This is a genomic window from Streptomyces sp. NPDC002055, from assembly GCF_040296705.1.
Classification (GTDB): domain Bacteria; phylum Actinomycetota; class Actinomycetes; order Streptomycetales; family Streptomycetaceae; genus Streptomyces.
On sequence record NZ_JBEOXS010000014.1, the window covers coordinates 1 to 115,343 of the forward strand.

General features: G+C 71.1%; 103 protein-coding genes, 2 tRNA genes and 3 pseudogenes (1 of these 108 running past the window's edge). 79 read left to right on the forward strand and 29 right to left on the reverse strand.

What is annotated here, in order from left to right; genetic code table 11:
* From ABT112_RS10945 to ABT112_RS10985, 9 genes and pseudogenes are all read left to right on the forward strand, one after another.
* A pseudogene (locus ABT112_RS10945) lies at positions 1-939 on the forward strand (DNA polymerase III subunit gamma and tau); the annotation flags it as partial.
* 517 nt (positions 940-1,456) lie between these two features.
* Positions 1,457-1,765, forward strand: a complete 309-nt coding sequence (locus ABT112_RS10950) for a YbaB/EbfC family nucleoid-associated protein (RefSeq protein WP_351507927.1) — start codon at positions 1,457-1,459, stop codon at positions 1,763-1,765.
* Between the two features lie 162 nt (positions 1,766-1,927).
* Positions 1,928-2,527, forward strand: a complete 600-nt coding sequence (gene recR, locus ABT112_RS10955; protein ID WP_351507929.1) for a recombination mediator RecR — start codon at positions 1,928-1,930, stop codon at positions 2,525-2,527.
* Positions 2,520-3,188 carry a DUF5063 domain-containing protein gene (locus ABT112_RS10960; protein ID WP_351507931.1) on the forward strand — a complete coding sequence of 223 codons (669 nt, stop codon included), beginning with the start codon at positions 2,520-2,522 and terminating at the stop codon, positions 3,186-3,188. The genes recR and ABT112_RS10960 overlap by 8 nt, the downstream gene beginning before the upstream one ends.
* A gap of 297 nt (positions 3,189-3,485) precedes the next feature.
* Positions 3,486-4,760 carry an aspartate kinase gene (locus ABT112_RS10965; RefSeq protein WP_351507932.1) on the forward strand — a complete coding sequence of 425 codons (1,275 nt, stop codon included), beginning with the start codon at positions 3,486-3,488 and terminating at the stop codon, positions 4,758-4,760.
* On the forward strand, positions 4,757-5,824 hold the full coding sequence (locus ABT112_RS10970) for an aspartate-semialdehyde dehydrogenase (RefSeq protein ID WP_351507934.1): 1,068 nt from the start codon (positions 4,757-4,759) through the stop codon (positions 5,822-5,824). The genes ABT112_RS10965 and ABT112_RS10970 overlap by 4 nt, the downstream gene beginning before the upstream one ends.
* A 291-nt stretch (positions 5,825-6,115) precedes the next feature.
* Positions 6,116-6,757 (forward strand): SigE family RNA polymerase sigma factor, encoded by a 642-nt coding sequence (locus ABT112_RS10975; RefSeq protein ID WP_351507936.1) that lies wholly within the window; start codon positions 6,116-6,118, stop codon positions 6,755-6,757.
* On the forward strand, positions 6,754-8,214 hold the full coding sequence (locus tag ABT112_RS10980; protein ID WP_351507938.1) for a hypothetical protein: 1,461 nt from the start codon (positions 6,754-6,756) through the stop codon (positions 8,212-8,214). Before ABT112_RS10975 ends, ABT112_RS10980 begins: the two co-directional genes overlap by 4 nt.
* Before the next feature lie 291 nt (positions 8,215-8,505).
* The gene (locus tag ABT112_RS10985) at positions 8,506-9,507 is read left to right on the forward strand and encodes an SURF1 family protein (protein WP_351507941.1); all 1,002 of its coding nucleotides are present in this window, start codon (positions 8,506-8,508) and stop codon (positions 9,505-9,507) included.
* 115 nt (positions 9,508-9,622) lie between these two features.
* On the opposite strand, the gene ABT112_RS10990 is transcribed toward ABT112_RS10985, so the two are convergent.
* The gene (locus ABT112_RS10990) at positions 9,623-11,491 is read right to left on the reverse strand and encodes a S9 family peptidase (RefSeq protein ID WP_351507943.1); all 1,869 of its coding nucleotides are present in this window, start codon (positions 11,489-11,491) and stop codon (positions 9,623-9,625) included.
* A gap of 370 nt (positions 11,492-11,861) precedes the next feature.
* Here ABT112_RS10990 and ABT112_RS10995 point away from each other — a divergent pair, with 370 nt between their 5' ends.
* Positions 11,862-12,092 (forward strand): hypothetical protein, encoded by a 231-nt coding sequence (locus ABT112_RS10995; protein WP_351507945.1) that lies wholly within the window; start codon positions 11,862-11,864, stop codon positions 12,090-12,092.
* A gap of 218 nt (positions 12,093-12,310) precedes the next feature.
* Positions 12,311-12,973 (forward strand): GOLPH3/VPS74 family protein, encoded by a 663-nt coding sequence (locus tag ABT112_RS11000; protein ID WP_351507947.1) that lies wholly within the window; start codon positions 12,311-12,313, stop codon positions 12,971-12,973.
* Positions 12,974-13,349: 376 nt separating this feature from the next.
* Here ABT112_RS11000 and ABT112_RS11005 read toward each other — a convergent pair.
* Together ABT112_RS11005 and ABT112_RS11010 are read right to left on the reverse strand one after the other, a co-directional pair.
* Positions 13,350-13,423 (reverse strand) — tRNA-Pro (locus tag ABT112_RS11005).
* A gap of 347 nt (positions 13,424-13,770) precedes the next feature.
* On the reverse strand, positions 13,771-14,709 hold the full coding sequence (locus tag ABT112_RS11010) for a metallophosphoesterase (protein WP_351507949.1): 939 nt from the start codon (positions 14,707-14,709) through the stop codon (positions 13,771-13,773).
* A gap of 244 nt (positions 14,710-14,953) precedes the next feature.
* On the opposite strand from ABT112_RS11010, the gene ABT112_RS11015 reads away from it, so the two are divergent.
* Positions 14,954-15,418: a GatB/YqeY domain-containing protein gene (locus tag ABT112_RS11015; RefSeq protein WP_351507951.1), complete on the forward strand. Its 465-nt coding sequence runs from the start codon at positions 14,954-14,956 to the stop codon at positions 15,416-15,418.
* Positions 15,419-15,971: 553 nt separating this feature from the next.
* On the opposite strand, the gene ABT112_RS11020 is transcribed toward ABT112_RS11015, so the two are convergent.
* A complete protein-coding gene (locus ABT112_RS11020; protein ID WP_351507953.1) occupies positions 15,972-18,194 on the reverse strand; it encodes a transglycosylase domain-containing protein in 2,223 nt (740 codons plus the stop codon).
* A 331-nt stretch (positions 18,195-18,525) separates the two neighbouring features.
* Between ABT112_RS11020 and ABT112_RS11025 the strand changes: the two genes are divergently transcribed.
* Positions 18,526-18,912, forward strand: a complete 387-nt coding sequence (locus tag ABT112_RS11025; protein ID WP_351508210.1) for a WhiB family transcriptional regulator — start codon at positions 18,526-18,528, stop codon at positions 18,910-18,912.
* Between the two features lie 498 nt (positions 18,913-19,410).
* Here the strand turns inward: ABT112_RS11025 and bagB are convergent, their stop codons facing one another.
* Positions 19,411-20,655, reverse strand: coding sequence for an ATPase BagB (gene bagB, locus ABT112_RS11030; protein WP_351507955.1), 1,245 nt, complete (start codon positions 20,653-20,655; stop codon positions 19,411-19,413).
* A 121-nt stretch (positions 20,656-20,776) separates the two neighbouring features.
* Positions 20,777-21,766, reverse strand: a complete 990-nt coding sequence (gene bagA / locus ABT112_RS11035; protein WP_351507957.1) for an ATPase BagA — start codon at positions 21,764-21,766, stop codon at positions 20,777-20,779.
* Between the two features lie 71 nt (positions 21,767-21,837).
* Between bagA and sp36 the strand changes: the two genes are divergently transcribed.
* From sp36 to ABT112_RS11055, 4 genes are all read left to right on the forward strand, one after another.
* Positions 21,838-21,999 carry a Sp36 family protein gene (gene sp36, locus ABT112_RS11040; RefSeq protein ID WP_351507959.1) on the forward strand — a complete coding sequence of 54 codons (162 nt, stop codon included), beginning with the start codon at positions 21,838-21,840 and terminating at the stop codon, positions 21,997-21,999.
* Positions 21,996-22,460, forward strand: a complete 465-nt coding sequence (locus tag ABT112_RS11045; RefSeq protein ID WP_351507961.1) for a RidA family protein — start codon at positions 21,996-21,998, stop codon at positions 22,458-22,460. Before sp36 ends, ABT112_RS11045 begins: the two co-directional genes overlap by 4 nt.
* Before the next feature lie 168 nt (positions 22,461-22,628).
* The gene (locus ABT112_RS11050) at positions 22,629-23,546 is read left to right on the forward strand and encodes an NUDIX hydrolase (protein WP_351507963.1); all 918 of its coding nucleotides are present in this window, start codon (positions 22,629-22,631) and stop codon (positions 23,544-23,546) included.
* Entirely contained in the window at positions 23,543-24,373 is an 831-nt protein-coding gene (locus ABT112_RS11055; RefSeq protein WP_351507964.1) for an MBL fold metallo-hydrolase, read from the forward strand. Before ABT112_RS11050 ends, ABT112_RS11055 begins: the two co-directional genes overlap by 4 nt.
* Positions 24,374-24,543: 170 nt before the next feature.
* Here the strand turns inward: ABT112_RS11055 and ABT112_RS11060 are convergent, their stop codons facing one another.
* A complete protein-coding gene (locus ABT112_RS11060; protein WP_351507966.1) occupies positions 24,544-24,933 on the reverse strand; it encodes a hypothetical protein in 390 nt (129 codons plus the stop codon).
* Positions 24,934-24,957: 24 nt separating this feature from the next.
* The gene (locus ABT112_RS11065) at positions 24,958-25,398 is read right to left on the reverse strand and encodes a helix-turn-helix domain-containing protein (RefSeq protein ID WP_351507968.1); all 441 of its coding nucleotides are present in this window, start codon (positions 25,396-25,398) and stop codon (positions 24,958-24,960) included.
* 239 nt (positions 25,399-25,637) lie between these two features.
* Between ABT112_RS11065 and ABT112_RS11070 the strand changes: the two genes are divergently transcribed.
* The 17 genes from ABT112_RS11070 (at position 25,638) to ABT112_RS11150 (ending at position 39,273) form a co-directional block, all read left to right on the forward strand.
* Positions 25,638-25,874: a WhiB family transcriptional regulator gene (locus ABT112_RS11070; protein ID WP_351507970.1), complete on the forward strand. Its 237-nt coding sequence runs from the start codon at positions 25,638-25,640 to the stop codon at positions 25,872-25,874.
* Between the two features lie 182 nt (positions 25,875-26,056).
* Complete coding sequence (locus tag ABT112_RS11075; RefSeq protein ID WP_351507972.1) at positions 26,057-26,803, forward strand: hypothetical protein; 747 nt, start codon at positions 26,057-26,059, stop codon at positions 26,801-26,803.
* A complete protein-coding gene (locus ABT112_RS11080) occupies positions 26,803-27,012 on the forward strand; it encodes a hypothetical protein (RefSeq protein ID WP_502975315.1) in 210 nt (69 codons plus the stop codon). The genes ABT112_RS11075 and ABT112_RS11080 overlap by 1 nt, the downstream gene beginning before the upstream one ends.
* Positions 27,013-27,245: 233 nt before the next feature.
* A complete protein-coding gene (locus tag ABT112_RS11085) occupies positions 27,246-28,220 on the forward strand; it encodes a hypothetical protein (protein ID WP_351507976.1) in 975 nt (324 codons plus the stop codon).
* Between the two features lie 276 nt (positions 28,221-28,496).
* Positions 28,497-28,904 (forward strand): hypothetical protein, encoded by a 408-nt coding sequence (locus tag ABT112_RS11090; RefSeq protein WP_351507978.1) that lies wholly within the window; start codon positions 28,497-28,499, stop codon positions 28,902-28,904.
* Between the two features lie 144 nt (positions 28,905-29,048).
* Complete coding sequence (locus tag ABT112_RS11095) at positions 29,049-29,618, forward strand: phage tail tube protein (protein WP_351507980.1); 570 nt, start codon at positions 29,049-29,051, stop codon at positions 29,616-29,618.
* 437 nt (positions 29,619-30,055) lie between these two features.
* Positions 30,056-30,346, forward strand: coding sequence for a hypothetical protein (locus ABT112_RS11100; protein WP_351507982.1), 291 nt, complete (start codon positions 30,056-30,058; stop codon positions 30,344-30,346).
* Positions 30,347-30,411: 65 nt separating this feature from the next.
* Complete coding sequence (locus ABT112_RS11105) at positions 30,412-30,765, forward strand: hypothetical protein (RefSeq protein WP_351507984.1); 354 nt, start codon at positions 30,412-30,414, stop codon at positions 30,763-30,765.
* Between the two features lie 898 nt (positions 30,766-31,663).
* Positions 31,664-32,185, forward strand: a complete 522-nt coding sequence (locus tag ABT112_RS11110) for a hypothetical protein (RefSeq protein ID WP_351507986.1) — start codon at positions 31,664-31,666, stop codon at positions 32,183-32,185.
* A gap of 259 nt (positions 32,186-32,444) precedes the next feature.
* The gene (locus ABT112_RS11115) at positions 32,445-33,302 is read left to right on the forward strand and encodes a hypothetical protein (protein ID WP_351507988.1); all 858 of its coding nucleotides are present in this window, start codon (positions 32,445-32,447) and stop codon (positions 33,300-33,302) included.
* Positions 33,303-33,308: 6 nt separating this feature from the next.
* The gene (locus ABT112_RS11120; RefSeq protein WP_351507990.1) at positions 33,309-34,154 is read left to right on the forward strand and encodes a hypothetical protein; all 846 of its coding nucleotides are present in this window, start codon (positions 33,309-33,311) and stop codon (positions 34,152-34,154) included.
* A complete protein-coding gene (locus ABT112_RS11125; protein WP_351507992.1) occupies positions 34,141-36,507 on the forward strand; it encodes a hypothetical protein in 2,367 nt (788 codons plus the stop codon). Before ABT112_RS11120 ends, ABT112_RS11125 begins: the two co-directional genes overlap by 14 nt.
* A 50-nt stretch (positions 36,508-36,557) precedes the next feature.
* Complete coding sequence (locus ABT112_RS11130; protein WP_351507994.1) at positions 36,558-36,845, forward strand: hypothetical protein; 288 nt, start codon at positions 36,558-36,560, stop codon at positions 36,843-36,845.
* 76 nt (positions 36,846-36,921) lie between these two features.
* Complete coding sequence (locus ABT112_RS11135; protein ID WP_351507996.1) at positions 36,922-37,569, forward strand: hypothetical protein; 648 nt, start codon at positions 36,922-36,924, stop codon at positions 37,567-37,569.
* A gap of 193 nt (positions 37,570-37,762) precedes the next feature.
* Entirely contained in the window at positions 37,763-38,647 is an 885-nt protein-coding gene (locus ABT112_RS11140) for a peptidoglycan-binding protein (protein ID WP_351507998.1), read from the forward strand.
* A gap of 96 nt (positions 38,648-38,743) precedes the next feature.
* The gene (locus ABT112_RS11145) at positions 38,744-39,010 is read left to right on the forward strand and encodes a hypothetical protein (RefSeq protein ID WP_351508000.1); all 267 of its coding nucleotides are present in this window, start codon (positions 38,744-38,746) and stop codon (positions 39,008-39,010) included.
* Positions 39,007-39,273 (forward strand): hypothetical protein, encoded by a 267-nt coding sequence (locus tag ABT112_RS11150; RefSeq protein ID WP_351508002.1) that lies wholly within the window; start codon positions 39,007-39,009, stop codon positions 39,271-39,273. Before ABT112_RS11145 ends, ABT112_RS11150 begins: the two co-directional genes overlap by 4 nt.
* Positions 39,274-39,538: 265 nt before the next feature.
* On the opposite strand, the gene ABT112_RS11155 is transcribed toward ABT112_RS11150, so the two are convergent.
* Positions 39,539-40,213: a Crp/Fnr family transcriptional regulator gene (locus tag ABT112_RS11155; RefSeq protein WP_351508004.1), complete on the reverse strand. Its 675-nt coding sequence runs from the start codon at positions 40,211-40,213 to the stop codon at positions 39,539-39,541.
* 250 nt (positions 40,214-40,463) lie between these two features.
* Here ABT112_RS11155 and nth point away from each other — a divergent pair, with 250 nt between their 5' ends.
* From nth to ABT112_RS11170, 3 genes are all read left to right on the forward strand, one after another.
* The gene (gene nth, locus ABT112_RS11160) at positions 40,464-41,315 is read left to right on the forward strand and encodes an endonuclease III (protein WP_351508006.1); all 852 of its coding nucleotides are present in this window, start codon (positions 40,464-40,466) and stop codon (positions 41,313-41,315) included.
* A 73-nt stretch (positions 41,316-41,388) separates the two neighbouring features.
* Positions 41,389-42,078: an NUDIX hydrolase gene (locus ABT112_RS11165; RefSeq protein ID WP_351508008.1), complete on the forward strand. Its 690-nt coding sequence runs from the start codon at positions 41,389-41,391 to the stop codon at positions 42,076-42,078.
* A gap of 12 nt (positions 42,079-42,090) precedes the next feature.
* Positions 42,091-43,290, forward strand: a complete 1,200-nt coding sequence (locus ABT112_RS11170) for a MarP family serine protease (RefSeq protein WP_351508010.1) — start codon at positions 42,091-42,093, stop codon at positions 43,288-43,290.
* Between the two features lie 256 nt (positions 43,291-43,546).
* Here ABT112_RS11170 and ABT112_RS11175 read toward each other — a convergent pair whose 3' ends face one another.
* From ABT112_RS11175 to ABT112_RS11200, 6 genes are all read right to left on the reverse strand, one after another.
* Positions 43,547-43,768, reverse strand: coding sequence for a hypothetical protein (locus ABT112_RS11175; protein WP_351508012.1), 222 nt, complete (start codon positions 43,766-43,768; stop codon positions 43,547-43,549).
* A gap of 113 nt (positions 43,769-43,881) precedes the next feature.
* Complete coding sequence (locus ABT112_RS11180; protein ID WP_351508014.1) at positions 43,882-44,808, reverse strand: alpha/beta fold hydrolase; 927 nt, start codon at positions 44,806-44,808, stop codon at positions 43,882-43,884.
* Positions 44,805-45,263: a phage holin family protein gene (locus ABT112_RS11185; protein ID WP_351508015.1), complete on the reverse strand. Its 459-nt coding sequence runs from the start codon at positions 45,261-45,263 to the stop codon at positions 44,805-44,807. The genes ABT112_RS11180 and ABT112_RS11185 overlap by 4 nt, the downstream gene beginning before the upstream one ends.
* Before the next feature lie 78 nt (positions 45,264-45,341).
* Positions 45,342-46,733: a Na+/H+ antiporter NhaA gene (nhaA, locus tag ABT112_RS11190; protein ID WP_351508017.1), complete on the reverse strand. Its 1,392-nt coding sequence runs from the start codon at positions 46,731-46,733 to the stop codon at positions 45,342-45,344.
* Positions 46,734-47,123: 390 nt separating this feature from the next.
* Positions 47,124-49,085: an acetate--CoA ligase gene (acs, locus tag ABT112_RS11195; protein WP_351508019.1), complete on the reverse strand. Its 1,962-nt coding sequence runs from the start codon at positions 49,083-49,085 to the stop codon at positions 47,124-47,126.
* 501 nt (positions 49,086-49,586) lie between these two features.
* Complete coding sequence (locus tag ABT112_RS11200; RefSeq protein ID WP_351508020.1) at positions 49,587-51,941, reverse strand: SulP family inorganic anion transporter; 2,355 nt, start codon at positions 51,939-51,941, stop codon at positions 49,587-49,589.
* A 304-nt stretch (positions 51,942-52,245) separates the two neighbouring features.
* On the opposite strand from ABT112_RS11200, the gene ABT112_RS11205 reads away from it, so the two are divergent.
* Entirely contained in the window at positions 52,246-53,592 is a 1,347-nt protein-coding gene (locus tag ABT112_RS11205) for a polysaccharide deacetylase family protein (RefSeq protein WP_351508212.1), read from the forward strand.
* Positions 53,593-53,631: 39 nt separating this feature from the next.
* Here the strand turns inward: ABT112_RS11205 and ABT112_RS11210 are convergent, their stop codons facing one another.
* Positions 53,632-54,621, reverse strand: coding sequence for an ATP-binding protein (locus ABT112_RS11210; RefSeq protein WP_351508022.1), 990 nt, complete (start codon positions 54,619-54,621; stop codon positions 53,632-53,634).
* Between the two features lie 101 nt (positions 54,622-54,722).
* Between ABT112_RS11210 and ABT112_RS11215 the strand changes: the two genes are divergently transcribed.
* Positions 54,723-55,544 (forward strand): Fic family protein, encoded by an 822-nt coding sequence (locus ABT112_RS11215; RefSeq protein WP_351508024.1) that lies wholly within the window; start codon positions 54,723-54,725, stop codon positions 55,542-55,544.
* A 324-nt stretch (positions 55,545-55,868) separates the two neighbouring features.
* Here ABT112_RS11215 and ABT112_RS11220 read toward each other — a convergent pair whose 3' ends face one another.
* A complete protein-coding gene (locus tag ABT112_RS11220) occupies positions 55,869-56,705 on the reverse strand; it encodes an HAD family hydrolase (protein ID WP_351508026.1) in 837 nt (278 codons plus the stop codon).
* A 421-nt stretch (positions 56,706-57,126) separates the two neighbouring features.
* Here ABT112_RS11220 and ssd point away from each other — a divergent pair, with 421 nt between their 5' ends.
* The 7 genes and pseudogenes from ssd to ABT112_RS11255 all read left to right on the forward strand — a co-directional run.
* Complete coding sequence (gene ssd, locus ABT112_RS11225; RefSeq protein ID WP_351508029.1) at positions 57,127-58,275, forward strand: septum site-determining protein Ssd; 1,149 nt, start codon at positions 57,127-57,129, stop codon at positions 58,273-58,275.
* Positions 58,272-59,456, forward strand: a complete 1,185-nt coding sequence (locus ABT112_RS11230; RefSeq protein WP_351508031.1) for a TadA family conjugal transfer-associated ATPase — start codon at positions 58,272-58,274, stop codon at positions 59,454-59,456. Before ssd ends, ABT112_RS11230 begins: the two co-directional genes overlap by 4 nt.
* Before the next feature lie 11 nt (positions 59,457-59,467).
* A complete protein-coding gene (locus tag ABT112_RS11235; protein ID WP_351508033.1) occupies positions 59,468-60,391 on the forward strand; it encodes a type II secretion system F family protein in 924 nt (307 codons plus the stop codon).
* A complete protein-coding gene (locus ABT112_RS11240) occupies positions 60,388-61,197 on the forward strand; it encodes a type II secretion system F family protein (protein ID WP_351508035.1) in 810 nt (269 codons plus the stop codon). Before ABT112_RS11235 ends, ABT112_RS11240 begins: the two co-directional genes overlap by 4 nt.
* Positions 61,198-61,337: 140 nt before the next feature.
* Entirely contained in the window at positions 61,338-61,535 is a 198-nt protein-coding gene (locus ABT112_RS11245; protein ID WP_351508037.1) for a DUF4244 domain-containing protein, read from the forward strand.
* Complete coding sequence (locus ABT112_RS11250; RefSeq protein ID WP_351508039.1) at positions 61,522-61,902, forward strand: TadE family type IV pilus minor pilin; 381 nt, start codon at positions 61,522-61,524, stop codon at positions 61,900-61,902. The genes ABT112_RS11245 and ABT112_RS11250 overlap by 14 nt, the downstream gene beginning before the upstream one ends.
* A gap of 203 nt (positions 61,903-62,105) precedes the next feature.
* Positions 62,106-62,468: pseudogene (locus ABT112_RS11255) on the forward strand (Rv3654c family TadE-like protein); the annotation flags it as partial.
* A 64-nt stretch (positions 62,469-62,532) separates the two neighbouring features.
* On the opposite strand, the gene ABT112_RS11260 reads toward ABT112_RS11255, so the two are convergent.
* Entirely contained in the window at positions 62,533-65,178 is a 2,646-nt protein-coding gene (locus tag ABT112_RS11260) for a DEAD/DEAH box helicase (protein WP_351508041.1), read from the reverse strand.
* 54 nt (positions 65,179-65,232) lie between these two features.
* Here ABT112_RS11260 and bldG point away from each other — a divergent pair, with 54 nt between their 5' ends.
* From bldG to ABT112_RS11315, 11 genes are all read left to right on the forward strand, one after another.
* Positions 65,233-65,574: an anti-sigma factor antagonist BldG gene (bldG, locus tag ABT112_RS11265; protein ID WP_014178436.1), complete on the forward strand. Its 342-nt coding sequence runs from the start codon at positions 65,233-65,235 to the stop codon at positions 65,572-65,574.
* Between the two features lie 90 nt (positions 65,575-65,664).
* Positions 65,665-66,111, forward strand: coding sequence for an ATP-binding protein (locus tag ABT112_RS11270; RefSeq protein ID WP_351508044.1), 447 nt, complete (start codon positions 65,665-65,667; stop codon positions 66,109-66,111).
* 908 nt (positions 66,112-67,019) lie between these two features.
* A complete protein-coding gene (locus ABT112_RS11275; protein ID WP_351508046.1) occupies positions 67,020-69,413 on the forward strand; it encodes a sodium-translocating pyrophosphatase in 2,394 nt (797 codons plus the stop codon).
* 215 nt (positions 69,414-69,628) lie between these two features.
* Entirely contained in the window at positions 69,629-70,189 is a 561-nt protein-coding gene (locus ABT112_RS11280) for a small secreted protein (protein WP_351508048.1), read from the forward strand.
* A 48-nt stretch (positions 70,190-70,237) separates the two neighbouring features.
* Positions 70,238-71,776, forward strand: a complete 1,539-nt coding sequence (locus ABT112_RS11285) for a DUF7059 domain-containing protein (RefSeq protein WP_351508050.1) — start codon at positions 70,238-70,240, stop codon at positions 71,774-71,776.
* Positions 71,777-71,935: 159 nt separating this feature from the next.
* Positions 71,936-72,133, forward strand: coding sequence for a hypothetical protein (locus tag ABT112_RS11290; protein ID WP_351508052.1), 198 nt, complete (start codon positions 71,936-71,938; stop codon positions 72,131-72,133).
* Positions 72,134-72,360: 227 nt separating this feature from the next.
* A complete protein-coding gene (gene topA / locus ABT112_RS11295) occupies positions 72,361-75,225 on the forward strand; it encodes a type I DNA topoisomerase (protein ID WP_351508055.1) in 2,865 nt (954 codons plus the stop codon).
* A 145-nt stretch (positions 75,226-75,370) separates the two neighbouring features.
* Positions 75,371-78,874: a dTMP kinase gene (gene tmk, locus ABT112_RS11300; protein ID WP_351508057.1), complete on the forward strand. Its 3,504-nt coding sequence runs from the start codon at positions 75,371-75,373 to the stop codon at positions 78,872-78,874.
* Positions 78,875-79,369: 495 nt separating this feature from the next.
* Positions 79,370-80,632: a DNA polymerase III subunit delta' gene (locus ABT112_RS11305; protein ID WP_351508059.1), complete on the forward strand. Its 1,263-nt coding sequence runs from the start codon at positions 79,370-79,372 to the stop codon at positions 80,630-80,632.
* Between the two features lie 180 nt (positions 80,633-80,812).
* A complete protein-coding gene (locus ABT112_RS11310; protein ID WP_351508061.1) occupies positions 80,813-82,414 on the forward strand; it encodes an alpha/beta hydrolase in 1,602 nt (533 codons plus the stop codon).
* A 300-nt stretch (positions 82,415-82,714) separates the two neighbouring features.
* Positions 82,715-82,788 (forward strand) — tRNA-Thr (locus tag ABT112_RS11315).
* 613 nt (positions 82,789-83,401) lie between these two features.
* Here ABT112_RS11315 and ABT112_RS11320 read toward each other — a convergent pair.
* A complete protein-coding gene (locus ABT112_RS11320) occupies positions 83,402-85,015 on the reverse strand; it encodes a tyrosine-type recombinase/integrase (RefSeq protein WP_351508063.1) in 1,614 nt (537 codons plus the stop codon).
* Positions 85,012-85,671 (reverse strand): helix-turn-helix domain-containing protein, encoded by a 660-nt coding sequence (locus ABT112_RS11325; protein ID WP_351508065.1) that lies wholly within the window; start codon positions 85,669-85,671, stop codon positions 85,012-85,014. The genes ABT112_RS11320 and ABT112_RS11325 overlap by 4 nt, the downstream gene beginning before the upstream one ends.
* A 91-nt stretch (positions 85,672-85,762) precedes the next feature.
* Between ABT112_RS11325 and ABT112_RS11330 the strand changes: the two genes are divergently transcribed.
* From ABT112_RS11330 to ABT112_RS11340, 3 genes and pseudogenes are all read left to right on the forward strand, one after another.
* Positions 85,763-86,050: a hypothetical protein gene (locus tag ABT112_RS11330; protein ID WP_351508067.1), complete on the forward strand. Its 288-nt coding sequence runs from the start codon at positions 85,763-85,765 to the stop codon at positions 86,048-86,050.
* Between the two features lie 41 nt (positions 86,051-86,091).
* A pseudogene (locus ABT112_RS11335) lies at positions 86,092-86,592 on the forward strand (transposase); the annotation flags it as partial.
* A 594-nt stretch (positions 86,593-87,186) separates the two neighbouring features.
* On the forward strand, positions 87,187-87,537 hold the full coding sequence (locus ABT112_RS11340) for a VOC family protein (protein ID WP_351508069.1): 351 nt from the start codon (positions 87,187-87,189) through the stop codon (positions 87,535-87,537).
* Between the two features lie 251 nt (positions 87,538-87,788).
* On the opposite strand, the gene ABT112_RS11345 is transcribed toward ABT112_RS11340, so the two are convergent.
* The 7 genes from ABT112_RS11345 to ABT112_RS11375 form a co-directional block, all read right to left on the reverse strand.
* Positions 87,789-88,094 (reverse strand): MazG-like family protein, encoded by a 306-nt coding sequence (locus ABT112_RS11345; RefSeq protein WP_351508071.1) that lies wholly within the window; start codon positions 88,092-88,094, stop codon positions 87,789-87,791.
* 80 nt (positions 88,095-88,174) lie between these two features.
* Positions 88,175-88,675 (reverse strand): P-loop nucleotide/nucleoside kinase family protein, encoded by a 501-nt coding sequence (locus ABT112_RS11350; RefSeq protein WP_351508073.1) that lies wholly within the window; start codon positions 88,673-88,675, stop codon positions 88,175-88,177.
* Entirely contained in the window at positions 88,672-89,625 is a 954-nt protein-coding gene (locus ABT112_RS11355) for a nucleoside 2-deoxyribosyltransferase (RefSeq protein ID WP_351508075.1), read from the reverse strand. Before ABT112_RS11355 ends, ABT112_RS11350 begins: the two co-directional genes overlap by 4 nt.
* 25 nt (positions 89,626-89,650) lie before the next feature.
* The gene (locus tag ABT112_RS11360) at positions 89,651-90,493 is read right to left on the reverse strand and encodes a PfkB family carbohydrate kinase (protein ID WP_351508077.1); all 843 of its coding nucleotides are present in this window, start codon (positions 90,491-90,493) and stop codon (positions 89,651-89,653) included.
* The gene (locus tag ABT112_RS11365; protein WP_351508079.1) at positions 90,486-91,310 is read right to left on the reverse strand and encodes an HhH-GDP family DNA glycosylase; all 825 of its coding nucleotides are present in this window, start codon (positions 91,308-91,310) and stop codon (positions 90,486-90,488) included. Before ABT112_RS11365 ends, ABT112_RS11360 begins: the two co-directional genes overlap by 8 nt.
* Positions 91,307-92,020, reverse strand: coding sequence for an aspartate racemase/maleate isomerase family protein (locus ABT112_RS11370; RefSeq protein WP_351508081.1), 714 nt, complete (start codon positions 92,018-92,020; stop codon positions 91,307-91,309). Before ABT112_RS11370 ends, ABT112_RS11365 begins: the two co-directional genes overlap by 4 nt.
* Positions 92,001-93,521: a radical SAM protein gene (locus ABT112_RS11375; RefSeq protein ID WP_351508083.1), complete on the reverse strand. Its 1,521-nt coding sequence runs from the start codon at positions 93,519-93,521 to the stop codon at positions 92,001-92,003. Before ABT112_RS11375 ends, ABT112_RS11370 begins: the two co-directional genes overlap by 20 nt.
* Positions 93,522-93,732: 211 nt before the next feature.
* Between ABT112_RS11375 and ABT112_RS11380 the strand changes: the two genes are divergently transcribed.
* Positions 93,733-95,118: an NsdA family TPR-like regulatory protein gene (locus ABT112_RS11380; protein WP_351508084.1), complete on the forward strand. Its 1,386-nt coding sequence runs from the start codon at positions 93,733-93,735 to the stop codon at positions 95,116-95,118.
* Positions 95,119-95,127: 9 nt separating this feature from the next.
* On the opposite strand, the gene ABT112_RS11385 is transcribed toward ABT112_RS11380, so the two are convergent.
* Positions 95,128-95,937 (reverse strand): SDR family NAD(P)-dependent oxidoreductase, encoded by an 810-nt coding sequence (locus tag ABT112_RS11385; protein WP_351508086.1) that lies wholly within the window; start codon positions 95,935-95,937, stop codon positions 95,128-95,130.
* Positions 95,938-96,226: 289 nt separating this feature from the next.
* On the opposite strand from ABT112_RS11385, the gene ABT112_RS11390 reads away from it, so the two are divergent.
* From ABT112_RS11390 to ABT112_RS11470, 17 genes are all read left to right on the forward strand, one after another.
* Entirely contained in the window at positions 96,227-96,985 is a 759-nt protein-coding gene (locus tag ABT112_RS11390) for an ATP-binding protein (protein ID WP_351508088.1), read from the forward strand.
* 185 nt (positions 96,986-97,170) lie between these two features.
* Positions 97,171-97,794, forward strand: a complete 624-nt coding sequence (locus ABT112_RS11395) for a hypothetical protein (protein ID WP_351508090.1) — start codon at positions 97,171-97,173, stop codon at positions 97,792-97,794.
* Positions 97,795-98,222: 428 nt separating this feature from the next.
* Positions 98,223-98,705 carry a DUF6082 family protein gene (locus tag ABT112_RS11400; protein ID WP_351508092.1) on the forward strand — a complete coding sequence of 161 codons (483 nt, stop codon included), beginning with the start codon at positions 98,223-98,225 and terminating at the stop codon, positions 98,703-98,705.
* 47 nt (positions 98,706-98,752) lie between these two features.
* Positions 98,753-99,475 (forward strand): HAD family hydrolase, encoded by a 723-nt coding sequence (locus ABT112_RS11405; protein WP_351508093.1) that lies wholly within the window; start codon positions 98,753-98,755, stop codon positions 99,473-99,475.
* Positions 99,472-101,322: a hypothetical protein gene (locus ABT112_RS11410; RefSeq protein ID WP_351508095.1), complete on the forward strand. Its 1,851-nt coding sequence runs from the start codon at positions 99,472-99,474 to the stop codon at positions 101,320-101,322. The genes ABT112_RS11405 and ABT112_RS11410 overlap by 4 nt, the downstream gene beginning before the upstream one ends.
* A complete protein-coding gene (locus ABT112_RS11415) occupies positions 101,319-102,269 on the forward strand; it encodes a thymidylate synthase (RefSeq protein WP_351508097.1) in 951 nt (316 codons plus the stop codon). The genes ABT112_RS11410 and ABT112_RS11415 overlap by 4 nt, the downstream gene beginning before the upstream one ends.
* A 7-nt stretch (positions 102,270-102,276) precedes the next feature.
* Positions 102,277-103,995 (forward strand): carbamoyltransferase family protein, encoded by a 1,719-nt coding sequence (locus tag ABT112_RS11420; RefSeq protein ID WP_351508098.1) that lies wholly within the window; start codon positions 102,277-102,279, stop codon positions 103,993-103,995.
* Positions 103,992-105,044, forward strand: a complete 1,053-nt coding sequence (locus ABT112_RS11425; protein ID WP_351508100.1) for a glycosyltransferase family protein — start codon at positions 103,992-103,994, stop codon at positions 105,042-105,044. The genes ABT112_RS11420 and ABT112_RS11425 overlap by 4 nt, the downstream gene beginning before the upstream one ends.
* Positions 105,045-105,140: 96 nt before the next feature.
* Positions 105,141-105,650: a P-loop NTPase family protein gene (locus ABT112_RS11430; RefSeq protein ID WP_351508102.1), complete on the forward strand. Its 510-nt coding sequence runs from the start codon at positions 105,141-105,143 to the stop codon at positions 105,648-105,650.
* Positions 105,651-105,681: 31 nt separating this feature from the next.
* Positions 105,682-106,530, forward strand: a complete 849-nt coding sequence (locus tag ABT112_RS11435) for a class I SAM-dependent methyltransferase (RefSeq protein ID WP_351508104.1) — start codon at positions 105,682-105,684, stop codon at positions 106,528-106,530.
* Positions 106,527-107,288 (forward strand): phosphotransferase, encoded by a 762-nt coding sequence (locus ABT112_RS11440; RefSeq protein WP_351508106.1) that lies wholly within the window; start codon positions 106,527-106,529, stop codon positions 107,286-107,288. The genes ABT112_RS11435 and ABT112_RS11440 overlap by 4 nt, the downstream gene beginning before the upstream one ends.
* A complete protein-coding gene (locus ABT112_RS11445; RefSeq protein ID WP_351508108.1) occupies positions 107,285-107,932 on the forward strand; it encodes a histidine phosphatase family protein in 648 nt (215 codons plus the stop codon). Before ABT112_RS11440 ends, ABT112_RS11445 begins: the two co-directional genes overlap by 4 nt.
* Positions 107,929-108,765, forward strand: coding sequence for an aminoglycoside phosphotransferase/kinase family protein (locus ABT112_RS11450; protein ID WP_351508110.1), 837 nt, complete (start codon positions 107,929-107,931; stop codon positions 108,763-108,765). Before ABT112_RS11445 ends, ABT112_RS11450 begins: the two co-directional genes overlap by 4 nt.
* A gap of 36 nt (positions 108,766-108,801) precedes the next feature.
* A complete protein-coding gene (locus ABT112_RS11455) occupies positions 108,802-109,800 on the forward strand; it encodes an NAD-dependent epimerase/dehydratase family protein (protein WP_351508112.1) in 999 nt (332 codons plus the stop codon).
* Between the two features lie 31 nt (positions 109,801-109,831).
* Complete coding sequence (locus ABT112_RS11460; RefSeq protein ID WP_351508114.1) at positions 109,832-110,953, forward strand: adenosylhomocysteinase; 1,122 nt, start codon at positions 109,832-109,834, stop codon at positions 110,951-110,953.
* A 6-nt stretch (positions 110,954-110,959) separates the two neighbouring features.
* The gene (locus ABT112_RS11465; RefSeq protein WP_351508116.1) at positions 110,960-111,511 is read left to right on the forward strand and encodes an NUDIX hydrolase; all 552 of its coding nucleotides are present in this window, start codon (positions 110,960-110,962) and stop codon (positions 111,509-111,511) included.
* A gap of 34 nt (positions 111,512-111,545) precedes the next feature.
* The gene (locus tag ABT112_RS11470) at positions 111,546-112,334 is read left to right on the forward strand and encodes a 3-deoxy-manno-octulosonate cytidylyltransferase (protein WP_351508118.1); all 789 of its coding nucleotides are present in this window, start codon (positions 111,546-111,548) and stop codon (positions 112,332-112,334) included.
* Positions 112,335-112,428: 94 nt separating this feature from the next.
* On the opposite strand, the gene ABT112_RS11475 is transcribed toward ABT112_RS11470, so the two are convergent.
* Positions 112,429-112,944 (reverse strand): hypothetical protein, encoded by a 516-nt coding sequence (locus ABT112_RS11475; RefSeq protein WP_351508120.1) that lies wholly within the window; start codon positions 112,942-112,944, stop codon positions 112,429-112,431.
* Between the two features lie 1,343 nt (positions 112,945-114,287).
* Here ABT112_RS11475 and ABT112_RS11480 point away from each other — a divergent pair.
* Positions 114,288-115,343, forward strand: partial view of an MAB_1171c family putative transporter gene (locus ABT112_RS11480; protein ID WP_351508122.1) — the 5' portion only. Its footprint extends 180 nt past the window's final position; only the first 1,056 of its 1,236 coding nucleotides appear in the window; the start codon lies at positions 114,288-114,290; the stop codon falls past the right edge of the window.

The following is a 115,343-nucleotide window of genomic DNA, read 5'->3' on the forward strand; positions in this document are numbered from 1 at the left end:
ACGACGGCCAAGGCCCGGGCGCACCGGGAGCACCGGGAGTACGGGGACCAGTTCGTCGTGATCGATGCCGCGGAGAACGGCGCGGCCGGCGAGGGTGCGGCGGCGCAGCAGCGCCCGGGCGCCTGGCCGACGGCCGCCTCGTCTGCCTCCTCCGACGCGTCCGGCGCGACCGGCGGGGCGGGGCGCAGGCCCGGCGGCTGGCCCACGGCGGGTACGCCCGGGCAGGGCGGGGGCCCGGCCCAGGCTCCGGCGGCTCCGGCGCCGAGCGGCCCCGCGCCGTCGAGTGCTCCCACGCCGTCGGGTGGCTCCGTGGCGCCGTCGGCGGCGCAGGGCGCCGTCCAGGTCCGTCAGATGTGGCCGGACATTCTCGAGGCGGTGAAGAACCGGCGCCGCTTCACCTGGATCCTGCTGAGCCAGAACGCCCAGGTCGCGGGCTTCGACGGCACCACGCTCCAGCTCGCCTTCTCCAACGCGGGCGCCAGGGACAGCTTCGTCAGTGGTGGCAGTGAGGACGTGCTGCGGCAGGCGCTGAGCGAGTCGCTCGGCTTGCAGTGGCGGGTCGAGGCGATCGTCGATCCGTCCGGTGGCGGCGGTTCCCAGGGTGGCGGCTCCGCGGGCCCGGGGCAGGGGCCCGGTCCCGGCTTCGGCGGTGGCGGCGGGGCACCGCGCCCGGCCGCCCCGGCGCCGGCCCCCCAGCAGCCCGTTCGCCCGGCGGCGCCTGCGCCGGAGGCCGCCTCGCCCCCGGCGGCACCCGCACCGGATCCGCGGCCGCGCCCCGAGGCGGGTGCCTACGGGACCCCGGAGCGCCCGCCGGTCTCCCTGGAGGACGACCTCCCGGAGGCGGACGACCCGGACCTCGACGAGTCGGCGCTCAGCGGCCACGACCTGATCGTCCGCGAGCTCGGCGCGACCGTGGTCGAGGAATTCAGCCACGAGTAGCGCCATGAGTAGCCACGAGTAGCGCCGTGAGTTGCGCCGTGAGCGCCATGAGTGAGCAGTGCCATGGGCAGCGCCTCGCGTGGCGTGGCGCGCCCCGCCTGCTGGGGCCGTCGGGAGGCGGCCCGGCGGGGACGCCACCCACCGGCCGCCAGACTCCGTCACCCGGTACGGGCCCGCCCCGCACCCGGCGACGGATCGGCTCCGCCACCCACCGGCCGCCCGCCCCGCCCCAGCACGGGCCCGCCCTGCCTCGACGGGGGACCGGCTCGGCCGCCTGCCGGAGGCCCGGCTCCGGCACTGCCCGCGGCCCGGCCCCCGCACCCCGCCCGGCCGCCCGGCCCGCGCACCGGCGGCCCGCACCCCGCACCGGAGGCCCAGCCCCCGTACCGCCCCCGCACCAGGCGTCTTCGTACGGCGTAGGGCGCGGGGCCCGGTGAGCACGTAGGCTCGGGCTACTGGAACAAACGTCGTCGAGTGCCAGGAGCAAGCCGTGATTCCCGGTGGTCAGCAGCCCGATATGCAGCAGCTGCTTCAGCAGGCCCAGAAGATGCAGCAGGACCTCGCCGCGGCCCAGCAGGAGCTGGCCGAGACCCCTGTCGAGGGTTCCGCGGGCGGCGGGCTCGTCAAGGCCACGGTCACCGGAGCCGGTGAGCTCCAGGGCCTGGTCATCGACCCGAAGGCCGTGGATCCTGAGGACACGGAGACCCTCGCGGATCTGGTTCTCGCGGCCGTCCGCGATGCCAACAACGCCGCGCAGGAGCTCCAGCAGCAGAAACTGGGGCCGCTCGCGCAGGGCCTCGGCGGCATGCCGGGGATGCCTTTCTGACCCGGCTGACCCGGCTCCGGCCGGAGCGGCGCGGTTCGTGGCCGTGCCCGGTCCGTTCGCCCGGAACCGGAATCGGAACCGGCCGGTGAGCCGGTTCTGATCCGGACCTTAGAACGGATCAACTAGCGTACGCACCAGGAAAGAAGAAGGAGACGGCGTTCCGTGTACGAAGGCGTGGTCCAGGACCTCATCGACGAGTTGGGCAGGCTGCCCGGCGTCGGTCCCAAGAGCGCGCAGCGGATCGCCTTCCACGTCCTCCAGGCCGAGCCGGCCGACGTCCGTCGGCTCGCCCACGCACTGACCGAGGTCAAGGCCAAGGTCCGGTTCTGTTCCGTCTGCGGGAACGTCGCGCAGGAGGAGCAGTGCCGGGTCTGCCAGGACCCGCGCCGGGACCGGGCGGTCATCTGCGTCGTGGAGGAGCCGAAGGACGTCGTCGCGATTGAGCGGACCCGTGAGTTCCGCGGCCGCTATCACGTGCTCGGCGGGGCGATCAGCCCCATCGAGGGCGTGGGCCCGGACGACCTGCGGATCCGGGAACTGCTGGCCAGGCTCGCCGACGGTGTCGTCACCGAGCTGATCCTGGCCACCGACCCGAATCTCGAGGGGGAGGCGACCGCCACCTACCTCGCCCGCATGGTCAAGCCCATGGGCCTGAAGGTCACGCGACTGGCCAGCGGGCTCCCCGTCGGGGGAGACCTGGAGTACGCCGACGAGGTCACGCTGGGGCGTGCCTTCGAAGGGAGACGACTTCTCGATGTCTGACGCCACGCTCCACGACAGCAAGCAGGACCCGGACGACTTCGCCGTCCAGATCGCCGACCAGGTCGAGAGCTTCATCGTCGCGGTCACGGAAGTGGCGAAGGGCGACGAGCCGGGCAGCGCGATCCCGTATCTCCTGCTGGAGGTCTCCCAGCTGCTCCTGGCGGGCGGCCGGCTGGGGGCGCACGAGGACATCGTCCCGGACGAGCGGTACGAGACGGACGCCGGCCCGGAGCCGGACGACGTCGACGAGCTGCGGGAACGCTTCGCCCTGCTGCTGGACCCGGCGGACGTCTACTCCGAGGTCTTCGACCCGTACGTGCCCCGCAGCGAGCCGGTGGCCTGCCGGATCTCCGACGACCTCGCCGACATCATCACCGACCTGCGGCACGGCATGGCCCACTACCGGGCGGGCCGGGTGACCGAGGCGCTGTGGTGGTGGCAGTTCTCGTACTTCTCCAACTGGGGGCCGACCGCCTCCGCGGCGCTCCGCGCCCTGCAGTCGCTGCTCGCCCACATCCGCACCGAGAGCCCGCTCGACGAGCTGGACGGGCTGGACACGGACACTGTCGCGGTGGCCGATGTGTCGCTGGAGGAGGAGGCGGGCCGGGTGATGGCCCAGGAGATCGCCGCCCCGCTGGGCGTCCGTCCGGTCCGCAGCTGAGCCCCGTACCGGGCCTTCCGCCGCGGGAGCCGGTCCGAGGCCGCCGGGTACCCCGTATGCGCGCGCTCACGGCACACCGCCGTGTGAACTGGGTTACGTTTCCGTGTGCTCTGCCCTCCAGCGGGCAGGGGCCTTGCCGGAGCGGGCTCGGAAAGGCAGCGCGCCTGTGATCACGTGGTGAACCTTGGGTCTCACCATGCGATACCAGGGTGGCTCTTTTTCCCTGCTCGATAGACTGAGCCGACCGAAGGATCCTGATTCGGGGTCCCCGGAAGACAAGAGTTGCGAGGAGCGCACGTGGGCCTTGTCGTGCAGAAGTACGGCGGCTCCTCCGTTGCGGATGCCGAAGGCATCAAGCGCGTCGCCAAGCGAATCGTCGAAGCCAAGAGGAGCGGCCACCAGGTGGTCGTCGTGGTTTCGGCGATGGGTGACACGACGGACGAGCTGATCGATCTCGCTGCGCAGGTATCCCCGATCCCTGCCGGACGAGAGTTCGACATGCTGCTGACCGCCGGAGAGCGAATCTCCATGGCGCTGCTGGCGATGGCGATCAAAAACCTGGGTCACGAGGCCCAGTCGTTCACCGGCAGCCAGGCCGGCGTCATCACCGACTCGGTCCACAACAAAGCGCGGATCATCGACGTCACGCCGGGCCGTATTCAGCAGTCGGTCGACGAGGGCAACATCGCCATCGTCGCCGGTTTCCAGGGTGTGTCCCAGGACAAGAAGGACATCACCACCCTGGGCCGGGGCGGCTCGGACACCACCGCGGTGGCACTGGCCGCCGCGCTGAACGCCGAGGTCTGTGAGATCTACACCGATGTCGACGGTGTGTTCACCGCCGATCCGCGGGTGGTCAAGAAGGCCCGCAAGATCGATTGGATCTCGTTCGAGGACATGCTGGAGCTGGCCAGCTCCGGGTCCAAGGTGCTGCTGCACCGGTGCGTCGAGTACGCACGCCGTTACAACATTCCGATCCACGTCCGGTCGTCGTTCTCCGGCCTCCGGGGCACGTGGGTCAGCAACGAACCGCGAGGGGACGACCAGCCGATGGAGCAGGCGATCATTTCGGGGGTTGCCCACGACACGTCCGAGGCCAAGGTCACGGTCGTCGGGGTGCCGGACAAGCCGGGCGAGGCCGCGACGATCTTCCGTGCGATCGCGGACGCCGAGATCAACATCGACATGGTGGTGCAGAACGTCTCGGCCGCGTCGACCGGTCTGACCGACATCTCCTTCACCCTGCCGAAGACCGAGGGCCGCAAGGCCATCACGGCTCTGGAGCGGACGAAGAACGCCATAGGGTTCGAGTCCCTGCGCTACGACGACCAGATCGCCAAGATCTCGCTGGTCGGCGCGGGCATGAAGACCAACCCGGGCGTCACCGCCGGCTTCTTCGAGGCCCTGTCCAACGCCGGGGTCAACATCGAGCTGATCTCCACCTCGGAGATCCGTATCTCCGTCGTCACCCGTGCCGACGACGTCAACGAGGCCGTGCGCGCGGTGCACACCGCCTTCGGCCTCGACAGCGAGAGCGACGAGGCCGTCGTCTACGGAGGTACCGGGCGATGACTTCCGCCCCCGGGCGCAAGCCCACCCTGGCTGTCGTCGGCGCCACCGGCGCCGTCGGCACCGTGATGCTCGGCATTCTCTCGGAGCGTGCCGACATCTGGGGCGAGATCCGCCTCATCGCCTCACCGCGCTCGGCGGGCAAGAAGCTCGTCGTCCGCGGTGAGGAGGTCGAGGTCGTCGCGCTGAGCGAGGAGGCGTTCGAGGGCGTCGACGTCGCGATGTTCGACGTGCCGGACGAGGTCTCGGCCGAGTGGGCGCCGATCGCCGCCGCCAAGGGCGCGGTCGCCGTCGACAACTCCGGCGCCTTCCGGATGGACCCGGACGTCCCGCTGGTGGTCCCCGAGGTGAACGCCCGCGCCGCGCGGGTCCGCCCGAAGGGCATCATCGCGAACCCCAACTGCACCACCCTGTCGATGATCGTCGCGATGGGCGCACTGCACTCCGAGTGGGGCCTGTCCGAACTGATCGTCTCCTCCTACCAGGCCGTTTCCGGCTCGGGCAAGGAAGGCGTCGACACCCTCCGGGACCAGCTCGCCAAGGTGACCGGCACGGACCTGGGCACCCAGCCCGGCGATGTGCGCCGCGCGGTGGGCGAGTTCGGCCCGTACCCGGCGCCGATCGCGCTCAACGTGGTGCCGTTCGCCGGTTCGCTGAAGGACGACGGCTGGACCTCCGAGGAGCTCAAGGTCCGCAACGAGTCGCGGAAGATCCTGGGCCTGCCCGACCTGCGGGTCACGGCGACCTGTGTCCGCGTCCCGGTGGTCACCACGCACTCGCTGACCGTGCACGCGCGGTTCGAGAGCGAGGTCTCGGTCGCCAAGGCGCACGAGATCCTGAGCGGCGCGCCCGGTGTGGTGCTGTGCGACAACCCGGCGCAGGGCGAGTTCCCGACCCCGGCAGACGTCGTGGGCACCGACCCGACCTGGGTGGGCCGGGTGCGGCGCTCCCTGGACGACCCGCAGGCGCTGGAGCTCTTCGTGTGCGGTGACAACCTCCGCAAGGGAGCCGCGCTGAACACCGCTCAGATCGCCGAGGTCGTCGCCGCGGAGCTCACTTCCGCGTAGCCCCGTGACGGGTGACTCCCCGACAGTCTGTGAAGGTTATGTGATCAAGTCGTTGGTCCGTACCCTTGAACTGGGCTGACGATCTGTTCGACTATTCGCTCCCCACTCACTGCAACCGGCGGTGGGTGGGGAGCGTCTTTGTTGCCGTCGCTCGGAGTCGCTGAATTATTTGGGGCATTTGGGAAGAACGGTGCGCATGAGGGCATGTAGTGCTTTGTCGAAAGCGGTGGCTCACGCGTACAACCCTCAGGGGGGGAAGCGTGTCCAACAAGCGTGGCAGAAGTACTCGGCATGGCAGCGCCCCATGGGGGCGGCACGGCGGTCCTGCGACCGCTCCGTCCTCGCGCGACCGGTGGAATGCCGGTGATCGCGCCCATGCCCGCTGCGCAGACCACCCACGTACCGTCGCAGCGCGAGGGCGCTGACGAGGCGATGACCGCGGGTACCACAGTCGATCACCTCACCGAGACCTACCGTGCCCACTACCGGTCCCTGCTCGGTCTCGCCGCCCTCCTCCTCGACGACACGGCCTCGTGCGAGGACGTCGTGCAGGAGGCGTTCATACGCGTGCATTCCGCGCGTAGTAGGGTCCGCGACCCGGAGAAGACTCTCGCCTACCTCAGGCAGACGGTCGTCAACCTGTCCCGCTCCGCGCTGCGCCGCCGCATCCTCGGGCTGAAGCTGCTGTCCAAGCCGATGCCCGACATGGCGAGCGCCGAGGAGGGGGCGTACGAACAGCTGGAGCGCGACCAATTGATCAAGGCGATGCGCGGACTGCAGCGCCGGCAGCGCGAGGTCCTCGTGCTGCGCTACTTCGCCGACATGACCGAGGCCCAGGTGGCTGAGACGCTCGGGATATCGCTGGGTTCGGTCAAGGCGTACGGCTCGCGGGGCATCGCGGCGCTCCGCGTCGCCATGGAGGACCCGGCATGAGCGGGCAGCAGCACGGGCCGCAGAGAGAACCCGGGGCCGTCGAGGGGCTGGATGCGTCCGATGGCCCCGAGGAGAGCGGTTCCCGGGCCGACGACAGCGCGACTGATGCCTCCGAGGCCGGTTGCGCGGTGGACGGTTCAGAGGCCGGCGCGGTGACGGATACCTCCGAGGCCGATTCCGTGACGGACGGATCCGGGGCTGATGCAGTGACGGATGCCTCCGAGATCGATTCCGTGACGGATGGCTCCGAGACGGATGGCTCCGAGGCGGATGGCTCCGAGGCGGATGCCGCGGCGGACGGTTCCGAGCGCGATTCCGTGGCGCACGCCCCCGATCCCGTGGCGCACGCCTCCGATTCCGTGGCGCACGCCTCCGAGGCCGGGGTGACGGCTCTGCTCGGGGCGGTCCGTGGCTCCGCCGGTTCCGAGGGGCCGCGGAATGCGGATTCCGAGGTGCCGCGGGATGTGAACGGACCCGGCCTGGACGAGCAGGCCCTCCGGGCGCTGCTGCACACCGCCGTCGACGACATCGAGCCGGCGCCGCACGCCCTCGACCATCTCCGGCACGCCGTCCCGGCGCGCCGTGCCCGCAAGCGGCAGGCGCTGGTCGGCGCGGCGGCCGCAGTGCTGCTGGTCGGCAGCGCCGTGCCCGCGCTGGTGCACGTCGCCCGCGACGCGGGGGTGACGGAGGCGCACCCGGCCAACGCCGGGCACAGCGAACGGACTCAGGGCGGATCCGGTGGCACCGCCGCCGAAACCGAGGACGGCGAGAAGGAGAAGGAGCCGTCCGACAAGGAGACCGAGGGCGGCAAGCGCGACCGGGACAGCGAAAAGGGCGACGCGACGGAGCAGCCGGGCGGTGGCGCGGTCGGTGGCGGGGAGGGCCCGTCCGAGACCATGGCCGCCACCTCGCCGACCTGCACCCGGGACCAGCTCAGCGGTGGTGTCGCCACACCCGCCACGCTCGACGGTTCGAGCACCGTGTACGGCTCCTTCCAGGTCACCAACGTCTCCGACGCGGCCTGCACCGTCGACGGTGGCGGACAGGTCTTCGCGACCGCGCAGGGCGGCGCCGACGGCACCCGGATCTCCGTGGTGGACCACACCGCGGGCGACCCGGCCACCGCTCTGCCCGACCCGGCCACCCAGCCTCAGACGGTGATCCTCCAGCCGGGGGTCGCCTATCAGGTGAAGTTCGCCTGGGTCCCGGCCGAGGGAGGTGCGGGTGGCTGCCCCAACCCCGGTTCGACGCCGGACCCGGGCAGCTCGGGCGCCGCGGGTGAACCGGACGGCGCGACGGTGGCCGAGACGGCCGAGGGCGACCAGGGCACTCCGCCCGCGGGCAGCGTGGCACTCAGTCACACCCCGCAGGCCGGTGCGCCCAGCGCCGCCGACGCCACCATCACCAACGCGTGCGCGGGGACGATCTACCGCACGGGGGCACTGGCGACCGCCTGAGCGCCTGCTGGAACGGCTGCTGAGACGGCAGCTGAACGGCTTCTTGGGTGATCGATCGGGTGACCGCTCGAGTGGCTGCCGGGGCCTTCTCCGTCCGGCTTGTCCATCGATCCTGTCCATCCGGGCTGTCCGTCGGGTCTGTCCGTCCGGGCGCCCGGCTGTCCGGAGGCCAGCCCCCGGGTCCGGGCGCGTGATGCCTGCCCCGGGCCCGGGCTCGTCCGGACACCGGTGGGCGGGGGAGGCGGTGACCCCGGGGGCGGGGGCCCCGGCTGTGGCCCGTACCGTGGTGGTGTGTACCGGTTCCTGCTGACGCCCCGCTGGTGGGGAATCAACCTCTTCGTCGCGCTCGGCGTGCCGTTCTGCCTCTTCATGGGCAGCTGGCAGCTGGGCCGCTTCGAGACGCGCGTGGAGTCCCATCAGGAGCAGCAGCGGGACGCGGACGCCCATGCCGAGGCGGCGGCGGCGCCGCTGGCCGACCTGCTGCCGGTGACCAAGGAGACGTCGGGCCGGCGCGCCACCGCGACCGGCCGCTACGACACCCAACTGCTCGTCCCCGACCGCCGCTTGGGCGACCGGAACGGCTTCTACGTCCTCACCCTGCTGCGTACCGAGGGCGGCGACGCGCTGCCCGTCGTCCGCGGCTGGCTGCCCGGCGACGCCGACCGGGCCGATGTTCCCGAGCCGCCGCGCGGCGAGGTCACCGTGACCGGGTCGCTGCAGGCCTCGGAGACGCAGAGCAGCGACGGGGCGCGGTCCGGAGGGCTTCCCCGGGGGCAACTCGGCATGATCAGCGCGGCGTCGCTGGTGAACGTGGTGCCGTACGGGGTCTACGACGCCTGGATCACGCTCCCCGGGGCCGGAGCGCAGGGCGCGCTGCGGCCGGTGCCCCCGACTGCCCCGCAGGGGAGCGGCCTGGACCTCAAGGCGTTCCAGAACCTCGGTTACACGGGTGAGTGGTTCGTCTTTGCCGGGTTCGTGGTCTTCATGTGGTTCCGCCTGCTGCGCCGGGAGGCGGAAGCGGAGCGCGATCTGGCCCTGGGCCTGCTGCCGGAACAGGCCGAGCAGACGGGAGCCGACCAGGCGGGACGAGCCGAAGAGCCGGTAGAGGGACCGGCAGAGGCGCCGGAAGAGGGGGCGGCAGAGGGCGGACGGTCGGAGCAGCCCGGCGCCGCCGCGCGGACGAACCCCGCCGAGCCGACGGAACGTGCTCCTGGCCGGGCTCCGGTGAGCGGACCGGCTGACACCGGTTCCGGGCGCGCGGTGCCGGAGTCGGACCCGGCCGGCCGGTCCTGAAGCCCGTCCGACCGGAGCCTGTGGCCGGGGGCCTGGTCAGGTACTGCCCCCAGCCCGTCAGGCCCGCTCCCAGCGATCCGGGTTGCGCCCGGCCCTCAGCTGCCGTTCCCGACCTTCAGCCGCCGTTGGTCCGGGTCTTCAGGTGCCGCTCGGCGAAGTCGATCTCCAGCCGCAGCTGCTTGATGCGCTCCTCCACGACCAGGGAGCCGTGCCCCGCGTCGTAGCGGTACACCTCGTGCGGTGCTCCCCGGTCGGCCAGCCGCTGGACGTAGTTCTCCACCTGCCGGATCGGGCAGCGCGGGTCGTTCACGCCGGCCGAGATGTAGACCGGTGCGCGCACCTGGTCCACGTAGGTCAGCGGGGAGGAGGCCGCGAACCGCTCCGGTACTTCCTCCGGGGTCCCGCCCAGGAGGGTGCGGTCCATGGCCTTCAGCGCCTCCATCTCGTCGTGGTAGGCGGTGACGTAGTCCGCGACGGGGACGGCCGCCAGGCCCAGGGCCCAGGCCTCCGGCTGGGTGCCCAGACCGAGCAGTGTCAGGTAGCCGCCCCAGGAACCGCCCGCCAGAACCAGGCGGTCCGGATCGGCGAGCCCGGACTCCACGGCCCAGTCGCGGACCGCGGCGATGTCCTCCAGTTCGATCAGCCCCACCCGGTGCTTGAGGGCGTCCGTCCACGCGCGGCCGTACCCGGTGGAACCGCGGTAGTTGACCCGTACGACGGCGAAGCCGTGGTCCACCCAGGCCGCCGGGCCGCCCGCGAAGGCGTCGCTGTCGTGCCAGGTCGGCCCCCCGTGGATGTCGAACACCGTCGGGAACGGGCCCTCGCCCTCCGGCTGTTGCACCAGCGCGTGCACCGGGCCGCCCGGGCCCTCCACCCAGGCATCCGTGACCGGCACGGACTTCGGTGCCTTCATCCCGGGGGGATCCAGCACGGTCCGCCCCGCTGTGGAGCGGACGACCGGCGGCAGCGCTGCCGAGGACCAGAGGTACTCCACCGATCCGTCCGGCCGGGCCGTCGCCCCGGACACCGTGCCGGGCGGGGTCTCCAGCGGCAGCAGCTCATGGGTGGCGGGCTCGTAGCGCCACAGCCGGCTGCGGGCCTGGTGGCTCTGCTCGATCAGCAGGGCGGAGTCGTCCCCGCCGTCGGCCGGCGCACCCGCCGGCCGGGAGGCGCCGGCGCCGGGAGGCCGGGGGAACCACTCGGCCTCGATGTCTCCGGGCAGCTCGATGGCGAGGGCGGTCTCCTCGCCGGTCAGCGGGTCCCAGATCATCGGCTCCCAGCGGCCGCTGCGCTGGTGCCCGACGAGCATCCGGGAGTCGCCGTCCAGTGGGGAGAAGCCCAGGCAGCTCAGGCCGAGCTCCGCCGTGCCGCCCTTGGTGTCGTCGAGTTCGGCCACCACCGAGCCGTCGAGCCGGAGTACCCGGAGCGCGGAGTGCATGGCGTCGCCGTGCTCGGTGTGCTCCATGGCGATCAGCGTGCCGTCGCGGGAGAGGTCGGCGACCCCCGCAGACTCCCGGTGCCGGTAGATCTCCACCGGCTCGGTGCCCGGGCGCAGTACATGGATCGTCGAGCCGTCCTCGTCCGTGGAGCGGCCGACCACGGCCGTGCCGTCCCGGCCCAGCGCCAGACCGGCCGGGTAGGAGGGCTCGAGGCCCGGGGTCGCGGGCTCGTCCGCCCCGCCGCCGAACGGCTGCCGCAGCCAGACACCGAACTCGTCGCCGTCGGTGTCGCTGAACCACCAGATCCACTCGCCGTCCGGCGAGAGCAGTCCGTCCGTCGTGCCGTTCGGCCGGTCCGTCGCCTGTCGCTGCCCGCCCGTTGTGCGGTCCCAGGCGTAGAGCTCGTAGGTACCGGTCGCGTTCGAGACGAACAGCGACCGGTCCGGCGCGTCCTCCGCCCAGTCGGGCAGCCCGACCCGCGGTGCCCTGAAGCGCTTCTCCCAGTCCGGCGCGGAGCCGGAGGAGCCAGTGGTGTCGTCAGTCATGGCCCCATTCTGCGCAGACGTGCCGACATCGTGGTGGGGCGGCCCCCAGCCTGTGGATAACTCTCCGAGCGGTGTCCTCCGCGCCACTCTGCACGGGGGCGTGGAGGGCCGCCCTCAGGGCTGCGCCGGGGCAGGACCGGGGCCGGACCGGGACCGGATCGGGGACGGGATCCGGGGTCCTGAGCAGACGTCGGGGCGTCGACGCCCCGGCGCTCGCGATGATCTTGAAAGGGGATGGATTCCTCCCCCTGCGGGCCCGTCGAAGGCATCGTTTTCCCAGGTCAAAGCTGTGTGTCTGCGTCGTGGGGCGATGATCCGCACCAGGTGAGAAGCTGGGACCAGGGGAGTCGTCCACCGGGGAGCGTGCCCGATGGGAACCAGCATGCATGTGGTCTGGAGCAAGAAGGAACCGGGCCAGGTCGTCTACGAGACCTACGCCATCGTGACGACGGAGAAGGACGACGGCACCCAGGCCGCGGTCCGCAGCAGGAAGCACGAGGTCGTCATCCGCAGCCGCTCGCACGCGGCGCGGATCGCGGCCGAGCACGGGTACGAGCTCTTCGGGGAGGGCGAAGCCTGGGAGAGCCTGCCCGAAGAATAGGCCGGGGCCCCGCGCCGGCCCCGGACAAGGCCGGACCTCCCCTGAGCAAGTACGGAAGCGGTCGCCGCGGCTGTGCCGGACCCGGCCGCCGAACCGCTCCGGTGCGGGGGCACCGCCATCCCCACCGCAGTGACGCCCGTCGACCGTAAGGTGCTCTCACCCCTATGTGCCGTGATCAGGCGTGTTTCATTGATCAAGGCAGGGAGAGACCCATAAATATGGAAACCACACTCGGTGAGCAGATCATGCTCCTGTCGCTCGACGACGCGACCGGCACCCCTCGGCTCCCGGTGCAGTGCGAGTTCGCGATCTCCAGCGCCTCCGTGCTGGAACTGGCGCTCGCGGGCCGGGTCCGGTCGGAGGGCGACCACCTGGTCGTCACCGACTCCACGCCGTTGGGGATTCCGGCCCTGGACGGGACGCTGCAGCGGATCGCCGCGCAGAGCGAACGGGAGGACGCGCAGGCGTGGATCTTCCGGCTCAGGAAGCAGGCCGTCGACGACGCCCGGCGGGCGCTGCTCGAGAAGGGCGTCATCCGTGAGGAGCGGACGAGGCGTTGGGGCATCTTCCCCATCCATCGCTACCCGGAGGCCGACGGCACGGTCGAGAGTCGGCTGCGCCGGACACTCGCGGCGGTGGTGCTCGAGGGGCAGGAGCCCGACGCGCCCACGGCCGCACTGGTGGTGCTGCTGCACAGCGGTGGGCTGCACGAGCTGGTCTTCGGCGAGGCCGACGGGGCGGCCGCCCGGAAGCGCATGGCCGAGCTGACCGAGGGGCACTGGGCCGAGCCGGTCATGCATCAGCTGGTGAACTCGGTGCACTTGGCGCTGACGACCACCGCGGCGGCGACGACCGCCGCAGTGGTGAACACCGTCGTATAACGCGGGTCGGGGCATGCCGGGGGAGTGACCGGGATAGTGGTGAGTCGTCAGGTGTATCTCGATTCCCCGGCTGCTCCTCTGTGCCTGCCGTGCATGAACTGCGCTTGGTGGAGCGTGCTGTTGATGTGCCGCCGCGCGACACCGCGCACGTTGCCCGGGGTGGGCGCGTCCGGACCGGCTTGTTCGGCAAGGGGTGGCGGCTGCTTCGGCTTGCCCGTCCGATGATCTCGAGCGGGAACGTCTGAGAGGGCGTCGGCGGATGCCGACCCGGGAGCAGGATCCAAGATCCTCCCGGGCTTTCCTCATCCCCCGCGGAAACGCGTCAGGGGCCTGATCCGATTTCTCGGATCAGGCCCCTGACCTGGTGTTCCTTCAGTCGGGGTGGCGGGATTTGAACCCACGACCTCTTCGTCCCGAACGAAGCGCGCTGCCAAGCTGCGCTACACCCCGAAGCAACGAGCTCTACTTTAGCGGACCTGTCGCTCCATGCGAAATCCGGTTACCTGCTCGCAGCGGGTGGCTCCTCGCCCGGCTTCGTGCCGGTGGTGGCAGCCCGGGCGGCGGAAGAGCGGGCGGGGTTGGCGGAGTTGTCGTCGTTCCCGGCCGGTGGGGCGAAGGGGATGGGGTCGCGCTTCGCCCGCGTGTCGCTGGATGTGACCGCCGTCACAGGTCCTGCTCATGGTTCCCCGGTCCGTCACGACCGGATGTGGGGGCGCCGTGCCGGGAAAGCGACTGCCCGGGCCGGTGGCCGCGCGGGAGCGGCCGCCCGGTCCGGGCAGGGGGGATGTGCGGTGGGGTCAGGCGTCGCGTGCGGTCAGGGTCAGCAGCGTCGCCTCGGGCGGGCAGGCGAAGCGCACCGGGGTGTACCGGTTGGCGCCGCAGCCCGCCGAGACGTGCAGGTAGGAGGTCCTGCCCTCGGCGCTGTGCGTCGACAGGCCCTTGACCCGCTGGGTGTCCAGGTCGCAGTTGGTGACCAGGGCCCCGTAGAAGGGGACGCAGAGCTGGCCGCCGTGGGTGTGCCCGGCCAGGATCAGCGGGTAGCGGTCCGCGGTGAAGGCGTCGAGGGTCCGCAGGTACGGGGCGTGGACGACGGCCAGGGAGAGGTCCGCGTCCTCGGGGCCGCCCGCCACCTCGGCGTACCGGTCCCGCTTGATGTGCGGGTCGTCCAGCCCGGTGAGCGCGATCTCCAGGCCGTCGAGTCCGCCGAGCTTCAGCCGGCCGCGGGTGTTCGAGAGCCCCACCCAGCCCGCCTCGTCGAAGGCGTCCCGCATGCCCTCCCACGGGTTGCGCTCGACGCCGACCGCGGGGTCGTTCTTGCCGTTGAGGCCGTGCTGGCCGCGGGCCCTCTCCAGGAGGTAGCGGGCGGGGTTGCGCAGCCGGGGAGCGTAGTAGTCGTTCGAGCCGAAGACGTACGCCCCGGGGAACTCCATCAGCGGTCCGAGTGCGTCCAGCACCTCGGGGACGGCCTTCTTGTCGGAGAGGTTGTCGCCGGTGTTGATGACGAAGTCCGGCCGCAGGCCGGCGAGCGACTGCAGCCACCGCCGCTTCTTGCCCTGTCCGGAGACCATGTGGATGTCCGAGACCTGGAGCATGCGCAGCTGCCGCATCCCGGGCGGCAGCACCGGCACCGTGATCCGGCGGAGCCGGAACGAGCGGGGTTCGACGCCGGTTGCGTAGGCGAGGCCGGCCGCGCCGACTGCCGTGATTCCCAGGGGTACTGCGTATCGCGCGCGCATGGCCCCATGGTCGCAGACAGTGCGGCGACCGGGCAGTCCGGGCGGTCCGTGCGGGTTCCCGGGGCGCCCTCGCCGGTGGGCCGCGCGCGTCGCCCTCCGACGGCGGTCGCGCACGTGGCGCAGGGGCCCGCGACGGCCATGCTCCTTCGGCCGGGTCCCGGGGTGGGACGGCGGCACGGTCTCCGGGCCGGGGCGGCAGGAATGCGGTGGGCGGGGCCCAGCCCCGCCGGGCATACTCATCGGCATGACCACGCTCAAGGCCACACTTCAGGACGACCTCACCGCGGCGATCAAGGCCCGTGACGAGCTGCGCTCCTCCACGCTCCGGCTCACCCTCTCCGCGATCACCAACGAGGAGGTCGCGGGCAAGTCCGCGCGCGAGCTCTCCGACGACGAGGTGCAGAAGGTGATCGCCCGCGAGGCGAAGAAGCGCCGGGAGGCGGCCGAGGCGTTCGCCCAGGGCGGCCGGGCCGAGCAGGCCGAGCGGGAGAAGGCCGAGGGCGAGGTGCTGGCCGCGTACCTGCCGCAGCAGCTCTCCGACGAGGAGCTGAGCGCGCTGGTCGCGGAGGCCGTGAAGGAGGCCGTGGCCGGTGGCGCCGAGGGGCCGCGGGCCATGGGTGCGGTCATGAAGATCGTGAACCCCAAGGTGGCCGGGCGGGCCGAGGGCGGCCGGGTCGCCGCCGAGGTCAAGCGCCACCTCACGGGCTGACCTGCCGCCGGACCGGGACCCGCCGCCGGGGCGGGCGGCTTCCCGGGGGCCGTGCGCTCCTGCCCCGTGCGCCGGTATCGAGATGTCGGGCCGCCCCGCGAGCCGTGCCGGCCCCGACACCATGTCCGCTCATGCGGCCCGAGCCCGAGCCCGAGCCCGAGCCCGAGCCCGAGCCCGAGCCCGAGCCCGAGCCCGAGCCCGAGCCCGAGCCCGAGCCCGAGCCCGAGCCCGAGCCCCGCTCGCCACGTGCGGCTCGACGGGGCTCGACGGGGCTCGCCGAGGTCACCTCACCGCCGGCGGACCCCGAGGGCACGTCCCCCTCGGGCGGACCCGACGGTGCGTCCCCCTCGGGCGGACGCCCAGGCCACCTCTCCCTCGTGCGGGCCCCGGGGGCGTACCCCTTGTGCGCGTTCCCCCGCCCTCCGCACCGGTCGGCACAGACAACAGAGGCGGCCCCGGACCACATGGCCACATGGTCCGGGGCCGCCCTGTCAGCTCCGCTTCGAGCGTGGCCGCACTTCAGCCGGCTCCGCGCCGGAACCGCGCGGCGTGCTCAGTGCTTCCGGCCGCGCCCGTTGCCGCCGCCGGTGAAACCGCCGTCGCCGCCGCCGATGAGGTTCGGCGGGAGCGAGATCTCGGGCCACTCGAAGTCGCCTCCGCCGCCGTTGCCTCCGCCGTTGCCCCCACCGTGGCCGGGGCGGTCGGGCTTGGCCGCGGGCGGCTCCGCGACGTGCACCGTCGGCAGCCGGGGCGCCGGCTTCCCCTCCAGCGCGCCGCTCATCGCGTCGCGCCAGATCGGTCCGGGGACCCCGCCGCCGAAGACCTTCGGGTAGTACTGCCCGCCGATGGTGATGTTCTCCATCGGCACCTTGGTGGTCGGGCTGCCGACCCAGACCGCGCCGGCCAGGTTCGGCGTGTAGCCGACGAACCACGCGGCCACGCGGCCGTCGGTGGTGCCGGTCTTGCCCGCGCTGTCCCGGCCCGAGAGGCCCGCCTGCTTTCCGGTGCCGTCCTCGACCACACCGCGCAGCAGGGTGTTGATGCTGTCCGCCGTCTTCTGCGACATGACCTTCTTGCAACTGGTCTTGGGCACGCGCAGCTTCCGGCCGGCAGCGTCGGTGACGGAGTCGATGGCGACCGGGGTGCAGTAGGTGCCCCGGTTGGCGAAGGTGGCGTAGGCGTTGGCCATGGCCAGCGGGGAGATGGTGGCGCTGCCCAGGGTGACCGCGGGGCCCTGCGGCAGCTTGTCGCCGTTGCCCATCCGGATCCCCAGGTCGGACGCCAGGTCGGTGACGGGGCAGACGCCGATGTCGCTGATCAGCTGCACGAAGTAGGTGTTGACCGACTTGGCGGTCGCCTCCTTCATCCCGTACGGCCCGACCTCGGACTCCAGCTCGTTGCTGACCGTGGCGCCGTCGGTGTTGACCCAGTTGCCCTTGCAGGTCCTGACCGGGCTCGGGTACGCCATCTTGTAGGGCGCCGAGTAGCTCTTGCTCATCGGCAGGCCCTGTTCCAGCGCCGCCGCGGCGGTCACCGGCTTGAACGTCGAACCGACCTGGAAGCCGTAGTTCGAGCCGCCCATCTGCCGGTCCACGGACAGGTTGATCTGCGTCTCGTGGTCGCCGAAGCCGTAGGGCCTGCTCTGGCCCATGCCCATGATCCGGCCGGTGCCCGGTTCGATCAGCGACACCGCGGTGGCGACCTTGTCGCCCTGCGAGACGTGGTCGTCGATCGAGGCCTGGACCGACTTCTGGGCCTTCGGGTCGAGCGTGGTGCGGATCGTCATGCCGCCCTGCGCCCAGCGCTTGGCGCGGGCCTTGCGGCTCTTGCCGAAGACCTCGTCCTGGAGGAAGACCTCACGGACGTAGTCGCAGTAGAAGCCGGCCGCGCTGGTGGCGGTGATGCAGCCGTTCCGCGGGGTGCTGACGTCCAGCCGGATCGGCTTCCGCTTGGCCGCGTCGGCCCGGGACTGGGAGATGTCACCCAGGTCGGCCATGCGCTGCAGGACGGCGTTGCGGCGCTTGGTGGCCTCGCCCTCGTTGTTCATCGGGTCCCAGCGGCTGGGCGACTGGACGATCCCGGCCAGCAGCGCGGCCTCCTCCAGCTTCAGGTCCTTCGCCGAGGTGCTGAAGTAGCGCTGGGCCGCGGCCTCGACGCCGTAGGCCTGCTGCCCGAAGAAGGTGATGTTGAGGTAGTTCTCGAGGATCTTCTTCTTCCCGAGCTCTTCCTCCACCTGGATCGCGTACTTGATCTCCTTGACCTTGCGGCCGATCGTCTGCTGGGTGGCCTGGGCGACCTTGTCGGGGTCGTCGCCGGCCTCCTCCACGAAGACGTTCTTCACGTACTGCTGGGTGAGGGTCGAGGCGCCCTGGGAGACGCCGCCGTTCTGGGCGTTCTTGTTGAGGGCCCGCAGGATGCCCTTCAGGTCGATCGCCCCGTGCCGGTAGAAGCGCGCGTCCTCGATCGCGACGATCGCCTTCCGCATGTACGGGGAGATGTCGTCGAGGTCCACCACGGTGCGGTCGCGGGAGTAGACCGAGGCGATCTTGCCGCCCTTGGCGTCCAGGATCGTGGTCTTCTGGCTCAGCGGCGGCCGCTTGAGGTTCGCCGGGATCTCGTCGAAGCCCTCGACGGACCCCTTGGCCGCGAGGCCCAGGGCTCCCGCGGCGGGGAGTGCGATGCCCGCCAGTACGGCTCCGGCTAGCACGCTGACACCGAGGAACCTGGCGGCCTGCTGTGTTCTGCTCAGACCACCGCCCGAACGCTTCTGAGACATGAGGGCAGCCTACGTTCTCATTCGCCGGACACGTATACATCCCTTGGCCTAAGCTGTCTCTGACTGTCACGGCGACGTGTGTCCGCGCTTCTCCTCCTCGTCCTCCCCCCGGACGGAGTTGTGTCCGGAGTGACGTCTTGTGCCGTCCGGCATCCTCGGCGAGGCCTCGCAACCATCCCGCTTTGTCGGGATTGTTACGTATGCCCTCACATCACTCCGTTGGGTGATCTGCCGCGTACGCATAGTCCGTTCGGGCCATCCAAGATTGGGCCCGCAGGGGGTGTTGCGCCCTGTCTGCCTTCCGTAACGTCCTCAACTGGCAACGGTGAATATGCCGCTGCCGCCGTGGGGGAGCCTCGATTCGGGAGAGGACGGCACCAGCATGAGTAGCTGGGTTACCGACTGGAGCACGCTGGCAGCGTGCCGCACGACTGATCCGGACGAACTGTTCGTCCAGGGGGCAGCGCAGAACAGGGCCAAAGCGGTCTGCACCGGATGCCCGGTGCGCACCGAGTGCCTTGCCGACGCGCTCGACAATCGCGTCGAGTTCGGCGTGTGGGGTGGCATGACCGAGCGGGAGCGTCGCGCGCTGTTGCGCCGTCGTCCCACGGTCACCTCATGGCGCAGGCTCCTGGAGACCGCGCGCACGGAGTACGAGCAGAGCATCGGCATCCTGCCGATGGAGCTGGAGGACGAGGACTTCGCTGCGGCGGGGTAGCCGGCCGGCAGATGCGCTGAACTGATCCCGCGGCCCCCCACACCCACGTCTGCCGCCGTTCGGTCCGCCGTCGCTCGCGACACCGGACAGGAACCCGCCGGATCCGCTGCGAACAGTTCCTCATCCACCGGCCCCCTCACCACCTGCCTCACCACCCGCGTCTCATCCGTGTGCCGACTCCGGGTTCGGCAGCTCGTGCGCCGTCGGCTGTCCGCCGTCGGCACGGGAGCTGCCGCCCCTTCGGCGGCACGTCGAGCCGCGGTGATCTCGTGCACCCCGGTGCGGCGGCGCTGTCACGCGTCGCCGCACCGGGGTGAGGCATGCCGTGATGCGGTGCGGCCGTGGCTCGGTGTCCGCTCGGTTGAGTCCCTTCGGCCAACGACTCATCGGCCGGCCGCGGACGGGCGGGCCGGGCGTGGCCGCGCGGGGGCGAGGCCGGTCAGGCGCGGCGTTCGGTCAGGTGCGCGGTCGGTCAGGTACGTCGTCGACGGGCCGGGCTCAGGCTCCGACCGGGCTGCCGGTCGCGAGCCGGTTTCCGATGGCGCGCAGGCCGTCGAGATCGTGGACGTCACCGGGCAGTGCCGCCACTTCGGCCACGGCGACTTCCGGGTGCAGGGCGGTGAACCGGTCGCGCATGCGCTGCTCACGCGCGAGCACCTGCATGCGTTCGGCGTGCAGCCGCAGCAGTCCGGCGGCGAGTAGTTCTGCGGGATCCGAATCGCCCTCGACCGCGGGGGAGTCACCGTCGGGGCTCTCGGGCGTACGACTGCCAGCTTGCCCGCCCGCACGATCGACAATGCGGCTTTCCTCAAGATTTTCCGCGGCCGCCAGGGCGCGCTCCGCGCCGAGCTGAGCGGCGCCGCTGCCGTGCACCCGGTTCAGCACCAGCCCGGCCAGCGGCATGCTCTCGGCGGCCAGCCGCTCGACGAAGTACGCGGCCTCGCGCAGGGCGTCCCGCTCCGGCGCCGCGACCACCAGAAATGCCGTGCCCGGCGCCTGGAGCAGCCGGTAGGTGGCGTCCGCGCGGGTCCGGAAGCCGCCGAAGGTGGTGTCCATCGCCGCCACGAACGTCTGCACGTCGCGGAGCAGCTGCGTCCCCATCAGCTTGCTGAGGGTGCCGGTCATCATCGACATGCCGACATTGAGGAACTTCATCCCCGCCCGGCCGCCGATCTTGGCCGGGGCCATCAGCATCCGGATGAACTTGCCGTCCAGGAAGGAGCCGAGGCGCTTGGGGGCGTCCAGGAAGTCCAGGGCGGAGCGGCTGGGCGGGGTGTCCACGATGATGAGGTCCCACTCGTCCCGCGCGCGCAGCTGGCCCAGCTTCTCCATGGCCATGTACTCCTGCGTGCCGGCGAAGCCCGCGGAGAGGGACTGGTAGAAGGGGTTCTCCAGGATCGTGCGGGACCGTTCGGCGTCCGCGTGGGCCTCGACGACCTCGTCGAAGGTCCGCTTCATGTCGAGCATCATGGCGTGGAGTTCGCCGCCGGGGGCCGTGTCGATCCCCTCGACCCGGCGGGGGACGTTGTCCAGCGAGGCGATGCCCATCGACTGGGCGAGCCGGCGGGCCGGGTCGATGGTGAGGACGACGACCTTCCGGCCGCGCTCGGCCGCCCGTACGCCCAGCGCCGCGGCCGTGGTCGTCTTGCCCACGCCGCCGGAGCCGCAGCACACGACGATGCGGGTGCCCGGGTCGTCCAGCAGCGGGTCGGTCTCCAGCGGGGGAGCGGCCTCCAGGGTCATGCGGTGTCCTCGCTTCGTCCACGGCACTCGGGGCGGTCACGGCGGGTGCGGGGCTCGGGGCGGGTGCGGCCGGGCCGGCCGGCGGCGTGGCCCCGGGGGCCGGGCGGGTGGCCGCCCCGGCTCACCACGCCTCCTCCTCGACGCCCTGCTTCCGCAGGTCCCGGGCGAGCCGGTAGAGGCCGGAGAGGTCGCCTCCGTCGCCGAGGAGTTCCAGTTCGTACGTCGGCAGGTCGAGGTCGGCGATGGCCGTCCGCTGCTCGCGCTCCAGCCGGAGGCGCTCGGCGTGCTCGCGGGCCTCCGCCAGCAGCGGGTCGACGAGCCGCTCGGCCAGCCCCCCGCGGCGCGCCCCGCCCAGTCCCGCCTGGGAGAGCGCCTTGGCGACGGCCGTGCGACGGCTGGTGGCCGCGGCCTCCACGGCCTCCTCGTCGAGGACCTGCGGCCGCACCATGTTGATCAGGATGCCGCCGACGGGCAGGCCCGCCTCCCGCAGTTCCGCGACGCCGTCCATGGTCTCCTGGACCGGCATCTCCTCCAGCAGGGTCACCAGGTGGACGGAGGTCTCGGCGGACTTCAGGACGCGCATGACGGCCTGGGCCTGATTGTGTATCGGTCCGATCCGGGCCAGCCCGGCGACCTCGTCGTTGACGTTGAGGAAGCGGGTGATCCGGCCGGTCGGCGGGGCGTCCATGACCACCGAGTCGTAGACCGGGCGGCCGTCCCGGCCCTTCCGGCGCACCGCCTCGCACGCCTTGCCGGTGAGCAGGACGTCCCGCAGGCCGGGGGCGATAGTCGTGGCGAAGTCGATTGCGCCGAGCTTCTTCAGCGCCCGGCCGGCGCTGCCCAGCTTGTAGAACATCTGGAGGTAGTCGAGCAGCGCGCGCTCGGCGTCGATGGCGAGGGCGTACACCTCGCCGCCGCCCGGGGCGACCGCGATCTTCCGCTCCTCGTAGGGCAGCGCCTCGGTCTCGAAGAGCTGCGCGATGCCCTGCCGGCCCTCGACCTCGACCAGCAGAGTGCGCTTCCCCTCGGCGGCGAGGGCGAGCGCGAGAGAAGCGGCGACCGTGGTCTTGCCGGTGCCGCCCTTGCCACTGACCACGTGGAACCTGCTCATGCTGGGGAGCCTAACCAGTGGAGCCACGGGCTACGCACGAGGCTTCGGCCACAGGCGTTACAGTCGGCCCCATGACGAAGTGGGAATACCAGACCGCGCCGCTGCTCATCCATGCCACCAAGCAGATCCTCGACAACTTCGGCGAGGAGGGCTGGGAGCTCGTCCAGGTCGTACCGGGCCCGCAGGGCGGGGACTCCCTGGTGGCGTACTTCAAGCGGGAGAAGCAGGCATGAGCGCCGTCGAGGAGAAGCTGAGCTCGCTGGGGCTCACGCTGCCGGCCGTCGCGGCGCCGCTGGCGTCCTACGTGCCGGCTGTCCGCTCCGGCTCCTATGTCTTCACCGCCGGGCAGCTGCCGCTGGTCGAGGGCAAGCTCGGGGTGACGGGCAAGGTCGGCGCCGAGGTGACGCCGGAGGAGGCCAAGGAGCTGGCGCGGCTGTGCGCGCTCAACGCCCTGGCCGCGGTCAAGTCGGCCGTCGGCGACCTGGACCGGATCGCGCGGGTGGTGAAGGTGGTCGGGTTCGTCGCCTCGGCGTCGGACTTCACCGGCCAGCCCGCGGTCGTCAACGGTGCCAGTGAGCTGCTCGGCGAAGTGCTGGGCGAGAAGGGCGTGCACGCCCGGAGCGCCGTGGGTGTCGCGGTGCTGCCGCTGGACGCGCCGGTCGAGGTCGAGATCCAGGTCGAGATCGCGGACTGACCTCCGGGACCGACCACCGCCGTACGGATCCGTGCCGCCGCGGGGCGGCGGGCGGCTCCCCGGCCGGTGCCGGGCCGCTGCCGCGTGCAGCCCCGGGCCGGACCGTTCCCGGCCCGGCGGCCGCGGGTGCCTCTCGAACATCCCGTCGGAAACGCATAGCATCCGGCCATGTCCACCACGAATGGCCAGTGGTACCCGCCGGAGTGGCCCGACCGGATCCGCGCGCTCGCCGGCGGCGAGCTCACGCCGGTGGAGCCGCGCCGTGCCGCCACCGTGCTGCTGCTGCGCGACACCGAGCACGGGCCCGTCGTCCACATGCTGCGCAGACGGGCCTCCATGGCGTTCGCCGGGGGCGCGTACGCGTATCCCGGCGGTTCGGTGGACCCGCGCGACGAGCGGTCCGTCGGGTGGGCGGGCCCCGCCCCCGAGGCCTGGGCGGCCCGGCTCGGCCTGAAGGACGAGGCCGCCGCCCAGTCGGTTGTCTGCGCGGCGGTGCGCGAGACCTTCGAGGAGGCGGGCGTCCTGCTGGCGGGGCCGTCCGCGGACACCGTGGTCGCGGACACCACGGGCGAGGACTGGGAGGCCGACCGGGCCGCACTCGTCGCCCGGGAGCTGTCCTTCGCCGAGTTCCTGGCGCGCCGCGGGCTGGTGCTGCGCAGCGACCTGCTGAGCGGCTGGGCGCGGTGGATCACCCCGGAGTTCGAGCCGCGCCGCTACGACACCTGGTTCTTCGTGGCCGTGCTGCCGCAGGGCCAGCGGACCCGGAACGCCTCCACCGAGGCGGACCGGACGGTCTGGATCCGCCCCGCGGAGGCGGCGGCGGGCTACGACCGGGGTGAGCTGCTGATGATGCCTCCCACCATCTCCACGCTCCGGGAGCTGGAACCGTACGGGTCGGCGGGCCAGGCGCTGGACGCCGCGCCCGCGCGCGACCTCACTCCGGTGCTGGCCCGGGCGGAGCTGCGGGACGGCGAGATCGTGCTGAGCTGGCCGGGGCACGACGAATTCACCCGGCACATCTCACCGGCTTCTCCGGACTCTCCGGCTTCCCCGGCTTCCCCGGCCGAGGGCGGAGCCGCCTCATGACGTACGCAGCCTCCCTGCCCGGGCAGCCGCGCGGCGGGACCATCGCGGGTCCGGCGACGGAGCGCGCCGTCTGCGTGCTGGCCCCGAACCCGTCGCCGATGACCCTGGACGGCACCAACACCTGGATCGTCGCCGAGCCCGACGCGGACCTCGCCGTGGTCATCGACCCGGGGCCGCTCGACGAGGACCATCTGAACGCCGTCATCGCCACCGCGGAGCGGGCGGGCAAGCGGATCGGGCTGACGCTGCTCACCCACGGGCACCCGGACCACGCGGACGGGGCCGGCCGGTTCGCGGAGCTGACCCGCACCCCGGTCCGCGCGCTGGACCCGGCGCTGCGGCTCGGGGACGAGGGCCTGGAGGCCGGTGACGTGATCACCACCGGCGGGCTGGAACTCCGGGTGGTGCCCACCCCCGGCCACACCGCCGACTCCCTCTCCTTCCACCTGCCGGCCGACGGAGCGGTCCTGACCGGGGACACGGTCCTCGGCCGGGGCACGACCATGGTGGCCCACCCGGACGGACGGCTCGGCGAGTACCTGGAGTCGCTGCGCCGGCTGCGCTCGCTCACCGTGGACGACGGCGTGGACACGGTGCTGCCGGGTCACGGCCCGGTGCTGAACGACGCCCGCGGCGCGGTCGAGTTCTATCTCGCGCACCGCGCGAACCGGCTGGCGCAGGTGGAGACGGCGGTCGAGGCGGGGTACCGGACACCCGGTGAGGTCGTCGCGCATGTGTACGCCGATGTGGACCGGTCGCTGTGGCCCGCGGCGGAGCTGTCGGTGCGGGCGCAGCTGGACTATCTGCGGGAGCACGGGCTGATCTGAGCGGGCTGGTCCGAGCAGGAGCACGGGCCGGTCCGAGCAGGAACGCGGGCTGAGCCGGGCAGGAGCATGGGCTGAGCCGCCGGGGTGCGGGCTGGTCCGAGCATGCGCGTCGGCTGAGCTGCCCGGGGTGCGGGCTGTTGCGCCGGGCACGGTGTCCGTGCCCGGCGCCGTCAGCCGGACTGTTCTCCGGGTTTGCGCTTGCGGTGCGGCATCAGCGGTTCCTGGCTGCGGAGTTCGCGGGCGCGCGGCGCCGGCAGCGGCGCGTCGATCAGGGCGATCACCTCGGCGAGCGAGGTGGCGCCGGTGCCCCGGGTCTCCTGTTCGGCGAGGTGCCGCATGGCGTCCTGCCACCCCTGGGCGTAGCCGGCCTCATGGGCTTCCTCCAGGGCGGCCCGGTGGTGGACACCGAGCTCCCCGGCGGTCGTCGCGCGGCCCATCTCCAGGAGTAAGTCGGCGAGTTCGCGGGCACCGAGGGTGATCGGCCGGGCGGCATCGGGGGCGGCGGAGCGTGGTCCGGTGCCGGGACGGCTGGGTGCCGCCGTGCTCTCGTCCGTGCCCATGAAGTACCCCCTGTTCTCCCGTTCTCAGCCGGTGCCCGCCCTGCGTCGCTGAGCCTCGGGCTCCTGGGACGGCAGGAACGGGGCCGCCACCTGAAGGAAGAGCCCCCGTCGCTCCTCGGGGATTCCGAGCAGCTCGGCAGCTTCCGCCAGTGTGATGCTCCGGCTCCCTGCTGCGCGTTGCCGAGCGTATGCCACGGGCACGGGCAGGTCCTCTTCGGTCAGCTTCCCCGAGCGGATCAGCACGTCCCGCACGGGGACGTCCAGGGCGCGGGCCAGTCCGCGCATGGTCGCGAGGTCGGGCATGCTCTGGCGCTGCAGCAGCCGGGTGACCGCGGCCCGGTGCACGCCCGCGTCGTCGGCGACCTTGGACCTGCCGCCGCCGCGTGGGTGGTCGATGTCGTAGCCCCGGGACCGCATGAGGTCCTCCATCCAGGCCGCGAAGTCCTCCAGGGTGTCCTTCGTCACGTCCGCTCCCTCCATCCGCGCACCAGGGTAACGCGCGTGCGCGTGCGAAATGGGCTGGACGGGGCAGGTGCCCGCGGCCCTGTGAAGGGCAGAGCGGGAGCGGGCGACGGCAGTTGTGAAGGAAGTGTGAGTTGCGTGCGAGTGCGCAACATGAAAAAATCCCTCCGAGCTCGCAAGGTCGTTCGAATCTTGCCCTTCCCCCCACTCCGTTCCGATTCGGCCTTCCCATCGGAGTGCCCATGCCATCGCACGATCCCGAGGGCTTCGACTGGCGGGCAGGCGCCCGCTGCGCCGCCCTCCCTCCGGCCGCTGTCTTCGCCCGGCGCCCCATCGAAGCCGCACCCGCGTTGCGGGCGTGCAACACCTGTCCTGTCGTCGAGTTCTGCCTGCGCGCCGTGGACCCCGCGAACACCTGGTTCGACGGCGTCTGCGGAGGCCGGCTGTGGAGCAACGGCCGCGAGGTGCCGCTGTCATGAGTGAGAACACCGCCAGGAGCGCGACGACTGCCATGAGGGGGACACCTGCCATGAGAGGGATGCCTGCCACCAGGGGGACGCCTGTCACCAGTGGGACGACTGATACCAGTGGGACGCCGGTCACCAGGGGGATGCCTCTCAGCGGGGCGGAGCCCGGGAGGGCGACGGCCCCTTCGGCGCCCGTGGACAGTACGCCGCACCGGGCGGCCCCGGGGGCCGCGCCGGACCCGGCCGCCGAGCGCGCCCGCACCTGGCTCGGCCTGCTGAGCCGCCAGTTCCCGGAGCTGCTCGAAGAGCTCCTCCCGGGCCGCCCCGGGAGCCGGCCCTCCTACGACCTCGCCCCCGCGGACCTCCTCCGGCAGGCTCAGGAGGCGCGCGCGGACCGGGCGGCCGCCGTCTGGAACGCCCGGCACGGCATCACCCCGCTCGGCGGCGGGGCCGCACCCCTGCGGCTGCACGTCTCCGACGCCCTCCGGGACATCACCGACGGCGTGATCGAACTGGAGGAGGCCGTCCGGGACCGGCTGCGGCTCGGCCGTCCCCGCAAGGCGGACGTGCCGCAGCGGCTGGCGCGGATCGCCGGACTGCTGGACCGGATCGGCGACGACCGGGTGCTCCTGGAGCACGTGCTGACGGAGGCCCGGCGGATGGCCCGCCGCTGCGGACAGGCCCTCGGCGAGGCCGAGCCACTGGTCCGGGTGCGGGGCCGCTGCCCCTGGTGCGACTCGGTGTCGCTGCGCGCCTTCCCCGTCCGGCGGGCCGTGCTGTGCATCAACCCGGCCTGCCGCTGCGCCGACGCGGAGTGCGGGTGCGCGGACAGCCCGGCGTACCGGCACACCTGGCCGGAGGACCGCTGGACCGAACTCGCGGACGCGAGCGGCACCCTGCCGCAGGACCTGCTCACCGCGGTGACGGGAGACGAAGCGTGATCGCCGGACTGCTCACGGGCGCCCTCGCCGCCCTGGAGGTCGAGGTGTCGGCGGCGACGATACGGAAGTGGGTGCAGCAGGGGCACCTGCGGCCGGCGGGCAGGCGTGGACGGGCCCAACTCTTCCGCCTGGAGGACGTCTTTGCTGCGGAGCGCCTCACCCGGCGAGGCCATGAGCGGGGCGGGGCGGGGGGTGTTGTGCGGGGGTAGGCCGCGCCCGGGCGGGGCCCGCCGGGCGTCCCCTGCCGGCGCATGCACATGCCCCTGGAACAGCAATTGCCCCACCGCATCGGACGATGCGGTGGGGCAATTGCTGTTTCCGTCCGATCCACGCGTACGCGGCGCCTGCCCCGGTGCGTCGTGGTCTGATCACCTCGTGAGGGGCCGTCGGCGGACCGCCGGGGGGCCGGGGTGGGGCCTGTTGGGGGGCTGCGATGACCTGGGTGACCAGGACGACCGGGTGGCTGACGCTGCTCTGCGCGTACGGTGCGATCGTCATGGGGCTGGCGCCCTGGCTCTTCCTCCCGCCCAAGGCGGAGTTACTCGCGCCGCTGTGTGCCGCCGTGCTCTTCGCCTGCTGCTGGGTGTTCTCCTCCTGGACCGCCGAGCGCCGAAGAGCGGCGGAACGGCGCTACGAAAAGAGCCGTGGCGCCGACATGCTCCGTAGCGTCGAAAAGACGTGGAGCACCGGAGGGGCTGGGCGCAACGGAAGGGCTGGGAGCACCGACAAGCCCCGGCGCGCTGTTGCGGCCCGGCGTACCCGACAGCGCAGGCCCTCGCGTGTCCTGCGCTGGGTCATCGGCTTCGCCATCGCGCTGAGCAGCGGAGCCGCGCTCTGCCAGGGGGTGGGACCGGACGGTGAACAGGCCGCATGGCGGGCCGAGGTGCTGAAGTCGGGCGGCGGCTCCTACCGCGTCCCCATCGACCGGGTGACCGGCACACCGGTCGGCACCGGGGTCAGCATCAATGACGTGAAGCAGTACGCGGCCCGGGTGGTCGTCACCCTCGACTTCCCGCACGGCTCGCGGGCCGTCACCGTCGAAGGGGCCAGGACGGCGGGCCCTCCGAAGGCCGGGAAGCCGGTCCACGTCCTGTATGCGCCCGGCCGCCCGGCTCTCGGGGTGCGGGACAGCCGGGAAGGGTTCTTCGACGGGCGGGTCTTCGCCTTCTTCATCTGGGCCGGGGCGGTCGTCGCCGGATGCTTCACCGTCGGGTGCATGGAGCCGGGCGACGCCGCATGGCTGCGACAGTTCCGGCCCGGAGTCCACCTGCCCGCCTTCGGAATCCTGATCTGCGGTGCCGCTCTGCTGCTCCCCCTCGCCCTGGGCTTTCCCACGACGGCCGAGGGCTGGCTGCTGGCCGTGGGAGCGGCGTCGACGCCGTGGCTGGCCGTCGCCTGGGTGAAGAAGGCCAGCTGACCGCAGGCGGGCCGTCGGTGTCGGCAGGCATCGGGAACGGCCCGCCGCGCAGCTCACGGAGGGTCCGGCACCCGCGGGGAGCCGTCCGGAGAACGTTGGTTGCGCGCTCGCACGATCTCGTTCACACTTGGTGCAGCGGCGGAGCTGTGCCCGACACCGGGCAACGGTCCGCCGTTTCGCATGTGCGCGGCTTGCCGTCCGTACTCCTTCCTCCATCCGCACGGATGGCGGCCGCGCGCTTCTCTCCTGCCACCGCTTCCGACAAGGAGCCCGCATGTGAGTGATGCCCTGATCGCTTTCCCCGATGTGGAACGCCTCGTCGTCGACCACCTCAAGGACCGTGCCGAGCTGGCCGGAGTGACCGTCGACAACCGGCCGCCCGCCGGCTTCAACGGCACCCAGAAGGCCGTGCTGGTCTCGCGGACCGGCGGGGCCTGGGTGGACGACCAGCACCTCGACCAGCCCCTGGTGGACCTCGAGGTCTACGGGCCGGACAAGACGGCCGCGCACGGCGTCGCCCTGGTCGCCCGCGCCGCACTGCTCCAGGCGCGCGGCACGACGTACGGGGGCGCGTACGTCACCGATGTCGTCGAGGCGGACGGCCCGCGCTGGCTGCCCGACTACAACCGCCCCGCGGGCAACCGCTACCTCTCCACCGTGCGGCTGCTGATCCGCACCGCCTGAGGTGCGCCACCTGATGCGCATCGCCTGATACGCACCGTCTGATGCGCACCCTCTGAGGCGCAGTTCGCGCCTCTCTCCTACGGGCCCTGCCGGAACGATCCGGCGGGGCCTTTGCCATACCCACCTGATGAATGAGGAGTTCACATGGCAGGCAACAAGGGTTCCGAGATTCGCGTCGCCGGTTCCGGGCGGGTGCTGGTCGCCGCCCCGGGCAAGGCCGCCCCGGTCGACACCGCCGCCGCGTGGAGCGCCGACTGGATCGACCTCGGCTACACGACCACCGACGGCATCAAGTTCAACAAGAAGGACAAGATCGACCCGGTCGACACCTGGCAGTCGGTGAGCCCGGCGCGGTTCATCTACTCCGACCGCGACCTGACCGTGAAGTTCCAGCTCCTGCAGCTGAACAAGGACACGCTGCCGTTCTTCATGGGCGGGGACGCGGTGGCCGCCGGCGCCGCCGCGGGGCAGTTCAAGTACGACCTGTCCGCCGAGCCGAAGAAGGACGAGCGGCAGCTCGGCATCGAGTTCACCGACGGCGGGGCGGCGACCTACCGGTTCATCATCCCGCGCGGTCAGGTCACCGAGACCGAGGAGATCTCGTTCACCCGCACCGGTGCGGTGCGGCTCGGTGTCACCTTCACCGCGCTGGCCGTGGAGGACACCACCAAGCCGCTGGCGACCATCCTGATGAAGGACCCGTCCTACGCGTAAACGGCGGGTGCGGGGCGGCTCTTCGGGGTCCCCTTCGGAGTCTCTCCTGGGACCGCTCAGGTCCGCGCGGTCGCACCGTCCCCGTCGGTGCGCCTGCGCGGACCCGCACGTCCCGCACCTCCCGCATGCCCTCGCGCCACGGCACGGGCCGGCCCTCCCCCGTGGGCCTCTGCGTGTTCGTGCCGTGGCGCGGGGTTCCGGGTGCGTGGCGCGCGGCTTCCGTGTCGCCGCAACGGCTGCCTTGGCGGTGGCTGTGCGGCCGTACCGCTGCCCGAGTGGCGGTGGTGCGGCCGCGCGGCTGCCCGTGCGGCGCTGTACGGCCGGACCGGCTGCTCGTCACGCACCACAGCGGTGTCCGGTGTGCCCCCAAGGCGCACCGGACACCGCCCCTCCCTCTCCACACCTCATCTCTCCACCACCTGTGAAGGAGTCCGCGCATGTCCGGATTCGACGTCAACGCAGCCCGTGCCCAGCGCCTGGAAGCGCTCGGCCGGGCCTGGACCTTCCAGCTCGACGACGACACCTTCGAGCTCCCGACCGAGCTCACCCGGCAGACCGCCAGGAACCTCCGGGACCTCGACGACAACGATGTGGACGGGCTGCTCCAGCTGCTCCTCGGTGAGCAGCAGTTCGCCCGGTTCAACCGGCACGAGGTGACGATGCAGGACATCGGCGCGATCCTCGAGGCCTACGGCAAGGAGACGGGGCTGGGCCTGGGGGAAGGCTGAGCCTCGGCGCGTTCGTCGACGAACACGCCGAGGCCCTGGAGGCGGACCTGCTCCGCCACTACGGCGTGGATCTGCTCGACTGGCACCGCGGCCGGCTCTCCTCCCGCCGGCTCGCGGTGCTGCTCGCGCACCTTCCACGCGACGGAGCGGTCGCCCGCGAGCTGCACGACGAGGCGGCGGAGTGGTCGGTGACGGACCACCTGCTGGCCACCGTCGCCGATCAACTGGCGGTCTCCAACTGGATGTTCGCCACGGTCAACCGGGACGAGGACGCGGAGCCGTTGGACTACCCGGAGCCGATTCCGCGACCGGGGGCGACAGGTCCGGAGGCCATGGGTGAGGACCGGTCCGGCGAGGCCGGGCCGGAACTGGTCGGGCCGATGCCAGACCGGGGGGAGCTCATGCGGTTCTTCTCCTGAGCGCGGGGCCTGGGGTGGTGCCTCGTGCAGCACGGCGCCGTGGGCGTCATAGGGGAGATGCCCTCGTCAGGCAGTGATGAGGGCATCGATGGCGCTCTTCCGGCGGGTGTTCCGATCCGGCTCCGCAGAGGCGGAGAAGTCATGTCCGTGCTGTCAAGGTGCGGTTTGATGTCCTTCTGCATTGTGCACGATTCAGGGGAGGACGGGCATGGCTGACGCGAAACCCAGCGCATGGTCGGGCTGGAGAGATAAGGAACTTGCAATTCCGGGTGCAGGGAAAGGGGTGCCGATCCCGCTGGAGCTCCGAGGGGGCTTCAGCAGCAGTTTCAGCTTCCATCCGGTCCGTGGCGGTACTCGCGGGAGGGACGCCGGACCCAATCTCGGGAGCACTGCGGGACGCGGAGCGTTACGCGTCGTCCTCCCTGCCAGGTTCGACTCAGTGGCGACCTGGCGCCGTCGGGGTCATGAGGGAGCCGGCGGCATGCACCGATGGAAGATCAGGGTTCTGGCCCCGGATGATGTGCCGCTGCTCTCCTCGGAGCCGTACAAGGGGTGCGGGCTCGATACCGTGGCATTCTTGGGCGGCTCTCGCCGATCCGTCGATCTCCATTACGAGTTCGAGGACGAGTATGCGTACGGCCGCATCCTCTTCAATCCGGTATCGGGAGGGGACACCCGGAATCTGGCCCCTTGTGGTCTCCAGCGCAGGGGCATTTTGCGGCTTCCGGAGCCGGGGTACGTGACCCTCGAAACCTCGGACCATTGGGAGATGCGAGTGGAGTAGGTCCAGAAGGTTCAGTAGAACGGGACGTCCGTGGATTTCACTACGGGCGTCCTTTTGTTTTCCGGCACTGTCGGGATCCCGTGCATGGTGGCCGGATTGCCTGGAGGTGAGTCCGTGGGAAAAGCTGGTAGTGAAGACGAGGTCTGGATTGTCGGCCTCTTCAAAAGGGAGTTCTCCAGCTTCAAATCGAGCTGGAAGTCATTCACGGAAGACATGGTCAAGCGGGAATACGTCAAACAGTTTGAGGCTTCGGGGGTAAAAACCGAAGCCAATGCTGTTGTGGGTGCCGCCAACCTTGTCAATGCGGAGGCCACCTGGCTCAAACTGGAGAAGACCCTGTGGGACCCCTTGGGGGATCTTGAGAAAGCGAAGGAGAAGGAGAAGGAAGAGCAGGAGCTCCGCAGCAACAACTTGCACCCCACTCAGCTCCAGGAAGCCATCAACACGGCCAAGAGAGACCTGAGGCAGGACATCAGCAGGGTGCGGGGCGAGGCCGGGCAGGCCCGCAACAAGGCAGAGGAAGCGAAGCGGGCCGTTACGTCCATCCGCCGGCAGACAGCCCGGGACCTGCAAGGAATTGCCGACGAGTTCGAGCGCGTCGAGACGCGTATCAACGGCCTCGGACAAGCCCTCTGAGCAGGGACATCATCGAATGAGAACTCTCTGAAGGAGGGGAAATATGTCGCTCACGGTGAAGCTGCGGGCTGCCAATTCGGCCCTGCGGGGCTTTGCGCGGACCGCAGGGGGGAGCGCCTCATCCGTCAACAGATTGAAAACTGCGGCGGCACAGAGTTCCGCGCCACTGGGCCGGATGAAGGGAGGAACGGATAAACTGGCCTCCTCCGTAGGAAAGTTGCGGGGCGCTGCTACGCAAAGTGGCAGTGGACTACGCACCATGCGCTCCGCTCTGACCCAGACGGATGGTGCGCTGGGGAAGGCCAAGAGAGGAGCGGACCGGCTCAAGACCTCTCTCGACAAGCTCAAGTCCGCTGCCGCGGGGTCGCAGCGGGCCCTCCGCGACGTCAAGAAGCAGTCCGACGCCGTCGAGAAGTCCGTCGGCAAGGCCGGCAAGAACGCCGACCGGACCGGCAAGTCGATGGGCGGACTCGGCAAGGGCCTCAAGGGCGCGTCCCTCGCGCAGAAGGGGCTCAACCTGGCCATGGCCGCCAACCCCTTCGGCCTCATCATGACGCTGCTGGCCCCGCTCATCGCCCGCTTCGTCGACATGGACAAGGTCGTCAAGCTCGGCAAGCGCGGCATGGAGATCGCCTGGAGCGCGATCAAGGGGGCCACCAGCTCGGCGATCAAGTTCCTCACGCCCCTCCTCAAGGGCGTCGTCAACGTCTTCACCGCGCCCATCCGCGGCCTGATCACCGCCATGAACGGTGCGATCGGCGGCCTGAACAAGATCAAGGTCAACATCCCCGGCTGGGTCCCCGTCGTCGGTGGCAAGTCGTTCGGGCTCAACATCCCGAAGATCCCCAACATCCCGGCCCTCGCCCAGGGCGGTGTCGTCCAGCCCCGCAACGGCGGCCGGCTCGCGCTGCTCGCCGAGGCCGGTGAGGCCGAGGCGGTCATCCCGCTGTCGAAGCTGGAGCGGATGTTCAGCCGCCACCAGGGCGGCGGCGCCGCGCTGCAGCGTCTCGCCCAGGCCATGGAGCGCCTCGCCGAGCGCCCCGTGCATGTCCAGGTCGACTCCCAGACCATCGCCCGCGCCGTCCTCGTCGGACAGCGCCAGCTCGCCCGGAGGTGACGACGGATGGCCAGAAATCTGTGGATCGGCAAGCCCGGTCTGCTGCGTGAGATATCCCAGGCCGCCCGCAGCTGGGACCGCAGCGCCGAACTCAACATGACCGAGTTCCGGTCGCTGGAAGGGCGGGTCACGGCGATCGCCCCGGCCCGCACCACCCGCCGTCTCAAGCTCTCCTGGGAGTGGCTGGAGCCGGCGGACGCCCAGCACCTCACCCGCGTCGCCCGGCGCGTCAACGGCCCCGGGATGCTCGGCCGGAACGTCTACGCGGGCGGCGCCGTCGCCGTCCTCGACCCCGCGTCGGTCAACCTGCTCGACCCGCTCCAGGCCGCCGGGCAGTCCGAGCGGTCCAACGGCGGCGACCACTGGTTCACCATCAGCGGCACCATGGTCATCAGCCCCTTCATCGGCGACGCGGTCCTCGGCGACTGCCGGGACGAGGCCACCGCCATCGGCTGGCGGCACGGCAGTTGGGCGGGCTGGCCGGTCATGCCCGGCATGCAGGTCTCCTGGATGCTCCCGCCGGACTGGAACGCCGGCCTCTGCCAGGCCCAGCTGGACTGGAAGGACATCGACGGCCAGTACCTGTCGAGCACGGCGACCGCCGGACCGGTGACCACCGGCCTGGCCCCCGAGGGCGCCGCCTACGTCACCCCGGTCGGCCGCCCCGGCGCCACCGGCATGACCGCGCTCGCCGGCGCCTGTCTGACCGTCGGGGAGCCGCCGGTGGCCTTCGCCCTCGGCGACGGCTGCCCCGCCATGGCCGTCACGGCCTTCACCGACACCCCCGCCACCCGCCTGCCGTACCGCAGCATCAGTCTCGACCTGGTGGAGGTGCTCGGTGCAGCCCTCTGACGAGGTTCTGGACGCGGCCCTCGCCGCCCCGCAGCGCGACGTGGCCCAGTCCACCCGCCTCGGCGGCCGGGAGCTCGGTCCGCAGGTCCAGTCCTGGAAGGTCGAACGGGCCTACAACACCGACCTCCCCGAGGCGATGCGGGCGGTCTCCGGCAGCGCGTCGGCACAGCTGGAACTCCAGCTCTCCGGCGCCGACGGCGTGCCCGCGCCCCGGATGTACTCGGCCTGGGCCGACCGCGCCACGGGCGACGTGGCCCGCCCCGGCCAGTCCGTCGTCCACGCCGCGGGCCTCGCCGGCCGGATGCTGCCCGCCTTCCGCGGCACCGTGCGGTCGCGCTCCGCCGACTCCGGCAGCGACACCGTCACCGTGCAGGCGCTGGACGGGGCGGAGCGGCTGCGCGGTCCGGCCTCCCTGCCCCGCCCGTACCACGGGGTGCTGTACGGGCGTCCGGTCGCGACGGCCACCTGGTGCGTGGACGAGCTGCTCCGCCAGGGCGGCATCCACACCTGCCCGCCCCCGCGCGCACCCGAGCTCGACAAGGAGGACGCGGACCCGTTCACCGTCCTCTACGCCTCGCTGCACGGCGGCTTCAACGCGTCGTACGGACAGCCCGAGACGGTGCCCGCGCCCTCCGCGTACGAGTGGGTCCGCGAAGGGGCGCCGTTCGAGATGGCGCTGATGCCGAAGGAGGCCGGGCTGACCGTCTCCTGGATGCCGAGGTCGCGGTTCGCGCTGCCGGGCAGCATCTTCCAGGTGGAGTGCTGGGTCAACACGGCGCTGTCCCGGGGCAGCAAGCTCGAGCTGAAGACGGTCTTCGACCGCAGTGCCGGGGCGAGCGGCCATCTGACCGCGGTCTTCGACACCTCCAGCGGAGCCGTGACCATCACCTCCGGCACCGTCGGGGGCACCTCGGCGACCTGGACGTGGAACTTCCCGAAACTGGCGTCGGCCAAGGGCCGCTGGCACCTGGGCTTCATGGCGGACGCGACCGGCACCGGGACGTCGGTGATCCCCAGCTTCCAGCCGCGGCTCACCGCTCCCGACGGGGGATACCTCGTCGGCGGGAAGTCGGCGTCCACCACCAACACCAACGCCGTGCAGCCGCAGTCGGAGCTCAACCGCGTCGATGTGATCACCGACATGGCGGTGGAGTGCGTCCAGGTCACCGACCGGATCTGGACCGACACCGCCGGCTATCCGCCCGAGGAGTGGGAACAGCGGGGCCGGTGGAGCAAGGGCGCGGCGCTCGACGAGGCGGCCCTGCCGCTCTACGACGTGCCCAAGGTCTCCGGCTCGCTGTGGGAGGTGATCACCGAGATCGCCCGGGCCAGCATGTCCACCGCGGAGTTCGACGAGTTCGGGGTCTTCCGCTGGCGCGGCCCGAAGCGGTTCCAGACCAGCCCCGCCGAGCCCGACCTCACCCTCACCACGCTCCGGGACATCGCCTCCCTCACCGTCGGCGAGGAGATCGACGCCTGCCGGAACTACTGCGAGCAGCCCTACAAGGACTGGTCGAAGGTCACCTCGGTGCTCGGCACCGTCGTGGACGACCCGACGAAGTGGGAGATCCCGCCGGGCGGTTCACGGGAGGTGTCCTATGCCATCGCCGAGGACGAGAACGACTTCGGCCCGCCGGTCGTCGACGACGACGTGACACCCATCAAGGGCGGCAGCAAGGTGCGTTTCGGCACCGCCGTCACCGGCGGCAAGGCCGTCAAGGGCGAGGTCACGGTGAGCACCCGGCGCCAGGGGCCGCTCGTCATCCTGCGCTTCACCAACCGGAGCACGGCCGCCGTGTGGACGGTCACCAAGGACGGCAAGGGGTCGGTGCACCTCGAGACCATCAAGTCCGGCGCCGAGCCCAAGCAGCGCAGCTACGCGTGGTTCAACACCGACAGCCAGAAGTACTACGGCAAGCAGCAGTACCTGGCCGAGGCGTCCGACTGGGTGCAGGACCGGACGAGCGCCTCCGATCTGTCGTTCGCCATGCTCGACGCCGGCCGCTACCCGATGCCGCTGCTCGGCGAGGTCGAGGTGCTGCACGATCCCCGGGTCCAGCTCGGCGACGCCGTCCGGGTCGTCGACTCCGCGGGCGCCGCGCTCGACACCCTCGCCTGGGTCGTCGGCATCCGCACCACCGCCACGGCCGGCAGCGCACCGCAGCAGGTCCTGACCCTGCGCGGGGCGTCCTGGACGAGCCCGCCCCGGGACGAGGGCCTTCTCCCCGACCCGCCGCTGGACCCGAACGTCGGCCGGCAGCGCCCGTACACGGAGGTCACCGCGGCGTACGACACCCTGGCCGACCTCCTCGCCAAGGGCATCCTCTACCGGGCCCTGAAGCAGCACGGCTGACCATCCGCCCGCGGCCGCACGGCCGCGCGCCCGACCGAGGACGGTACGCAGTGAGCGAACCCCTCCCCGAAGCCCAGCCCCTTCCGGAAGCCCAGCCCCTCCCCGGAGCCCAGTCCTTCCCCGGAGCCCAGCCCCTCCAGGCAGGACCGCCCCTCCCGGAAGCCGAGCCGTCCCCCGACGCCGAGCCGCTCCCCGAAGCCGGACCGCCGCCGCCCGGCCCGGCACCGGCCGCCCCGCCCCCCGACTGGACCGCCCTGACCCCGATCGACGATCCGACGATCCGGGAGGGCGACGCGCAGTCGGGGGAGTACGTCCTGCCCCCGCCGATGGGCGACTGACCGCTCCCGACCCGCCGCGGGCCTCCCCGCCGGGAGGCCCACCCTCCAGGGCCGCCGCACAACCTACGGAGACCGCATGAGCAAGCTCACCCCGCTGGGGAACCTCCCCTATCCGCAGCCCACCGACGTGGCCGACGTGCCGCTGCACCTGCAGTCGCTGGCCGAGGCGATCGACGGCCGGACCGTGCTGCGCTTCACCGACATCGCCAACCTCCAGGCCCGGGTGACCAACCCGGTCGCGGGCATGGTGGCCTGGCTGGGCACCCCGGGCCGGCTCTTCCACTACGCCGGCAACCACTGGGCGCCCGTCGCGCCGGGCCCGGTCCACAAGGTCAACAACAACGAGGGTTCGACCACGTCCACCACCTTCGTGGAGACGCTGACCAACGCCGCCGGCGACCCGATGGCCGTGTCCTTCACCGCGCCGCCCTCCGGTTCGGTGATCGTCACGGTCGGCGCCTACACCTACAACTCCGCCGCGGACGGCCTGGCGTACATGTCGGCCGCCGTCCGGCTGGGGACGACCGTCAAGCTCGCGGCCCACGAGGACCGGTCCTCGATCGTCCGGTCGGCCGCCCGGGCCTCGGCGTCCACGCAGTTCCAGGTCTCCGGCCTCACCGGAGGAGCGCTGCACACGGTGACGCCCGCGTACCGGGCGGGCGGCGGCGCGGGCAACACCGCGTCGTTCGACAACCGCTTCGTACGGGTCGACCCGGTCACCTGAGCCGGCCAGGTCGGCCCAGTCACCTGAGCAGGCCAGGTCGACCTGGTCACCTGAGCCCGCCGGGTCGACCCGGTCACCCGAGCCCGCCGGAACGGGGCGGGCACCGGCCCCCGCCCGCCCCGTTCCTCCAGCACCGCACCCACCCGCCCCGAGCCCGCCGGCCCGGGGCTTTCCCATGCCCGGAGGAGAACCCATGGCCACTCCCCTGAGCGCCGACGCCTTCGCGCGCGCCCTGCGTGCCGAGGGCGTCCGTGTCGTCGAGCACGGCGGCTGGCGCACCCGCAACCGCAACCACATGGGCCCCTGGGGGCCCGTCAACGGCGTGATGCTGCATCACACCGCCGGCCGGGACAGCGTCGCCCTGTGCCGGAACGGCATGACCGGCCTCCCCGGCCCGCTGTGCATCGGCGTCATCGCCAAGGACGGCTCGGTCCACCTCGTCGGCTACGGCCGCACCAATCACGCGGGCCGCGGCTCGCGCGCCGCGTACGAGGCCGTGCGCAAGGAGTCCGCCCAGCCGGGCGGCCGCCCCGGGCCGGACGCCGTGGACGGCAACGTCCACTTCTACGGCTTCGAGATCGAGAACCTCGGCAACGGCCGCGACCCCTACCCGGACGCCCAGCTCGACGCCGTGGAACGGGTCGCCACGGCCGTCTGCCGGGCGCACGACTGGTCCTCGGCGAGCGTCATCGGCCACAAGGAGTGGACGATCCGCAAGATCGACCCGTCGTTCTCGATGGCCGCCATGCGCACCCGCGTCACCCGGCGGCTCGGCGGCCGTCCCACCCCTCCGGCGCCGCCCGCCCACACCCCCGACGGGTACGAGCCGTTCCCCGGCGCGGCCTTCTTCGCCGCCGGCCGCCGCAGCCCGCTGGTCACGGCGATGGGCCGGCGGCTGGCCGCCGAGGGCTGCGGCCGCTACGCGGTCGGACCGGGCCCGCAGTGGTCGGACGCCGACCGCGCCTCGTACGCCGCCTGGCAGCGCAAGCTCGGCTACTCCGGTGCCGACGCCGACGGCCTACCGGGCCGCGCCAGCTGGGACCGCCTCCGGGTGCCGCGCGCCACCCGCACCGCCTGAACGCACTCCGTTCGGACCGCCTGAAAGCACCCTCTCGATCCGCCTGAACGGGCACACCCGCACGCCTGAACCCGCACCGCCTGAAAGGGAACACCCATGTCCGAAGCCGCCAAGCGCACCGCGCGCACCGTGCTGCAGACGGCCGTCGGCCTGGCCGTCGCGCTCCCCGCGATCGTCGGCGCCGCCGGCATCCCGGCGGCCCTCCCCGGGGTGGCGGGGGCGCTCGCCGTGGCCGGGGGCCTGGCGCGGATCATGGCGCTGCCCGCCGTGCAGCTGCTGCTGCCGGGCTGGCTGCGCACCGTGCCGGCCACTCCCGACGAGGAGCTCCGCGCCCTGCTGGACGGCCGCCGGAGCCGCGGGTGAGCGGGCCGGAGGGCCGCTCCGACGCCGCGGCGGTCGCCCTGGAGCTGGAACGGCTCCGGGGCACGGTCGAGGCCGGGTTCGCCCGGGTCGACGGATCCCTGGCGCTGCTGGTGCAGCGCAGCGACCAGACGGACAAGCAGCTCGCGGACCACGAGTTCCGGCTGGACGCCCTGGAGCGCACCCGCTGGCCGCTGCCCTCCCTGGCGGCCGTGACGGGCGTCCTGGCCCTGGTGACGGCGGTGTACGGCACCTTCACGCGATAGCTCCCGTGCCCCTCGTCCGGGATCCCCTCGTCCGGGATGCCCTCGTCCGGGATGCCCTCGTCCGGGATGCCCTCGTCCGGGATCCCCGTGCCCGGGATGCCAGTGCTGGGAGGCTTCGCGTCCGGGAGACCGCGCGTCCGGCGGGCCCCGTGACCCGCGTCGCCCCGGCCCCACCACCGGGCACCCCCGGCCCGCACGGCGAAGAGCCCCGCCTCCAGGGGGCGGGGCTCTTCGTCCGTTGTGCGCAGGCCGGTGTGGCCCCGGCTCAGCGCGAGCGCTTCGCGAGGCGCTCCACGTCGAGCAGGATCACGGCGCGCGCCTCCAGGCGCAGCCAGCCGCGGCCCGCGAAGTCCGCGAGCGCCTTGTTGACCGTCTCGCGGGAGGCGCCGACCAGCTGGGCCAGCTCCTCCTGGGTGAGGTCGTGCACCACGTGGATGCCCTCCTCCGACTGCACGCCGAAGCGGCGCGAGAGGTCCAGGAGTGCCTTGGCGACACGGCCCGGAACGTCGGAGAAGACCAGATCCGACATCGAGTCGTTGGTGCGGCGCAGCCGCCGGGCGACGGCGCGCAGCAGAGCGGTGGCCACCTCGGGCCGGGCATTCAGCCACGGCTGGAGGTCGCCGTGCCCGAGGCCGAGCAGCTTGACCTCGGTGAGGGCGCTGGCCGTGGCCGTGCGCGGACCCGGGTCGAAGAGCGAGAGCTCGCCGATGAGTTCGCCGGGGCCGAGGACGGCGAGCATGTTCTCGCGGCCGTCGGGGGATGTGCGGTGCAGCTTGACCTTGCCCTCGGTGACCACGTACAGCCGGTCGCCGGGGTCCCCTTCGTGGAACAGGGCATCGCCCCTTGCGAGGGTGGCCTCGCTCATGGAGGCGCGCAGCTCGGCCGCCTGCTCCTCATCGAGGGCAGCGAAGAGCGGAGCGCGCCGCAGAACGTCGTCCACGTGATCTCTCCTTGTCGACATGCTCAGGGGGCCGTGGTCCCCATGATGCCGGACGGTAAAACTGTGTGATCAAACACAAGTGTGGCGCATCCCTGCCGGAAGCCCTACGGCAGGGGTCCGATCGGGGCGCCGTTCTCGGGCGCCCGGGGCGGATGTCGGTGGCGGGCTTTAGTCTGGCCGAGTGTCCAATACGCCGGTGAGAGCAGAGGGCAAGGGGGCCGGGCGGGTGACTTCGGGCCGTAATTCCGCTGTGGGCGAACAGGCGTCCACAGCGAAGAAAAAACCGGCGAATGCCGCAAAGTCCAAAGCTGCAACGCCCAAAGCGGCAACGTCCAAACCGGAGTCCCGGCTGGCGCTCGTCCGCCGGGCCCGCCGGATCAACCGCGAGCTGGCGGAGGTCTACCCCTACGCCCACCCCGAGCTGGACTTCGAGAACCCGTTCCAGCTGCTCGTCGCCACCGTGCTGTCGGCGCAGACCACCGACCTGCGGGTCAACCAGACCACCCCCGACCTCTTCGCCGTGTACCCCACGCCGGAGGACATGGCGGCGGCGAACCCGGAGGAGCTGGAGCAGATCATCCGGCCCACCGGCTTCTTCCGCGCCAAGACGAAGTCGCTGATCGGCCTCTCCACCGCCCTGCGGGACCGCTTCGGCGGGGAGGTGCCGGGCCGGCTGGAGGAGCTGGTCACCCTGCCCGGAGTGGGCCGGAAGACGGCGCACGTGGTCCTGGGCAACGCCTTCGGGGTCCCCGGCATCACCGTGGACACCCACTTCGGCCGGCTGGTCCGGCGCTGGAAGTGGACCGAGCAGGAGGATCCGGAGAAGGTCGAGGCCGAGATCGCCACGCTCTTCCCGAAGAGCGACTGGACGATGCTCTCGCACCGGGTGATCTTCCACGGCCGCCGGATCTGCCACTCCCGGAAGCCCGCCTGCGGAGCGTGCCCGATCGCGCCGCTCTGCCCGGCGTACGGCGAGGGCGAGACCGACCCGGAGAAGGCGAAGAAGCTGCTGAAGTACGAGATGGGCGGCGCCCCCGGGCAGCGCCTGAAGCCCCCGCCGGACTACCCGGGCAGGCCCGCACCCCCGCTGGGGGCGGCGTGAGCGGGGCGGCGGCGTGGCCGGCCGCGGCGGCCCCCTGCCCGGCGCACCGGGGCCCGGACCGGGGAGGGCGCCGGTGACGCGGGCCCAGGAGACGAACGACGGCGCCCTCGTCAGCGACGCGGGCCTGCCCGGCTGGCTGGAGCCGGTGTCCCGGGCGGCGCGGACGGTCCGGCCCGAGCAGCTGAGCCGCTTCCTGCCGCCCGAGTCCGGAGGCCGGCAGTCCGCGGTGCTGGTCCTCTTCGGGGAGGGCTCCCACGGGCCGGAGCTGCTGCTGATGGAGCGGGCGGGCACGCTGCGCTCGCACGCCGGCCAGCCGTCCTTCCCGGGCGGCGCCCTCGACCCGGAGGACGGCGACCCGCAGGCCGAGGGCCCGCTGCGGGCGGCGCTGCGCGAGGCGGAGGAGGAGACCGGGCTCGACCCGTCGGGGGTGCAGCTCTTCGCGGTGCTGCCGCGGCTCTTCATCCCGGTGAGCGATTTCGTGGTCACCCCGGTGCTGGGCTGGTGGCGGAAGCCGAGCCCGGTGTCCCCGGTCGATCCGGGGGAGACCGCCCGGGTCTTCTCCGTCCCGGTGGCCGACCTCGCGGACCCCGCCAACCGCGTGACCGCTGTCCACCCCAGGGGTCACACCGGTCCCGCGTTCCTCGTCCGGGATGCCCTGGTCTGGGGTTTCACGGCCGGTGTGATCGACCGCATTCTGCACTTCGCGGACTGGGAAAGGCCCTGGGACCGCACGAAGCGCGTCCCGCTCGACTGGCGTGCATGAGACGGTGTCCCGGTGAATGTGCTGGACATCCTGTTGCTGCTCGCTGCCGTGTGGTTCGCGATCGTCGGCTATCGCCAGGGCTTCGTCGTCGGCATTCTGTCGGTGACAGGGTTCCTCGGGGGCGGGCTCGTCGCGATCCATCTGCTGCCCGTGATCTGGAGCCAGTTCACGGGCGAGCGCACGCCCGGGACGGGCGCGGCGGTCGCGGCGGTGGTCATCGTGATCGTGTGTGCCTCGGTCGGCCAGGCCTGCACCACGCATCTGGGCAACAAGCTCCGCCGGCACATCACCTGGTCACCGGCGCGCGCCCTGGACGCCACCGGTGGCGCCCTGGTGAACGTGGTCGCCATGCTCATGGTCGCCTGGCTGATCGGCTCCGCCCTGGCCGGCACCTCGCTGCCGACCCTGGGCAAGGAGGTCCGCAATTCCAAGGTGCTGCTCGGCGTCTCCCAGGTCATCCCGGAGTCGGCGAACACCTGGTTCGGTGACTTCAGCACCGCCCTCGCGCAGAACGGTTTTCCCCAGGTCTTCAGCCCGTTCTCGAACGAGCCGATCACCTCGGTCGAGCCGCCGGACCCCGAGCTCGCCACCAGCCCGGTCGCGACCCGCGCGCAGCGCAGCATCGTCAAGGTGCTGGGCACCGCGCAGGGCTGCGGCAAGGTGCTGGAGGGCACCGGTTTCGTCTTCTCCCCGCACCGCGTCATGACGAACGCGCACGTCGTCGGCGGGGTGGACGAGCCGACGGTGCAGATCGGCGGGAAGGGCAAGCTCTACGACGCGACCGTGGTGCTCTACGACTGGGAGCGCGACATCGCGGTCCTGGACGTGCCGGCGCTGCGCGCCCCCGCGCTCCGGTTCACCGAGTCCGACGCCGGGACCGGGGACAGCGCGATCGTCGCCGGCTTCCCGGAGAACGGCGCCTTCGACGTACGCGCCGCACGCGTCCGCGGCCGGATCAACGCCAGCGGCCCGGACATCTACCACCGGGGCACCGTGCGCCGCGACGTCTACTCCCTGTACGCCACGGTCCGGCAGGGCAACTCCGGAGGCCCGCTCCTCACCCCGGACGGCCGGGTCTACGGCGTGGTCTTCGCGAAGTCGCTCGACGACAAGAACACCGGCTACGCCCTGACCGGGGACGAGGTGCGGGAGGACGTCCTCAAGGGCCGGTCGGCGGACCAGCCGGTGGACAGCGAGGGCTGCGCGCTCTGACGCCCGGCCCGGGCCCGCACGGCGCCCGTGGGCGCCCCGCCACCGGGAGTGCGGGGCCGGGAGTGCGGGGCCGGGGCACGAGGCAGCGGGAACCGTCCGGGCCCCCCGACGACTCCGCCCACGGTCGGTGCGTCCTGCGTCGACTCAGCGGCACGGAGTCACGGACCGCGGCACCCGCCGCCGACCGGGCACGGTGGCTCCGGCCGACTGCTGCGGATTCCGTCCGGTCCGCGGACGGCGGGGCGGCGGAGCGGCGTCAGCCGCGCGGATGCCGCAGGCGCGCCGACACCCAGCGGGCGCGGCGGCGAAGGATGCGTGGGATCCCCAACTGGAGATCGGCGATTCTGCCGGGGTGCCCCACCACGACCACCCCCTGCGGGGTGCTGCGTGCGGCGGAGGCGCGGCGGCTACGAACTGCGTTGTCCCGGGGGTCCACCCCCGGACCCCCGGCATTGCGGGAGTCGTGCGTCCAACCCATACCGAAGAGAGTGCCCCTGCCCCGTGGTCGGTAACCGCGCCCGGGACAGCCAATTGGCCTATGCGGGCGGCAATTGGCCGCCGCCCCCACGGGCGGACGGGATGTTCCGGAGTTCAACGATCCGGTTCGGGGTCCTTGAGCCAGCTGACGAGTTCCGTGGTGAACGCGACCGGGTCCTCCTCGTGCGGGAAGTGCCCGAGCCCGTCGAAGAGCCGCCAGCGGTACGGCGCCTCGACGTACACCCCGGATCCCGCCGCGCTCCGGGTCCGCATGACCGGGTCGAGCGACCCGTGCAGATGCAGCGTCGGCACCCGCACCGGCCGCTTCATCCGGCGGTTGAACTGGATACCGTCCGGGCGGGCCAGCGACCGCACCATCCACCGGTAGGGCTCGATGGAGCAGTGGGCGGTCGACGGGATGGCCATCGCCCGCCGATACACGTCCACGGCCTCTTCCTCGGGAGGCCGGGGGCCGGACCACTCCTGGATCAGCTGCCCCACCAGTGCCGCGTCGTCCGCCGTCAGCCGGCGCTCGGGCAGCCACGGCCGCTGGAAGCCCCAGATGTGGCTGCCGGCGGTGGTCTGCCGGGCGTCGGTGAGCATCGCGGAGCGCCAGCGCCGGGGGTGCGGCATGGAGGAGACCGCCAGCCGACGGACCAGCTTGGGCCGCATCGCGGCGGCCGTCCACGCGAGATAGCCACCCAGATCGTGGCCGACCAGCGCGGCGTCCGGCTCCCCGAGCGACCGGATCACACCCGTCACATCGAGCGCCAGATTGGCGGGGTCGTACCCCCGGGGGGTGCGGTCGCTGCCGCCGACCCCGCGCAGGTCCATGGCGACGGCCCGGAAGCCTGCCTCGGCGAGCGCCGTGAGCTGGTGCCGCCAGGTCCACCAGAACTGCGGAAAACCGTGCAGCAGCAGGACGAGCGGCCCGTCGCCGGCCTCGGCGATGTGGAATCTGGCGCCGTTCGCGGCCACGTCGCGATGGGTCCAGGGGCCGTCGAGCCGTACGACCGAGGCGCTGCTGTCGGGTGCCGTCATACGGAGGAGCGTGTCACAGTCACGCCGATCGGGCGCGGTTCGCTCGCCGGGCGCGGATGCGGCTTGACGCCCTGCAGTACGGCTGCCGTCTGCTTGGCCGAGGAGATGCTCCGCTGCGGGGGCTTCACCTTCTTGAACTTGGCGATCGCGAAGAGCCCGAGCACCGCGGCGATCAGCAGGTAGGCGCCGCCCACGATCAGGAAGGACCAGGCCAGGCCGAGCCCCAGATTGTGGATGCCGTACGCGGCGGCGAAGCTCAGCACGGGGAGCGCGAACAGCGCCAGGATCCCGGCGGCCGTGATCGCGCCGCCGCCGATGCCGGCCCGCTTCACGTCCTGGCGGAGTTCGGCCTTGGCCAGGGCGATCTCGTCGTGCACCAGGGCGGACATCTCGGTGGTCGCCTGCGCCATCAGCTGACCGAGGCTGCGATCGCCGTCCTGCTCGACTGCGCTCATCGATACATCCCTCTTCTCTCTGCGCCTCTGCGCTCCGGACTGCCCACAGGGGCTGCATACCGGCCGGTTGCCCTCAGATCATGCCGGACCGTCGCGCTTTGTGCTTCCGTCCGCCGCCTGCTCGGCCAACCGCCGGTGCTCCGCGGCCTTCGCCTCGAGGATGGCCGCCATCCGCAGGTGGTACTCCGGGTTGTCCAGCTCGTAGATGTCCGGGATGCCGTCCTGGTCCTCGTCCCGCTCCTCTTCCTCGAACAGCCGCCGGTACACCCGGTCGCGCAGTTTGAGGAGAACCCCGGCGACGATCGCCGCGATCAGCGACCCCACCAGGACGGCCGCCTTCACCTCGTCGGTGAGCACCGGGTCGTCGGGGAAGGCCAGTTCGCCGATGAGCAGCGCGACGGTGAAGCCGATCCCGGCCAGCGCGGCGACGGCGAGCACATCGGCCCAGGCCAGATCCTTGTTGAGTTCCGCCTTGGTGAACCGGGCGGCGAGCCAGGAACCGCCGAAGACGCCGACGGTCTTGCCGAGGACCAGGCCGAGGACGACGCCGAGCGGCTCGGGGGTGGTGAAGACGTCGCCGATGGCCTCCCCGGAGACCACCACCCCGGCCGCGAACAGGGCGAACAGCGGTACCGCCAGACCGGCGGACAGGGGTCGCACCAAGTGCTCGATGCGCTCGGCCGGGGAACGATCCTCGCCCTCCCGGACCGTGCAGCGCAGCATCAGTCCCATCGCGACACCGGCGACGGTGGCGTGCACGCCGCTCGCGTGCATCAGCGCCCAGATGACGAGGGCGAGCGGCACGTAGACGTACCAGCCGCGCACGCCCCGGTGGTGCAGGAACCAGAACAGCGCGAGGCCCACGACGGAGAGCCCCAGGGCCACGAAGTCGATCGTGGTGGTGAAGAAGACCGCGATGATCAGGATCGCGAAGAGGTCGTCCACCACGGCCAGGGTCAGCAGGAAGGCGCGCAGCGCGGCCGGCAGCGAGGTGCCGAGCACGGCGAGGACGGCGAGGGCGAAGGCGATGTCGGTGGCGGTCGGGACCGCCCAGCCGGCCAGGCTCCCCCCGCCGCCCACGTTCACGACGGCGTAGAACCCCGCCGGGACCACCATGCCGCAGGCCGCCGCGACGACGGGCAGGGCCGCCGCCCGGGGGTCGCGCAGTTCCCCCGAGACCAGCTCGCGCTTGAGCTCGATACCGGCGACGAAGAAGAAGATGGTGAGCAGCCCGTCGGTCGCCCAGGAGCCGACGGAGAGGTGGAGATGCAGGGCCTCGGGGCCGAACTCGAAATCCCTGACGTTCTGGTAGAGGTCGCTGAGCGGGGTGTTCGCCATCACGAGGGCGGCGAGCGCGGCCACCAGCAGGAGGATTCCCCCGGCCGTTTCGGTCCGCAGCGCGTCCGCCACGAAGTTCCGCTCCGGGAGCGGGAGACGGGCGAGGAACGTGCGGCTTTGGGGCGCGGCCACGGGGTCGACCTCCGGTCGGTTCGGTGAGAGTCCTCAGCCCAGGCATCGCTGAGGCTCTTGCCGACCAGACTTCCCGGCACCCCTGTATTTCTTGTCGCGACTTTGACGCGACGGCCAGTTTACCCGGCCCGCACGGGGGAGCGGCCGGGGGAAGTTCACCCGCGCAGTGCACGGCGGGGAGGAACGTACGCCGGGACGCACGTACGCCGGGACAGCCGTATGACGGGACAGCCGCATGACGGGAGCCCGGCGCCGCGTCCGCACGACGGGGTGCCCGGCACAAGGGGTGTCCGGCACGCCGGGGTGCCCGCCACAACGGGGTGCCCGGCGTCGTGCCGGACACCCCGTCATCGGTGTTCCGCCGGTGCCCCTGGGGGGGCTCCGGTCCGCTCAGTCCTCGCTCGAGGCGCTGGGCAGCTGGTTCTGGATGAGCTCCATCACCGACGAGTCGGTGAGCGTGGTGACATCACCCAGGGCCCGGTTCTCCGCGACATCGCGCAGCAGCCGGCGCATGATCTTGCCGGAGCGGGTCTTGGGCAGCTCGGCCACCGGCAGGATCCGCTTGGGCTTGGCGATGGGACCGAGCGCCTTGGCGACGTGGTTGCGGAGTTCCTCGACCAGCTCCGCGCCCTCGGTCGCGCCGCCGCGCAGGATGACGAAGGCACAGATGGCCTGGGTCGTCTGCGGGTCGGTGGCACCGACCACCGCGGCCTCGGCGACCTTCGGGTGCGAGACGAGAGCCGACTCGACCTCCGTGGTCGAGATGTTGTGGCCCGACACCAGCATCACGTCGTCGACCCGGCCGAGCAGCCAGATGTCCCCGTCGTCGTCCTTCTTGGCGCCGTCGCCCGCGAAGTAGCGGTTCCGGAAGCGCGACCAGTAGGTGTCGAGGTAGCGCTGGTCGTCACCCCAGATCGTCCGGAGCATCGAGGGCCACGGCTCGGTGAGCACCAGGTAGCCGCCGGAGCCGTCCGGTACCTCGTTGGCGTCGTCGTCGACGACGGTGGCGGCGATGCCGGGCAGCGGAATCTGCGCCGATCCCGGCTTGGTCGTGGTGACCCCCGGCAGCGGGCTGATCATGATGCCGCCGGTCTCGGTCTGCCACCAGGTGTCGACGACGGGCGTCCGGTCCCCGCCGATGTTCTTCCGGTACCAGACCCAGGCCTCGGGGTTGATCGGCTCGCCCACCGACCCGAGGACCCGCAGCGACGACAGGTCGAACTTCGCCGGGATGTCGTCGCCCCACTTCATGCAGGCGCGGATCGCGGTCGGCGCGGTGTAGAGGGTCGTGACGCCGTACTTCTGGACGATCTCCCACCAGCGGCCCTGGTGCGGCGTGTCCGGGGTGCCCTCGTAGAGCACCTCGGTCGCCCCGTTGGAGAGCGGCCCGTAGACGATGTAGGAGTGTCCGGTCACCCAGCCGACGTCGGCGGTGCACCAGTAGACGTCGGACTCCGGCTTGAGGTCGAAGACCGCGTGGTGCGTGTACGACACCTGGGTGAGGTAGCCACCGGTGGTGTGCAGGATGCCCTTGGGCTTCCCGGTGGTGCCGGAGGTGTACAGGATGAAGAGCGGGTGCTCGGCGTCGAACGCCTCCGGGGTGTGCTCCTCCGGCTGGCGGTCCACGATGTCGTGCCACCACACGTCGCGGCCCTCGGTCCACGCCGTGTCCTCGCCGGTGCGGCGGACGACCAGCACGTTGCGCACGTTCTCCGTGCCGGGGCGGGTCAGCGCCTCGTCGACGGCGGGCTTGAGGGCGGAGGGCTTGCCGCGCCGGTAGCCGCCGTCGGCGGTGATGACCACCCGCGCGTCGGCGTCCTCGATCCGGGTGGCCAGGGCGTCGGCGGAGAAGCCGCCGAAGACCACGGAGTGCGGGGCACCGATCCGGGCGCAGGCCAGCATCGCCACGACCGTCTCCGGGATCATCGGCAGGTAGACGGCGACCCGGTCGCCCGCCTGCACTCCCAGCTCGGTCAGGGCGTGCGCCGCCCGCGAGACCTCACGCTGCAGCTCGGCGTAGGTGATCGAGCGGCTGTCCCCCGGCTCGCCCTCGAAGTGCAGGGCCACCCGGTCGCCCAGGCCGTTCTCGACGTGCCGGTCCACGCAGTTGTACGCGACGTTGAGCTTGCCGTCCGCGAACCACTTGGCGAAGGGCGGGTTGCTCCAGTCGAGGGTCTCGGTCGGCTCGGTGGCCCAGGTCAGCCGACGCGCCTGCTCGGCCCAGAACGCCAACCGGTCGGCACCGGCCTCCTCGTACGCCTCGGCCGTCACATTGGCACCGGCGGCCAGGTCGGCCGGCGGCTCGAACCTCCGGTCCTCCTTCAGCAGGTTGGCCAGGCTTTCGTTGCTCACGACATCTCCCAATCCGAGGTCCCCTGTGTGTCCCAGGCCATAGCTCATCAGTCAGCTGGTCACGTGACAAGGGCCTTCCGCGATTGGTTTAGACCTGTGCCCCGAGGTGCCCGGACAGCTGTCAGACGTACCCCGGTGGAGGCCAATTCACCGGCCTGCCCCGGGATCTGCTCCGCCGCCCGCCCATCCGGCGCAGGGCCACCGCCGCGGGCACGGACCTTCACCGGTCGGGCAGCCGCCGGCCCCGACGACACCCCGCCCAGCAGCCCCTCCGCCGGGCAGTGCGCCCGTCCCCACCGGCTGAGTGCGCCGTGCGCCCCGCACGGCCCCGGCTGTCCGGACGGGCCAGGCCGCCAGGACGGAGCGGGCCGTCGGGACGGAGCGGGCCGTCGGGACGGAGCGGGGCCGCCGAGACGGGCCGGGCCGCCGAGCGGGCCCGGCTGCCCGGAGGGACCCCGCCGCCCGGAGGCGGACCGAGCGTCCGTTGCGACCCGGCGCCCGTCAGACCAGGCTCTCCTCCTGCGCGGCAGGCTCCACCCGGGCGAACTCCTTCGCCTCTCCGTCGAGCACGTACGCCTGTGCCTCCCCTACGTCGAAGTACATCCCGTGCAGCTCCAAGGACCCCTCGGCCACCCGGCGCGCCACGGACTCGTGCGCCGCCAGATTGCGCAACTGCTGCACCACATTGGTCAGGCAGAGCCGCTCCACCGCGTCCGCCGGGGGCCGTCCGGCGATCATCGGCCCGTCCTCGGGGTGCCCTGCATTCATCCGGTCCAGGCTGGGGAAGCCGTGCCGCAGCCAGCGCTTCAGCGGGGTCCGCGGGCCTTCCGGCCCCGAGCTCAGCAGCGCCTGCATGGCTCCGCAGCCGGAGTGTCCGCACACCGTGATGCTGCTGACCTCGAGCACCTCGACCGCGTATTCGATGGCCGCGGCCACCGAGTCGTCCGAGGTCTCGAGCCCGGGCAACGGCACCAGGTTTCCGACGTTCCGCACGGTGAAGAGGTCACCCGGCCCACTGGACGTGATCATGCTGGTGACCAGCCGCGAGTCGGCACAGGTGAGGAACAGCTGGGACGGACGCTGCCCCTCCTTCGCCAGACGGGCCAGCTCGTCCCGCACCAGCGGCGCGGTATTGCGCTGGAACGCGCTCAGGCCGCTGACCAGCTGTCCGCTCGCCGTCCCCGGCTTGCGGGGCGTCGGCGGCCGGGTGCACTGGTGGTTGCGCCAGGGAGTCCACGGCCGGCAGCTGTGCGCGGAGTGCGGCTCGCCGATCCGATCCCCCGCCCGCCCGGTGACCGTGACGGTGCCCCCGAGTCCGGTGTGTGCGTCCCGCCAGTGCTGCAGCGTCTCGTACGCCGCGTGGTCCAGGAACGAGCCGTCCAGCTCGACCACCGTGGGCGCCCCCTCGGGCACCTGCCCGAGGGCGCGGCTGAGCCGGGGCACCGCGAGGAACATCAACTGACCGCGCACCCGCACCCGGTGCGTGCCGTCCGGCTCCTTCTCGACGGTGATGCGGGTGTGCGCCAGCCGGTGCAGTGCCAGCCCGACCGCGACGGCGATACCGGCCGCCACTCCCTCCAGCACACCCAGCAGGACCACGGCGGTCAGGGTCGCCGCGTACACCAGGGCCTCCCGGTGCCGTCTGACGGTGCGTACGTGCGTCAGGCTGACCATCTGCACGCCCACCACCATCACCAGCGCCGCCAGGACGGCCAGCGGGATCAGCTCCAGCGCACCGACGAGAACCCCGGCGGCGAGGAGCACCCACACCCCGTGCAGCACCGTCGAGGCCCGGCTGACCGCTCCGGCGGCCACATTCGCCGAGCTGCGCACGGCGACACCGGTGACCGGCAGCCCGCCCAGAGCCCCCGACACCACATTGGCCGCGCCCTGGCCGCGCAGCTCCCGGTCCAGGTCGGCGCGGGGGACGCGGCTCTCCGGTGGTCCTCCGCGGGCCGTGGCCAGCTTGTCCACGGCGACCGCGGACAGCAGTGATTCGACACTGGCCACCAGGGTGATGGTGAGCGCCGCCGCGATGAGGCCCAGGACCGGCCCGTCGGGCATCGCGGGCAGTGCGTGACTTCTCCAGGAGGGCAGGTCGACCTGCGGCAAACGCAGGCCGGCCAGCATGGTGAACGCCGTGGCCAGGGCGACGGCCACCAGAGCGGCCGGAGCCCTGCGGAGCATGCGGCCCCAGCGGTGGGGGAGCCGCGGCCACACCAGAAGGGTGGCCACCGTGAGCGCGCTGACGGAGAGAGCCCCGACATGGAGGTCCGTCAGCTGGTCGGGAAGGGCCAGGGCGTTGGCGACGGCGGAGCTCTGCGGCGTGCCGCCCAGGACGACATGGAGCTGTGCCAGCGCGATCGTGACCCCGATGCCGGCCAGCATGCCGTGCACGATCGCGGGGCTGACGGCCAGGGCGGACCGGGCCACGCGGGCGCAGCCCAGGCCGAACTGGGCCAGTCCGGCCACGACGGTGAGGGCACAGGTGGTGCGCCACCCGTACTGCTGGATCAGATCCGCGGTGACCACGGTGAGTCCCGCGGCCGGGCCGCTGACCTGGAGCGGTGCGCCGCCGAGCAGCCCGACGACGATCCCGCCGACGGCGGCCGCGACGAGCCCGGCCTGGAGCGGGGCTCCGGTGGCCAGGGCGATGCCCAGGGACAGCGGCAGGGCGATGAGGAAGACGGTGGCGGATGCGGAGAGGTCGGCGGCGTGCAGCCGGAAGCCCCTGCCCGGGCCGTGGCGGCCTTCCGGGGGTGGGCACGGTTCTCGAGTGCTGCGAGGGCCGGCGCCTTCCGGCGCTGTGCGGTTCGGGTGCAAGGGGCGGTCGCCCATGGACATTCGCAAGGTCATCGTCCCGTCTCCTCCGGGGCTGCGCGGTCGCGGTCTCGCGGCCGTGGGTCACGGCGTACAGCGGCGGGATGGCGGAGCGCCGGGTCCGGGCGCGGTGCTGCCCGATACGGCGTTCCTCAACTCTCGGTAAATGAATCGTAATCCAGAGTAAAGAACGAGCGGTTGCTATCTCCATGAATGCGCTGGCCTTTGCGCCTATTGAGTGAATTTGTATGACAGTCAGCTTGTCGTACAAATCCTCCGGCCCGGTCATGCGACGTTGGCGGTGCTGTGTCGGACTGGACAAGCCTCAGGAAAGAGGTGGCTGATGGCAGCCGCATGGAGAGTCGTTCTCGGTGTCGTCACCCCGGCGATGGCCCTCGCGGTCACCGGATGTTCGAGCGGTGTGGCGCCGAAGCCGGGAGCCGGTGAGGCGCAGGAACGTTCCGCCGCCCCCCAGGGGGCGGCTGCCGAGAAGGTCAGAATCATCGGCGACGGGTCGACAGCCGACACCGGACGTCAGCCCAGCCAGCCCGCCGCCCGCAGGATGCGGCCCGGTGAGGAGCCTCCGCAGTTCGTCGTCTTCTCCTGGGACGGCGCGGGGGAGGACAGCCAGAAGCTCTTCTCCCACTTCCGCGATGTCGGCAAGAAGTACGACGCGAGGATGACGTTCTTTCTGAGCGGCGTGTACATGCTGCCGGAGGAGAAGCGGAAGATCTATGCCCCGCCCGGGCACTCCGCCGGCGCCTCGGACATCGGCTTCAACAGCCTCGAGGGAATCCGGGACACCCTGGCTCAGATCCGCCAGGCCTGGAAGGAGGGCCACGAGATCGGCACCCACTTCAACGGGCACTTCTGTGGAGCCAACGGTGTGGGGACCTGGTCCACGGAGGAGTGGAGGAGCGAGCTCGAGCAGGCCGAGTCCTTCGTCAAGAAGTGGCGGACCCACACCGGCCTGAAGAACGAGAAACCGCTGCCCTTCGACTACAGCAAGGAACTCGTCGGCGGCCGCGCACCCTGCCTGGAGGGCCAGCGGAATCTGATCCCCGCGGCCAAGGCCATGGGGTTCCGCTACGACGCGAGCTCCTCCGGCGGCCGTCAGGTCTGGCCGGGCAGAGTCGACGGGATCTGGGACTTCCCCCTCCAGGAGGTGCCCATGCCCGGCCGGTCGTTCGAAACCCTCTCGATGGACTACAACTTCCTGGCGAACCAGTCGGGGACGGTGCACGGGGATCCCGCACGGCACGGTGCCTGGGGGGAGCAGATGCGCAAGGGGCTGCTCTCCGCCTTCTCCCGGGCGTACCGCGGCAACCGTGCCCCGCTGTTCATCGGCAACCACTTCGAGTCCTGGAACGGCGGCACCTACATGCGGGCCGTCGAGGACACCATCAAGGCGGTCTGCCCCCGGGAGGGCGTCCGCTGTGTGACGTTCAAGCAGCTCGCGGACTGGCTCGACGCCCAGGACCCGAAGGTGCTGGACCGGCTCCGCACCCTGGACGTCGGCAAGAAGCCGAAGGGCGGCTGGGAGACCTTCCTCGACCGGCGCACTCCCGTCCCCCGGAAGACCCCGCCCAGGAAGTCCGCTCCGCGGAAGACGGCCCCCGGGAAGGCGGCATCCGGGAAGGCGGCCGCCGCTGAGCGCCGGGGAGCCGGGATTCTGGCTCAGGGGTAGCGTCCGGGGCGGCGGTCCGGCGCGGAGCGCGCCCGGGGGTCAGACGGGCTCGGTGGCCGTGCGGCTCTCGTCCAGCACGAAGGAGGGGTCGACCTGCGCCGCCAGGTCGGCCCCGGTTCTCGCGTTCCCCCAGCTCTGTGCGTTCTTGAGGTGGAAGTGCACCATCTGCCGGGTGTAGCGGTCCCAGTCGCGCCGCTCGTAGGCGGCGTCGGCGGTTCCGTGCAGCGTCTCCAGCGCCTGCCGGGTGGTGGGTTCGAGCGCGTCGAAGCGCGGGGGGCGGCCCTTCTCCATCGCCCGCACCCAGTCGGAGTGACCGACCGTCACGAGCAGGTCGTCGCCCGCCTCCGCGCGGAGGAAGTCGACGTCGTCCGGTCCCTGCACCTTGTTGCCGACCACGCACAGCGCCACCCCGAAGTCCCGGGCGTACTCCTTGTACTGGCGGTAGACGGCGATGCCCTTCCGGGTCGGCTCGGCCACCAGGAAGGTCATGTCGAAACGGGTGAACATGCCGGACGCGAAGGAGTCGGATCCCGCCGTCATGTCGACGACGACGTACTCCTCCCGGCCGTCGACGAGGTGGTTGAGGCAGAGCTCGACCGCGCCGACCTTCGAGTGGTAGCAGGCGACTCCGAGATCCGACTCGGTGAAGGACCCGGTCACCATCAGCCGGACGTCGGAGCCGTCCTCGAGCCGCACGGGCCGGGCGCAGGCGGCGTAGACCGGGTTCTCCTCGCGGACCCGCAGCAGACGGGAGCCGTGGCCCGGCGGGGTGGTCTTGATCATGGTCTCGGCCGTGGCGATCCGGGGGTTGGAGCCGCGCAGATAGTCCTTGATCAGGGGGAGTTCCGCGCCGAGGGCGGGCAGCTCGGCGGCCTCCCGCTCGTCGATGCCGAGGGCCGGGGCGAGGTGCTGGTTGATGTCGGCGTCCACCGCGATCACCGGGAGGCGCTCGGCGGCGAGATGACGGATGAACAGGGAGGACAGGGTGGTCTTGCCGCTGCCGCCCTTCCCAACGAAAGCGATCTTCATGTTCACCAAGGGTAGGTCAAGTGTTGCGCAGGGTGAGTGAAGGTGGTGAGGAAGACCACTCCTTCGAGGGGCGTGGCCGGTGAGTGCGTAGGGTCGGGCGCATGGGTACCAAAGCCGATCCGCTGGCCGCTCTCAGTGCGCTCCCGGGCGTGGCCGACTCCGTGGACTCCGTACGCAAGGCCGTGGACCGGGTCTACGGCCACCGGGTGATGCGACGCCGCAGCAATGAGATCACCTCGGAGGCCGCACTGCGCGGAGCGCGCGGTTCCGCGGCGCTGGCCGGTGCCGACTGGGCGCTGGAGGAGGTGCGGCGGCGCAGCGACTTCGGTGGCGAGGGCGAGCCCTGGACCGTGGGTGCGGCGCTCCGGCTGACCGCGGAGGCGGGGCAGTTGCTCAGTGTGTGGCGGCAGTCGCCGCTGCGGACGCTCGCGCGGCTGCATCTGGTGGCGGCCGGGAGTTCCGCGCCGGAGGGCACGGTGGGCCGTCCGCGGCTCGAGGGTGAGCCGGTGGCCGAGCCGCTGGTCGAACTGCCGCTGCCGGATGCCGACGAGGTCGCCGGACGGCTCGACGGGCTCGCGGAGCTCCTGCTGGCGGGAACGGAGGCGCCGGCGCTGGTGACGGCTGCCGTGGTGCACGGCGAACTGGTGGCGCTGCGGCCCTTCGGGTGGGGCAACGGGCTGGTGGCACGGGCGGCGGAGCGGATCGTGCTGATCGGCAGCGGACTCGATCCGAAGTCGATCTGCCCGGCGGAGGTGGGGCACGCCGAGCTGGGGCGGGCCGCGTACGTCGCGGCCCTGGACGGTTACGTCTCCGGCACCCCGGAGGGCATGGCGGCCTGGATCACGCACTGCGGGCGGGCCGTCGAGCTGGGCGTCCGGGAGAGCACGGCCGTGTGCGAAGCGCTGCAGCGCGGCGCGGCCTGAGTCGACGGTCCGCGGCCGCGCGGCCGGTGAAGAGTTGCGGCGGTACCCGCTCGGGGTACCGCCGCTGGCATGTCGGCCCGGTTACCAGTGCGTGCTCGTTTTTCGCTCATCAGGTCGGGTTCTTTGCCCGTCACCTGGTGCAGCTGGCCCGTAATCGACGGGTCGGCGTCGCGTGGGTGCCCGACTTTCATGCTCCGGTCCGTGGGGCCTTGATGCGTTGAGGAAGATCCTCCCGGATATCCCTGGTCTCGCGGGCCGTTGACTCCTTTCTACTCCTGGGTGCCCGGAAGCGGAACCCCTGGCTGCATATCTTTACTATCGGCTTCAAATGCGGGCATAAGCCGCACGGCGTCGGCCCGCGTACCAGACCAGGCCGGCGGTCGCGGCTGCCGCGCCCACCGCGGCGATGGCCGCGAGGACGGGCCGGGGCGGCAGGGAGAGCGACGGGAGCCGCTCCCTCAGCCGCACCGGACGGCTGAACGAGAGCACGGTCCAGCCCCGGGCCGCCGCCTCCCGGCGCAGCCCGCGGTCGGGGTTGACCGCGTGCGGGTGGCCGACCGCCTCCAGCATCGGGATGTCGGTGACCGAGTCGCTGTACGCGTAGCAGCGGTCGAGGTCGTAGCCCTCGCTCTCGGCCAGCTCGGCGACGGCTTCGGCCTTGGTCGGCCCGTAGGCGTAGTACTCGACCTCGCCGGTGAAGCGGCCGTCCTCGACGACCATGCGGGTGGCCACGACGCGATCGGCGCCGAGCAGCTCGCCGATCGGTTCGACGACCTCGGCGCCCGATGTGCTGACGATCACCACGTCCCGCCCGGCGGTGTGGTGCTCCTCGATCAGCGAGGCGGCCTCGTCGTAGATGATCGGGCCGATGAGGCCGTGCAGCGCCTCCGCGACGATCTCCCGCACCTGCTGTACATCCCAGCCTTTGCAGAGGGCGGAAAGGTACTCGCGCATCCGCTCGGTCTGGTCGTGGTCGGCCCCTCCGACGAGGTACACGAACTGCGAGTAGGCGGTGCGCAGTACGGCCCTGCGGTTGATCAGGCCACCCTGGTAGAAGGACTTGCTGAAGGCCAGCGTGCTCGACTTCGCAATCACCGTCTTGTCGAGATCGAAGAAGGCGGCGGTGCGCGGCAAGAGGTGATTTTCCACGAGGCAGAGCATAGGGGCCCGCCATTCGGCGTAAGCTGTGGCGCGTGGGTTTGCCTGAGAAGGCTCTCGGGTACACCATGGAAGTCACGGATCGTTCGCGACCGTGCTAACCCGGTCCGACTCCTCCCCCCCCGAGTCGGCCGTGGGGACGACCCCCGCTCTCCCCCCCGGCGGGGGTCGTCGCATGTCCGGACGCGTTTTCGCATTTCCTTTCCGGATCTTCTCCCTCCGCTCTCTCTCGCCGCGCGCTGCTCTTCGACTGTCATGACGCGTAACTCATCGTAATCGTTGCGATGCGGAGGGGAAGTCACCGGTATAGGTGACGGGGATATTCACAACCCGCAAGTAGTCCACAGTTTCCGACCAAGATCCACATGATTTCCCGGATCGCCGCACGGTGATTACCCGCGAAGTTCGCGGATGTGAGAGTGCGATGCGAGAGGGGGCGGAGACCGTGGCCGGATCCATTGGTTCACAGGAGCCGCAGACCGCCGGCGGACAACCGCGGCGACCGTTGATCGTCACGGAGGACGAAGCGCTGCTGGACGACCTGTTGCGCCTGTGTGCCGCGGCGGGTGCGGAGGCGGAGGTCTCCCATGGCGTGCCCGTACAGCGGGGGAGTTGGGAGACGGCTCCCCTGGTCCTGGTCGGCGACGACGCCGCGCACCGGCTGCGGGGTCCGTCGCGCAGACCGGGAGTGCTGGTCGTCGGGCGGTGCCTCGACGATCAGGCCGTCTGGCGCCGCGCCGTGGAGATCGGCGCGGATCAGGTGCTGGCGCTGCCGGATGCCGAGGCCTGGCTGGTGGAGCGGATCGCCGACGCCGCGGAGAGCGTCGGGCGGGCGCTGACCGTCGGGGTCGTCGGTGGCCGCGGCGGCGCGGGGGCGAGCACCCTGGCCTGCGCTCTCGCCGTGACCGCCGCCCGCGCCGGGCGGCGCACGATGCTGATCGACGCCGATTCGCTCGGCGGCGGGCTGGACGTGCTGCTCGGCGGCGAGCGGACGGAGGGGCCGAGATGGCCGGCCTTCGCCCAGTCGCGGGGCAGGCTGGGCGGCAGCGCGCTGGAGGAAGCCCTGCCCGAGCTGCGTGGAGTGCGGCTCCTGAGCTGGGATCGCGGCGATGCGGTGACCCTGCGGCCCGAGGCGATGAGTTCGGTGCTGGCCGCTGCGCGCAGGGGCGGCGGGGTGGTCGTCGTCGATCTGCCGCGGCGCGTGGGTGACGCGGAGGCGGAGGCGTTGGCGCAGCTGGATCTGGGCCTGCTCGTGGTGCCCGCGGAGCTGCGGGCGGTTGCCGCCGCGCACCGGGTGGCGGCCACGGTGGGCACGGTCCTGGATGATCTGCGCGCCGTGGTGCGGGGGCCGTGCGGTCCGGGCCTCCACAGCGAGGAGATCGCCCGGCTGTTGGGGATTCCGCTGGCCGGGGAGCTCGCCCCGGAGACCGGGCTGTCGTCCGGCGGAGGTGTGCCGCCCGGCAGCAGTGTGCGGGGGCCGCTCGCGCGGTTCTCCGCGGACTTCTGGGAGCGGGCCCTCGCATCCACAGGTGGGGCCGCACCGGCCGGGCGCCCGGGAGGTGGCGTCGGATGACGGCGACGAGCCGGGTCACGGATGTGGCGGTGCCGCTGGTGGACGCGGTGCGGCTGAGGCTGGCGGAGAGCGGGGCCGAGCCCACTCCGGCAGCGGTGGCGGCGGCGTTACGCGCGGAGGGGCGGCTGCTGGGGGACACCGAAGTGCTGCGCGTGGTGACGCGCCTGCGGTCCGAACTCGTGGGCAGCGGGCCACTGGAGCCACTGCTCGCGGAGCCGGAGGTGACCGATGTCCTGGTCACCTCCCCGTCCGAGGTCTGGGTGGACCGCGGGCGGGGGCTGGAGCGGTCCGATGTGTCCTTCCCCGATGCGGCGGCGGTCCGTCGGCTCGCCCAGCGGCTTGCCGCGGTGGCCGGGCGGCGGTTGGACGACGCACGGCCGTGGGTGGACGCCCGGCTGCCGGACGGCACTCGGCTGCACGCGGTGCTGCCACCGGTGGCCGTCGGCTCGACCTGCCTCTCGCTGCGGGTCGTACGGCCCAGGGCGTTCGGGCTGGCCGAACTCGTGGACGCGGGGACCCTGCCGGTCGGCGGGGAGCGGCTGCTGCGGCAGATGCTGGAGTCCCGGCTGTCCTTCCTGATCAGCGGAGGGACCGGATCGGGCAAGACGACACTGCTCAGCACCCTGCTGGGGCTGGTCGGTCCGGACGAACGCATCGTGCTGGCCGAGGATTCGGCGGAGCTGCGGCCCGACCACCCCCATGTGGTCCGTCTCGAAGCGCGGCCCGCGAACCAGGAGGGGACCGGCCGTGTCACGCTGCGCGATCTGGTGCGTCAGGCGCTGCGCATGCGGCCGGACCGGCTCGTGGTGGGCGAGGTCCGCGGCGCGGAGGTCACCGACCTTCTCGCCGCCCTGAACACCGGTCACGAGGGCGGCTGCGGAACGGTGCATGCCAACGCCGCGGCGGACGTGCCCGCCCGGCTGGAGGCGCTCGGTTCGGCGGCCGGACTCGACCGGGCGGCGCTGCACAGCCAGTTGGCGGCCGCCCTGTCGGTCGTGGTGCATCTGGTCCGGGACCGCACCGGACGCCGGCGCCTCGCCGAGGTGCATGTGCTCGAGCGGGACGGGGCCGGACTGGTCAGAACGGTGCCGGCCGCAGTCTGGGGTGCCCAGGGCTTCGCGCGCGAGCGGGGCTGGGAGCGGCTCGGCCGGCTGTGCGCCCGCGGCGGTGATGCCTGGTGACCGGCGGCCTGATGACCGAGGGAGCGGTCACCGGGGCGAACGCCGCCCCGGCGTATGCGGCGGTGCTCTGTGCGGGCCTGGCCGCGCTGCTCCTGGGCGGACGGGACACGGAGCTGCGGAGAGCCCGGCTGCTGTTCGCCGACGGCGCTGGGACGACCTCCGGCCGCGTCCGGCTCCCCGGGGCCCGGGAACGCTGGGCGATCGAGGCCCGCAGGCGCTGGAAGGCCCTGCCGGGCGGGCAGCCCGGGCCGGAGCTGTGGTGCCTGCCCGTCGGGTGCCTGGTGGCGCTGCTCGGCGCCTCGCTGCTGCCCCTGCCGGCGGCGATCGTCGCCGTGCCCCTGGTGCGCCGGTGGCTGCGGAGCCGGGAGCGCGGGCGGGCCCGTGACTCCACGGCGGCGCGGGTGATCGAGCTGTGCGCCGGAGTGGCGGGCGAGTTGCGTGCCGGGCGCCAGCCCGACGAGGCGCTACGGATCGCTGTGTCCGGGACTCTCGGGACGGCAGAGGGCACGGTGACGGCCGCCGCACGCTTCGGTGGTGATGTGCCGGCGGCGCTGCGGAAGGCCGCCCGACAGCCGGGGGCCGAGGGGCTGCTGGGCGTCGCGGCGTGCTGGCAGGTGGCAGCCGACAGCGGAGCGGGGCTGGCCGCCGGGCTGGAGAGGGTGGCCGACGCGCTGCGTGCCGAACGGGCGCAGGGCGAGGAACTGGAGGCCCAGCTCGCCGGCACGCGAGCGACGGCGGTGATGCTGGCTCTCCTGCCGCTCGTCGGGCTGTTGATGGGCTCGGCGCTCGGCGCCGAACCGCTGCGCGTGCTGCTGCACACTCCCGCCGGTTGGATGTGCCTGCTGGTCGGCGGAGCGCTGGAGTACGCGGGGCTCGTCTGGACGGCCCGCGTCGTACGGGCCGCGTCGGGCCGACGCGGTGCGGGGACCGGATGACCGGCGAGGGGGCCATGGCCCTGGCGGGAACGGCCGCAACCGGTGCCGTGGCCGTCCGGTTCTCGGTGGCGGCGGTCCGCCGCCGGCGGGGGCGTGCGGTACGCGGACGGCTCGGGCGCGTGCTCGGCTCGGGCGACGTGGCGCCGCGTCGGCGGGACCGCCTGCGGGGGTGGTTCGCCGCGTCGACGGGGCGTTCCGGTCGCGCGCTGCGGGAGCGGTGGCCCGCACCGGCCGTCGGACTGACCGCCTTCGTCCTGGTGGGCGGCGTGCCGGGCTGCCTGGCCGGGGCCGCAGCGGGGTACGGCGTGCACCGATGGCGGCGGAGCCGCTCGGAGCGGACCGTGGTGACGGAGGACGCCGAGGCCGTGTCCCGTCAACTTCCCCTGGCCGCGGACCTGCTGGCGGCGTGTCTGGCTGCCGGAGCCGGGCCGCGCGAGGCGGCGGACGCCGTCGGGAGGTCCCTCGGCGGACCGGTCGGTGACCGGTTGGCGCGGACCGCTGCCGAGCTGAGGCTCGGCGCCGAACCCGCCACGGCTTGGGGCCGGCTCGGCGCACTCGCCGGTGCGCGCGGACTGGCGCGCTGCCTGGAGCGAGCCCAGGCGACGGGAAGCCCCGCGGTGCAACCGGTGACGCGGGTGGCGGCGGAGTGCCGGGCCGAACGGGCACGGACCGCGACGGCCGGGGCACGGCGAGCCGGTGTGCTGGCCACCGCGCCGCTGGGGCTCTGCTTTCTCCCCGCCTTTCTGACGGTCGGTGTGGCCCCGGTGCTCATCGGCCTGGCAACCGGCTTGCTGAACGGCCACTGACGGGTGGCGAGGAAAGGGCTCGGCGTGCGGAGGCGCCACAGACCGAGCGGCGACGGCGCAGCGACGACGGAAACCGGAACCGGAACCGGAACCGAAACCGGAACCAGAAGGGGAAGAGGCAACCGACGATGGGGGCAGAGATGTTCAAGAGGATCGGTGCGCGGTGGCGGAGGCTGCGGTGCGCGCCACAGGACCAGGGGATGACCACGGCCGAGTACGCGGTCGGGACGGTCGCGGCATGCGGATTCGCTGCCGTCCTCTACAAGGTGGTGACCAGCGGGGCGGTCTCCGGGGCACTCCAATCGATCATCGGAAAGGCGCTCGATGCGCCGTTCTGACCGGGGGTTCGTGACGGCCGAGGCGGCGGTGGTGCTGCCCGCGCTGGTGCTGTTCGCCGTGGCACTGCTGTGGGGGCTGATGGCCGCCGCGGCCCAGATCCGGTGTGTGGACGCGGCGCGGGCGGGAGCGCGCGCCGCGGCCCGGTCGGAACCGCCGGAGGCCGCGCTGGCCGCCGCCCGAGCGGCCGCTCCACGGGGAGCGGAGGTGGCTCTGGAGCGTGAGGGGGATCAGGTGCGGGTACGGGTCGTGGCGCCCACGGCGGGGCCTCGCGCCCTGTCCCTCAGCCTTCGGGCGGAGGCCGTGGCGCTGTCGGAGGACCGGAGGTCGGGTTCCGGGGCGGGCGCCGCCGGGGTGGGGTCTGTATGAGGACGTGGCCGCGGGACTGGATACGGGAGCGACGTGATGGCGGGGGCCTGCAACCGGGCCAGGGGAAGGGAACGGCAACCGTGACCGGCCAGAGGCCGGCGGCTGAGACAGGCCGAGGGGCGGTGGCCGAGCCGTCTGCCGGGACCGCTGGGACCGCCGGGATCACCGAGCCCACCGAGCCCGAGCCCACCGAGCCCACCGAGATCACCGCGCCCACCGAGCCAATCAAGCCCACCGGGATCACCGTGATCGACCGGGGGTCGGCCACGGTGTGGACGGTGGTGTTCACCGCGGCGCTCTGTGCGGTGTTCACAGCGGTGCTGGGCATGGGAGCGGCGGTGACCGTACGCCACCGGGCGGGCGGAGCAGCGGACCTGGCCGCGCTCGCGGCCGCTGATCATGCCCTGGATGGCCAGGAGCCGGCCTGCGCCATAGCGCGGCGGATCGCGGTGGCACAGGGCGCACGGGTGGTCCGGTGTGCCGTGGCCGGAGAGGTCGCCGATCTCACTGCGGAGGTGCGGGCCGGGCCGTTCAGCTCGCGGATCCGGTCGCGGGCGGGTCCCCCGAGCGGGCGAACCACGCCTGTTCTCCCCGCTCCACCGCACGCCCGGCGAGCCGGGTGGACCGGAGCTACGCCTGTTCGCCGGAGTCTCCGGGATGTCCGGAGCTCCTCGGCCGATCGGAGTGGCCCGCCGGTGGCCCCGGCGGCGACCCCATCGGTGGCCGGGCCGGTGGCTCCGTTGACGGCCCTGACGCCCAGGCCGGCCCACCGACTGCGTCCGTCGGGGCCGGGGCCGCCCCCGTGGCCTCGCCCGGCTGTGACGAGTCCTCCGGCGGATCTTCCGGTGCCGCGGAGAGGAGTGTGGTGAGCAGCCGTACGGCGGCTCGTTTGTGCAGCGGGTCGTTGCCGTTCCCGCACTTCGGGGACTGGATGCAGGACGGGCACCCCGCCTCGCACTCACAGGAGGCGATGGCCTCCCGTGTGGCCCGTAGCCAGCGCTCCGCGGTGTGGAAGGCGCGTTCCGCGAACCCCGCGCCGCCCGGGTGGCCGTCGTACACGAAGACCGTGGGCAGCAGGGTGTCCGGGTGCAGCGGCACCGAGACCCCGCCGATGTCCCAGCGGTCGCAGGTGGCGAAGAGCGGCAGGATGCCGATGGAGGCGTGCTCGGCGGCGTGGAGGGCCCCCGCCAGCTGCTCCGGGGCGACCCGGGCGGCGTCGAGCTGGTCCTCGGTGACCGTCCACCAGACCGCTCGGGTGCGCAGGGTCCGGGGCGGCAGATCCAGCTTGGTCTCGCCCAGCACCTCGCCCGTGACGAGTTTCCGGCGCAGGAAGGAGACGACCTGATTGGTGACCTCGACCGAACCGAAGCACAGCCGGGAATCGCCCCAGGGGATCTCGGTCGTGGTGTCCAGAACGGAGATGGCCGTGGTGTCGCGGGCGGTGGTGGAGTACGGCGGGTCGGACGCCTCGACGAGGGCGACGGAGTCGTGGAGGTCGAGGTGCTTCACCACGTAGGTGCGCCCCTGGTGGAGGTGGACCGCGCCGTCGTGGACGGTGGTGTGTGCGGCGCCGGCGTCCACGGTGCCGAGGAGGCGCCCGGTCGCCTCCTCCACCACATGGACGGGGTCGCCGCCCTCGCCGCGGATGTCGGCCAGGTCGGCCGCCCGTTCGCGACGCGGCCAGTGCCAGGCGGTCGCCCGGCGCCGCAGCAGCTTGCGCTGTTCCAGCTGCGGTATGAGATCCGGCGCGGCCGGACCGAAGAGTTCCAGGTCGGCCTCGGTGAGCGGGAGCTCGGCAGCCGCAGCACACAGGTGGGGAGCGAGCACATACGGATTGTCCGGGTCGAGCACCGTGGACTCGACCGGCCGCTGGAAGAGGGCCTCGGGATGGTGCACCAGATAGGTGTCCAGCGGGTCGTCGCGGGCGACGAGGACCGCGAGCGCCCCCTGACCCGCCCGGCCCGCCCGGCCGGCCTGCTGCCACAGGGACGCCCGGGTGCCGGGGTAACCGGCGACGAGCACCGCGTCGAGCCCCGCGACGTCCACGCCCATCTCCAGCGCCGTGGTGGCCGCCAGCCCCAGCAGCTCGCCGGAGTGGAGGGCACGCTCCAGGGCGCGGCGTTCCGCGGGGAGGTAGCCGCCGCGGTAGGCCGCGACCCGGCCGGGCAGGGAGCGGTCGACCGCCGCCAGCCGCTCCTGGGCGATCAGGGCGATCAGCTCGGCCCCGCGCCGTGAGCGGACGAAGGCCACGGTACGGACGCCCTGGACGGCCAGGTCGGTGAGCAGGTCCGCGGTCTCGGCGGTGGCGGTGCGCCGTACCGGCGCGCCCTGTTCGCCGTGGAGCTCGGTCAGCGGCGGCTCCCACAGGGCGAACACCAGTTCCCCGCGGGGGGAGGCGTCCTCGGTGACCTCGGCCACCGGGAGGCCCGTGAGCCGGGAGGCGGCCCGAGCCGGGTCCGCCGCGGTGGCGGAGGCGAGCAGGAACACGGGCTCGGAGCCGTAGCGGGCACAGACGCGGCGGAGCCGGCGCAGCACCTGCGCGACATGCGAACCGAACACTCCGCGGTAGGTGTGGCACTCGTCGATCACGACGAAGCGCAGCGACCTCAGGAACGACGACCAGCGGGGGTGGGCGGGGAGGATGCCGCGGTGCAGCATGTCGGGGTTGGTCAGCACGTAGTTCGCGTACTGGCGCACCCATTCGCGCTCCTCGACGGGTGTGTCGCCGTCGTACACCGCTGGGCGCACGGCGGTGCCCAGCGGCGCCGCGAGCTCTGCGACGGCGCGCTTCTGATCGGCGGCGAGCGCCTTCGTCGGGGACAGGTAGAGGGCGGTCGCCCCTCGCCCGTTGGGGGCCTCGGAGCCGTCGAGGAGGGCGCTGAGCACCGGAGCCAGATAGGCGAGCGACTTGCCCGACGCCGTGCCGGTGGCGACCACGACGGAATGTCCGCGCAGAGCGTGCTCGACCGTGTGCGCCTGGTGCTCCCACGGACGGTCGATCCCGGTCTTCCGGATGGCGTCGACGACCTCGGTGCGGATCCCCTCCGACCAGTCCGCATGACGGCCCGCACGCGGGGGCAAGTGCTCCGTATGAGTGATGCGCACAGCCCGATCGGCCCCGGCCGCGAGACGGTCCAGGACCGAGCGCGGGGATGTGCGTACGCCCGCGAAACGCGGGAGTTGATTGTTGGCCATCGGCACCGAGTGTGTCACTGGCGTGACGGAGAATGGACTCAAGGCGTCGTGCGCGCCTGCTGGTAAGTGATTGAATGCCATCGCGGCTGCCGATCCATGGGGGGCGACCGCTCGATGCAAGGTGCTGGAGGATCCGTGGACCTGTCCCTGTCGACCCGGACCGTTGGCGACCGCACGGTCGTCGAGGTCGGTGGCGAGATTGATGTATACACCGCGCCCAAGCTGCGCGAGCAGCTGGTCGAGCTTGTCAACGACGGTAACTATCACCTCGTCGTGGACATGGAGGGCGTCGACTTTCTCGACTCCACCGGGCTCGGCGTGCTGGTCGGTGGCCTGAAGCGGGTGCGTGCCCATGAGGGCTCGCTGCGCCTGGTGTGCAACCAGGAGCGCATTCTCAAGATCTTCCGCATTACCGGTCTGACCAAGGTGTTCCCGATTCACACCTCGGTCGACGACGCTGTCGCAGCCACCGACTGACGGCAGCGTCTCCCGCGGAAGCCACTGGGGGGACCGGGCGATCCTGCCCGGGCCCCCTGAGATGTACGCCCGTACGACCGAGGGGATGGCATGGCCACCGTCGAACTGCTGTTCAGCGCGTTGCCCGAGCATGTCCGCACCGCCCGTCTGGTGGCGGCAGCGGTCGCGCGCCGAGCCGGGGTCGACGAAGCGGTGCTGGACGAGGTGCGCCTCGCCGTCGGTGAGGCCTGCACCCGGGCCGTGAGCCTGCACCAGAGCAATGCCGTGTCGGCTCCCGTCAAGGTCGTGCTCATCGAGGACGAGAAGAAGTTCTCCATCGAGGTGGGCGACGAGGCACCGCACGCCGTCTCGGGTGCGGTCCCCGGAGCCCGCACGGGCGGGGACGGCGGCGCCGAGGACTCCGCAGCGGAGGAAGAGGACGAGATGGGCCTGGCGGTCATCAGCGGCCTCGTCGACGACGTGGAAGTGTCCACCGGTGAAGCAGGCGGGCTCATCCGGATGAGCTGGCCCGCGACCCCCGCGACCATGCTTCCGTAGCCCGAGCCCGAGCCCGAGCCCGAGCCCGAGCCCGAGCCCGAGCCCGAGCCCGAGCCCGAGCCCGAGCCCGAGCCCGAGCCCGAGCCCGAGCCCTGAGGCGGTGCACGTGTGCCGCGCGGCACGCGCCCGCCGCGGTCCGGTCGGCCCGTGGCCGTCGGCCGCCGTGCTCGCTTCCGTGGGCTCTGTGGGCTGTCGGCTTCTTCTACCGCCGTTCTTCTGCCTTTGCTTGTGGATGCACCTCTGGTGCCTGTGCCGTAGATGCACCCCTGGTGCGCGCCTGCCCGTCCCGGACCACCGCACCCAGCCGGCACCCCATCGCACCACTCACGACGCCCGTACGAGCCTCACCCCGCGCCCCGACCCGAACCCCGCCCGGCGCTCGGCCCGCCGTGGTGTGGATCCGGCCCCTCGGCTGTGCCGTCCGGATCGTTCGGCCGGCGGCCGGTCCCGGGAATGGCCACTTCTGTCGCCGGTCCCTCGGGGCGCGCCGAGCGCGCAGTGCTCGCTCGCCCCTGGTGTCGCCGCTGTCGTTTCCGGCCGCTTCCGCCCGTCAACGGCACCCGTCCCCCCGGGGCTCCGTGTGTCACCCGGGTCCCGGGTGTCCGGCTCGGCGGGCCCGCTGAACTGCTCCTTCGGATGCCCGGAGATCCTTTTGTAGATCATTCCGTAGATCATTCAAAGGGCGTCAGTGAATTACCGGCCGTCCCTCCTCCGGGCGAATTCCCGGAGTGATTCGTTTTGATCTTCGCTGGGTACGGGCGAATTCCGGTCACGGCACCCTGTTTTGATCCAGCTGGGCTCCCTACAATCCGTCCACATCTTGAGCTCAGTACGCCTGAGCGTGGCGGCTGTTCCTGTCGTAACCGACAACAGCTGCGCGCCCATGTGCCAAACGTCAAGGAGGACGAATGGCGGGGCCCTTTACCCCTCTGCAGCTGGACCACCCCTCTTCGCTCGCGGCCGCCGTGCTGACCAGTGACAACCGGGTGCTCGTGGCGGTCATCGCCGCGGTCGCGGTGGCCGCGCTCGTCGTCGCCGTGGTGCTCGTACGACAGGTGCTCGCCGCCGGCGAGGGCACCGACAGCATGAAGAAGATCGCCGCCGCGGTGCAGGAAGGCGCCAATGCCTACCTCGCACGTCAGTTGCGCACCCTCGGCGTATTCGCCGTGGTGGTCTTCTTCCTGCTCCTGCTGCTTCCGGCGGACAACTGGACGCAGCGTGCGGGACGTTCCGCGTTCTTCCTGATCGGTGCCCTCTTCTCGGCGGCGACCGGTTACATCGGAATGTGGCTCGCGGTGCGCAGCAATGTCCGCGTAGCGGCAGCCGCCCGGGAGGCGACCCCCGCCGAAGGCGAGCCGGCCAAGGACCTCACCGCGGTTTCGCACAAGGCGATGAAAATCGCCTTCCGGACGGGTGGCGTCGTCGGCATGTGCACCGTGGGGCTGGGCCTGCTGGGCGCCTCCTGCGTGGTGCTGGTCTACGCGGCCGACGCGCCGAAGGTGCTCGAGGGCTTCGGCCTCGGTGCGGCGCTGATCGCGATGTTCATGCGTGTCGGCGGCGGCATCTTCACCAAGGCCGCGGACGTCGGCGCCGACCTGGTCGGCAAGGTCGAGCAGGGCATCCCGGAGGACGACCCGCGCAACGCCGCGACCATCGCGGACAACGTGGGCGACAACGTCGGCGACTGCGCCGGCATGGCGGCCGACCTCTTCGAGTCCTACGCGGTGACCCTCGTCGCCGCGCTGATCCTCGGCAAGGTCGCGTTCGGGGACTCCGGTCTGGCGTTCCCGCTGCTGGTTCCGGCGATCGGTGTGGTCACCGCGATGATCGGCATCTTCGCGGTGGCGCCCCGGCGTTCGGACCGCAGCGGCATGACCGCCATCAACCGCGGCTTCTTCATCTCCGCGGTGATCTCGCTGGTGCTGGTGGCCACCGCCGTCTACCTCTATCTGCCGGCCAGCTACGCGGATCTGAACGGGGTCACCGACTCCGCCATCGCCGGGCACGAGGGCGACCCCCGGGTCCTCGCGCTCGTCGCCGTCGCCATCGGCATCGTGCTCGCCGCGCTGATCCAGCAGCTCACGGGCTACTTCACGGAGACCAACCGGCGCCCGGTGCGGGACATCGGCAAGACCTCGCTCACCGGGCCGGCGACCGTGGTGCTGTCCGGCATCTCGATCGGTCTGGAGTCCGCGGTCTACTCGGCGGTGCTGATCGCGCTCAGCGTGTACGGCGCGTTCCTGCTCGGCGGAACGTCGATCATGCTGGCGCTGTTCGCGGTCGCGCTGGCCGGCACCGGTCTGCTGACCACCGTCGGCGTGATCGTGGCCATGGACACCTTCGGTCCGGTCTCCGACAACGCGCAGGGCATCGCCGAGATGTCCGGCGACGTCACCGGTTCCGGCGCGCAGGTGCTCACCGACCTCGACGCGGTCGGCAACACCACCAAGGCCATCACCAAGGGCATCGCCATCGCCACGGCCGTCCTCGCCGCGGCCGCGCTGTTCGGCTCCTACCGGGACGCGATCGCCACGGCGGTCGCGGAGGTCAACGCCGAGGCCGGGGAGCTGGGGCTGAGTCTGGACATCTCGCAGCCCAACAACCTGGTCGGGCTGGTCCTGGGCGCGTCCGTCGTCTTCCTGTTCTCGGGTCTGGCGATCAACGCCGTGTCCCGGTCGGCCGGTTCGGTGGTCTACGAGGTGCGGCGGCAGTTCCGCGAGCACCCCGGGATCATGGACTACACCGAGAAGCCGGAGTACGGGCGCGTCGTCGACATCTGCACCAAGGACGCGCTGCGCGAACTCGCCACTCCCGGTCTGCTCGCGGTGCTCGCCCCGATCGCGGTCGGTTTCACGCTCGGTGTCGGGGCGCTCGGCTCGTACCTCGCGGGCGCGATCGGTACCGGCACCCTGATGGCCGTCTTCCTCGCCAACTCGGGCGGTGCCTGGGACAACGCGAAGAAGCTGGTCGAGGACGGGCACCACGGCGGCAAGGGCAGTGAGGCGCACGCCGCGACGGTGATCGGCGACACCGTCGGCGACCCGTTCAAGGACACCGCGGGCCCCGCGATCAACCCGCTGCTGAAGGTGATGAACCTGGTGGCCCTTCTGATCGCTCCGGCCGTCGTCAAGTTCAGCTACGGCGACAACGCCAGCGTGGGGGTGCGTGTCACGGTGGCGCTGCTGTCGATCGCGGTCATCGTGGGCGCGGTGTACGTCTCGAAGCGGCGCGGGATCGCCGTGGGTGACGAAGGCAACTCCGAGCGGGTGGCGAAGACCAGCGACCCGGCGGTGGTGTCCTGACTCCGGGCATCCCGATCCGGTCTCCCGGCCGGTCAGTTGGCGGGCGGGCGGCGTGCGTGGAGCACGCCGCCCGCCCGTTTGCCTGTATCGGGCATCACACTCGGCCGTATGGTGCAAATGGCTACAATGCTGATCCTAAGGGATGCCTGACTCGCGGCCCCCTCCCGCGGGGCGTGTATGTTCCGGGGCCGAGAGCCATGGAAGGGACCAATCCGGTGAACAAGAAGCTTGTGGCCGCGCTGTCCGGTGGCGCTGTGCTCGTGCTGGCGCTGTCCGGCTGCAGTGACGACGGCAGCGAGGTCGACGCCTACGCGAAGAAGGTCTGCGACGACGCCCAGCCGCAGCTGAAGAAGATCACGCAGGCCAACCGGGCGATCAAGGACACCGCGGCGGACGGCAAGCCGAAGGACATCAAGAAGACCGACTCGGCCGCCTTCCAGCAGATCTCCGACGGGTACGCAGCCCTGTCCGACTCCGTGGAGAAGGCGGGCACCCCGCCGGTCGACAACGGCGCGCAGATCCAGAAGGACGCGGTCAAGGAGCTGGACGCGACCTCCAAGGCATACGCCGAGCTGAAGCAGCAGTCCGACAAGCTCGACATCAAGACCCGGGGTGCGTTCGCCGACGGGCTGAAGAAGCTCATCGTCGACATCGACCGGGTCAACGAGGTCGGCAACGCGGCGATCAAGAAGCTCCAGTCGGGCGAGATCGGCACGGCTATGGCCAAGCAGTCCAGCTGCCAGCGGAGCGCCAAGGCCCCGTCGGCCGCCTCCTGACGGCCCCGCCCGGTCCGCCGGGAGCCGTCGGCACGGGACAATGGGCCGGTGAGTACGCACAGCCTCCCCACCCCCGATGCCGACCGCACCTCACGGCTGCGTGAGGCGCTCCGGTCGGCCGACTTCACCGCCGACGGGCTCCTCGGACTGCTCGGCGGCCCCGCCTACGCGGCGCTGGCGCGCAGCGAGACGGTCCCCGCGCTGCGGGCCACCCGCGGCGGGTCCCCGCTGGAGACCCTGACCCGGCTGTTCCTGTTGCAGCAGCCGGTGCCGCAGGCGCAGGCGCGGGCCGCACTGCCGGCCGAGGACTGCCTGGCCGACGGCTGGCTGGTGCGGAACGGCGACGAGGTGCGGGCCACGGTGGACGTGCGCCCGTACTCCGGCTCCGAGGACCGGGACTGGTGGATCGTCTCCGACCTGGGCTGCGCGGTCGGCGGGGCCGGCGGCATCGCCTCGGGCGTGGCCGGGGTGCCCCGCTCGCAGCTCGTCCTGGGCGTCGGCGGCGCGTCCACCACGCTGGCCGGGATCACCGTCCGCGAGCCCGTCGCGCGCGCCCTGGATCTCGGGACCGGCTCGGGCGTCCAGGCCCTGCACGCCGCGCACCACGCCGACCTGGTCACCGCCACCGACCTCAACCCGCGGGCCCTGGGCTTCGCCCGGCTCACCCTCGCGCTCTCCGGCGCGCCCGAGGCCGACCTGCGGCAGGGGTCGCTGTTCGAGCCGGTGGCTGGTGAGGAGGGGTACGACCTGATCGTCTCCAACCCGCCGTTCGTGATCTCCCCCCGCTCCGCCGACGGGCCGCGGCTCACCTACCGCGACGGCGGGATGGCGGGCGACGACCTGTGCCGCACCCTGGTCCAGCAGGCCGCCGGCCACCTCAACGACGGCGGTCACCTCCAGCTGCTGGCCAACTGGCAGCACACTCAGGGCGAGGACTGGCGGGAGCGGCTGTCCTCCTGGGTGCCCGCGGGCTGCGACGCGTGGATCGTGCAGCGCGAGGTGCAGGACGTGGCGCAGTACGCGGAGCTGTGGCTGCGCGACGCCGGTGACCACCGCACCGATCCGGCCGAGTACGCGGAGCGTTACGACGCCTGGCTGGCGGAGTTCGCGGCGCAGGGGACCGAGGGCATCGGTTTCGGCTGGATCACCCTGCGCAAGTCGGGCTCGGAGCGCCCGTCGGTGGTGGCCGAGGAGTGGCCGCACCCCGTCGAGCAGCCGCTGGGCGCGGCCGTACGGGACCACTTCGGCCGGCAGGACTTCCTGCGCGCCACGGATGACGCCGCCCTGCTCGCCGGCCGCTTCCGGCTGGCCGACGAGGTGGTGCAGGAGCAGGTCGGGCAGCCCGGCGCGGAGGACCCGGAGCACGTGGTGCTCCGGCAGAACCGCGGGATGCGGCGCGCCACCGAGGTCGACACGGTCAGTGCCGGGTTCGCCGGCGTGTGCGACGGCACCCTCCCGGCCGGCCGGATCCTCGACGCGATCGCGCAGCTCGTGGGCGAGGACCCGGTGCTGCTGCGGGACCGTACGCCCGGGGCGATCCGGCGCCTGGTGGAGCAGGGCTTTCTCGAGCCGGTCCGGGAGGACTGAGGGGTCCTTGCGCCAGGAGCGGCCGATGAGGTCGCTCAGCGTGCGAGGACCCTGAGCCCGGGGCCCGCTCACCCCGGGCTCGCTGTTCACCCGGTGTTCGCCCGTACGCCGTACGGGCGTGACAGGCTCCGACGTCACACGTCGCCGAGGGGACAGGCCATGGAGAGCGGACCCGCGATCTTCGCCGGAACGGCGTTCACGCTGTTCGGGGCCGCCCTGCTGCTGTGGACCGGCGCCCGGGTCACGCTCCGCGCGCCGGTCGCCCACGGAGTGAGCCCCGTCGCATCGACGGCCCTCGCCGTGATCTTCGGGACGGCCTTCCTCACCGCCGGTATCGGCTGCTTCTGCCTGGCCTGATTGCACATATCGGGGCCCCGGATCCGGGTGCCCGTTCGTCCGCCGTGCCTACGGTGCTCCTGTTCGGGCATGCCGGTCCGGGCGGCAGACAGGCCGCTTGTCGGGTTACCGTTCGAGTGGCGTTGCGGGCTTTTCCCGTTTGACACGGGGCCGGGAGGTACCGTCACACTCCGCAGCGTCACCGCAAAGCCGAACCCCCTTGGCGTCGACTGGAGAGAAGAGCGAAGTTGTCCCCGACCAGCGAGACCGCACCAGGCGGCCGCCGACTCGTCATCGTCGAGTCGCCTGCCAAGGCGAAGACGATCAAGGGCTATCTCGGCCCTGGCTACACGGTCGAGGCCAGCGTCGGGCACATCCGCGACCTGCCCAACGGTGCCGCAGAAGTCCCCGCGAAGTTCAAGGGCGAGTCCTGGGCCCGTCTCGGCGTGAATGTCGAACATGACTTCGAGCCGGTCTATGTCGTCAACACGGACAAGAAGTCCCAGGTCAGCAAGTTGAAGGAACTGCTGGCCGAGTCGGACGAACTCTTCCTCGCCACCGATGAGGACCGGGAGGGCGAGGCGATCGCCTGGCATCTCCAGGAGGTCCTCAAGCCCAAGGTCCCGGTCCGCCGGATGGTCTTCCACGAGATCACCAAGGACGCGATCCGCGACGCCGTCGCCAACCCGCGCGAGCTGAACAAGCGGCTCGTCGACGCCCAGGAGACCCGCCGCATCCTCGACCGCCTCTACGGCTACGAGGTCTCGCCGGTCCTGTGGAAGAAGGTCATGCCGCGGCTGTCCGCCGGGCGGGTGCAGTCGGTCGCGACCCGGCTCGTCGTCGAGCGGGAGCACGAGCGCATCGCCTTCCGCTCCGCCGAGTACTGGGACCTGACCGGCACCTTCGCCACCGGCCGCGCCGGTGACACCTCCGACCCCGGCACCTTCGGCGCCCGGCTGACCGGCGTCGACGGGCGCCGGGTCGCCCAGGGCCGCGACTTCGGCTCAACCGGCACGCTCAAGGAGGGCTCCCAGGTCCTGCACCTGGACGAGGCCCAGGCTCGGGCGCTCGCCGCCGCGCTGGAGGACACCGTCTTCTCCGTGCGGTCGGTGGAGTCCAAGCCGTACCGGCGCTCGCCGTACGCGCCGTTCCGCACGACCACGCTGCAGCAGGAGGCCTCGCGCAAGCTCGGCTTCGGTGCCAAATCGACGATGCAGGTCGCGCAGAAGCTGTACGAGAACGGCTTCATCACCTATATGCGTACGGACTCGACCACGCTCTCGGACTCGGCGGTGGCCGCGGCCCGGTCGCAGGTGACGCAGCTCTACGGCGCCGGCTACCTGCCGGACAAGCCCCGTATCTACGCGGGCAAGGTCAAGAACGCGCAGGAGGCGCACGAGGCGATCCGTCCCTCGGGTGATCGTTTCCGCACCCCGGCCGAGACCGGGCTGAGCGGCGACCAGTTCCGGCTCTACGAGCTGATCTGGAAGCGGACCGTGGCCTCCCAGATGAAGGACGCCGTCGGGGACTCCGTGACCGTCAAGGTCGGCGGGCGTTCGAGCGACGGCCGGGACGCCGAGTTCTCCGCCTCCGGCAAGATCATCACTTTCCACGGCTTCATGAAGGCCTACGTGGAGGGCGCCGACGACCCGAACGCCGAGCTCGACGACCGCGAGCGCCGGCTGCCGCAGGTCGGCGAGGGCGACGCGCTCACCGCGGAGGAGATCCGCGCCGACGGCCACGCCACCAAGCCCCCGGCCCGCTACACCGAGGCCTCGCTGGTCAAGGAGCTGGAGGAGCGCGAGATCGGCCGCCCGTCGACCTACGCGTCGATCATCGGCACCATCCTCGACCGCGGCTACGTCTTCAAGAAGGGCACGGCTCTCGTGCCCTCGTTCCTCTCCTTCGCCGTGGTCAACCTGCTGGAGAAGCACTTCGGCGCGCTGGTCGACTACGACTTCACCGCGAAGATGGAGGACGACCTCGACCGCATCGCGCGCGGCGAGGCCCAGCCCGTGCCGTGGCTGCGCCGCTTCTACTTCGGCGAGGAGAGCGAGGCCGCCGGCGCCGAGGGCGACCACCTGCTCGGACTGAAGAAGCTGGTCACCGACCTGGGGGCGATCGACGCCCGCGAGGTGTCCTCCTTCCCGGTCGGCGAGGGCATCGTGCTGCGCGTCGGCCGCTACGGCCCGTACGTGGAGAAGCCCTCCGAGGTCGAGGGCGAGACCGGGCAGCGCGCGGACGTGCCGGACGACATGCCGCCGGACGAGCTCACCGTCGACCTGGCCAAGGAGCTGCTCGCCAAGCCCAGCGGCGAGCGCGAGCTCGGCGAGCACCCGGAGACCGGTCGGCCGATCGTGGCCAAGGACGGCCGCTACGGTCCGTACGTCACCGAGGTGCTGCCCGAGGGCACCCCGAAGAGCGGCAAGAACGCGGTCAAGCCGCGGACGGCCTCCCTCTTCAAGTCGATGTCGCTGGACACCGTCGGGCTGGAGGACGCCGTCCGGCTGCTGTCGCTGCCGCGCGTCGTGGGCACCGACCCCGAGGGCGTGGACGTCACCGCGCAGAACGGCCGCTACGGGCCGTATCTGAAGAAGGGCACCGACTCCCGCTCCCTGGAGAACGAGGAACAGCTCTTCTCGATCACCATCGAGGAGGCCATGGTGATCTACGCGCAGCCCAAGCAGCGCGGGCGCGCCGCGGCCAAGCCGCCGCTGAAGGAGCTGGGCACCGACCCGGTCAGCGAGCGCCCGGTGGTCGTCAAGGACGGCCGGTTCGGCCCGTACGTCACGGACGGCGAGACCAACGCGACGCTGCGCCGGGACGACGACGTCGAGACGATCACGGCGGAGCGGGGCTTCGAGCTGCTCGCGGAGAAGCGGGCCAAGGGCCCGGCGAAGAAGACCGCGAAGAAGGCGGCCAAGAAGGCGCCCGCGAAGAAGGCGACCACGGCCAAGAAGACCGCGGCGAAGAAGACGACCACCGCCAAGAAGACCACCACGGCCAAGAAGACCGCGGCGAAGAAGACCACCACCGCCAAGAAGACGGCCACGGCGAAGACCGCGACGAAGACCGCCGCGAAGAAGGCCGCCACCGCGGAGCCGGCCGAATAGCGGACGGTCCGGAGCACCACCACCGCCGCCCCGTCCCGGAGTGATCACCTCATTCCGGGACGGGGCGGACGTGTGACCGGCTGCTGTGCGGGCACTTGTTCGGGCGGTTCATCAGTGTTTCGGCCGCGCCCGATAGGCTGGCCGGATGACGCGAGCGGAGCAGCCAACGGTCGTGACCCCCACCACATCCGACGCCCTTGCCGCAGATTCACGCGAGCGCGCCGTACGCGCCCTGCTGCGCTACCCGCCGCTGAAGCGGCTGTGGAGCGCACGGTTCGTCGGCGGCACAGGAGACGCACTCGCCCTGCTGGTCCTCGTTCTGCTGTCGCTGCAGGCGGCAGTGGCCGAGGGCGCACTCGGCGGCGGCTATCGCGGCGCCGCCTTCGCGGTCGCCGCGGTGTTCGGCGCCCGCATGCTGGCGACCCTGCTCTTCGGCGCGGTCCTCCTCGGGCCCCTCTCGGCGCTGATCGCGCCGGGCGGCACCCGGAGCGGAACACCACCGGACACGGGCGGCGGCGGACGGGACGGCGGTCCGCTGGACCGCCGCTGGACCATGATCGGCGCCGATCTGGTGCGGCTGGCGCTGCTCATCGTGGCGCCCCTGTGGATCGACTGGACCCCCGGCAACGCCCTCGTACCGCTTCTCCTCACGGTCTTCGTCGCCGGAGCGGCGGAGCGGTTCTGGACCGTGGCCAAGGAGAGCGCGGCGCCCGCCCTGCTGCCCGCCCCGCCCATAGAGGGCGCCGCCGTGCGCCCGCTGCCCGACCACCGCGACGCACTCCGCCGCCTCTGGCTGCGCACCAGCTTCGTGACGCTGCCCCTCGCGGCCGCCGCGCTGGTCGTCATCGGCCTCGTCGGCGTCCTGCTGGGCGCCGGGATCGAGTGGTTCGACGAGCACCAGGCCGCCCTCGGCTCGTACGTGGCGTCCGGTCTCTTCGCCGCCTCCGTGTCCGTCCTCTACTTCCTGGAACTGCCCGGCGGGCAGACGCCCCGCGCCCGTTCCCCGCTGGAGGGGCTGCGCCGCCCCCGGACCGGCGGCACGGCCGACAAGGGCCGTACCGGCGCGATGCCGCTGCTCGTCCTGGCGAGCGGGGCCGTCGCCGGTGCGATCGCCGCCGCCGTGGCCCTCGCCGCCCTCCAGGCCACCGACCTGGACGCCGGGCCGGTCGGCTTCGCCCTGCTCGTGCTGGCGCTGAGCGGTGGCGCGGTCGCCGGGATCCGGCTCGCGCCGCGGGTGCTGCCCGCGCTCTCCCGGCGGCGGATGTTCGCCCTGGCGACCGCGGTCACCGGGCTGGCGCTGCTCGCCGCGGGGCTGACCCCGGACCTCGCGACCGTCCTGCTGCTCTCCCTGCTCGCCGGGGTGGCGGCCGGTGTCGCGGCCAACACCGGGCACACCCTGCTGGACCAGGAGGCCGAGGAGCACCGCCGGGCGCGTACGGGCGAGCATCTGCGCGCCGTCGCCCGGGTCTTCATGGCTCTCGCGGTGGTCGGCGCCCCGCTGCTCGCCGCGGCGATCGGTCCGCACCGGCTGGCCGGCGGCTCGTTCGTCTTCGCCCACGGCGGCGCCGCGTTCACGCTGATGCTCGTCGGCGCGCTGCTGCTGCCCGTCGCGGCGCTGGTGCTGGGCAAGACCGACGACCGGTCCGGAGTGCCGCTGCGCCGCGACCTGCTGGACGCGCTGCGGGGCGGGGAGCCGGCCCAGGCGCCCGCCGCCACCGGCTTCTTCATCGCCCTCGAGGGCGGCGACGGGGCGGGCAAGTCCACCCAGGTCGAGGCGCTCGCCCAGTGGATCCGCAACAAGGGGCACGAGGTCGTCGTGACCCGTGAGCCCGGGGCGACCGCGATCGGCAAGCGGCTGCGGTCGATCCTGCTCGACGTCTCCAGCGCCGGTCTCTCGCACCGCGCGGAGGCCCTGCTGTACGCGGCCGACCGGGCCGAGCACGTCGACTCCGTCGTCCGTCCCGCCCTGGCCCGCGGCGCCGTGGTGATCTCCGACCGCTACATCGACTCCTCGGTGGCCTACCAGGGCGCGGGGCGCGATCTGTCGCCGACCGAGGTGGCCCGGATCTCCCGGTGGGCGACCGACGGCCTGGTGCCGCATCTGACCGTGCTGCTCGACGTCTCCCCGGAGACCGCGCGGGAGCGCTTCACCGAGGCGCCGGACCGGCTGGAGTCCGAGCCGCCGGAGTTCCACACCCGGGTGCGGTCCGGCTTCCTCGCCCTCGCCGCCGCGGACCCGGCCCGCTACCTCGTGGTCGACGCGGGGCAGGAGCCGGAGGCCGTGACCACCGTCGTCCGGCACCGGCTCGACCAGATGCTGCCGCTCTCCGAGGCCGAGATCCAGGCGCAGGAGGAGGCCCGCAGGGCGGCCGAGGAGGAGCGCCGGCGCCGGGAGGCCGAGGAGGCCGCGCGGAAGGCCGAGGAGGAGCGGCTGGAGCGCGAACGCCAGGAGCAGCTCGCCAAGTTGCGCGCCGAGGAGGAGGAGCGCAAGCGCCGCGAGGCCGAGGAGGCCCGGCAGCGGGAGGCCGAGCGCAAGGCCGCCGAGGCGGCGGCCGAAGCGGAACGGCTCCGTCAGGAAGAGGAGCGCCGTCGGCGGGAGGCCGAGGAGGCCCGGCAGCGGGAAGAGGAGCGCCGCGCCGAGGAGGCCCGCCGCGCCGCCGAGGAGGAGCGGCTGCGGCAGGAGGCCGAGGAGCGGGCCCGCGCGGAGGAGCAGGAGCGCCTGCGCCTGCGTGCCGAGGAGGAGGCCCGGCAGCGCGCGGAGGAGAAGGAACGCCTGCGCCTGCGTGCCGAGGAGGAGGCCCGGCAGCGGGCCGAGGCCGAGGAACGCCGCCTGGAGAAGCAGCGCAAGGCCGAGGAGGCGCTGCGGCGCGCCGAGGAGGCCCGGCTGGCGGAGGAGGCCGCCCGGGCCGCCGTGCCCGACAACGAGGCGACGCTCGAGACCCCGATCCCCGGGCCGCCCGTCCAGGACACCGCTGCCGCCGGCTCCGCAGCGGACCACGCGCAGACGGTGCCCACGCCGCGGATCGATCTCCGGAAGGACGAGACCGGACCGGCGACGGACCGGATCGATCTCACCAAGGACGAGACCGCTCCCGCGACGGACCGGATCGACCTCACGAAGGACGAGCCGGAGCCCCGTCAGGGAGACGCGGAGGAGACGACCGTCCTGCCGCAGGTCCGCCCCGAGGGCAATTCCCGCGACGACGAGACGGCCGTGATCTCGAAGCCGCAGGCACCGGGGGCGGCCGACGAGACGGCGGTGCTGCCGGCGGTGGACCCCGGTCGGGACGCCGCGCAGCCGCGGGGCGAGCGGCCGGCCGACCCGGCGGACCGGGTCCCGTCCTGGCTCTTCAAGTCCGATGAGGCGGCGGAGACGCCGTCCGCGGCGGGGGACGACCGGACCCGGGAGCTGCCGCAGATCGACCCGGCGGCCGAGACCCGGCCGATGCCGCAGGCCCGGCGCCGCTCGGACTGGGCCGAGGAGACCCCGCTCGACGATCTGCCGACCCTCGCGGACGAGCTGCTCGGCCCGCGGGACGACGAGGACGCGGACGGCCGGAACGGCGGCCGACGCGGCCGGGGCGGACGCGGCGGCAGTGGTCGTGGCGGCAGTGGTCGTGGAGGTGGCGGTCGCGGAGGCCGCGGATAGCGGACGGGAACGGCTGGGAGGCGCCCGGGCACGGTCATGGACCGGCCCGGGCGCTGTCGTTGGGGGCTGCTCGTTCGGGTGCGGGTGCGGGTGCGGGTGCGGGTGCGGGTGCGGGTGCGGGTGCTCGTTCGGGTGCGGTCCGGGTGCGGGTGCGGGTGCGGGGTTCGGGTACGGGGGTTCGGGGGCGGCAGTGTCCGGGGGCGGCGGGGTATGCGCGCGGCAGGGTTCGGACGCGGTGGTTTTCGCGCGCGGCAGCATTCGGGTGGGGCCCTTCGAATGGAGCCCTTCGGGTGCGGCCGTGAGGGGACCGGCGTCGGATGTCCGTGGCGTGGACGACAATGGGGAGCCGCAGCACGTACGGCGGGATCCGTGGCCGACGGGTGCGGCGGGAGCCGCGGCCGGTACGGCACGGGCGGGCTGCGCTGACGGGCCCCACGGGGCGGTGACACGGACGGCGCGCGGTGACGCGCACGGCGCAGGGACGGCAGGACAGCGATGGCGGTATGGGACGACCTGGTCGGCCAGGGGCGGGTGACCGAGCAGCTCGCCGCGGCCGCGCGGGACGCCGACGCGTTCGTCACCGAGGCCGCGGCCGCCGCGGCGGTGGAGGGGAACAGTCCGCACGCGCCGGAGCTCGAGGGCGGGCTCATCGAGGCGGTGGCCGCTTCGAAGATGACGCACGCCTGGCTGTTCACCGGCCCGCCCGGCTCCGGGCGGGCCACCGCCGCGCGGGCCTTCGCCGCCGCCCTGCAGTGCGTGAGTCCGGACCGCGCCCTCAGCGGCTGCCCGGGGTGCGGCTTCTGCGACGGCTGCCACACCTCGCTCGTCGGCACGCACGCCGATGTCGAGGTCGTCCGCACCGACCAGCTGTCCATCGGCGTCAAGGAGACCCGGGAGCTGGTGCGCCGCGCTCAGCTCTCGCCGGCCAACGGCCGCTGGCAGGTGATCGTCATGGAGGACGCGGACCGGCTCACCGAGGGGGCGGGCAATGTGCTGCTCAAGGCGGTCGAGGAGCCCGCGCCCCGCACCGTGTGGCTGCTCTGCGCACCCTCGATCGAGGACGTCCTGCCCACGATCCGCTCCCGCTGCCGCCATCTCACCCTCACCACGCCCGCGGTGGACGCGGTGGCGGACATGCTGGTCCGGCGCGACGGGATCGAGCCCGCCCTCGCCGCGTCCGCGGCGCGGGCGACCCAGGGGCACATCGGGCGGGCCCGGCGGCTGGCCACGGACGAGCGCGCCCGGGAGCGGCGGGCCGCCGTGCTGAAGCTGCCGCTCCGGATCGATGACACCGGGGGCTGTCTGAAGGCGGCCCAGGAACTGGTCGACGCCGCGGCCGAGGACGCCAAGCAGGTCGCGGAGGAGGTCGACGCCAAGGAGACCGAGGAGCTGCGCGCCGCGCTCGGCGCGGCCGCGGGCACCGGCGGCCGGCTGCCCCGGGGCACCGCCGGCGCGATGAAGGACCTCCAGGACCGGCAGAAGCGGCGGGCGACGCGTACCCAGCGCGACAGCCTCGACCTCGCGCTCACCGAGCTCACCGGCTTCTACCGGGATGTGCTGGCCCTGCAGCTCGGTTCCTCCGTGGCGATCGCGAACAGCGAGGTACAGGACGCCCTGCGGCGCATCGCCGAGAACTCCACGCCCGAACGCACCCTCCGCCGCATCGAGGCGGTGATCGCCTGCCGGGACGCGCTGGACCGCAACGTCGCGCCGCTGCTGGCCGTCGAGGCGATGACGCTGGCCCTGCGCGCCGGGTAGGAGGCGGCCGGCCATCGGGCGGCGGGCGCACGTATGGCGGGGCGGGCGCACGGACGGCGGGGTGAGCGCACGTACGGCGGCGCGGGCACCTCACCCGTACGAGGACGGTGAGCGGGCAGGGAGCGTGACCGTGCGGATACCCTCCGATCACACGGCGTGAAGAACTGAGGGGATGCCCGCATGGACACCAGTCGTCTGCTCCGCACCTCGGGCACGTTCCTCGCCTTCGCGGGACTGCTGATCTCGGGCTGTTCGTCGGGGAGCGGCGATGCGGACACCGCGGAGTTCGGGACGTCGTCGGCGGGACCGGGCAGCGGGCAGCGCCGGACCGGCGGCGCCGGCGTGCTGCGCCCCCTCCCCGCCGCGGTCCCGGCCGCCCTCGCGCCGTACTACGAGCAGAAGCTGCGCTGGCGCCGCTGCGGGGCCGACGGGTTCGAGTGCGCCACGATGAAGGCCCCGCTGGACTACGACCGGCCCGGCGCGGGCGAGGACCTGGAGCTCGCGGTCTCCCGGGTGAAGGCCACCGGCCCCGGGCGGCGGCTCGGCTCACTCCTGGTGAACCCGGGCGGCCCCGGCGGCTCCGCGATCGGCTACCTCCAGAACTGGGCGGGCATCGGCTACCCGGCGCCCGTCCGCGCGCGCTACGACATGGTCGCGGTGGACCCGCGGGGCGTCGCGGGCAGCGAACCCGTCGGGTGTCTCTCGGACAAGGACATGGACTCCTACACCCAGGTCGACCAGACGCCCGACGACTCGGGTGAGGTGAAGCGGCTGGTCAGCGCCTACAAGAGGTTCGCCGAGGGCTGCCGCGACCGGTCCGGCGACGTCCTCGGCCACGTCTCGACCGTCGAGGCCGCGCGCGACATGGACGTGCTCCGCGGTGTGCTGGGCGACAAGAAGCTGAGCTACGTCGGCGCCTCGTACGGGACCTACCTCGGGGCCACCTACGCCGGGCTCTACCCCGGCCGGGCGGGGCGGCTGGTCCTGGACGGCGCGATGGACCCGTCCCTGACCTCCCTGCGGATGAACCGCGACCAGACCGCCGGCTTCGACACCGCCTTCACCGCCTTCGCCGAGGACTGCGTGCGGCGCGACGACTGCCCGCTGGGCACCGGGAGCGAGCGGGAGGCGGCCGAGCGGCTGCAGGCCTTCTTCCGCAAGGTCGACGCCGACCCGCTGCCCACCGGCGAACGGCGTGAGCTGGGCGAATCGCTGGCGACGACGGCCGTGGTCGCGGCGATGTACGACGAGGGCAGCTGGGCGCAGCTGCGCAACGCGCTCCAGGCGGCCATGGACGGTGACGGCGCCGGGCTGCTGGGGCTCGCCGACGCCTACTACGAGCGGGACAGCGAGGGCTCGTACGCCAACCTCATGTTCGCCAACCCGGCCGTCAACTGTCTGGACCTGCCCGCCAGCTTCGGCGGCCCGGACGATGTGCGCCGGGAGCTGCCGTCCTTCCGGAAGGCGTCCTCGGTCTTCGGCGCCGGCTTCGCGTGGGCGGCGATGAACTGCACGTACTGGCCGGTCAAGCCGACGGGCGCACCGCAGCGCATCGAGGCGAAGGGCGCGGACCCGATCGTGGTGGTGGGCACCAGCCGCGACCCGGCGACCCCGTACGTCTGGGCGCAGGGGCTGGCCGGCCAGCTCTCCTCGGCCTCCCTGCTGACCTACGAGGGGGACGGGCACACGGCGTACGGGCGGGGCAGCGACTGCATCGACACGGCGATCAACACCTATCTGCTGGAGGGGAAGGCGCCGGAGAAGGGGAAGAAGTGCCAGTGAGGGGGCGGGCCGGGGGTGCCGGTCGGGGGTGGCGGGCCGCCGCGCGGATGGCCGGGTACGCCGAACCGGGCGGCGGAGGCTTGGCGTGGCCGACCGGGGGTGCTGCGAGCGGGGCGGCAGAGGGGTGACCTGGGGTGCTCCGGGCGGTGCCGGAGCGGCTCGGAGAGCGGGTGGGGCCCGGAACGGGCGGTGAGCCCGGGGTCACGGTAACGGGGTGCGAGGCACCCCCGGTGACTGTGTAGACTTAGCGCCGTTGCTGATGCCAGTCCGTGTCTGCGAGACGAGGCGTACCAGCAGCTCGCCGCCTTAGCTCAGTCGGCCAGAGCGACGCACTCGTAATGCGTAGGTCTCGGGTTCGAATCCCGAAGGCGGCTCGGATCAACCCCAGGACTCACTCGCCGTGACCTGGGGTTTTTTCCATTCCGTGACCTAACTTCTGTCGGTGTGTCAGCCCAGAGGCTCCGCCAGGCGGCCCCTGGTGGCCGACCGGTGGCCAAACGTGCAAATGGCGTGCAGCGGCGGTGGCCGGGAGCGTCGACGGGGGCGGGCGGACGGCGGCTTGGTTGTTGTTCCATCCCTACAAGCCTTCGTCCAGCATTGCCGCCTGGGAAGGCTTCGGTCGGATCCACGTGTCCTGAAGTCGTGCGCCAAGGAGGCAGGCAGCGCGGCTCCGCGTCGCTGCCAGGGGTTCTTCTTCGTGTTCAGCCGGACACCGAGCCCCGCCTTCGGCTGTGTCGGCAGCGGCTGGAGCGCGAGCGGAGCCAGGACCCGCAGGAGGTCGATGCGCCGGTGGCTCGCCCAAGGTTGCTCGGCGGTCGCCGATGGGGCCGCGCCCGAAGCGGAGGCGCGCTTGGATTGGCTGTCCATGGAGAGGGGGATAGTCACGCTATGCGATCTCTTGCGGTCTGCTGCGACTGATGAGTGACGTTCATCACATGCCGGAGCCCCGGTCAGATACCCGCTGACCGGGGCTCCTTCACGCCTGAATCAGGCGGAACGTTCTTCCTTGGCCTCGTCGCTCTTGCGCGGAGGCGTCATCCTGGGCCGGCGGGAAGAGGCCGTCGGTTCCCCGTCCTTCACCGCCGCCAAGGGCCTCCGGGCGTGCGGCACGAGCTGCACGACCTTTTCGGCGGCGTCACGAGCGAGATCGTCCAGGACCGACTGGTAGATGTCCCGGGTGATCCGCGTGTCCGAGTGGCCGAGCGTTTCGGAGACCACCTTGATGTCGACCCCGGCAGCGAGCATCAGCGTCGCTGCGACGTGGCGAAGATCGTGGAGCCGGATCGGAGGAAGATCAGCGGCGTCCACCAGACGCTCGAAAAGGTCGCTGACCTTGCCAGGGTGAAGAAGGGAGCCGTCCTCCTGGGTGAAGATCCGACCGGTGTCCTGCCAGCCCTCGCCCCACGCCTCCCGCTCCCGTTGTTGGCGGGCCTTGTGAGACAGGAGGTCCTGGTTCGTCTCCTCATCGAGTGCGATCAGGCGAATGCCGCTGTCGGTCTTGGGGGCGCCCTCGTGGACCTCCCAGCCGTCCTGCACGAGCTGGGTGGCGATGGCGAGCGAGCGAGCCTTGGCCGAGTGATCTTCCCAGCGGACGCCGCACCCTTCGCCGCGTCGTGTCCCTCGGAAGGCGATGAGCCGCCAGAGCACGTACAGCCGGTCCTGTTCGACGAAGTCGAGGAACGTCGCCGTCTGCTCGGGGGTCCAGACCATGACCGGCGAAGGCTTCTCGCCGGTCTCCTTCCAGCGCGCAATGCGCTCCTCGCTCCAGGCGAGGGCCTTTGGCTTCGTGCCCGGCAGCAACTCGACGTGCGCCGCCGGGTTGAAGGCGGGCATCACCTGCTGGGCGATGGCGACGTTCAGCGCGGCGCGCAGGGTGTCCCGGATATGCGGCTGCGTGTTGAGGCCGGTGATCCGCCGGAAGGGAGGCATCGCGCCGAGCTGAGCACGCAGCCAGTGACGTCGGGCGCGGTTCGCGGCACCCTTGTTCGGCGTGGCCTTGAGGTCGTCGCGCACGACGCGCCGCTGGGCGTTCTGTTCCTGGATCTCGATGTTGCGCTCATTGATCGCGTCGAACATCGAATCGATGTGGTGCACGCGGAGCTTGTCGAGGCGCAGGTGGCCGAGATGCGGCTTCAGGTGGACGCGAATATCGCACTCGTAGCGGGTCGCTCCACCGCGCCGCAGACGCTTGCGCCCCGCCAGCCAGGTGTCGAGCCACTCCGCCACGGTGACCTTGGAGTTCAGGGACTGCCCTGTCTTGAAGCGGCGGCGGGTCTCGTCGTAGTCCGGGACCGGGTCCTTGTCCTTGACGCAGTTCTCCAGGAGGTCGCTGATCTGGGTCTTGCCCCAGGCGTCGTCCTCCTCGGGGATGGCCATGAGGGCACGGACCTTGTCCAGCTCCTCCTGGGCCTTGGTGGACGTCTCGAAGCCGCCACGACGGAACCGCCTGCGGTCGCCGTTCTGGTTGGGTTCGAGTTCCTGGACGGCGGTCCAGGTGCCGTGTCGGCGCGAAGACTTGAGCTTGGGGCAGGAGGCGCCGTACTCCTTCTTGGTCTTCGGGTCCGTGCAGCGGCACCGTCGTATGAGGTTGCCGTTTTTCACTCGCTGTCCTCCGAGGGGGTCGATGTTTCGGGCTGGTCGACGAAGGCCAGCTCGTCAGGCAGGGACGGAGGTGCCAGGTCGCGGTCGCGCATCCGGCCACGGAACGTGCGCAGTTCCTGGCAGTCCTCGAACGCGTGCTCCTCGTAGCCCTCAGCGCGCTGCAGGAGGGTGGCTCTGCGGGCCCGGTCCAGGGTGGTGCTGGCAGCTCGCCGCCTTTCCCTGGCCAAGGCGTGGGAGGACATCGCGGCAGCCACCAGGTCACCGTGCTGACGGAAGAGGTCGAGGAGGTCCCGAGCGGAGCCTTCGGGGGCGGGCTCGGCCAAGGGCGACTCGCCGGTGAACCACGCGAGCGCATCCCAAGTTGAGACTTCGCGACCGGGGAGGACCTCGACCCTGGCTGAGGACCCGAGCGGGAAGAGGAGAGTCACCGGCGGGACGCCCAAGACGTCAGACAGCACGACGACCTCCGCGACGGTGATGCTCGTCTTACGCCCGGACTCCAGATTCTTCATCGAGTGCTCGGTGAACTCCGGCAAGCCGCGGTCGGCACAGCCCTGGGCGACCTCGGCCATGGTGAGGCCGGCGGCCTTGCGCGAGTCCCGCAGGCGCCGGGCGATCCGACCGGTGAACGCTGTCGGCCATTGATCATGTGTCATGGTGACACTTTAGATGGCTAGAAAGCGCTGCTGCAACTTCGTGATACATCTACTGCGTCACTGCAACACGAGATATTCCCAGGAGGGCACCATGGCGGCATCTGATTCGTCCCGTGAGGCACGAGGGCTGACGGGCGACGAGCTGCTTGCTCTCCCTGCCGTGATCGACCTCGACACCTCGAACCGAGCGCTGATGATCGGTCGATCAACGGGGTACGGACTCGCTAAGCAGGGGGAGTACCCGGTCAAGGTGCTGCGTCTGGGCAACGCCTACCGGGTAGTGACGGCTGACCTGCTGAAGTTGCTGGGCCTGGAGCGCCCGCACGCAGGTGGAGATCAGGGCGACGGCAGAAGCGAGCGTCACGGCCTCGCCGCCTAGAGGCGTCAACCGAGCGGTGTGCTGACTGTGACTGAGCGCGCTCCCGCCGCGGCCACACCCCCGTGATCCGCGTCCGGGGCCGCTCCCGCCGCCGCTTATCGGTCGCCGCCCTGGCCTGCTACAAAGCCGGCGAACCGTCCCGGCTGATCTATCGGCCCTGCCCGGCCTCGCGGCCCGACGGACGCAAGAGGTTCTCCTGGAAGGATTACCGCGACCTGATCCAGACCGCGCACCAGCAGCTCGGCGGCCCGATCGTGCTGGTCTGGGAGAATCTGAACACTCACCTGACGGTCGGGATGCGCCGCTACATCGCCGAGCGGGACTGGCTCACCGTCTACCAACTCCCGCCCTACGCACCCGACCTCAACCCGGTCAAGGGCATCTGGTCGATGCTGCGGCGCACCACCACGGCCAATCGAGCCTTCGCCGACCCACACGACCTGATCACCGCCGTCTGGCGGGGCCCACGCCAGCTCTAGTACCGCCACGACGTCCTCGACGGCTGCCTCACCGGAACCGGACTCAGGCCCCCTCCACCATGACGACATCACCCTTTCAACGTCAGTAACCGGTCACGCGGTTTCGCCAGGAAATTCGGATGCAGAACGCAATGAGGCCCACGCCCACTCCGCAGATAGCTCCCACCAGCCACCAGCGCGGATTGCCGGTAAACGACGAGGCGAAGAGGCCGAACACCACTGCGGTACCTCCACCCATCCAGATTGGCGGGGGTGTATCGGGGGTGGAACCGGAGTTACGTGAAGCGGACATCCGCGATGGCCCTTTCTTGCTTCGAGTGTCGGGGAAGGCTCCGTCGCGGGAGCGGGCTGCGCGCAGAGCCTTGTCCAGTTAGGTGTCGACGGGGGCCTGCGAGCCGGAGACGATCACCACGGTGTTCCCGGCGCGTACCGCTGTCACCTTGACAACGGTACGCTGCCCGGCTGCCGAGTAGGTCAGCAGCTGGCTGCACCATTCTTCTGCGGATCGTGTGCGGGGACCGTCCGTAAAGACTGTCCCGTAACCACGGGCCGCCGCTCAACGACGTGTCACTCCGTGCTCTTGGAGCTAGGACGTGTATCGAAAAGGCTGGTCAGGACCATTCAGTCCTCGGCAACCGGGACTAGGACCAGCGCCCGATGGCACACTTCTGGGTTTCAGGTCTCGGCTTCAACGTCCTGTACCAGCATGCGGCGGACGGCACCCCGGGCCGGAGCTCGCTCCTGATGGTCGGCTGGCCCGAGGCCGGCTGGCATCTGGAACTCGTGCACGATCCCGCCACTCCCTTGGAACCGCGGCCCACCGCTGAAGACCTGCTGGTCATCTACCTCGGCGAACCAGTTCCCGACTCCCTCGTGGAACAGCTCGAGCGGCATGGCGGGAATCGAGTACCCGCCCATAATCCGTACTGGGACACCTGGGGCGTGACTTTTCAGGACCCCGACGGCTATCTGCTGGTGCTGTCCACTCGCACCTGGTCCAACTCGTAGACGCTTGCAAATGTTCAGGTCAAAGCCACTCGCTGATGGCAGCGACCAGCACGGCCGCCTCGTAGCGGACGGCAAGCTTGTCATAGCGCGTGGCGACAGCGCGATGTCTCTTGAGTCGGTTGATCCCGCACTCGACCGCGTGGCGCTCGCGGTAGTCAGCCGGGTCGAAGCGCGGCGGCCGACCGCCGCGGGAGCCAAGCTTTCGGCGGTTGCGCGCTTGGGGCGGCCGGAGCAAGATCTTCCTCGATCTTCTAGGCGTCGCCCGTCCGGATATGCGCCCCGTGCTCGTTCCGCTCGTACGTACGCCGCGTGTTCTTTTCGATCTTCTGGGCGACCTCGGAGTCCAGGTCCACGCCATTCATCTCAGCCAGGGCCGTGAGGTAGAGGAAGACGTCGGCCAGTTCTTCCCCGAGATCGGGCAGTCCCTTGCGCCAGGCGGTGAAGGCTTCGCCGACCTCGGCGGAAAGAAGACCGAACTCCAAGGCTACGTCGGTGGTGTTGAACCCCTTGAGGGTCTTGTTTTCCCAGGCGAGCTTCTGGGCGGACCCGATCTCCAAGACTCCTCCAGCGGCGGTACAGCAGGTGCCTTCGAAGCCTAGCGGGAGCAGCGTGTCGGTGTGCTGGCTTCGGTAGGCCGTCACCCTGCCGAAGGGAGTTCGAGTGCCGTGGTGTCGATGGTGAGCACGCGGGTGTAGTCAGCGAGGGTGGAGAAAACCCTGTCGTACCCCGTCACCAGCGCGGATACCTCCTCCAGGCTGACCGCCTCGCCATCGCGCAGGAGAAGTCGCTGGCGGATGACGGCTGGCGGTGCGGTCAGGTGGACGAGCGCGCCGGAACGCTCGATGACGCTCTCGGCCAGGTCGATCGCCTGGCTCCAGTTGATCCGGGACCGGCCCCGGTGAAGGGGGCCGTAGACGAGCTCGCTGATGAAGCACCGGTCGAAGAGGATCCGTCCGGGGCCGGCGAGGATGTTCCTGTAGCGGGTGGCCAGGTCGAGATGGTCGGGCGTCTTCGGGGAGTGCACCACGACGAAGCCTTGGTCCGTCGATAGGCGTTCTCCGAGCGTGCTCTTGCCGACTCCGTCGCAACCTTCCAGGACCAAGGTCTGGTACTCGCCGGCGATCTCGTCGAGGTTCATGCGGCCAGCCAGGACAGGACGGCGTCGCCATTTTCGAGGTGAGCGTCGGCGGCGTACTGGATCATGAGGTTCCGCCAGTTTGGCTCCCGGCCGTGGGCGTGCGTGAACGTCGGGCGCGGTTGGAAGGCCGCGATCCGTACGCCGCTGGCCGCAGCCGCGCCTATGAGCAGGGCGGTTCCGGGCGGCGTTTCCGCGCCGGAGACGTCGGCCAGCAGCCGAGCAGCCGAACACACCGCGGTCAGGTCGGCCAGTGCCCCTGCTAGCGGGTCCGACGCAGTGAAGCGCTGGGGCACCATCACCGTGTGGCCAGCATCGACACATGCTTCGGCCAGATGATCTCGACCCCATGCCGTGTACGGCGATGCTTCGACGTAGACGGGTGCGCCGATCACGGCAGGTGCACCCACGAGACGAGGAGCACGATCCGGGAGGTCAACCAGCGCGTCGACGGCCGCGTCGAGTGCCGTGTTCATCTGGGCCACGTTGCGCGCCTGGAAGCCCGGGAAGCGGGACTGGGACGGAGTCGACGGCAGGGTTGGCGGTCCGAGCTTGGCGACGCGCACGATGCGTGTGGCCACGGCCTGGACGAGGGGGTCGGGGAATTCGAGGCGAGGGCCGGCCTCGGTCAGCGAGTAGGTCTGGAAGTCGGTCGTGAGCACGATGACCGGGACACCCGAAGCAGCGGCGTATCCGATCTCCATACAGACCCCGTCGTCAAGGCTCGGGCCGTGCAGGATGGCGACCATAGCGTCGAGGCGGCCAAGGCGTTCGCGGTCCAGCTCGAACAGGCGGCGCCCTTTGACCTCGGCGACCAGGTCCTCCTCGTCGGTGTCGCAGAACGGCAGGAAGACGCGATCCGGACCGACTTTCGCGGCGAGTCGATCAGCGAGGTCAGCGGCGAGAGCGCGGTCGTGCGCGGCAAAGAGCCGGTGGGCTACGTAGACGGACACCGGGAAGGGCCCCCAAGTCGTTAGGTCAGCCGCGACGGGGCGCGGGGATCGGAAGGGGCGGGGCCGCGACGTACCTGGCTGCGGCTGCTGTCGCCTCTGCCAGAGCCTGGGCGGCTGTCGCACCCTGCGAACGATGGGCCAGGAAGGTCCCGGCCAAGGTGTCTCCGGCGCCGGAGACTTCGCGCGGCGGACTCGGCGGTGGAACGGCGGAGGCGACCTGACGCCCGAAGCGGTGAACCACTGCGGCCCGGGGGCCATCGGTGATGACCACCTCCGGGAGCGCCCCGGAGCCGATCACTTGCTCCAGAAGCTGGTGCTCGGCGGCGTTGACGAACAGCGTGGTCGCCTTCGGCAGCCAGGGGGCCGCAGCGCGGATCATCTCCTCCGCGCTCGGCAGGAAGAAGTCCACGCTGAAGTCGGCCCCCTTTGCGACGAGTTGGTCGAGCACTGCTGCCACGTCCAGCGGCCGGCGGCAGCAGACGTGGTAGGTGCCGCCCGGGTACAGGTCCACGTGCCTGAGCGCATGCGCGGTCAGCCCCTCGGCCACGCCGTAGTCCGTGCCTACTCCCACCAGCTCGCCTTGCAGGTCGTACTCCAAGTCGAACGTGGTGGACACGCCGTCGACCTGGATCCGGGCCGTCCAGTCGAGCGTGTCCAGACCCGGCGACTCCGGAAGATTCGCGAGATCGTCTCCGAGAACGCAGACCGGGGCCGCCCGGCGGCCGGCCCTTGCCGCCGCTAGGGACAGGAACAGAGCCGCGCCGCCGAGCCGGGATCCACCACGGTGATCGGGATAGCGGGTCCGGTCCCGGCTGATGTTGCCGATCACGTCGAGTCGTTCCACGGTGTCCTCCAGAAGGTCAAGCACGGCGGGCACGATGTGCGCAGTCGACGACCTTCGAGCAGACCGGTCGCCGACGGCAGAGCTGCAGAGCGGGACCGTTCAGGTACAGGCGCTTGAAGTAGATCAAGACGAGGTGTGCGAACCAGGTTGGCTCCGCCCCCTCGGGGATGGTCACCTGGTACTCGCTGTCGGTGGCCAGCGAGCGGAACTCGGCTGAGCGGGCGTGCACGGTCGCTTCAAGGACGTGCCGCATACGTTCGTGCGCCACGGTTCCCGTCGGAAGGACGAGGCCCAGCGCCGGTGCGAGCTTGGTGACCATGCCGGAGTCCACTGGAATGATGCCGCAGTGATACCCGCGGGCCGTGAGCAGTGCGCATTGGGCGACCTTGTAGGACGCACCTCGCACCCGCGTGGCGAAGTCCAGGATCAAGGCGTCGCAGTCTGCTGAATCCCCAGTCGGGTCGGTCCCCTCCTTCTCCCAGCCACGGAGAAGCTCCGCGAGGGAGCGCAGGTAGTCGATCCGGGTCTGCGGCAGGCCGATAGGACGTACAAGCGGTGCAAGCTCGGCATCGGAGGCGGCAACGAGGTTCTCGAAGCCACGAGCGTCCGCTGAGGCGATCACTCGGGCGTACGTCTCCACCATTCGATAGGAGACCCGGGTGGACCAGCCAGCGGCCAGCATCCGTACCCGCGGATCGCTGATCGACGTCGGCCACCAACGGTTCTCGTCGTGATTGGCCTCCACCTCGGCCTGCACATCCGGGAGGCAGGCGGCGCGGGCCACCAGCCGGTGGACGCGCCTGATCTCAAGCGGCTTAGCCTTCTCCCTCTCGATCGTCATGAACAAACTCCAGCACGGGCTCGGGTGGCCAGTAGTGCCATGGCGAGATTGGACGAGAGGACAGGCTTCCCGAACCGGTGCTCCAGTTCAGCGATCACCGGCAGGGTGTGCCATCCGGTGCACGAGAAGACCACCGCTTCGGCAGCCCCGACCGCTTCCTGCGGTAGCTGCCCCACCAGGGACAGGATCTGATCCGGGGTGATCGCGGGATAGCCGTCGGACAGGCCCAGGCTCGCATGAGCCAAGACCTCCACGCCGGCCTCGGCCAACGCCGCCGACTCCGCCTCGGTCACCTGGGCGGGGTAAGGCGCAACCAGTACCACGCGTGCCACGGCTGCCTCGGTGAGAGCCCGCAGAAGGGCGTCGAAAGCGGTGACCACGCCGCCGGGTAGCGGCGGACCGTCGGTGAAGCCTGCTGACGTGCACGCCAGCATCACTGCGTCCAGAGGAATGTGGGACAACGAGTCAAGCGCCTGCCCAGACGCTTCACGCAGCCCGAGCCAGAATGAGGCGTCGATCGCCGTCGTCCTGGATGCGGGCACGAGACGCGCATGGTGGAAGACCGTGTGGCGCAGGCCGAGGCGGGTCAATTCGGTCTCCACCGCGACGTTGGCCCAGGGCAGCAGCAGCCCCGCACGGACGGTGCGGTCCGCTGCAGCATCCAGGGCCGCCAGCGTCGCGAGCGTCCCGTCAGGAAGCGGATGCAACACGTTCTCCGTAGATCATGCGAGGCGCGTGGCCGGTCACCACCAGGTCGCCGGTAGTGCTCAGCGGCACCGCCGCGTCGCGCTCGACGATCTGGATCGAGTACGAGCCCAGCCGTCGCCACCAGGTGCCGCCCTGGCCGATGAAGTAGGAGTGAAGTCCGGGCACGCGCAGACCAGTCGGATAGACCCGCTCCTTCATCGGCTGATCCCAGGTGAAGTCGATGTCCGCCTTCCAGGAGGGGAAGTGCTCCGCCGAGGGCAGCGGCTCCAACTCGCCGAGCGCGGCCAGTGGCGTACCAGGGAAGGCCCGTGCCAGGCGGACGTTCGTCCGATGGCACAGCAGGCCGGCATCGAGAATCTCCGCCAAGCCCCGGAGATTTGCCACGTGGGTGCCGTGGGTCTCGCCAGGCAGACCGTAGATCAGATTCAGGCCCGGGAGCAGCATCGGCAGACCACCAGGACCACGAGCGGCACCCGCCTCGTTCACGTGCTCGACGGCCCGCATCAGGATCTCGGGCGTGCAGGTGAGGGTGTTCCTCGCGATGACGGCCGGGTCGAAGCTCTCGATGCCCATCGGCGCGCAGTTGCCCTCGGTGCAGTAGTCCGCCACCAGCTTGGCGATGCGCAGGCCGACCGGCGCGGCCACAGCGAGCGGGTCCGCGTTGTCGATGTGGAGTACTTCCAGGTCGGGGCAGCGCTCCCGAATACCGCCGAGCAGGGCGCGGATCGCGTCCTCGTCCCGGTTGCGGTACGAGAAGAAGCAGGTCTGCTGCCCCAGGCGGAAGTTCCGGACGCCGGCGGCGTAGAGCTGGGCGGCCTCGGCGACGACATCGTCGACCTCGCGGAAGGCGACGATAGGGGACTTCGCTGGCTCGTTGCAGAAGTCGCAGAACTTGCGCCGGGTGCAGCCGCGGTACAGCTCCAGCTCGGCGATCGGCCGCCAGGGCATCTGCTCGACGAGGCCGGTGAACGAGTCGCGCTCGCGCTGCATCTGCGCGTAGGGGGCGGGGCGGTGGCTACCGAGCAGGAGGTCGCCAGACGTCACCGTATGGGTGTGGACGGCGTCGAACAGCCCGGCGTACTCCGCAGGAGCGGCCAGGGCGTAGGTGGACAACGGCCCGAGCAGGTACCGACGGCCTCGTGCGCAGGCGAGCGCGCGAGCGATCTCCTCCAACGACCCGTTCACAGCGTGCAGATGGACGGATGGAACGGCGTCTCCGGCGATGACGACCACAATCTCGGCATCCCGCAGAAGCTGAATGGCGGAGTCCCGATTGACGGTTGTCGAGTACGTGAACGGATCGCTCTGAGGCGGTTCGACAGTGGGCCTGCCGCCAGCCAGACACCAGCGGACATCGTCGATGGTCACATACTTGACGTCAGCCTCCGGCCTGACCCGACGCAGTGCCGACCAGGCGTTCCGGACGTAGGTCGACAGGTACGGCGGTACGCCGAGACCGCTCGGCTCGACGGTGAAGCAATCCAAGACGACTACGGGCTGCATGGTGTTCTCCCTCCGGTGCTGAGGGCATTGGCGACGTTCCAGCAGCGTCCTCGCCGGGAAGGGCCGTCGGCCCGCAGCTCTCCCAGTCTCAGTGCTCGCTCCGTTTCCGAGGAGGGGGTAACGGGGTTGTTCGGTTGTACGGGGGTTGTTCTTTCATGCCCCTGTGTCGAAAGGCTGGGACAGAGCGTGATCGACAAGGCATCATCTACGCATGGGAAGCGCAAGGGGGAACGGCGAGGCCAACGCCGCACTCGCGGCTGTGATCTTGGAGGCCGGTCGTTCGCACGGCGCCCTTGCCCGCAAGGTCAACGAACTGGCCGCGCTGCAGGGCGTGGTCACGCGCTACGACAAGGCGTCCGTAACCCGGTGGCTGCAAGGTATGACGCCTCGTGATCGCGCCCCGGAATTCATCGCCGCTGCCCTGGCCGAATTCTTAGGACGCCCCATCGCGCCTGTTGACCTCGGGTTCCCAGAGCAGCGCCAGCGGCCCGTCGTTGCGCGGGCCTTGACGTACCGTGAAGACGTGGGTGAAACACTGCACACGCTCGCGGAGCTGGGCTCCACCGACATCTCGCGGCGCAGCCTGCTCGGGGCCGTCCCGTTCGTCGCGTCGGCCCTCATAGACCCCCAGCGGCAATGGCTGCTCTGGCTCCTTGAGGACGATCAGGTTCCACGCCTAGCCGCTGTCGCCGACGGAGGCCCCGTCGAGCAGGTCCAATCGATGATCGAAATGTTCGACGAGATGGACAACCGCTTCGGTGGCGGCGGAGTCCGAGCGAGCATCGTGCACTACCTCAGTACCCAGCTCGCACCCATGCTGCAACAGCGCAACATGCCCAGCCACCAGCGCCGACTCCTGTACACCTCGGCCGCGAAGATGGCGGCGATGGCTGGGTGGTGCTCGTACGACACGGCTGACTATGGACTCGCCGAGCGTTACATGATCCAGGCACTCAGGCTATGCGCAGAAGGCGGCGACCGGGTGCTCGGCGGGCAGATCCTGGCGGGCATGTCCCACCTCGCCACCAGCCTCGGCAACCCCACTGAGGGAGTCGCGCTCGCCCGAGCGGGCATCGCGACTGCCCAGTCGTCGGGCAGCCCACTGGGACTCATGCGTCTGCACTCCATGGCCGCCCGCGGTTACGCCGCTCTCGGCGACACCCGACAGGCCACGGCTTCCCTCCACGCGGCTGGCAGAGGACTGGACACCAGCCGGGGGCCGGCCGAGGAATCGCCGTGGGTCCGCTTTCTGGACCACCACTATCTGGAAGCCGAGGCCGCCCTGGTCCACCGTGACCTCGGCGAGGCAGCCCAGGCCGAGCGCCTCGCCAGCGCGTCGGTGGAGGCAAACAGCGACCGGCGCCGCCGCCAGGCAATCAGCCGATCGGTACTCGCCACGGCGTTCCTCCAGCAGAACCGGCTGGACGAGGCAGTCGGCACCGCCAGCAACGCCCTGGATCTACTCAGCGGCGTTCACAGCGAGCGGTCAGTCCAGGCCCTGCGCGACTTCCGCACGCGACTTGCTCCTCACCGGAGCGAGCCGATCGTGCGCGAATTCGAACTCCGGGCCGTGCCGATACTCGGCACTGCGGCCTGACCCGGTCGGTCAGTACCCCTCCGGAGTCGGCGCGTTCTGCCCCTTGTCGACGGGGAGATTGACTCCTGTCACTCCCCGGGATTCGTCTGACAGCAAGAACGCGATCACGTCCGCCACTTCCTCCGGGTGCACCAGGTCGCCCCCGGGGAACTCGGCGCGGAAGCGGTCGAAGGCTGATGGGTCCTCTTGGCGCATCCGATCCCATCGCTTGCCCGGGATGAGCATCGACCCGGGCGAGACCGCGTTCACGCGGATGCCGCCCGTTGCCAGCTCCCTTGCCAACGACGACACCATGTGGATCTGGGCGGCCTTCGCCGCACCGTACTGAGCCTGTGGGCCTGGCTTCCAACCGGATACCGAAGCCACCACGACGATCGAGCCGCCACCAGCAGTCCGCAGGTGCGGGGCACCTGTCGCTACGAGCCGCGCGACATGACCGACGTTCATCTCCCACGTGGTCGACCAGTCTTGAGGCGTTGCCTCGGCGATTCCTCGACCACGCGCGCCGCCGGCGCAGGCGACGACGCCGTCCAAGCCGCCCAGCGCTGACGCGGCCTCGTCTACGAACCTCTCCAGCAGTTCCGGCGCGGTGACGTCCAGAGGCCGGGTGAACAGTGTGTCGGGTGAACCGAGCGAACTGCGAAGCGCCTCCAGCGGCTCGGGCTTCCGAGCGCACGTTGCCACTTGCGCTCCCTGCGAGAGCAGCAGGCGTACGACGTACTCGCCCAGTCCTCTGGAACCCCCTGTCACGACGACTCGCCGTCCGTCGAAACGCCGCGTTGCCGCCCGCTTCCTGTGATCACGCTCTGTACTCGTCATCCGTACAACCCTTCACCAACCATGCCGACCCGTGTGGCTGGAGACATCCTCCATGCACCCTTCTTAACGGGCCGCGGGGGCGGTTCTCTTATGGACGTACCCGGCCCGGGGACAACCGTGCAGTCGGCGATCAGCCAAGCATCGGTCCCGCGGATTCGGAGACGGCGCGGACCCGGGATGCCGTCTGCCAATGCGTAATCGCCGACGCCGGGTACGGCGGCCCCATCACGAAACGAGCGAGAGCCAGCGAACGCACCCCGCGCTCCTCTCCCAACTCGGGAGGCACACCGTGTCCAAGGCACCACAGTCGCGCAATAGCCTCATGTTGGCCGATATCCCCAACGCTGTTGGTCTGGCGCGGTTGCACACCGCAGATGTTCTGTCCCGCTGGGGCGTGCACGCCGGCATCGCCGAGACCGTGCAGCTTCTGGTGTCGGAGCTGGCCACGAACGCCGTCCGGCACCCCAAGGAGGGCGAGGAGGACGCCTCCCCGTTCTCGGTGCGAAACACGGTGCAGACCTTCGAACTCGCCCTGGAGATCATCGGCGACGCGGTGAGGGTATCGGTGTGGGATCGCGACACGAGGCCGCCGGTGCTGAAACAGGTCGGCGTGGAGGCGACGGGGGGCCGTGGCATCTTCATCGTCGCAGTGATGAGCAGGCGCTGGGGCCACTATCCGGCGCGCGGTATGCCCGGCAAGGTGGTGTGGGCCGAGATCGGTCTCAACCCCGCCAACCGAGTCGGTGAGGACGAGAGGTCGGCGCGCTCTCCGGACCGGCCTCCAATTAGCCGGCCCCGCGAAGCCGAGGACGCCACGAGTCGATCCGAACCTGATTGGCCGCGTGCTCGTAGGGGTCGGGCGGCGCATCTGAGCCGTGGACGAGACAGAAGAAGTCAGCCCGGCGCCCCAGCTCGGCAGGGAGCTCTCCTCCTGGGAACAACGGCTCTTCGACGGAGTGCGGATGGTGAGCGCCGACGAGCAGGCGGAGATAGCCGCGACGCCCCGCCACCGCCCGGACGGTTCCATTCGAGCAGCGCCGTCTCATGAGACCCATCGGTACGGCCAACGGCTGAGTGGAGCGGCCAGCATTCGGCACGACGAGGAGTAGTCGTCCGCCAAGGCCCCACAGATCGCCGATGGCTCCTCCTGGTGAGCCCTCCCCGGTTGGCCTCGGTACCGGGGAGGGCAGTCGCCGAGCATTTGATCCGATCACGACATATGGAGGCACCCCCATGTCGCCGCACGATCAATTCCGTGGCGCGTCAGCCGCGCTGGCGCACACGGCTCACCGCGAGGCGGTGCTGGAGAGGTCGGTGTCCAGTGACTGGATGGACGTCGACAACGCAGGGATCCGGAGGTGGCACCACGGCGCTCCGTTGGTGCGCCCGTCCCGCAGCGGACAGCTTTGTCGTCTCCGTCAGCAGTTTCGTCGGGAGGCGAACGAACGGCACTCTCGGCGAGCCGATGATCGGCAACTTCGGGTACTGGCCTACAGCTTGCTTCTGGGCAGCGGGGCCAGCCCCGACGAGGACTGGAACACCCTTCAGGCCGAAGCCGAGCAGCACGGATATGCGATAGGAGCCAGGCTCCACGACGTGGCCGTCCCCGTCGCCACGGGCTACTTCCCCGGTGCGCGCACCAGCCGTGGCGTTTACACGCCGCCGTGGAACCGCCCCGGTTGGGGTGAGGCGGAGCGCCTGATCCGAGGCGGATTCGCGGTCGGTGTGATCGTCCTCGATCGGCACAACATCAGCTCTGATGACGACGAGTACCACGCCGTGATCAAGCATCTGGGCGAGCGATACCAAGCCTTCATACATCTCGTGATCCCCGAGGAGCCGGCCGTACCGACTTGAAGGCGTCCGCTGCGCTGGATGGACGCGAAGGGCTGGGGCTGGAGACAGGCCAGCGCTCAGGTCCTCCTGGTTCTCGCCATGTTTGCCGTGTTCGCCATCGCCTACCACTCCACCTGATCCGGGGACACCATGACCTTCGAGGGACACATCAACGGGCCACCGGGCCTTCTGCCGCACCGCGAACAGGGCGAGGCCCTGCTCGCCATCCAGGAGGCCACGCCGGAACTGCCCAGCGAGGCAGGCATCGACCTCTTCGCCGTGCCCGCTGGCGAGGTCCGGGGTAGCGGCTTCGACCTTTCCCGATTCCACCGCCGCTCTCGTCTGCCCGCTCCCGGCAGCACGGTGCCTCCGGTTTCGCCTGACGGCCCGCAGGACGCGGCATCACGACGGTCACGGACACTCCCACCCACGAGCAAGTGAGGTAGCAGATGAATCGTCCCGTTCTCGCTCTGGTTGCCACCGTTGCCGTCGCGTCCGTGGTGCACACCGCCCAACGGCACCTGCAACACCGGCAGCTCCTGGAGCTGGAGATGCATAAGGCGCACGGCCGCATGCTCGAAGTCGCCACGACACATTCCGACTTGGACCCGATCTGGGCGCGGAACCATCCGGATCACGTCAAGGAGGAGGAGTCCGGTCCCTTGCTGATGTGCCAGTGGTGGCTCCAGTTCTGGCGAGCCGGGCTGGCCGTAGGGGTCCACACGCCCGCCATGTTGCGGCAGAACGCAAAGAGCTTCATGAAGGACCCCACGGGCCTCAAGGCGTGGGCCCTGACCCGCCACGCACGTGGCCTGCAGGCCACGAATCGGCACGACCGCATGTACCTGGCACTGCTCAATGCGGCGTTCGAGGAGGCCGGCGGTCCCAGCCAGTACCCCGAGTGCGAACTCGACCCGGTCTCGGCCCTCTGAGCCACGCCGACCCGTTTCCAACGAGCACCCTGACGAGGAGGAAGACCATGACCGTTCCAGCCCCGATGGCTCCACCGGCTTCGGCCGCATCCGAAGGCGCAGTCGCCGAGAGACGGCACGCCGACCGCGCGCAGCGTGCCCTTCTCCTCGACCTCGACGGCGTCCTGCTCGACACCCGTCCGGTGATGCAGAAGGCATGGCGGAAGGTCCAGGAGGCCCACGGCATCACCCTTCCGTTCACGGACTACGAGCGTCACCTGGGACGCGAGTTCGGCGACATCATGCAGCGCCTGGGCATCGCCGACATCGATGCGGTCCGGCGGACGTACGAGACGGAATCCGTCGCTGCCGCACACCTCGCACACGAATTCATCGGCGTTGTCGAAGTGCTCCATGCCTTCGTCGCCGCCGACTGGCGGCTGGGCGTCGTGACGTCGAAGCACGTCGACCGCGCCGCCCCGCTCCTCGCGCACCTCGGCTGCCCCTTCGCCACCGTCCGCACCCCCGCTGGTACGGGTCGGGCGAAGCCGGCCCCCGACCCGATCCTCCTGGCACTGGTCGACCTCGGAGTCGACCCGGCTGCGGCCGTGTTCGTGGGAGACATGGCGGTCGACCAGGAGGCGGCGGCCCGCGCCGGTGTCGCCTACGTCCACGCGGGGTGGGGATACGGGCGACCCACCTCGCCCGCGCCCGAGATCGTCGTCTCACCCGAGGGACTGCTGCAACTCCTGCGCTCCGAGAAGCCGTTCGTCGAAGGGAGCCTGGTGTGAGCACCCGGGCAACGGGCGGCTTGAGCTTGGTCCGTTCCGACTTCGCAGGCCAGCCTCGGTGGGCTCTCGTCGGCAGCGGTGTCCTGGGTCACGTCACGACCGACCACATCCGGACCGCCGAGCTGGACGCGATCGCCGTCGACCAGCAGGAGGTGCGCGCTCTCGTCGAGAACGTCATGGACGCCTTGGAGAGCTACGGCGCCTCGCTCGCCTCCACACCGGGCGGCGCTGGTTGGCTCCACGTCCAGCACGTTCCCGTTCGGCGCTTCGTGGCCGAGGTCCTGCGGAAGCTGCTGGCCCTTGACGCCTGGGAGCCGTTCGCGTCGACTCCGGCACCGCTGGCTCTCGCCCCGTACGAGGGGCGCGTCGGTCTGCGTTCGAGCAGCTCGCGAGAGTACCTCGCCTACACCGTCACCTGGTCCGGCATCGCCTATCTGCTCGGGGCAGCGGCACCGCACAACCCCACCCGCTCCGCCCAGTTACGCAACCGGGTCCGTGTCAGTACGGCGAACACGGACCCGAGCCCGCTCCCCGCGGACTTGCAACAGCGAGACGTCGTCGCGCTGTCCTGGACCTCCCGCCACGCCGACACCTTGATGCCCGTGCTCACCGAGCTGGAGCGCGACGGGAGGTCGAGCCTCCTGCTCGACCTCGCCACCGACCCGGCGGAGCGGTGCTCCGCGCCGACGGCCACAGGCATCGACCTGCGCTCGGCGCCGAGCGACCTTTTCACCCACTCCGGCACCACCGAGAGTCTGCACCTCCCCGACGAACGCGTCGTCCACGTCAAGGGCCACGACCTCCAACTTGCCCGGCTCGTGCTGCTCTTGTCCGTACTCCTCGAAACCAGCGGCGGCTGCACCCAGCCCTCCTGGCGGACCATCCTGCGAGCCGAGAGCTGGCTCGACGGCGTCCTGACCGTGACCCGGCCGCACACCGTCCTGTTGAGCAACGACACCAGCCCCCTGGGCGCACTGGCCGCGCACGCGGCCGAGCGGCACGGCGTGAACACGGTCCACGTCCAGCACGGGGCGTGGACGGCGGAGTCGGTCGCCTGGCCAGCCCTGCACAGCCGCGACATCGTCGTCATGGGCGAACGGGACGCTCCGCTGGCCCGCGCGTGGATGCGCCACCCTGACGCCGAGGTCCACGTACTGGGACAGCCCCGCTTCGACGCGCTCGCTGGCCTCGGACGTGAGACACAGCGGCGGTACCTGGAGAAGGTGCTCGCTCCGGGCAACCGCCGTGCCCCCGCCCGGATCGCGGTGTGGGCCTGCCAGCCGTTCAGCCCCGCTCGCCTCAAGGCCCAGGCGGACCTCCTCCTGGATGGCCTGGGCGAGGCGGAAGGCGACTGGGGTCTCGTCATCGCTCCGCACCCGGCGCAGGGCGCCGATGCCTTCGCCGCGCTGCTGAAGCGGGACGGCGGCCCGCCGGTGGCTGTGGCCGACCCGCGGGTCGGCGCCCGGGGCTGCCTCGCCGGGGCCGATGTGCTGGCGAGCGCGTATTCGACGTGCGGGATTGAGGCCGCGCTGCTCGACGTCCCGGTCCTCGAAATCGGCACGCCGGGCGAACGCACGCTGGACCTGGCCGGCCACGGCCTGGCGACCCGGTGCCACGACGCCGGTGACGTCGCTGAAGCGCTCGGCGCCCTGCGTGATCCGAGCACGCCCGTCGCAAAGACGGCCCTGGACGCGGTGTGCCGGTGGCGCGGTGACAGCGCGGCCCAGGTCGCTCGCCTCATCACTCAGTGCGTCGAGACCAGCGCCAGATCATCCGACCATGTCCACCACGATGCCCCGAGCGCGACCTCCGCGTCGCCCCAGGGCGAAGGAGTTTCTGCCCGATGACACACCTCACCGCCGACAGCATGGCCGAGTTGTTCTCCGGCGCCATCACGCTGGCCAAGTCCGGCGAGCGGGTCAGCCCCCGGGGCATGGCCACCCGCGAAGTCCGCGACGTCCACCTGCTGCTCACCCAGCCGCGCGCCCGCCTGCTTTACGCGCCCCCGGCCCGGATCGTGAACCCGGCCTTCGCGGTCGCCGAGACCATCTGGCACCTCTCCGGCTCCGACGCCCCGTGGATCTTCGACTACAACGCGCGGCTGCGCCAGTACGCCGACGACGGCGTCCTGCTCGGCGCGTACGGGCCCAGGATGCGCAACTGGGGAGGCAAGGTCGACCAGCTCGCCCGCGTCGTGGAGATCCTCAAGGAGGACCCCGACTCCCGGCGGGCCCTGATCCAGCTCTACGACCCGGCCCAGGACGCCGCCGGGCACGAGGACGTGCCCTGCACCCTCGGCTTCCGCTTCCACCTGCGCGCCAGCCGCCTGCACATGGCGACCATGATGCGCGGCCAGGATGTGTGGATCGGCATGCCGTACGACGTGTTCTTCTACACCGTGCTGCACGAGCTTGTCGCCGGGTGGCTCGACGCGGAGCTGGGCGAGTTCCACCTGCACGTGGGCTCGCTGCACGTCTACGAGGAGCACGTCGAGCGGGCCGAGGAGCTGACCTCGCTCACCGCGAGCCCGGTCATGCCCGACCTGCGGACGCCATGGAAGGGCTTCGACGGCCTGCTCGACCAGGTCGAGGCCCGTGACGTGACCGGCCACCCCGGCTGGGACACGATGGCTGAGACGCTGCGCAGCTACCGGCTGTGGAAGGACGGGCAGCGCCAGCAGGCGTGGCGGGCGGCCGACGGGATCGATGGTCCCCTCGGCCAGGCCCTCACCGCCTGGTACGGCGAGCTGGATCGCCGCTCCTCCAAGCCCGCCGCGACCGCCGGGGCGAGGTGACGGGCCCGTGAAGCGCACCCCTTCGGTCGTCCTCGGCCTGTGCTCGTACACCCACGACTCGTCGGCCGCCCTCCTGGTGGACGGCGAACTGATCGGATTCGTCGAGGAGGAACGCCTCTCCGAGGAGAAGCACACCAAGCTCTACCCGGCCCGCGCCATCGAGTGGCTGCTCGGCCAGGCCAAACTGAGCGCCGCCGACGTGGACGCAGTCGCCTACAACTTCCAGCCCGCCCGCTACCTCGCCGAGTCGCCCGCCGCCCTGCGCCTGGCGCTCTCCCCGGCGACACGCGACCGTGCCCTGGCCCGAGCGCACGGGTTCGCCAAGGTGGCCCTGCGCACCCAGCTCCGCCTGCGCGTGATCGGCCGGCAGTTCCCCGCCGCCCGCGTCGTGCCGGTCCTGCACCACCGCGCCCACCAGCTCACCGCCCTCGCCGCCTCGGGCTGGGACGAGGCCGCCGTGCTCGTGGTCGACAGCCTCGGCGAGCGGCAGACCACCACCATCGCCCACGGGCACACCGCGCTCCGCCCTGTCGCGCAGACCCTGGACGCGATCAACGACCCTGCCTCGCTCGGCTACGTGTACGGCGCTGTCACCGAGCACCTGGGCTGGCGCCGGGGCGACGAGGAAGGCACCGTGATGGCGCTGGCCGCCCTCGGCGACCCCGCCCGCTTCCGCCACCTGTTCGCCGACGCCGTCCGCACGACCGCGACCGGCTTCCACATCAACCCCGCCTACTTCCCCACGCGCACCCTCACGTCGGGATACGACCGGACGTCCCGCCGGTTCATCGCCGAGACCTGCCCCGAGCGGCACCCGAGCGACCCCCTGACCGAGGTCCACCAGGACCTCGCGGCGGCCCTCCAGGAGCGGACCGAGCAGGTCATGGTCCACCTGGCCCGCCGCGCCCATGCGCTCACGGGCTCCTCGCGCCTGTGCGTGGGGGGCGGTGTCGCCACGAACTGCGTGAGCATCGGGAAGATCATCGAGGCCGGCATCTTCGACGAGGTATTCGTGCCGCCCGCGCCCGGTGACGCCGGTACCGCGATCGGCGCCGCCCTCGCCGTGCACGTCGATCGGCGCAGCCCTCGCCCGGTCGCCGGCATCGCCCGCACCTGCTACCTCGGCCCGTCCTACGAGGACCAGCCCCTCGACCTCGCCCCCTGGCCCGGCCTCCACCAGAAGACCCTCGGCATCGAAACCGCGGAGTTCCTCGCCGACCAGCTCGCCCACGGCACCATCGTCGGCCTGTTCCAGGGAGCCGTCGAAGCCGGGCCGCGAGCCCTGGGCAACCGCTCGATCCTCGCCTCCCCGCTGGAGCCCGGCGTCGTCGAGCGGCTCAACGCCACCGTGAAGTTCCGCGAACCGTTCCGGCCCTTCGCCCCCATGGTCCTGGCCGAACGCGCCGACGAGTTCTTCACCCTCGGCCAGCAGGCGCCGTACATGTCCATGGCCTCCGGCGTGACGGACACGACGCGCGAGCAGGTGCCGGCCATCGTGCACGCCAACGGCACCTCCCGCCTGCAGACCGTCACCAGGTCGCAGAACCCGTTCATGCACGCGGTCCTGACCGCCTTCGGCCGCCGCACCGGGGTGCCCGTGCTGATCAACACCTCCCTCAACGTCAAGGGCAAGCCGATCTGCGGGACACCGGCGATGGCCCTGGACTGCCTGGCCAACTCCGGGCTCGACGCCCTGCTCCTCGAAGGGCGGTGGATCACCAAGTGAAGATCGGATACAGCTTCTGGGGCTTCCTCGGCAACGGCGTCACCGATACCCCGGACGGAGGCCGCAGCCACCGCCGCCCCTTCATCGACGCCCTCCTCGCCCGCGGTCACGACATCGTCTTCCTGCAGGCCGACCGCGACCGCCTCGAAGCCGGCGACGACCTCGGCGACGCGTACACCTTCGACGACGGCCTCCCGGGCCTCGACGCCCTGTTCCTGGAGTGGCGCTGGGCGATCACCGGCCGCAACACCACCATGTGCGGGAGCGAGGGGCACACCTGCGACCTCCACCGCCAGGCCCAGCTCATCAACCACTACACCGTGCGGCACCGGATGCCCACCGTGATCTGGGACAAGGACCGCACCCTGCGGGCCGAGAGCGTGTGGCGACGCACCGCACACGCCCGCGTCTGCGAGGCCGCCGTCGCCCCGACCCACGGTGCGCACTCGCTGCTCTTCCCCGTCGCCGAGGGCCTCCTCGCCCAGGCCGATCCCCTCACCCTCGCGGCACGGCCTCGGGACCTCGCGCTCGGCTACGTGGGCAACCAGTACGACCGCGACGAGCCCTTCGACCGTTTCTTCGCCCCGGCCGCCGCCCGCGTCGACCACCTGGTCGCCGGGAAATGGACGAAGACCGACCGCTGGCCGCACGTCCGCTTCGTGGGCCGGATCCCGTTCGAGGCCGCCGCCGGCGTCTACGGCCGGTCCCTGGCCACGGTGCTCATGCTGCCCGAGCGGTACGCCGCCGTCGGCCAGATGACCCAGCGCATCTTCGAGGCCGTGCTCGCCGGGTGCCTTCCGCTGGCCCCGGCGGACATCCGTTTCGCCGACCGGTTCGTCCCCAAGGAGCTGGTCGTGCGCTCCGGCCACGACGTGCTCGACCGCCTCTCCTACCTCCGCGAGATCGCTGGCACCCAGCAGCACGCCGATCTGATCGCCGCGTGCGTGGACCGCCTGCGCCTGTTCGGCCTGAGCAAGCAGGTCGACACCCTGGAATCCGTCCTGCACGGCCTCGTCCAGGCCACCGCGACCGAGCGGGGAGCTGCCTGATGCCGACCGCTCGACAGGCCACGGCGCCTGGATCATCCGGACGGGACCTGGAGGATGGCCCCGCCGGACACGCGAACCTCTCTACGCTGGAGCACCATGAAGAAGGTCGCCATCGTCGGCTGCGGAGGCAGCGGCAAATCCCACGTGGCCCGCGAACTGGGCACGATCCTCGACGCCCCGGTCACGCACCTGGACGCCGCGTTCTACGACGACGAGTGGAACGCGCTGCCCATGGACAAGTTCACCGAGCTGCAGCGCGAGCTGGTCGCGCAGCCGCGTTGGGTGATCGACGGCAACTACAACTCGACGCTGCAGGTGCGGCTCGAAGCCTGCGACACGGTGGTCCTGATGGACGTGTCGACCCTGGCGGCGCTGTACGGGATCTTCTCCCGGCAGATCCGGCACGGGGCCGGGCACAAGGGCAACGGGGTGCACAACCGCATCCACTGGGGCGTGATCAAGTACGTCGCCACGTACCGGCGCAAGATGCGGCCCCGCGTGATGGCGAAGATCGAGGAGTTCGGCTCCGGAGCGGACGTGGTGCTGCTGGCCAACCGGCGCCAGACGCGCCGCTGGCTGCAGAAGGTGGCCACCGAGCAGTCCTGAACGGCCCGCGCCCCCGGACCGGGGGTGCGGCATGAACGAGCCCAACCCGTTCCTGGACCCCGCCCGGCAGCACGAGCTCTACGGGCACGCCTCGCGGCTGGCCGGGCGGACCAGCGCCCTGATGCGCGCGAAGACCTCCGGCCACCCCGTGCCCGAGACGATCGTCAGCCTGGTGCAGACCCACCACTCGCAGCCGGATCGGCTCGGCGTGGTACTCGACATCGGCTGCGGTCGCGGCACGAGCAGCCTCGTCATCGCCGAGCAGCTCCGGCCGCAGCGCGTCGTCGGCCTGGACGCCGCCCCCTCCCTGCTCGCCCAGGCCCGCGAGCGCGCCAAGGAGCTGCACGACACCACGGTGGACTTCGTCGAAGGCGACTTCCACGACCTCCCGCTGCCCGCCGGATCGTGCGACGTCGCCGTCGCCGCGTTCTGCCTCTACCACTCGCCCCAGCCCAAGGACGTCATCGCGCAGATCGCCAGGGTCCTTGCCCCGGGGGGCCTGGCCGTGCTCGTCACCAAGGGCCTCGACAGCTACCGGGAGATGGACCAGCTCGTCGCCTCCGCCGGCCTCGACCTGCGGGCCGACAAGCACGAAAGCCTCTACACCGCAGCCCACAGCGGCAACCTCGCCGACCTGGCCGCCTCCTCGCTGGTCGTGATCGCCGTCCTGGACGAGGAGCACTCCTTCACCTTCGCCGACCACGACCACACGGCTCATTACCTGGCCACCAACCCCAAGTACAACCTCGCGCCCGGCCTGTACGGCAACCCCGGGGCCCTGGCCGCGACCTTGCACGAATTCCTGCCGGACCAGCCGCTGACCACCAGGTCCCTCATCACCTTCGTCGTCGCGCAGCCGAACGAGGGGCGCCGGCCATGACAGTCCCACCGTTCACCAAGCACTACGCGACACCGGAGCGCGCGGCGGGGGCTGTGCGCCACTACCGGTGGATCAACGAACACGCCAAGCCGCTGCGGCAGCCGACGCTCTACACCGTCGGACCCGACAGCCTGGCGTTCGAGCGGATCGAGGGCCGCTCCGTACGCCCCGAAGACCTCCCGCGCATGGCGGAACTGCTGGGCCACGCCCACGGTGTCGCCTGGGCCAGCGACCTGCAGTCCGCGTCGCTGGGCATCCCGCACCGCTTCCAGGACGGCACGACGTTCGACGACTACCTCGGCGTTCGGGAGGTCGCCTTACGGCGACGCCACGAGCAGGGCTACCTGCCGAACAAGGCGGCCTTGCACGCGATGCTCGGCCTTCTGGAAGCGACCGCCCAGGGACCGTGGGCCTTCTATAAGGACTGCAACCCGCGGAACTTCATCATCACCAACACGCAGGACATCGTCGCCGTCGACACCGACGACCTGTCCCTTGCCCCGATGGGTTACGACCTCGCCAAGCTCATCGCGACGCTCCACCTGACCTACGGACCGCTCACGGACCAAGCCGTCAACGCCGCCCTGCTCGCGTACAACGCGGCAGCCCGACGCCACGACGCCCGGCTGGGCACGACGGACCGAGGCCAGCTCGACAGCTTCCTGGGCCTGCACGCCGTGCTGACCGCCCCGTATGTCGGGCGCAACGGCTACCGCTACAGCTTGCCCCTCCGTTTCCGCCACCGAGGAGCCTCATGATCGCCACCGAACTCGTCCTCGTCCGGCACGGCCAGGCCCAGTGCAACGCCGACGGCCTCGTCGGGGGCCCGAACACCTGCACCGGATTGACCAGCCTGGGGTATGCCCAGGTCGAGGCGGTGGCACGCCGCTTGGCCACTGAGCACCAGAAGCAGCCCTTCGATCTCGTCTACACGGGCCCGCGGGTCCGCCTGATCCAGACCGGCGAGATCATCAGCCAGGCACTGCGAATACCCATGTCCACCGACGAACGCCTCGACGGACCCGTTCACGGCGACGCCGACGGCAAGCCCTGGACCGCTGTGAAGACCGCTGCAGACGGCGGCCCCCACGCTCACCCGGACCAGCAGTGGGCCGCTGGCTCCGACACCTGGAACGGCTACCTGGAACGCGCCAGTACCTTCCTGCGCGACATCATCGACCAGCACCGGGGGCAGCGCGTCCTCTTCGCGGCTCACGGCGAGATCGTGATCACCGCCCACACACTGCTCCTGGACATCCCGATCGGCTCCCCCGCGGGTTTCACGGTCAACCACGCTTCCATCACCCGTTGGCAGGAGCACCACAACCGGCTCGGGCAGACCCGCTGGATGCTCGACCGGCACAACGACACCGCACACCTCGCGCCGGAGGCATCGTCGTGACCACGGTGGCAGACGACCCACGGATCCAGTTGGCGCACGACTTCCTCGGAGCGGTCGAGGTCGTGCCGGACCTGCTGCTCCCTCTCCGGGTGGTGCGGGTGGTGGACGCCGGTGGGCGACACTTCGTCGCAAAGCAGCACGCCGAGCAGGACCGGTACGCACGGGAGCTTCACGCCTACCGAACCTGGGGAACCCACCTGAACGGCCACGCCCCGACGCTGGTCGGCCGACACGACGCCACCCGAACTATCCTGATGACCGCGCTCGCGGGCAACCGGGCGGACACCGTGGCACCAGGCTCACCCGAGGAGGAGCTGGCCCATCATGAGGCCGGCCACGTCCTCGGTGCCCTTCACCGGGCCACCTCCATGCCCCGGGGCGGTGCCGTCGGTGTCGTGCTGGCACAGCGCCTCCAGGGCTGGATCGACCAGGCCGTTCAAGCCGACTTGATCAACACGGCCGAGCGGAACCTGCTGAACCACCACGCGGCCGTCCTGGACAACAGCCTCATGGACAGCGCGGTCTGCCACCTCGACTACCAACCGCGCAACTGGCTGGTCGGCGACGCCTTCGGCATCTGCGACTTCGAACACATGCGACTTGACGCCCGCATCCGCGACTTCGCTCGGCTCGAGTTCCGGCGCTGGCAGGCCGCGCCCCACCTCCGGACCGCCTTCCTCGACGGGTACGGACGCCCGCTGAACGGCTCCGAACGCCACCTTCTGGAGTCCTTCGGCGCCATCGAGGCGGCCACCGCCCTGGTCAAGGGCCACAAGGAGAACGCCCTCACCCTGAGCGCGCACGGCAGAACCGTCCTGTCCCGCCTCACCTGACCTTCCCCCTTCGACACCACCTCTCTGGAGATTTCCGTGCCGCAGCACGAGCAGCCCCCGACCACCGCCGCACCCCGCCGGGCGGTGGTAACCGGCTCCGCCGGATTCATCGGCTCCCACCTCGCCCACGCCCTCGTCCAGGCCGGCACCACCGTGATCGGCGTCGACCGTCGCGACCCGTCCACCGACCCCACGGCCGCCGCCAACCTCGCCGCCCTGCGGGGACTCCCGGGATACCACCACGTCACCGCCGACCTCCTCCACTGCGCGATCGACCCCCTCCTGATCGAGGCGGACGCGGTCTTCCACCTCGCCGGAATCCCCGGCGTACGACCGTCCTGGGGCCCGCAGTTCGGCGACTATGTCGCGTCCAACGTCCTGGCCACCCACCGGGTCCTGGAAGCCTGCACCCGCATCGGCGTACGGCGACTGGTCGTCGCCTCCTCCTCCAGCGTCTACGGTCCGACCGACGGCGGAGCGAGCGTCGAGGCCGACCGTCCGAAGCCCGCCTCCCCGTACGCCGTGACCAAACTGGCCGAGGAACAGCTCTGCCTCGCCTACGCCGAGCGCCCCATCGGCCCCAGCGTCGTCGCCCTGCGGTACTTCACCGTCTACGGCCCCCGCCAGCGCCCCGACATGTTCACCCACCGCGCCCTGCAGGCCGCCCTGACCGGACAGCCGCTCCGCCTGTACGGAGACGGCCACCAGCGACGCGACTTCACCTACATCGACGACGTGGTCGCCGCCACGATCGCCGCCGCCGTCGTACCGACCGCGACCGGTGCGATCAACGTGGGCGGCGGGTCGAACGCGTCGCTGCTGGAAGTGATCAACATCGCCACCAGCCTCACCGGCCGCGACATCCAGCTCCAGCAGGACCACGCGCGAAACGGTGACGTCCTCCTCACCCGCGCCGACCCCAGCCGTGCCCGAGAGGTCCTCGGCTGGCAGCCGCGCGTCGACCTCCACAACGGGCTGCGCAACCACATGCAGGCCCTGGCCGCCCAGCTCCCCAACTACAGCCGAGCCGCATAGCCCCGCGACCCGGAGCCCGAGAGGAGACGCTATGGAAAGTCCCGAGCGAGCGCGGCTGGACGCCTTCTTCCGACAGATCACCGCGCAGTTCCCCGCGGGCGGGGCGATCACGACGCTCGTCATCACGCATCTGCTCCCCGAGCGTCCTGCGTTCTTGCGCGCCGTGACCGCGGTAAGCACGATCGGCGCCGTGCTGCCCAAGCCCCGGTCGATCCACCAGCCGACCCTCGACGCCGTCCGCCGTACCTTCCCGGTCCACGACCTCACCCGAGAGCGGTTCACCGACGAGGCCCAGGCCCTGGACTATCTGGAAGACACTGCGGGCGGCCGGGACGTCGTTCTGGTGGACATCGGCGGCTACTTCGCGGCGAGCCTCGACACCCTCGTGAACAAGTTCTCCGGCCGCATCCTCGGCGTCGTCGAGGACACCGAGAACGGACACCAGCGGTACGCGGCGCTCGACTCCTTACCGTGCCCGGTCGTGTCCGTGGCCCGCTCCCCGCTCAAGGACTGCGAAGACCACCTCGTCGGCCGCTCCGTGGTCTTCTCCACCGACGCCCTCGTCCGCACCCGCGGGGACATCCTCACGAGCCGCAACGCGTGCGTCATCGGCTTCGGCAAGATCGGCCGGGCCATCGCCCAGACCCTGCACGCCCAGGACCTGCGCGTCACCGTGTACGACAGCGATCCGATCAAGCGAGTCCAGGCGCACTCCCTCGGCTTCCGCACCAGCGCATCCACCACCGAGGCCGTACGTGACGCGGAACTCGTCCTATGCGCCACAGGCAATCTAGCGCTGCGGCACGGAGACTTCGCCGCCCTGCGCAACGGCGCGTACCTCGGATCGGTGACCTCCTCCGAGGATGAACTCGAACTCGGCAGCCTCCACGACCTCTACGAACGCAGCCCCGTTAGCAACCAGTTGACGCGATACGAGGTCACCGGCCACTACTTCTACGTGCTCGCCGACGGCGGTGCCGTCAACTTCGTGCACGGCGCCGCCGTCGGCGCGTACATCCACCTCGTCCAAGCCGAGATACTCGCCGCCACCGCCGCGCTCAGCCACGCCCGCTTCCAGCCCGGACTGCACGAGATGCCGGCGCCCGACCGCAACGCCATCGCCAGAACCTGGCTCCACCACTTCGAAAGGTGATCTTCAGTGGCCCCCGCCGTCGACCACATCCGCTCCGTCACCGAGGAATACCTCGCCCGGCACCCAGGCGAACGCGACTCCCTCACAGTGTTGTTCGCCGCGCTCGCCGCCTCGGACGACCCCACGAGCCGCAAGACGTACCCCGCCCACGTGACCTGCAGCGCCATCCTCATCGACGGTCACCGGCGCGTACTGCACATCGTCCACAAGGCATCCGGGAAAACTCTGGCGCCCGGCGGGCACAACGAACCCGATGACCGGCAACTGCGCGACGCCGCCCTGCGCGAACTGCACGAGGAGACCGGCATCCCGCCCAGCGCCGTCGTCCCGCTCTCCGGCTACGAGGACATCCCCCTCGACATCGACGTGCACGCCATCGACGCGAACCCCTCGAGGGACGAACCGGCCCACCAGCACGTGGACTTCCGCTGGGCCTTCCGCCTCGACGCAGAGCACGCGGTGACGCTCCAAGAAGAGGAGGTCGACGGCTACGAATGGCGGCCGTTCACGAGCGCCGCTTCACCCACCGTCCGCGCCAAGCTCGCCCTGCTCACCTGAAGTCCCGCCCCTATTCGATCACCAGGAGGACGCCGTGGCCGCCACCACAGCACAGCCGACCGGCACCACACCGCGCCGGCACATCGCCGTCATACCCTGCCGCTGGGGCGCTTCGCGCTTCCCCGGCAAACCACTGGCCCTCCTCGGCGACAAGCCGCTGCTCTGGCACGTCCACCAGCGCTGCCAAGAGGCCAAACGTCTCGACGGAGCGGTCGTGGCGACCGACGACGAACGCATCGAAGCAGCATGCCGCCAACTGGGCATCGACTGCATCCGCACCGGAGAGCACCTCACCGGCACCGATCGTGTCGCGGAGGTCGCGGAGCGCCTGCATGCCGAGGCGTACATCAACGTCCAGGGCGACGAGCCGTTCATCTCGCCGACCGCCATCGACGCTATCTCCGAGGCCCTGGAGCACCTGCCGTCGGGCACGCTCGCCGTGAACGCGTACACCGAGCTGGTTGACGTCGGCTCCGTCCTGGATCACAACGTCGTCAAGGTCGTCGTCGCGGCCCATGGCGACGCCCTGATGTTCTCGCGCCAGCCCATTCCCTACCCGAAGGGCGACCGACCGAAGTACCTCCGCCAACTGGGCCTCTACGGCTTCACCGGCCCAGCCCTCCAACGCTTCCGACAGCTGCAACAGGGGCCCCTGGAGCGCGCCGAGGGAGTGGAAATGCTGCGCTTCGTCGAACACGGCCACGCCGTACAGATGGTCCCTGTCCTGGACGACGGGGTAGCCGTGGACACCCCGGAGGACCTGGCGCGAGCCGCCAGCCTCCTTGCCGAGCAGGCCAGGAGGCTCATCACGAGTGGTAGGTGAGGGCGATCCGTCGACTCCTAACACAACGTCACGGCGAGTCGCCGCGCGAGGCAGTGCCGGTACATAGGGCGGAACAACACCCCGGCCATATCGCCTAACGCACCGCTACACCGCTGAGCGTTTCTCGCCCCAGCGCTACGAACCGATCTTCCATCTCCTCGTACAGTTCGATGGCCTCGCTTGCCCGTTGCTCGTCTCCTTCGCCGTCGTACAGAAGCTCCACCTCATGGCACCAGCCATTCATGGCCGAGGCCAGGTTGTTCGCAGCGTGGGCGACCCTGTCCGGACCATGCAGCTGCACGAGACTTACAGCTTCGAGGGCAGCCTCGACAGCCGGCCTGAACCCCACGAGGCTGTCGGCAACGATGGGAGACCGCTGAACGCCTCGGGTCGCTTGAACCGCCACGTGAGCGCTGTAGCCGACTCGATAAGTACGGCTGCACTCAGTAACAAGGTTCGAATAGGCGACCGCTCTGCCTTCCCTCTCTGACTGACCGCGTTGGGTGCGCCGCTGTTCCGCGCCACCGAGACGGGTCGTAGCCAGCGTCCCCAGCACGCCGCTGACCGCACCTACGGCAGTCCCGATTAACCCAACCACTGCTCCGTCCATGTCTCCATTGAAGCCGAAGGAGAGCCAAGCATGCCCAGCCCTGCGCCAAGCCGACAGGGCTGAACTTGCCCGACGGCCCGCGTGGAAGCCACGTGCAGGGACTCATTCAGTGACGCTCCAGACGAACGCCTTCGCCTTCGGGCAACTCCTGGTCGCTCGAAGGCGGCCGGCGCCGTGTGGGTATCGAACTGCACGGGCCGAGGCCGAGCAGCAGTCGGCCGCGGTGGTCGCCACGCTGACTACAACCCGAAGTTGGGGTTCGCGTAGAACAGCCGACGCGTGGCGACGCGATCCCTGGAGAGGCGCTCCTGCAGTAACCGAAATGGTCCTGACAATAAACCGAAATGGACCTGACAAGGCAGGATGGCCGGTCGCATCCCGGAGGCATTCAAAGATCAATTAAGGGTCGTCGCTCAATTTCGATCTTGGTACCCAGTTTGTGCTCTATCGCACTTGGGTGACCTTCGCTACGCGCCCCTCCCGTGTGGATCACGGTTTCCTCCTTGTAGGGTTAGGCGCAGACAGGCGTGCTGGCCAACCACCACGCACCCAAAGCGCAAGCTCCTGGCTACCAGCGCCTCGCGTACGAGTATCGGGATTGAGCTGGCGGCGAATATCGGTGGAATTTCTAGGGAGCGACTATGCGTTGGCGTCGAGGCCCTTCACGGCGCGCCTTCGTGAAGGAATGCGAGAGACTGCTCGTGGGCCTCCCTATCCCCACCCCTTTCAGTGTTGAGGCTCTGGTGCGGAATATGGAAGCCCTGTTGGGTCGCCAGATTCGGCTAGTGCCACTGGACGACCCCGACGGAGGTCTGGGCGCAGCGTGCGGCCTTCGGGTCAAAGCGCCGGAGTTTACGATCATTCTCTATCGTCGCCGTTCGAGTCGAAATCAAACCGAGCACATCATTCTCCATGAGCTCGTACACGAATGGCTGGACCACGGGACTTGCCTGACGGCTGCCGAGATCGAGCGATACGTCCCTGAGCGAATTCGCCAGGAAGTCCTTAGACGTTTTCCGTCGACTCTGGTCCAAGGGCGAGTCGACTTCGATAGTCCCGAGGAAAAGCAAGCCGAACTGTCGGCCTCGTTGATAAAGCGATTGGCGCGCCGCCAGTCGATCACAGGAGATGACATGGTAAGCCTTCTAGAGAATTCGCTTGCTCACCCTGTTGCTCCTCCCCGGCGTCGAGTATAGCCGCGAGCGCTTGGCGAGCACCTAGGCGCAATTTCCGGCCTTGTGACTTCCGCTGCGCCCCGTAGTCCCCTTACCGGCAGTCAAGTCTGCACTCAACCGACCTTGCGGGTCGACAAAATGCAGCCCGCGTAGAGATCCACTGGTTCCGTGTTCGAATACTTTCAATACCTGACTGCGGCAGTCATGACCGTTATCGCCATCTGGCGATTTCCTGCAGTTCGGTATGGTGACTCTCACCGCAGGGCTCTCTGGGGCGGCTATGCGGGATTTGCCGTAGCCCTGTGTCTCTACACGCCAGCGGCAATGGATGCGGTAGACCGCATTCCCGTGGTAGACCTGAGCGCCCTACTCAGACACTTTGCCAGTACCGCAGCGATCATGGCAGCCCTGACTTACGTCGCCACCAGCTACGGAAAGAGCACGGAGGCGGTCGTGCCTCGGCACGTCGCGGTTTCCCGCTGGATTGCCCGCGCATCATATAGGGCGGGGGCAATAGGCGTAATTCTGCTCACGGTCCTGTTCTTCACCGTGGTGGAGCGCGACAGGCCAAGCCAAAATTTCCTCATCGACCATGCGGGAGAATGGGGAGTCGCGGTCTACATGACCGTCTTCTACTTCTTCCCGCTTATCACGACCGCAGTTTGCGGCTACCAGTGGACGAGGGCGGCGCGACAGGCCGAGAGCACAAGCATGCGCGTCGGGCTGGGCCTGATGGGAATCTCGATGTGGATGGGGCTGGTCCATACAGTCGCTCGTATCACCATCCTTTGGGTTGCGGTGGCCTTCGCCCTAAGCCCCTCCACAGTTCAGTTCCTTGTGGATGTCACATCGATATGGATGAACCTGCTCTTCCTGATCGTTGCCGCAGGGGCGAGTATTCCCACCACCCGTGCTGCAGTAGCCCGCTGGAAGACATGGCAAACCCTCTACAGGACTTATCCGCTCTGGTTTGACCTGGTGCAGGCTTTTCCTGGGACGAGCCTGTACCCACCTGGACGCCGCATTGCGGAACTCATGCATATACGCGTCCCCATCGACGTCCGCCTAGACCGATGGACTCAGGATATTGGTGACGCTTGCGAGAAGCTGCGCCATTATGCTCCACGAAACCTGATGTTCGCCGCGGAGGACATTACCGCCTCGCACTCTGACCCTGAGCCGGCTGCAGAATCGTATTGGATTAAGGCGGCACTCCTGGCCGCT

Coding starts and splice junctions, on each gene's coding strand:
- ABT112_RS11475 (WP_351508120.1), bottom strand. CDS start 112,944: ATGGACGGAGCAGTGGTTGGGTTAATCGGGACTGCCGTAGGTGCGGTC.
- ABT112_RS11250 (WP_351508039.1), top strand. CDS start 61,522: ATGCGCCGTTCTGACCGGGGGTTCGTGACGGCCGAGGCGGCGGTGGTG.
- ABT112_RS10970 (WP_351507934.1), top strand. CDS start 4,757: ATGACTTCCGCCCCCGGGCGCAAGCCCACCCTGGCTGTCGTCGGCGCC.
- ABT112_RS11230 (WP_351508031.1), top strand. CDS start 58,272: ATGACGGCGACGAGCCGGGTCACGGATGTGGCGGTGCCGCTGGTGGAC.
- ABT112_RS11220 (WP_351508026.1), bottom strand. CDS start 56,705: ATGCTCTGCCTCGTGGAAAATCACCTCTTGCCGCGCACCGCCGCCTTC.
- ABT112_RS11115 (WP_351507988.1), top strand. CDS start 32,445: ATGCGCTCCGCTCTGACCCAGACGGATGGTGCGCTGGGGAAGGCCAAG.
- sp36 (WP_351507959.1), top strand. CDS start 21,838: ATGACGAAGTGGGAATACCAGACCGCGCCGCTGCTCATCCATGCCACC.
- ABT112_RS10995 (WP_351507945.1), top strand. CDS start 11,862: ATGGGAACCAGCATGCATGTGGTCTGGAGCAAGAAGGAACCGGGCCAG.
- ABT112_RS11460 (WP_351508114.1), top strand. CDS start 109,832: ATGGAAAGTCCCGAGCGAGCGCGGCTGGACGCCTTCTTCCGACAGATC.
- ABT112_RS11020 (WP_351507953.1), bottom strand. CDS start 18,194: ATGTCTCAGAAGCGTTCGGGCGGTGGTCTGAGCAGAACACAGCAGGCC.
- ABT112_RS11440 (WP_351508106.1), top strand. CDS start 106,527: ATGACAGTCCCACCGTTCACCAAGCACTACGCGACACCGGAGCGCGCG.
- ssd (WP_351508029.1), top strand. CDS start 57,127: ATGCGAGAGGGGGCGGAGACCGTGGCCGGATCCATTGGTTCACAGGAG.
- ABT112_RS11415 (WP_351508097.1), top strand. CDS start 101,319: ATGACACACCTCACCGCCGACAGCATGGCCGAGTTGTTCTCCGGCGCC.
- ABT112_RS11240 (WP_351508035.1), top strand. CDS start 60,388: ATGACCGGCGAGGGGGCCATGGCCCTGGCGGGAACGGCCGCAACCGGT.
- ABT112_RS11070 (WP_351507970.1), top strand. CDS start 25,638: ATGCCATCGCACGATCCCGAGGGCTTCGACTGGCGGGCAGGCGCCCGC.
- ABT112_RS10960 (WP_351507931.1), top strand. CDS start 2,520: ATGTCTGACGCCACGCTCCACGACAGCAAGCAGGACCCGGACGACTTC.
- ABT112_RS11365 (WP_351508079.1), bottom strand. CDS start 91,310: ATGACGATCGAGAGGGAGAAGGCTAAGCCGCTTGAGATCAGGCGCGTC.
- ABT112_RS11350 (WP_351508073.1), bottom strand. CDS start 88,675: ATGAACCTCGACGAGATCGCCGGCGAGTACCAGACCTTGGTCCTGGAA.
- ABT112_RS11000 (WP_351507947.1), top strand. CDS start 12,311: ATGGAAACCACACTCGGTGAGCAGATCATGCTCCTGTCGCTCGACGAC.
- ABT112_RS11270 (WP_351508044.1), top strand. CDS start 65,665: ATGGCCACCGTCGAACTGCTGTTCAGCGCGTTGCCCGAGCATGTCCGC.
- ABT112_RS11060 (WP_351507966.1), bottom strand. CDS start 24,933: ATGGGCACGGACGAGAGCACGGCGGCACCCAGCCGTCCCGGCACCGGA.
- bagB (WP_351507955.1), bottom strand. CDS start 20,655: ATGACCCTGGAGGCCGCTCCCCCGCTGGAGACCGACCCGCTGCTGGAC.
- ABT112_RS11245 (WP_351508037.1), top strand. CDS start 61,338: ATGTTCAAGAGGATCGGTGCGCGGTGGCGGAGGCTGCGGTGCGCGCCA.
- ABT112_RS11385 (WP_351508086.1), bottom strand. CDS start 95,937: ATGACGAGTACAGAGCGTGATCACAGGAAGCGGGCGGCAACGCGGCGT.
- ABT112_RS11235 (WP_351508033.1), top strand. CDS start 59,468: ATGACCGAGGGAGCGGTCACCGGGGCGAACGCCGCCCCGGCGTATGCG.
- ABT112_RS11430 (WP_351508102.1), top strand. CDS start 105,141: ATGAAGAAGGTCGCCATCGTCGGCTGCGGAGGCAGCGGCAAATCCCAC.
- ABT112_RS11095 (WP_351507980.1), top strand. CDS start 29,049: ATGGCAGGCAACAAGGGTTCCGAGATTCGCGTCGCCGGTTCCGGGCGG.
- ABT112_RS11145 (WP_351508000.1), top strand. CDS start 38,744: ATGTCCGAAGCCGCCAAGCGCACCGCGCGCACCGTGCTGCAGACGGCC.
- ABT112_RS11010 (WP_351507949.1), bottom strand. CDS start 14,709: ATGCGCGCGCGATACGCAGTACCCCTGGGAATCACGGCAGTCGGCGCG.
- ABT112_RS11435 (WP_351508104.1), top strand. CDS start 105,682: ATGAACGAGCCCAACCCGTTCCTGGACCCCGCCCGGCAGCACGAGCTC.
- ABT112_RS10950 (WP_351507927.1), top strand. CDS start 1,457: ATGCAGCAGCTGCTTCAGCAGGCCCAGAAGATGCAGCAGGACCTCGCC.
- ABT112_RS11400 (WP_351508092.1), top strand. CDS start 98,223: ATGAATCGTCCCGTTCTCGCTCTGGTTGCCACCGTTGCCGTCGCGTCC.
- ABT112_RS11135 (WP_351507996.1), top strand. CDS start 36,922: ATGAGCAAGCTCACCCCGCTGGGGAACCTCCCCTATCCGCAGCCCACC.
- ABT112_RS11375 (WP_351508083.1), bottom strand. CDS start 93,521: ATGCAGCCCGTAGTCGTCTTGGATTGCTTCACCGTCGAGCCGAGCGGT.
- ABT112_RS11405 (WP_351508093.1), top strand. CDS start 98,753: ATGACCGTTCCAGCCCCGATGGCTCCACCGGCTTCGGCCGCATCCGAA.
- bagA (WP_351507957.1), bottom strand. CDS start 21,766: ATGAGCAGGTTCCACGTGGTCAGTGGCAAGGGCGGCACCGGCAAGACC.
- ABT112_RS11325 (WP_351508065.1), bottom strand. CDS start 85,671: ATGACACATGATCAATGGCCGACAGCGTTCACCGGTCGGATCGCCCGG.
- ABT112_RS11180 (WP_351508014.1), bottom strand. CDS start 44,808: ATGACGGCACCCGACAGCAGCGCCTCGGTCGTACGGCTCGACGGCCCC.
- ABT112_RS11200 (WP_351508020.1), bottom strand. CDS start 51,941: ATGACCTTGCGAATGTCCATGGGCGACCGCCCCTTGCACCCGAACCGC.
- ABT112_RS11015 (WP_351507951.1), top strand. CDS start 14,954: ATGACCACGCTCAAGGCCACACTTCAGGACGACCTCACCGCGGCGATC.
- ABT112_RS11260 (WP_351508041.1), bottom strand. CDS start 65,178: ATGGCATTCAATCACTTACCAGCAGGCGCGCACGACGCCTTGAGTCCA.
- ABT112_RS11330 (WP_351508067.1), top strand. CDS start 85,763: ATGGCGGCATCTGATTCGTCCCGTGAGGCACGAGGGCTGACGGGCGAC.
- ABT112_RS11120 (WP_351507990.1), top strand. CDS start 33,309: ATGGCCAGAAATCTGTGGATCGGCAAGCCCGGTCTGCTGCGTGAGATA.
- ABT112_RS11305 (WP_351508059.1), top strand. CDS start 79,370: ATGGCGGTATGGGACGACCTGGTCGGCCAGGGGCGGGTGACCGAGCAG.
- ABT112_RS11395 (WP_351508090.1), top strand. CDS start 97,171: ATGTCGCCGCACGATCAATTCCGTGGCGCGTCAGCCGCGCTGGCGCAC.
- tmk (WP_351508057.1), top strand. CDS start 75,371: ATGACGCGAGCGGAGCAGCCAACGGTCGTGACCCCCACCACATCCGAC.
- ABT112_RS11215 (WP_351508024.1), top strand. CDS start 54,723: ATGGGTACCAAAGCCGATCCGCTGGCCGCTCTCAGTGCGCTCCCGGGC.
- ABT112_RS10990 (WP_351507943.1), bottom strand. CDS start 11,491: ATGACTGACGACACCACTGGCTCCTCCGGCTCCGCGCCGGACTGGGAG.
- ABT112_RS11445 (WP_351508108.1), top strand. CDS start 107,285: ATGATCGCCACCGAACTCGTCCTCGTCCGGCACGGCCAGGCCCAGTGC.
- ABT112_RS11140 (WP_351507998.1), top strand. CDS start 37,763: ATGGCCACTCCCCTGAGCGCCGACGCCTTCGCGCGCGCCCTGCGTGCC.
- ABT112_RS11290 (WP_351508052.1), top strand. CDS start 71,936: ATGGAGAGCGGACCCGCGATCTTCGCCGGAACGGCGTTCACGCTGTTC.
- ABT112_RS11275 (WP_351508046.1), top strand. CDS start 67,020: ATGGCGGGGCCCTTTACCCCTCTGCAGCTGGACCACCCCTCTTCGCTC.
- ABT112_RS10980 (WP_351507938.1), top strand. CDS start 6,754: ATGAGCGGGCAGCAGCACGGGCCGCAGAGAGAACCCGGGGCCGTCGAG.
- ABT112_RS11045 (WP_351507961.1), top strand. CDS start 21,996: ATGAGCGCCGTCGAGGAGAAGCTGAGCTCGCTGGGGCTCACGCTGCCG.
- ABT112_RS11050 (WP_351507963.1), top strand. CDS start 22,629: ATGTCCACCACGAATGGCCAGTGGTACCCGCCGGAGTGGCCCGACCGG.
- ABT112_RS11025 (WP_351508210.1), top strand. CDS start 18,526: ATGCCGCTGCCGCCGTGGGGGAGCCTCGATTCGGGAGAGGACGGCACC.
- ABT112_RS10975 (WP_351507936.1), top strand. CDS start 6,116: ATGGCAGCGCCCCATGGGGGCGGCACGGCGGTCCTGCGACCGCTCCGT.
- ABT112_RS11185 (WP_351508015.1), bottom strand. CDS start 45,263: ATGAGCGCAGTCGAGCAGGACGGCGATCGCAGCCTCGGTCAGCTGATG.
- ABT112_RS11055 (WP_351507964.1), top strand. CDS start 23,543: ATGACGTACGCAGCCTCCCTGCCCGGGCAGCCGCGCGGCGGGACCATC.
- ABT112_RS11100 (WP_351507982.1), top strand. CDS start 30,056: ATGTCCGGATTCGACGTCAACGCAGCCCGTGCCCAGCGCCTGGAAGCG.
- ABT112_RS11175 (WP_351508012.1), bottom strand. CDS start 43,768: ATGGGTTGGACGCACGACTCCCGCAATGCCGGGGGTCCGGGGGTGGAC.
- ABT112_RS11310 (WP_351508061.1), top strand. CDS start 80,813: ATGGACACCAGTCGTCTGCTCCGCACCTCGGGCACGTTCCTCGCCTTC.
- ABT112_RS11210 (WP_351508022.1), bottom strand. CDS start 54,621: ATGAAGATCGCTTTCGTTGGGAAGGGCGGCAGCGGCAAGACCACCCTG.
- ABT112_RS11340 (WP_351508069.1), top strand. CDS start 87,187: ATGGCACACTTCTGGGTTTCAGGTCTCGGCTTCAACGTCCTGTACCAG.
- ABT112_RS11380 (WP_351508084.1), top strand. CDS start 93,733: ATGGGAAGCGCAAGGGGGAACGGCGAGGCCAACGCCGCACTCGCGGCT.